We start from the raw sequence: 115343 nt of genomic DNA, 5'->3' as shown, positions 1-115343 counted from the left end.
AACCAGGTCGAGCGCCGGCTCCTTCAACCTCACCACCGGCGCTCCCGGTCAGGTCGACGACGAGGGCGACGTGGCCGTCACCGGCGACGAGAGCTGCGTCACCACGACGTTCACCGCCAGCGGCACGCTTGTGCTGGCCAAACCCGCCCAGGTCAGGACCGTGGCACGGCGCTGCGCCGCCACCCCGGACCTGGTCAAGGACCTGATCTCGGAAGAGCGCGTCACCTACGACAACGGCGCCTTCAAGGCGGCGCCGACCCACGGCTCCCCGACGCTCGTGGAGAAGGCGAAGGAGGCCACGGCGACCACCGTGACGCCGCTCGCCGTGACACGCACCAAGTACGACGGGTACGGCCGGCCGCAGGCCGTCACCGACGCCGGGGGCAGGACCACGACCACGAAATACACCGAGACCCACGGCCTGACCACGAAGGTCGAGGTGATCAGCCCGCCCGCGACGGCCGGCGACACCTCGACGGCGCACACCAGCGTCAAGGTGCTCGACCCGGCGTGGGGCAGTCCGGTCACCGACACCGATGCCGGAGGCAAGACCACCACCATTCACTACAACGCGGCCGGCCACCTGATCAAGCTGTGGCTGGGCGGTCGGCCCAGCTCGGCCGTACCTGACAAGGAGTTCGACTACCTCATCCGGCCCGACGCGGTCGTGGCCGTCTCGACCAAGTCCCTCACCGCGGAAGGAACGCAGGAACAGTCCTACATGCTTTACGACGGGTGGCTTCGCGAGCGGCAGCTCCAGGCAGCGGGCCGGGACGCGGCCACCAAGGGGCGGCTGATCTCCGACACCTTCTACAACGCCGCCGGCCAGGTGGACCGCACCTACGAGAGCTACTACGCCGACGGCGAGCCGAGGGCAGAGGTCTTCGGCGTGGCCAATCCGGGCAAGATCGAGACCCAGCACGTCTACGAGTACGACGGCCAGGGCCGAAAGACCGCCGACCGCCTGCTGGTGGGTAGCAGCGACGCGCAGGAGAAATGGCGCACGCGCTACGAGTACGGCGGAAACTGGACCAAGGTGATCCCGCCGGCGGGCGGCACGCCGATCACCACCTTCACCGACGCGCACGACCGCAAGACCGAAGTGCGTGAGCACCGGAACGGCGGCCACGTCGCCACACTCTTCCGCTACGATCACCGCGGGCGCGAGTCCTCGGTCACCGGCCCCGGCAACCATGTCTGGACCACGACCTACGACCTGCGCGGGCGCAAGATCCAGACGTCGGACCCGGACAAGGGTGTCACCAAGTTCGCCTTCAACGACCTGGACCAACTGGTCCTCACCGAGGACGCCCGGGGCAAGAAGCTCTCGGTCTCCTACGACGGCATCGGCCGCAGGACCGCCTTGTACGACGCCACCGCGGCCAGTCCTGGCGTCAAGGTCGCGGAGTGGGTCTACGACACGGTGCGGAAGGGGCAGCTCACCAGCTCCACGCGCATCGCGGGCACGGCAAGGTACACCTCCCAGGTCGACATCTACGACAATCTGAACCGGCCGACGCGCAGGCGCATCCTGTTGCCGGCCACCGAGGGAGTGCTGGCTCCCGAGGGCGGCTACGTCTTCGACACCACCTACAACCTGGACGGCAGCGTCAAGGCATCCAGCAGCCCGGCCGCCGGCGACCTGCCGGCGGAGAACACCGCCTTCACCTACGACGACCTCGGCCGCCTGGTCGCGACCGGCTCCAACCTGTCGACCTACCTCGTCGGCGTGGACTACACCAAGACCGGCAAGCAGATCGGCCAGCGGTTGTCGATCGGCGGCGCCGGCAAGCAGGTGGACCAGACCTTCACCTACGAGTACGGCACGCAGCGGCTGCAGAAGGCCACCACCGTGCACGCCGGTATGGCCGGCACCGACCGGAGTGTGGAGTACCGCTACACCGATTCCGGCAATCTGCTGCAGGCTGTCGACACCTCCAGGGACGGAGTGGACAACCAGTGCTTCCGCTATGACGACCTGCAGCGGCTCGTCGACGCCTGGACCCAGGTGGACGCCACGTGCGCGGCCGACCCGGGTCAGGCCTCCATCGGCGGGCCGGCGCCGTACCGGGTGAACTACACCTACGACGACAGCGGCAACCGGACGGGGGAGACGCACTACGGCGCGGGCCCCTCAGGCGGCACGCAGACCGCGACGCGCGGATACCGCTACGCCGGCAACCCCGGCGTCGACCCGAGGTTCAAGGGACACCAGCTGTCCGACGTGAGCGGCAACGCCGAATCCTACGCCTACGACTCGGTCGGCAACGCCACCGAGCGAAGGACCGCCTCCGGCAACCAGACGCTGCACTGGGACGCTGAAGGCGAGCTGGTAAAGGTCGTCGACGACAAGAAGGGGGAGACCACCTTCCTGTACACCGCCGACGGCGACCGGCTGCTGCGCCGCGACCCGGCGGGCACCACCCTCTACCTGCCCGACTTGGAAGTACGGCTGGCGAAGGGCCAGAGCACGGCCAAGGCCATCAGGTACAACCGCAACGCCATGCGCACCGGCGCCGGTGTCACCTTCCTCGTCAACGACCACCACGGCACCGCCGAACTGGCCGTCAACGCCAGCGACGGTTCGGTGAGCCGCCGCCGCTACACCCCGTTCGGCCAACTCCGTGCCGGCAACGGCCAGTGGCCGACCGGCAATGAGAAGGGTTTCGTCGGTGGCATCGTCGATGCCAGCACCGACCTGACGACGCTCGGCGCGCGCGGCTACGACCCGAACACCGGCCGCTTCGTCTCGGTGGACCCCGAAATCGAAATGGGCCGTTCGCAGCAGATGAACGGCTACAACTACGCCGACAACAACCCCACCACTCTGTCCGACCCCGACGGACGCTTCCCCTACTACACGTACTACGAGATGAACCGCCGCGAATTCTGGGTGCGGATGGGCAACTACAACGTTCTCCTGCGGAACGTTCTCAACCTGGTTCACGAGTGGGTGAACATCTTCACCCAGCGCTGGCATCTGAGGTGGACCGGGTGGTTCATCGCCGCCCGCGAGTGGGCCTACCGCCCCGGGCCGGTGGTGCCGGGACAGAAGCCGCTGCTCCGACGGCCCGGCCTCCCCGAGGCGACCATCCAGCCACCCGCTCCGGTGGCCAAGCCCCCCGCGCCGAAGAAGCCGAAGAAGATGACCACGGGAACGTGCGTGGGCTTCGGACTCAAGCTGGGCGGATCGATCGGCCTGGAGGGGTGCCTGGTCTTCGACGGCAAGGACATCGGCCTGGCCGGCACCTACAAGGTCGGTATGTCCACCTCGATCGGCGCGGAGGTCAATAGCGGCAGGTTCCTGAAGTTCACCGACATCAAGGGCATGAACACGAAACCAGGCACGTGGGACTACTACTACTCGATCGGCTACGAGAACCAGAAGTACGGCTGGGGCGGCAGCGGCTATCTGGTCACCGACAGCACAGGCAAGTTCAAGGGCGGCGGCATCGAAGGCTCCTACGGTGTGTCGAAGAGCCTCCACCACGCCACCGAAGGTCAGCTTCCGGTCGGAGTCGCCGCCGAACGGGGCGTCACCAGGTCCGTACGGCTGCGTGACCCGGTGAACTGGTTCCAGAAGAAGTTCCAGGAGAAGGTGAGCGCTTTCGTCTGGAACTCCTACCACCCGGGCGGTTGACCGGGAGTCCGCGCGCCCGGGTGAGCATCGCTCGGGCGCGCGGACGACCTCCGCTCGTCATCGTTCTCTCGCGCGCCCGCGGACCGAGCGGCCGCATACGCCCGACGATGTCACGGAGCCCTGGCAGGGCAATGTCCAGGACTCCACCACGAGAGCCGGCCTCACGTTCGGCCAGGGCCTCCGTTCAGGTTCTTCCAGGGCGCGAGGATCCTCGAACCACCCGGTGTTACGCGCGCTCGGCCGGGTGTGTGATGCGTGGGCAGTTCGAAACGATCACGCGCCAGGCGCGCATACGTTACCTCGGCAAGCGAAAATCCCCGGAAGATGATCTCTTCCGGGGATTTCTGAGCTGGTGGGCGATACTGGGATCGAACCAGTGACCTCTTCGGTGTGAACGAAGCGCTCTCCCGCTGAGCTAATCGCCCGCCCCATCAGGCTCCTCGCGGTGCCCGACGGGGAAAACCATACCGCACTTCCGGAGCGGGATGCGAAGCGACGAGCCGCCCCAAGAGGATTCGGGAGGAAACGCGGTGGTTGCCCATCGTCGTGGTGGCTGGTTGGCATAGCATCGGGGATGTTCGGAAGGCGATGGGAAGGGGATCTTTCGCCCGATAGGTGCCGAGGGCTCGCCGGGGTGGGCTCTACAGCTCGCAAAACCCTTGCAAACACGGCCCGATTGATGCCGTTTAGCCTGGTAGATGCCCAAATGTCCTGCTGTGATGTGCGTTACAGAAGGCCTCAGGAGCGGAATCTTTCCTACAGGTTTCTTCGTTCCGCGTCATAGCTCAGGACGAAGTCCGTCAGAGCAGTAAGCCCCGAAGAGGGGACCCTACGACGAAAAGGTTTGGCTGACGATGAACAGCACCACCGTCTCTGCCGAGCTTGGCCTTCGGCTTGTGGTCCCCGACCGTACGACCGTCCCCCTGCTCGCCGGACTGAGCTACACAGCCGACGACCCGTATGCCATCCGCATGGCCTTCCACGTAGGGAACGACGAACCGGTCGAGTGGATCTTCGCCCGCGAACTACTGACAGTAGGCATCGTGCGGCGTGTCGGCGACGGCGATGTGCAGGTCTGGCCTGCCCGCGCCGACGGCGAGCGCACCCTGCACATCAGCCTGACGTCACCGTTCGGGCAGGCGCTCTTCGAAGTCCCGCTGGCACCTCTCACCGAGTTCCTGCACCGCACCTACGAGAAGGTGCCCGCGGGCAGGGAGACCGACTTCATGGACCTTGACGCCGAGCTCACCAACATGCTCTGGCCGTCCTGACCCCGCTCGGCCGCGCCTGCCCGGCCGCACCGAACCCCCGTGGCAGGATGAGAGGCGCCGTGGACCTCTTCGATCTCAGCGAACCCGCCACGCGTGAGCACGTGGTGCGCTGCCGCGCGTGCCGGCACGTGCTGCGCGCGCCCGAGTCGCGCTGGGCCAGGATCGGCCCGGAATGCGCCGAACGCCTCGGCCTGGCCAGGCGCAAACCGGTGCGGATCCGGGCCACCGCGGACCACTGGATGTGCGAGGGCCAGCTCGACCTCCTGGCCCAGCCCTAGCGCAGCCGTACCACCGAGGGGTCGAGGGAGCCGCCGAGGAGCTGGATCGTGCGGATCAGCTCGGCGCGGACCAGGTCCAGCACGCGGTCCACGCCCGGCTCGCCCGCGGCCATCAGCCCGTAGAGATAGGCGCGGCCGATGAAGCACGCGCGTGCCCCCAGGGCGAGCGCGGCGGCGACGTCGGCCCCGCTCCTGATTCCGCCGTCCAGGTAGACCTCTGCCCGGTCGCCCACGGCCTCGGCCACCTGGGGCAGCAGTTCCAGGGGCGTGGCGGCGCGGTCGAGCTGGCGGCCGCCGTGGTTGGAGACCGCGATGCCGTCGATCCCGGCCTCGGCCAGGGCGACGGCGTCGTCCACGCGTTGCACGCCCTTGACCACCAGCGGCCCGCCCCAGGCCGCGCGGATCCACTCCAGGTCCGCGAAGGTCACGCGGGGGTCGAACATGAGGTTGGTGATCCCGGCCAGGTCGCTGCCGCCCATGGTGGCGAAGGTCAGGGGTTCGCTGGTCAGGTAGTCGAACCACCAGGCCGGATGCCGGATCGCCTGCAGCGCGCTGCGCAGCCTCGGCGGCATGGTGAGGCCGTGCCGTACGTCGCGCAGGCGGGCGCCCGCCACCGGCACGTCGGCGGTCACGACCAGCACGTCCATGCCCGCGTCGCGGGCGAGGTCGAGCGCGGCGCGGCTGCGGCCGCGGTCGCGCGCCACGTAGAGCTGGAACCAGTTCCATCCGCCGGGCGCGGCGCGCGTCACCTCGGGCGCGGGCGTGGTCCCCATGGTCGACAGCGTGTACGGCACGCCCGCCCTGGCCGCGGCCCGAGCCACCGCCCGCTCCCCGTCACGGTGCATCATGCGCGTGAACCCGGTCGGCCCGAGCACCAGCGGCATCGCGATCTCCCGCCCCAGCACCCGCGTGGCCGGCGACACCTCGCCGACGTCGCACAGGATCCGCGGCCGGAACTCCACGCGGTCGAACGCCTCGCGCGCCCGCGCCATCGACACCTCGCCCTCCGCCGCGCCGTCCACGTAGTCGAAGACGAGCCGGGGCGCCCGCCGCCTGGCCATCAGCCGGAGGTCGGCGACGTCGGCCGCGCCGAGCAGCCGGTCCCGCCTGCCGAGGGGCGGCAGCACCGCCCGCAGGTCGCGCCATCGTGGAACCCGCCGCCGCTCATCACCCATCCGACCATTACACGAAATTTGCCGTCACTCGCGATAGCGTGGAGCCATGATCGGGGAGCTCGTCGCCGACACGCCCGCCGCCCAGGCGCTCCACGCCGAGCTGGTGGCCCGCTGGTCGGAGCCGCATCGCCGCTACCACACGCTCGATCACCTGGGCGCGGTGCTCGCCGCGATCGACGACCTCGCCGACCTGGCCGACGACCCCGTCGCGGTACGGCTGGCCGCCTGGTTCCACGACGCGGTCTACGACGGCCGGCCGGGATGGGACGAGGAACGCAGCGCCCAGCTCGCCCAGCGCCGCCTGCCCGCCTGCGGCCTCGCGCCGGGGCGGGTGGCCGAGGTGGCCAGGCTGGTCCGCCTGACCGCCGCCCACGACACCCTCACCGACGGGGACGCCAACGGCGCGGTCCTGTGCGACGCCGACCTCGCGGTGCTGGGCCGGCCGGGATACGGCGAGTACGCCGCCGCCATCCGCGCGGAGTACGCGCACGTGCCCGACGACCTGTTCGCCGCCGGACGGGGGGCGGTGCTGGCGAGGCTGCTGGCCGTACCGGATCTCTATCGGACCGCACGCGCGCGGGCGCTGTGGCAGGAGCACGCCCGCCACAACATGCGCGCCGAGCTGGAGGAACTCGGCGGCTAGGCGCGGCGCTTACGGCGACGATCGTTTACGGCGGCGCAACCCGCCCTCGGTCAGCCGGCGCAGCAGCTCGCGGCTGCCGACCGCCTCGGCGCCGAGCGAGACCGCACGGGCGTGCACGGTCTCCGGCACGTCGTAGTGGTCGCGGTCGAAGGCGCGCACCGGCACCCCGAGGCGCGCCGCGAACGCGTGCAGCTCCTCGAGGGAGGTGTCGCTGACCAGGTGGGACCACATGAGGCCACGCGGCCCCGGCCAGTTGGGTGGATCAATGAGGACGGCCATCCCTCACATTGTCTACGAAACCGGGACGCGCCCGCGTACCTCCAGCTCGCTCAGGTCGCCCACCACGAGGTCGGCGCCCAGCTCGCGCATCTCCGGCGCGCGGCCGTTGCGCTCCACGGCCACCAGCAGCCCGAAACCGCCCTTCCTGCCCGCCTCCAGGCCGGGCAGCGCGGCCTCCACGACGGCGGCGCGCACCGCCGGCAGGTCCAGGCGGCGGCACGCCTCCAGGAACAGGGCGGGGTCGGGCTTGCCGGGCAGGTTCATGAGGGCCGCGTCGTTGCCGTCCACAACCAGGTCGAACAGGTGGGCGACGCCCGCTCCCGTGATCAGCCTGCGGCCGTGGGTGCTGGCCGTCACCGCGGCGGTGCGGCAGCCCCGGTGGCGCAGCTCGTGCAGGAGCGCGACGGCCGAGGGGAAGGCGGCCACACCGTACTTCTCGACCTGGGCCTGGAACTCCAGGTCCTTGGCCCGTCCGAGGCCGTGCACGGTCGGCGTGCCCGGCTCGTCGTCGGGGGAGCCCTCGGGCACGGTGATGTCGCGCGAGGCCAGGAAGGTGCGCAGCCCGTCCAGGCGGGGCCGTCCGTCGACGTGGCGCACGTAGTCGGCGCGGATGTCGAACGGCGCGGAGCGGCCGCGCAGGAAACCGTCGAAGACGTGCTTCCACGCGGCCGCGTGCACGCGCGCGGTGTCGGTCACGACGCCGTCGCTGTCGAACACGACGGCGCCGATGGCGCTCAGGTCGATCGCGTGTCCGTTCACATACGTGACGTTACGCCGCCGACCAGCCGTCTACCAGGCGACAGGGAGCTTCTCCAGGCCGTACACGATCGCGAGCTTCCTGAACGGCACCTCGCCGTCCACCCGGAGGTTCGGGAAGCGGCGCAGCAGCGCCGGGTAGGCGATGCGCATCTCCATCTGCGCCAGCGGTGCGCCGATGCAGCGGTGGATGCCGTGCCCGAAGGCCAGGTGGGACCCGGCGCTCTCGCGGGCGGGCACGGCCTTGTCCATGTTCTCGCCGAGCGCGGGGTCGCGGTTGGCGGCGGTCAGCGAGCACAGCACGAGCTGGCCCTTGTTGATCGGCGTGCCGAACAGGTCGAGGTCGCGGCGGGCGAAGCGCGGGAAGGCCACCTGCACGACCGTCATGTAGCGCAGCAGCTCCTCGACGACCTGGTTGACGTAGCCGTCGTCCTCGCGGACCTTGGCGGCCTCGTCCGGGTTGTTCATCAGCCAGAGGGAGCCGAGGGCCAGCATGCTGGTGCTGGTGTCGTGGCCGCCGGTCAGCAGGCCGTCGGCCATGCTGGCCAGCGTGCGGTCGTCGAGCTCGTCGCCGTGCTCGCGCAGCAACTGGCCGAGCAGGCCGTCGCCCGGGTTCAGGCGCTCGCGGGCGACCAGGTCGGTCAGGTAGGTCATCGCGTCGTTGATCGCCTGCAGCGACGCCTCCGGTCCCGCCGTGAAGTCGAAGCGGTCGGTGCTGAGCTTGAGGAAGTCGGACCGGTCCGCGTACGGCACGCCGAGCAGCTCGCACACGACCAGCGACGGGATCGGGAGGGCGAACGCCTCGACCAGGTCGGCGGTGTTCCCGCCCGCCTCCATGCGGTCCAGGTGCTCCTCGACCATGGCCTCGATCCGGGGCTCCAGCCTGCGCAGGCGGCGCATGGTGAACTCCGGCGTGAGGTACTTGCGCAGCCGCGTGTGCTCGGGCGGGTCGCGGAAGCCGAGGCCGCCCGGGTCGTCCTGGTTCGAGCCCAGGCCGATGACACCGGCGAAGTCGTTGCTGAACCGCTCGTGGTCGCTGAGCACGGCGCGGACGTCGTCGTAGCGCGTCACGAGGTACACGGTCTGGTCGCCGGGGATCTCCATCGGGAACACCGGCTGTTCTGTGCGGATCCGGGCCAGCTCGGCCACGGGGTCGAAGCCTTCGCGCATGAACTGCACGAGGGGAAACTCAGACTCAGACATCAAACCCATCCTGCCGGAGGCGTCATCGCATTTTGTCGGGATTAATCCCGTTTCTAGATGGTCCCACCTGCTGACGGGCCTTCGTCACCCCCATCCACAACCCGCGGAGTCCGGTACGGCAGGGCGCATCCGCACGACACGTTACGCACGCCCTGGCGGTATTCGCCTCCGGGGTGCCCGCAAGCCCGGGGCATCTAGGGGGAACCGCGGGGCGAACCGAGGGTCGCGCCGGGGTTTACCCCGACCCCCGCTCGCGTGACCAACCTCTCATGCCCGCGACGGGGGAGGAGATCCCATGGTACCGGGCACCCCCTGTGACGGGAGAAAATGATGGGGCGAGACCGGTTTGGCGTACAAGAGGGCGACATTCTGCGATGATCTCGCTGTATACAGTCGGACATCCAACCTGACGGACAGTGACTGATGCCCCCATTTGAGGAAATCGCCGCTTTTGTCGCGGAAAAGCCGGTCGTGACGGTGATCATCTCCGTGCTGGGACTGATCGCGCTCGCGCTGGCCTTCATGCTCATCAAGATCGGCTGGCGGGCGGGAGCGTGGTTGTTCAACCGCTACGTCGCGCCACGGCCGATCGAGGACGTCCTCACGGTCGTGGCCGCGTGCATCGCCACGGGCGTGTCGGCACAGGGCATGTGGCGCTTCTCCGGTGACGTCCTGGGGCTCGACGGGCCGCTGCGGCTGCTGCTGTTCGCCTTCATCGAGGTCGCGATCATCACCTCGGCCGTGCGGGCCAGGCGCAACATGCGCGAGAACTACTCCGCCGGCATCGACGGCATCGCCGTATGGGCGCTGACCTGCCTGACCGCGGTCCTGTCCAGCATGGACGCGCGCAGCCTGCCCGAGGCGATCTTCCGCCTGGCCGCCCCGCTCGTGGCCGCCTGGCTCTGGGAGCGCGGCATGGCCATCGAGCGCCACCGCATCCGCGGCACCGGCCGCATCAACTGGCGCCTGACCCCCGAACGCCTGCTCGTGCGCATGGGCCTGGCCGAGGTCAGCGACCGCACGGCCAGCGAGGTCGACGCCCACCGCCGCCTCACCCGCGTCGCGCTGGCGGCCAAGCGGGCCAAGGCGCTGCGCGAGGGCGGAGGCTCCGAGCGCAAGGTACGCGCCGCGCTGGCCAAGCTCGACAAGGCCATGGACCAGGCCGTCGAGCACACCGGCCTGGCCGTCGACCAGCAGCGTCAGGAGGCGCTGCTGGCCCAGATCGCCGCGCTGTACAACACCTCCAAGCTCGTCGACGCCGACCCCCGGGTGCCGTGGGAGCCGGAGCAGGACCACCAGCCGGTGCCCGCCCGCCCCGCCCTGCCGCCCGCGCTGGCCGAACTCGTCGACGAGGAGGACGACGACGTGTTCGACGCGACGCCGCAGGTGCTCGACACGGCCGAGCGCGCCCGGCTGATGCGGGCCGCCCGCCGCTACTGGGACCGGCAGATCGAGAAGCGCATCGTGCCCCGGACCGTGGACATCGCACAGGAGGTCGGCATCGCGGTCGGCACCGCCAGGGAGTGGCGTGCGCTGTGGAAGCTGGAGCCGCAGGCGCACGCCATCATCGAGGCGCTCTACCAGGAGCACGGCATCGTGGACACCGGTTCCTTCCCCGCCGTCAAGGACGACGACCGCATCCTCACCAACACCCCCTGAGGGCCTCAGGCGAGCGCGGCGGAGACGACCGCTCTCGCCTCCTCCTGCACCTCGCCGAGGTGGTCGGCGCCCTTGAAGGACTCGGCGTAGATCTTGTAGACGTCCTCGGTGCCCGAGGGCCGGGCGGCGAACCAGGCGTGCTCCGTCGCGACCTTCACCCCGCCCAGCGCCGCCCCGTTGCCCGGAGCCTCGGTCCGCACCGCCGTGATGGGGTCCCCGGCCAGCGCGCGGGCCGTGATCTGGGCGGCAGACAGCTTGCCCAGCACCGCCTTCTCCTCGCGCGTGGCGGGCGCGTCCACCCGGGCGTAGGCGGGCGCGCCGAAGCGCTCGGTCAGCCGCTTGTAGTGCTCGCTCGGCGAGGAACCGGTGACGGCCAGGATCTCGGCGGCCAGCAGCGCCAGGATGAGCCCGTCCTTGTCGGTCGTCCACACCGACCCGTCGCGGCGCAGGAACGACGCCCCGGCGCTCTCCTCACCGCCGAACCCGATGGAGCCCTCCAGAAGGCCGGGCACGAACCACTTGAACCCGACCGGCACCTCCATCAGCCGCCGCCCCAGCGACTCCGTCACCCGGTCGATCATGCTGCTGCTGACCATCGTCTTGCCGACCCCGGCGGCGTCCGGCCAGCCGGTGCGGTGCTCGTACAGGTAGGAGATGGCCACGGCGAGGTAGTGGTTCGGGTTGAGCAGGCCGCCGTCGGGGGTCACCACACCGTGCCGGTCGGCGTCGGCGTCGTTGCCGGTCGAGACGTCGTAGCGGGTGCGGTTGTCGATCAGGGAGGCCATCGCGTAGGGGGAGGAGCAGTCCATGCGGATCTTGCCGTCCCAGTCGAGCGTCATGAACCGCCAGGTGGGGTCGACCAGCGGGTTGACCACCGTGAGGTCGAGCCGGTGCCGGTCGGCGATCTCGCCCCAGTAGGCGACGCTCGCCCCGCCGAGCGGGTCGGCGCCGATGCGCACGCCCGCGCCGCGGATGGCGTCGAGGTCGATGACCGAGGGCAGGTCGTCCACGTACGCGCCGAGGAAGTCGTGCCTGCGCGTCGTCTCCGCCTTCAACGCCTGGGTGTACGGCACCCGCAGTACCCCCTTGAGGCCCTCCTCGAGCAGCGTGTTGGCCCGCTCCTGGATCCAGCCGGTGGCGTCGGTGCCGGCGGGGCCGCCGTTGGGCGGGTTGTACTTGAACCCCCCGTCGGGGGGCGGGTTGTGCGACGGCGTGACCACGACCCCGTCGGAGCCCGGGTGGGTGAGGATGGCATGGGAGACGGCCGGCGTCGGCGTGTAGCCGTCGCGGCTGTCGATGCGCACCTCCACCTCGTTGGCGGCGAAGACCTCCAGCGCGGAGACCCGGGCGGGCTCCGACAGCGCGTGCGTGTCGATGCCGAGGAACAGCGGGCCCGACACGCCCTGCGCGGCGCGGTACTCGCAGATCGCCTGGCTGGTTGCCACGATGTGATCTTCGTTGAACGCGCGGTTCAGCGCCGACCCGCGATGTCCGGAGGTGCCGAACGCCACGCGCTGCGCGGGATCGCCGGGATCCGGATGCAGGGCGTAGTAGGCGGTCACCAGCCGGGCGACGTCGACCAGGTCGGCCGGCTGAGCGGGTTGTCCTGCGCGATCGTGGGTCATGGGACCAAGCCTATGATGGCCGGAAAAACTAGAATGGAGTTCGGTAGCGATGCGGATCGGACTGTTTTTCAGCGAGCCCAGGGGCGATGACCCCATCGCCGAGCTGCGCGAACGCCTGGCCGGCGCCGCGGCCGACGGCTTCGCCTCCGCGTGGATCTCCCACATCTTCGGCCTCGACGCGCTGACCGCCCTGGTCGCCGCCGGGAGCGCCGCGCCGGGCATCGAGCTCGGCACCTCGGTCGTGCCCACCTACCCGCGCCACCCGGCCGCCCTCGCCCAGCAGGCGCTGACCGCCAACGCCGCGCTCGGCGGCCGGCTGACGCTCGGCATCGGCCTGTCGCACAAGGTCGTCATCGAGAACATGTACGGCTACAGCTACGACCGGCCCGCCCGCCACATGCGCGAGTACCTGTCGGTGCTGCTGCCGCTGGTGCGCGAGGGCGAGGTCGGCTACCAGGGCGAGACGCTCAAGGCCGAGATCCGGCTGAGCACTCCGGGACGCGGCCTGCCCGTCCTCATCGCCGCCCTGGCCCCGCGCATGCTCCACCTGGCCGGCGCCGTCGCCGACGGCACCGTCCTGTGGATGACCGGGCCCAAGACCGTCGTCGAGCACGTCGCGCCCGCCGTGACCGCCGCCGCGCAGGAGGCCGGGCGTCCCGCCCCGCGCATCGTCTGCGCCCTGCCCGTCTGCGTCACCGACGACCCCGCCGCCGCCCGCACGCGCGCCGACGAGATCTTCTCGGTGTACGGCCAGCTCCCCTCCTACCGGGCGATGCTCGACAAGGAGGGCGCCGCGGGCCCCGGCGACGTGGCCGTGGTCGGCGACGAGGACGAGGTCCGCGCCCAGATCGAACGGCTCGCCGAGGCCGGCGTCACCGACTTCGTCGCCTCTGAGTACTCGGAGCGGGAACGCACGCGACAGTTCCTCAAGGGCCTAGTTCAATAGGGCGTACGGCGCGGCGCGGGGCGGGCCGGAGGATGGCTCAATAAGATCCGGCAAGGTGAGCGGGCAGAGCGGGGCAGGCTTCGCCGCCGACGAAAGGGGCGCGGTGAAGCGCTTGCTGCATGGGATCGACGTGTCCAACTGGCAGGGGACGGTGGACTGGGGCGCGCACGCCAAGTCCGGAGTCGCCTTCGCCTTCGCCAAGGCCAGCGAGGGCGGCGACTGGACCGACCGCTTCTTCCGCCGCAACTGGAACGGCATGCGCGAAAGCTGGATCGTCGGCGGCGCCTACCACTTCGCCCGCCCCAAAGGCGACCCCGCCGAGCACGCCCGCCACTTCCTGCGCACCGTCCAGGCCGCCGGCGGCCTGCGCAGGGGCGACCTGGTCGCCCTCGACCTGGAGACCAACGACGGGCTGCCGCCCGAGCGGGTGGCGCGGTACGCGCGCCGCTGGTGCCGATTCGTCGAGCGCGAGGCGGGCGTGCGGCCCTTCATCTACACCTTCCTGTGGTTCGCCAAGTCCGGCAACTGCGCAGGTCTCGGCGAGTACCCCCTGTGGATCGCCTCGCCCCAGCAGCCGCGCGGCCGCCCGATCGTGCCCGCGCCCTGGCGCGACTGGACGATCCACCAGCACTCCAACAGCCCGCTCGACCGCAACGTCTTCCACGGCAGCCGGGAGGAGCTGACCAGGCTGGGCTTCGACCCGCGATAGCATTCGGTGACCCGTTTCACCACCATCCAAGGGAGTCACCGTGTCAGCCGAGCTACGCATCACCCTCGCCGGAGCCGAGCGTGTGGTCGCGGCCGGCACGACGTACGGCGAGGCCCTGGAGGCCGACGGCCGCACGGTCGTCGCGGCCAGGGTCAACGGCGAGCTGCGCGACCTGGCCGCCCACGTGGCGGCCGGCGACCTGGTCGAGCCGGTCGAGATCGGCAGCCCCGACGGCCGCGCCATCGTCCGCCACTCCACCGCGCACGTCATGGCCCAGGCGGTCCAGGAGCTGTTCCCCGAGGCCAGGCTGGGCATCGGCCCGCCGGTCGAGAACGGCTTCTACTACGACTTCGACGTCCCGCAGGCCTTCCAGCCCGACGACCTCAAGCGCGTGGAGAAGCGCATGCGGGAGATCGTCAAGCAGGGGCAGCTCTTCTCCCGCCGCGTGGTCTCCGACGAGGACGCGCGGGCGGAGCTGGCGGCGGAGCCGTACAAGCTGGAGCTGATCGGGCTCAAAGGCGGGGCGGCGGACGAGGAGAGTGTCGAGGTCGGCGGCGCGGAGCTGACCATCTACGACAACCTCGACCCCAAGACGGGCGAGCTGTGCTGGAAGGACCTGTGCCGCGGGCCCCACGTGCCCTCCACCCGGTCCATCCCGGCCTTCAAGCTCATGCGCACCGGCGGCGCCTACTGGCGGGGCAGCGAGAAGAACCCGCAGCTCCAGCGCATCTACGGCACCGCCTGGGAGTCCCGCGACAAGCAGGAGGAGTACCTCAAGCTGCTGGAGGAGGCCGAGAAGCGCGACCACCGCCGCCTCGGCGCCGAGCTCGACCTGTTCAGCTTCCCGCCGGAGCTCGGCTCCGGGCTGCCGGTCTTCCATCCCAAGGGCGGGATCATCCGCAAGGAGATGGAGGACTACATGCGCCGGCGGCAGTCGGAGGCGGGCTACGAGTTCGTCAACACGCCGCATCTGACCAAGTCGTCGCTGTTCGAGACCTCCGGGCACCTTCCCTGGTACGGCGAGGACATGTTCCCGCCCTTCGAGCTCGACGGCACCGAGTACCGCGTCAAGCCGATGAACTGCCCGATGCACAACCTGATCTTCCGTGCGCGCGGGCGGTCCTACCGGGAGCTGCCGCTGCGGCTGTGCGAGTTCGGCTCGGTCTACCGTTATGAGAAGTCCGGGGTGGTGCACGGGCTGACCCGCGTACGCGGGATGACGCAGGACGACTCGCACATCTACACCACCAAGGAGCAGATGGGCGACGAGATCAAGTCGCTGCTGGCCTTCGTGCTGAGCGTGCTGCGCGACTTCGGCCTGGAGGAGTTCTACCTGGAGCTGTCCACCCGCGACGACTCCGACAAGTTCATCGGCGAGCAGGCCGACTGGGACGAGGCCACCGAGGCGCTGCGCCAGGCGGCCGAGGAGTCCGGGCTCGACCTGGTGGCCGACCCGGGCGGCGCCGCCTTCTACGGTCCCAAGATCTCGGTGCAGGCCAAGGATGCCATCGGGCGCACCTGGCAGCTCTCGACCATCCAGCTCGACTTCAACCAGCCCAAGCGCTTCGGCCTCGAGTACCAGGCCGCCGACGGCTCCCGGCAGACGCCGGTCATGATCCACCGGGCGCTGTTCGGCTCGGTCGAGCGGTTCATGGGCGTGCTCGTCGAGCACTACGCGGGCGCCTTCCCGGCGTGGCTGTCGCCGGTCCAGGCGGTCGGCATCCCGATCGCCGAGGCGCACGTCGCCTACCTGCAGGACGTGGCCAAGAAGCTGCGCGAGCGCGGCATCAGGGTCGAGGTCGACGCCGCCGACGACCGCATGCAGAAGAAGATCAGGAACGCGCAGAAGGCCAAGGTGCCGTTCATGCTGCTGGCCGGCGACGAGGACATCGCCGCCGGCGCGGTCTCCTTCCGCTACCGCAGCGGCGAGCAGAAGAACGGCGTCCCGGTCGAGGTGGCCGTCGCCGAGATCGTCGACGCCGTGGAGCGCCGCATCCAGGTGTGACCAGCCCGGGCCCGGCCGGTCACCGCGGGTGGCAGTGGCCGGTCGAGCGCGGCACGTCCAGCGTCGGGTTGCGGTCGAAGAAGCCGGTCGGCTTGAGCGTGAACCCGATGTGGTCCACCGGCATGACCGGCCAGTCCTCGGTGCGCGGGAAGTGGGTCACGCCGAAGGTGTGCCACAGGACGATGTCCTCGCCGTCCAGGCTCCGGTCCGCGGCGGTCCAGGCGGGCAGCCCGCCGCCGCCCGGATGCTGGTTGATCAGGTCGCCGGCCGGGAAGCGCTCGTCGTCGGCGTGCCGGGTGACCCACAGGTGCCGGGTGGCGAAGGCGGCGCGGGCGGCGATGGAGGAGGCCGGGTCGGCCAGCAGCGTCGGGCGGGGCTCCGGGATCAGGGTGTAGCCGACCGGCGCGCCCAGGCGGTTGGTGATCTCCGGGTTGACCACCTGCCAGACGCGGCCACGCGACGGGTCGGCCAGGCGCTGGGCCTGGCTCTCCGTGGCCAGGCGGGTGACCTGGCGGGCGAAGGCGTTGCCGTACGGGTTGCCCTCGCCCATCGGCACGCTCACGGCGTCGATCTCGTCCACGGCGTTGGCGTGGCCGTCGACCGCCATGTCCAGGCGGGCCGAGAACAGGTGCTGGTGGAAGGGCGCGGCCAGGCCGGGGGCGACCTGGGCGGCGTACGCGCGGCCCTCGGGCGGGTAGGCGGAGGTGAACAGCACACCGGTCGCCTTGCACTCGCAGCCGATCGTGCCGTCCAGGTAGAGGTACCAGTAGAAGCCGTAGTCGTAGTTGCCCACGGTGGTGAAGAACGAGATCACCAGGCGGCGCTGGCGGCGGGTCTCGTTCGAGCCGGCGAACATGTCGGAGTGCTTCCACAGCACGCCGTAGTCCTCCTCGTGCATGCAGATCGCGTTGCGGATCGTGGCCGGCTCGCCGTGCTCGTCGGCGACGACCACGTCCGTGTAGTGGATCTCGCCCACGCAGTCGCAGCCCAGTTCGAGGGAGTTGGTGAAGCGGCCGAACAGGTACTCGCCCTGGTCGAAGTAGTTCTGCCAGAACCGCACCGGTGACGGGTCGGCGTACGGGACGACCATCTCGGCGATCGAGGCGCGGTGCACCACCGGCCGGTCGCGGCCCTGGTCGCGGAAGCTGATCTGGTGCAGCGTCAGGCCCTCGCGCACGTTGAAGCCGATGCGCAGGCTCCAGTTCTCCCAGTGCACGAGGCCGTCCTCGACGGTGAAGCTCGGGCCCTCGGGCTGGGTGATCTCGATGGGGCGCAGGCTCGTGCGGGCGGGGCCGGTGAAGCCCTCGTCCTGGAAGTTGCCCGGCTCGCGCGGGACCTCGGTCAGCTCCTCGTCGATCACCTTCATGACGGTGCCGGCCACCAGATCCACGTAGGCGACCAGGCCGTCGATCGGGTGGGCCCACGGGTGGTCGTGCTCGTGGTCCTGGTGGAAGCCGAAGCTGCGGATGACGCGGCGGCCCGACTCCTCCGGGTAGGCGTAGTGGCCCGCCGACAGCGGGCACGCCCGCACGGTCTCCGGGGTGAGCCCGCGCCGGGCCAGCGCCTCGCGCCAGGCCGCGTCGTCGTCGAGGATCCGCTGCACCGCCTCGAACTCCTCCACCAGGATGGGCGGCTGCCCGGACGCGGCGGGGTCGAGCTTCTCGACGTGGTCCACGACGCCGCGGGTGACCGAGACGACCAGGGCGGTGGCGGCGCCGGTGGCCCGGTCGAGCAGCAGCACGCGCACCCGGCGGTCCACCAGGTCGCCGGGGTTGTGGGCCAGCAGGTCGGCCTTGGCGGGCTCCTCCGGGCCGAGGTAGGCGAAACGCACGTCCGGTCCCAGGTGCCCCGCCGTACCCAGGATGTGGCGCGCGGCGCGTACCTCGTCGGCGGTGAGCATCGCAAGCGGGTGCGCGGTCATGGGGCACTCCTCACGTCATTGGGACTTCCATCGTGCGCGAAAGGATGTTCGCGGTGAAGCGCCAATTGCCGCGGGTTTTGAAGAACGCCCGCTCTGGGGCCGCGATCGGCCGCGACCACGACCACCGGGAGCGCTGCGAAGGGCCCGCGGTGGTGACGCGGCACCCCGGACCGGGCGAGGCCGTGCGGACCCGCGGCGCGGCCCAGCCCGGGGAGGTCGGTCGGTTGAGAGTGGCCGGTGGCGTGGGCTGGGCGGTGGACTTAGCGGGGGTAGAGGCGGAAGGTTACGGCGGGGCGGCCGCCGAAGAGGGGGGCGGCTTGCTTGGGGTAGGTTTCGACGGTCTTGCGGGCGTAGGACTCCACGTCCTCGTCGGTCAGGGCCTCGATGTAGGCGCGGTGCTCCATGAGGGAGGCGACGCCGCGCTCCAGGCTCGTGGTGACGTCCACGGCGTGGGTGGGGTCGAGGGTGCCGTTGACGGCCACCCAGCGGACGCCGTTCCAGCGCTCCCCGGCGTCGGGGAAGATCCAGCGGTTCCCTGCGTCGCCCGCCGCGTCCAGGACGGCGCGGCCCACGGCGCGGTGGTCGGGGGTGTTCCAGACCGTGCCGCCCCAGGTGTCGTCGGGGTTGAGCGTGATCACCAGCTCCGGACGGTGCCGCCGGATCGCCGCGGCGATGTCCCGGCGTAGCTGGAGGCTGTACTCGATCACCCCGTCCTGGTAGCCCAGGAACTCCACGCTGGACACGCCGACCACGGCCGCACTGGCTCGTTCCTCCTGCTCACGCAGTGGCCCGGACTTGGCCGGCTCGATCGAGTCGATCCCGGCCTCGCCGCTCGACACGATCACGTACGCGACCTCCCGGCCGCCGTTGGTCCAGTTGGCGACTGCCGACGCGCATCCGTACTCAAGGTCGTCGGGATGCGCCACGATCGCGAGCGCACGGGTCCAGTCTTCGGGCATGGGCTCAAGCTGATCAGCCATGCCAACACACTAACCGCCCCAAATCCCACCCACCCAACCACCCCACCACCCCGCCGACCGCCTGTCCGCACGCTGTCCTGGCGTTCCGGACCGAGATGGTGCGCGGGCCCCGGCGGGCGTGACGACCTGGGTGACGACCGGCCACGGCCGTGGGTCCCGTGCCGCGTTACGGCGCCGCGGCGTCATCACCGGAGGAGCGTGGTTCGGCAGGGCCCGGCCACGGTCGGCGGGAGGCGCCAAGGTGGCTTGCCGTAACGGATGGGTGGGTGGACGGGGTGGCGTGCAGGACGGGGTGGTGTGCGGGACGAGGTGGCGGCGTGCGGGGAGGGGGCGTGCGGGGCGGGGTGGCGTGCGGGGCTACGGCAGTGCGCGGCTTACGGCGGGATTGGGGCGGCCGGGCAGGAGAAGCCGCGGACAGCGGGAAGTAGCAGCAGGAACCAACAGCTAGGAGAGGTCGTCAGAGGGTTCGGGGGTGGGGCGGGGCTCGCCGGTGAGGCGGACGTCGTCGACGGTGACGTTGACCTCGGTGACGCGCATCCCCAGCATGCGGCCGACCGTGCGCGCCACGTTGGTCTTGACCTCGGCGGCCACCTCCATGACCACGTGCCCGTACTCCACGACGATCACCAGGTCGACCGCCACCTGCCGGTCCTGGATCTCGGCGCTGACGCCCTGGTTGCCGCGGCGGGAGCCGATGCCGATCCTGTCGCGTACGGACTCGAACGCCCTGGCCAGGTCGCCGCCCATGTCGGCCACGCCGGGCACCTCCAGGGCGGCCAGCGCGGCGACCTTCTCGACCACCTCGTCGGCCACCTTGATGCGGCCCTTGACGGCGGGCGCGGGCGTGGCGGGGGTGGCGGCGCCGGGCATGGCGGCGGGAGTGGGCTCTGTCTGTTCCGCTACTGCTTCGCTCATGGGTGGATTGTGGCGGATATGTGCCCCAGTTGTCCGGTAACCCGGGGGCCTATGCTGCTACCTATGCACGATCAGGCAGGGGCCGGGGAGCCCGACAACTTCCAGCGGCTGTGGACCCCTCATCGCATGGCCTACATCAAGGGCGAGAACAAGCCGTCCGGCTCCGGCCCCGGAGACGGCTGCCCGTTCTGCGAGATCCCCAAGATGAGCGACGAGGACGGCCTGATCGTGGCGCGCGGCACCGTCGTGTACGCGGTGCTGAACCTCTACCCCTACAACTCCGGCCACCTGATGGTGGTGCCCTTCCGGCACGTGTCCGACTACGACGAGCTCGCCCCGGCGGAGGTGGCCGAGCTCGGCGACTTCACCCAGCGCTCGCTGCGCGCCCTGCGCAAGGCCAGCGGCGCCCAGGGCTTCAACGTCGGCATGAACCTCGGCCACGTCGCGGGCGCCGGCATCGCCGCCCACCTCCACCAGCACGTGGTGCCCCGGTGGGGCGGCGACACGAACTTCATGCCGGTCGTCGCCCAGACCAAGGTCCTGCCGCAGATGCTGCGCGACACCCGCGAGCTGCTCGCCGACGCCTGGAACGCCTGAAGCCTCAGGTACGGCTGGCCGCCAGATGCCCGTCGGGATCCTCGACGGGCTCGCGCACCTCGGGCAGCACGGCGATGCCCACCGACAGCAGCAGCGGGATCGCCATGGCCAGCGCCATCGACAGGATCGCCGCCCCCGAGTCGTTGACCAGCATGCCCACCACGCCGCTCACCAGCGTCCCGATCAGCCCGGCCTTCAGCGCGGGCGAGTAGGTGAAGGCCGCAGGGACCACGCCCGCCGACGCCTTCTCCGGACGCAGGATCGCGTAGATCAGAAAGCCGAGCGCCGCCAGCACGATCGGGACCAGGTTCGGGTTGATGAGCGTGCTGATCATCGCCTCGAACTTGCGCCAGACCACCTCGACGGCCTCGCCGTTCAGCACCTGGCCGACGAAGCGGCCGAGGTGTGACTGCTCGCTGGCCGGCCTCAGGTAGTTGGCCACCGCGAACGCCGTCACCGCCAGCCCGCCGGCCACGCAGAACAGCGCCAGCTTCAGCACCGAGACGCGCTTGCCCAGGATGAGCAGCGCGGTCACCGCGATGCCCGGCACGAACGCGATGACGCCGCCGAAGTCGCTGCCGAGCCCGGAGCCGCCGAGCACCATGGCGAACGCGCCGAACACCGCCACCACCGCGGCCCCGATCCTGCCGGGGAAGCGGTGGGCGACCACGGTCGTGGTCAGCAGGGTGCCCGTGGCCAGCAGCGCGAACGGGATGTTGCCGAGCCCGTAGTAGCGGGCGCCCTGTTCGGCGCTGAAGCCCATGAAGCTGTTGAGCTGCAGGGTCGTGCCGGTCAGCAGGTCGCCGGCGAGCGTCAGCGTGGTGACGCCGGCGACGACCGCCAGCGGGCCGAGCGGGTGGCGGCGCCACGGGCCGGCCAGCGCCAGCACGGTGAGCGCGGCCCAGAGGGCGGCCATCCCGCCGAACAGCTCCACATGCGACGACCACGGCAGCAGGTTCACCAGGAACGAGGTGACCGGGAGGGCGGCCAGCGCGACGGCGGCCAGCCGTACCCAGGAGAGGCCCTTGCGGCGGCGCAGCAGGAGGAAGGCGAGCACGTAGAACAGGACCTGCAGCACGGCCAGGAACGTGAAGTAGGGGCCCTTGACCGAGCGCATGGTCTGAGCGCTCTCGTCGGCGTCGGCCATGTGCTGCGGCGTCGCGCCCGTGCCGCCCGTCTCCCACATCTGCCCGATGATCGCCGCCGGTACGGCCACGCCCAGCTTGGTCAGCACGGTGGTGGTCAGGTCGGGCAGGATCGAGATGTCGTCGCGCCGGGTGGAGGCGGCGCCGAGCGAGCGGCCCTTCGCGCCCGGCTCGCTCAGCATGGCGGCCCGCAGGTGCGGCACGCTGCCGTGGTCGGAGACGCCCGCGAGCATCACCGTGGTGTCGGCGGGCAGGATCGACAGGAGCGCCTCGGCCTTGGCGTCGGCCAGGTGGAGGGCGTTGCGGCGGTCCTCCGCGCCGAGCAGGTCGGGCACCCGCGCGATGCGGCCGCCGGGCAGGTAGGGGCGGATCAGGTCGTCGACGTCCATGGCGACGAGCCGGGCGCTCTGCAGGTCGGCCGCCTTCACCTGCAGCGGCGAGGAGTGGTAGACGGGCACCGCGCCGCTCGTGTCGGCGAGGGCCACCGCGGCGCCGGGACCGATCGCGATCGTCGGCGTGCCCGCCTTCTTCAGCGTCTCGCCCAGGGCGCCGGCGTTCTTCTGCTCGCCGACCTCGATGAGGGAGCGGAAGCCGGGCACGACCGCGCCCGCGCCGCGCTGCTCGGGCGCCGGCGGGGCGCCGCAACTGCCGCCGGAGGCGGAGCGGATGCCCGCCGAGACGGTCAGCCAGCCGTCGTAGGGGCAGGTGACGCTGCCGACGGTCCTGACCGACATCGAGCCGATCGCGCTGTTCTGGGAGAGCCTGAACAGGTTGGGGGTGTCCTGCGGGGTGATGTCGTTCCAGTGCAGGCCGGGGATCCCGATCAGCGCCACCCGCGCGGCGGGGGGCGGGGCCGCCAGTCCCGCGGGGGCGAGCGCCCCCGCCAGCAGCAGCTGACCCAACAGCATGGTCGCGATGACCAGCGCCCGCCTCACCGTATGTCCTCCCGCGGTCGAGCCCGTGTGTGGCACGACATAGTCTCACGCATCGCCGGGGGACGCGGGCTCACCGCGAGACTCGTGCGAGGTCAGACCGGGGACACCGTGACCTTCACCGGCTTCGACTCGTTGTGGAGGCGGTCGAGCGAGGTGATCAGGTACGTGCCGGGCCGCGCCGCCGCGAAGGACGGGGCGGTGACGACGGCGGCCAGGCTCCGGGCGTCGGCGCCCTGGCAGACCTCGCCCTTGTCGGGCACCCGGTAGACCGCGTACGCGCGGGCGCCGGGCGAGGCGGTCCAGGTCAGGGTGCCACCGGCGGCCTTGGCCCCGGAGGGCTTGGCCGGCGCCTCGCCGCCGCGCTCCTTGATGAGCGGCAGCAGGGCGGGCCGCGCGTAGTGGTCGGCGGCGACCTTGTCGATGGCCTTCAGCGGGTTGGTCAGGAACTGCTTGGCGCTGAAGTAGACGTCGCCGTCGATCTGCGGGTGCCTGCGGTTGAGCGTGAGGTGGGCCGACAGCTCGCCGGGCCTGGTCCACGCCTTGTCGTCCTTGGCGCCGACGCGGTAGAGGGCCTGGCCGATGTAGAGGTCGACGCCGGTGCCCTTGACCTCCTTGGCCCACCAGGGGGCCAGTGCCTTGTAGTCGGCGACCTTGAGCCCGCGCGGCCAGTAGAGCTGCGGCATCACGTAGTCGACCGTGCCGTTCTTGATCCAGTGGCGCGCATCCGCGTAGATCGAGTCGTAGGCCGACATGCCGGAGGTGGCGGAGCCGGTCGGGTCCTGCGCCTTGTTGCGCCAGATGCCGAACGGGCTGATGCCGAACTTCACCGACGGCCGGATCTCGTGCACGGCCTTGTCGACCTGGGCGATGAGCTTGTTGACGTTGTCACGGCGCCAGTCGGCGAGGCTCTTGCCGGACCGGTACTTCGCGAAGGCGGCCTTGTCGTTGAAGGTGCCGCCGCCGCCCGGGTAGGGGTAGAAGTAGTCGTCGAAGTGGACGCCGTCCACGTCGTAACGCTTGACCACGTCGCTGATGACCTTGGTCACGTGCTCGCGCACCTGGGGCAGGCCCGGGTTGTAGTAGAGGCGGTCGCCGTACTTGACGATCCAGTCGGGGTGCACCCGCGCCGGGTGGTTGGCCGGCAGCTTGGCGGCGTTGGCGTCGTAGGAGGCGCGGTAGGGGTTGAACCAGGCGTGGAACTCCATGCCCCGCTTGCGTGCCTCGTCGATGAGGAACGGCAGCGGGTCCCAGCCGGGGTCCTTGCCCGCGGTGCCGGTCAGGTACTGCGACCAGGGCTCCAGCGACGACTTGTAGAGCGCGTCGGAAGCCGGGCGTACCTGGACGAAGACCGCGTTGAGCCGCCGCTTGGCCGCGGCGTCCAGGATCTTCACGTAGTCGGCCTTCTGGCGGTCCGGGCTCAGACCGGCGCGCGAGGGCCAGTCGATGTTGCGCACGGTGGCGATCCAGACGCCGCGCAACTGCCGCTTCGGATAGCGCGCGTCAGGCGTGCAGGCGGCGGGTACGGCGGCCGTGGTGGCCTTCTTCGCCGCGCCGCTGGCGGTCTTCTCCGCGGTCCCCGGCCCGAGGGCGTAGGCGGCGCCGGCGGTGACGACGGCGATCGTGACGGCGGCAAACAGAGGTCGTCCGGTTCGCATGGTTCCTCAGTCTGACATCGCCACTGACGTGCTTTGGCCCAAAAAACGAAATGGATTCGTGATGCTTGTGTGACTGTTGGTACGGCCGTGACGCAGGTGACGACGGCCGGCCGTACCAACAGACACACCGAGCCTCATTCGGCGGCGGCCATCTTGCCCGCCAGGTGGGACGGCAGCGGTTCGTAGCGCAGGAAGGTGCGCGTGAACGTGCCGGTGCCGTGCGACATCGACCGCAGGTCGATGGCGTAGCGGACGAGCTCCAGTTCGGGGACCTCGGCCTTGACCAGGGTGCGGCCGGTGCCGACGGGCTCGGTGCCGAGGACCCTGCCGCGCCGCGAGGACAGGTCGGACATCACGGAGCCGACGTAGTCGTCGGCCACGAGGACGGCGAGTTCGTCCACGGGTTCGAGCAGGAGGGTCGGGACCTTCGTCGCGGCCTCCTTCAGCGCCAGTTGCCCGGCGATCTGGAAGGCCATGTCGGAGGAGTCGACCGAGTGCGCCTTGCCGTCGTAGAGGGTGACGCGGACGTCGACCATCGGGTAGCCGGCGACGACGCCCCGCTCCATCTGGGCCCGCACGCCCTTCTCGACGGAGGGGATGAACTGCCGGGGCACCACGCCGCCGACGATCTTGTCCACGAACTCGAAACCCCCGCCGCTGGGCAGGGGCTCGACCTGGAGGTGGCAGATGGCGTACTGGCCGTGACCGCCGGTCTGCTTGACGTTGCGGCCCATGGCCTTGCACTGGCCGCCGAACGTCTCGCGCAGCGGCACGCGCAGCTCTATGCGTTCCACCTCGACGCCGTGCCGCTTGGCCAGGCGGTCGAGCAGCACGTCGGTGTGGGCCTCGCCCATGCACCACAGGACGAGCTGGCGGGTCTCGGCGTTGTTCTCCAGGCGCAGCGTCGGGTCCTCGGCGACCAGGCGGCCCAGCGCCTGCGAGAGCTTGTCCTCGTCGGCCTTCGACCTGGCCTGGATGGCGACGGGCAGGAGCGGGTCGGGCATCGTCCAGGACGTCATGAGCAGCGGGTTGTCCACCTCGGAGAGCGTGTCGCCGGTCTCGGCGCGCGACAGCTTGGCGACCGCGACGATGTCGCCCGCCACGCCCTTGTTCACGCCGCGCTGCTGCTTGCCCAGCGGCGAGGTGAGGGTGCCGATGCGCTCGTCGACGTCGTGGTCCTCGTGCCCGCGGTCGGCCAGGCCGTGGCCGGAGACGTGCACGGTCATGTCGGGACGCAGGGTGCCGGAGAAGACGCGGACGAGGCTGATGCGGCCCACGTAGGGGTCGGAGGTGGTCTTGACCACCTCGGCCACCAGCGGGCCGTCGGAGTCGCAGGTGATGCCCTTGACCGGCTTGCCGTCCAGGGTGGTGATCTCGGGCATCGGGTGCTCGGCGGGGGCGGGGAAGCCCTGGGTGATGATCTCCAGGAGCTCGATCGCGCCGACGCCGGTCCCCGAGCACAGGACCGGGTAGAAGCTGCCGCGGGCGACCGCCTTCTCCAGGTCCTCGATGAGGACCTTGGTGTCGATCGGCTCGCCCTCCAGGTAGCGCTCCATGAGCGACTCGTCTTCGCTCTCCTGGATGATGCCCTCGATGAGCGAGTCCCGGTGCTCGGCGATCTGCGCCTCGTACTCCGGGCCCGGGTCCTTCTCCGAGCGGCTGCCCGTGGCGTAGTTGAAGAACTTCTGCGACAGCAGCCCGATGAGCCCGTTGACGTGCCCGTTGGTGATGACGGGCAGGTAGAGGGGGGCCACGCCGTCGCCGAAGACGTCCTGGCAGGTGGCCAGGACCTCGTCGAAATCGGCCCGCTGGTGGTCGATCTTGGTGATGACGACCGCTCTGGGCATCCCGACCTGGGCGCACTCCTCCCAGAGCATCTGCGTCAGGCCGTCGACGCCCTCGGCGGCCGAGACCACGAACAGTGCCGCGTCGGCGGCGCGCAGCCCGGCGCGCAGGTCCCCGACGAAGTCGGCGTATCCGGGGGTGTCCAGAAGGTTGATCTTGATGTCGTTGTAGACCAGGGGCGCCAGTGCGAGGTTCACCGAGCGTTGCTGGCGTACCTCAACCTCGTCGAAGTCCGTGACCGTGTTGCCGTCCTCGACCCGGCCGGTGCGCTGGATGGTGCCCGTCGCCGCCAGCAAGTGCTCGACCAGGGTCGTCTTGCCCGCACCTGAATGGCCGACCAGCACGACATTGCGTATCGCGTCCGCACTGTCGGCCGTGGGTGCCCTGCCCGCGGCTCCCGCATGGCCGCCGGGGTTCTTTTCTGCCACATCGCCTCCCGCGTCGTTGGGTGGGGGTTCCAACGCCGCGCCCGCGCGGAAGGGTTCAGAAACCGCATGGACGCGGTGTGTTCACCAAATACCCCTGTGGCGAATATCACAAGGGGGGTGAGGCAAAGAAAGTCCAGTGGGCTCTTATGGCCTACGATCGGAGCGCGATGCTCAAACTCCTGCGCCCGGCCATGACCCGGATCCTCACCCCGCTGGGCAGGGCTCTCGTCCGCCGCGGGATCGGCCCTGACGCCGTCACCGCGATCGGCACGCTCGGCACCGTGGTGTCGGCCCTGTTCTTCTTCCCGATGGGCATGCTCACCGCGGGCGCCCTCGTGATCACTGTTTTCGTACTGTTCGACCTGCTCGACGGTGTGGTCGCGCGCCTGGGCGGCGCGGGCGGCACCAAGTGGGGCGCCTTCCTGGACTCCACGCTCGACAGGGTCGCCGACGCGGCCATTTTCGGGGGGCTTACGCTCTATTTCGCCATAAATGGTGATATCACCATGGTCGCGGTCACGTTGTTCAACGTGATCGCGGGCGTGCTGGTGTCCTATGCCAAGGCGCGGGCCGAGGGGCTCGGCATCGAGTGCGACGTCGGCCTGGCGGAGCGGCCCGAGCGGCTGGTCGTCGGGCTGGTGGCGGCGTGCTTCTGGTTCGTCCCCTTCGTACTGGCGATCGGCATGTGGGTGCTGGCCGTGGCCAGCGCGATCACCGTGGTCCAGCGGGTCGTGCACGTCTACCGACAGACGGGGGTGTCATGAGCGAGAAGACGTCCGTCGCCGACAAGGCGGTCGCCGCCGGGTTCGCCGCGGGGTGGACGCTGGTGCCGTACCTGCCGCAGAAGCCGACGGCGGCGGCCTTCCGCTTCATGGCCGACCGGGTCTGGCACAGGCGCGGGCGCTCGGTGCGCCGCCTGGAGTCGAACCTCAGCCGCGTCACCGGCCTGCCGGTCGGCAGCGCGGAGCTGGGCGAGATCACCCGGGCGGGCATGCGCTCCTACTTCCGCTACTTCCACGAGATCTTCCGGCTGCCGTCGATGGACCGTGCCGAGGTGGTCAGGCGTACCCACGTGACCGGCGCCGAGCACGTCCACGACAACGTGGCCGCGGGGCGCGGCGTGGTGCTCGCGCTGCCGCACATGGGCAACTGGGACCAGGCGGGCGCGTGGCTGGTCGGGGTCGGTCACCCGTTCACGACCGTGGCGGAACGCCTCAAGCCCGAGTCGCTGTTCCGCCGCTACGTGGCCTTCCGCGAGGGGCTGGGCATGGAGGTGCTGCCGCTCACGGGCGGTGACGGCCACAACTTCGGCACCCTGGCGACGCGGGTACGGCGGGGCGGGGTCGTCTGCCTGCCCGCCGAGCGCGACCTGACCAAGAGCGGCGTCGAGGTGCGCTTCTTCGGCGCCGTCACGAAGGTGCCCGCCGGGCCGCCGCTGCTGGCCGTGCAGACCGGCTGCGCGCTGCTGCCCGCCATCGTCTACTTCGACGGCGACGACTGGGGAATCGACATCCACCCCGAGGTGCCGGTGCCCGCGCAGGGCACCCGCCAGGAGAAGGTGGCGGCGCTCGCGCAGGGGCTGGCGGACGTGTTCGAGAAGGGCATCGCGCAGCACCCGGAGGACTGGCACATGCTGCAGCGGTTGTGGCTGGAGGACCTGACGCGATGAGAGCCGCGACCGGACACGAGAAGGGGTGACGGGAGCCATGAAAGTCGGCATCGTCTGTCCTTACTCGTGGGACATGCCCGGCGGGGTCAAGCAGCACATCGACGACCTGGCCCAGGCGCTGATCGCGCAGGGTCACGACGTGTCGGTGATCGCGCCGGCCGCCGACGACGACGAGCTGCCGCCGTACGTGACCGGGGCGGGCCGGGCGATCCCGGTGCCCTACAACGGGTCGGTGGCGCGGATGTCGTTCGGGTTCATCTCGGCGGCGCGGGTGCGCAGGTGGGTGCGGGACGGCGGGTTCGACGTGCTGCACATCCACGAGCCGCTGATCCCGAGCCTCGGCGTGCTGGCGTGCTGGGCGGCCAAGGGGCCGATCGTGGCGACGTTCCACGCCTCCTTCAGCCGCTCGCGGGCGATCGCGGTGGCCGAGCCGTTGCTGCGCAGCGCGCTGGAGAAGCTCCACGGGCGCATCGCGGTCTCCGACGCGGCGCGCAAGAGCCTGGTGGAGCAGTTCGGCGGCGACACGGTCCTGATCCCCAACGGCGTGACGGTCGCGCGCTACGCCGAGGCCGAGCCGCTGGACGGCTGGGGCCCCGACGGTTCCACGATCGGCTTCCTCGGCCGGGTGGACGAGGAGCGCAAGGGCCTGCCGATCCTGATGGAGGCGCTGAAGTCGATCCCGGAGGCCAAGCTGCTCATCGCCGGCCCCGGCGAGGTGAAGGTGCCCAAGGAGCTGCGTGAGCGGGTGACGGTGCTGGGCATGGTGAGCGAGGCGGACAAGATCCGCGCCTACCACTCGGTGGACGTCTTCTGCGCGCCGAACACGCGCGGCGAGAGCTTCGGCATCGTGCTGGCCGAGGCCATGGCCTCGGGGGCGACGGTGCTGGCCAGCGACATCCCGGCCTTCCGCCGGGTGCTGGGCGAGGGGCAGGCGGGCGCGCTGTTCAGGAACGGCGACCCCGCCTCGCTGGCCGAAGAGGCGCGGGCGCTGCTGGCGGCGCCGGAACGGCGGGCCAAGCTGGCCGCGGAGGCGCTGGTGGCGGTGCGCAAGTACGACTGGTCGACGGTGGCGCGGGACGTGGTGCGGGTGTACGAGACCGTGACGGCGGGCGGCGCCGGCCGGGTGGAGGAGGACGCGTCGTGACCTCCACGGTGATCATCCTGGTCGTGGGCATCGTCGTGGTGCTCACGGCCGTCTACATCTCCTGGCGGGCCGGCCGCCTGGACCGCCTGCACATCCGGCTGGAGCTGGCCGGGGAGGCGCTGGACGCGGCGCTGCAGCAGCGCCGCTCGGCGGTGCTGCTCATGGCCGGCTCACGCATCCTGGACCCGGCCACCTCGCTCATGCTGGCCACCTCGGCGCAGGAGGCCAGGATCGCCGGTCCCGAGGAGCGGGAGCGGGCCGAGAGTGACCTGTCGCGCACGATCCGCGCGGTGGTGGACCAGGACCGCTTCCGGGAGAAGCTGGCCGAGGCCCCGGGCGGGGCGGACCTGCTGGAGGACCTCGACGCGGCGGTGGCCAAGGTGGTCTACTCGCGCCGCTTCCACAACAACGCGGTCGGTGTCACACGTACGGCACAGCAGCGCTGGCTGGCCAAGACCCTGCGCCTCGCCGGTCACACCGATTTTCCCCGATTTTTCGAGATTGATGATGATCCGCCGAAGAGTATGGCAACTGAATGACCGAATTTGTTCATCGCCGGTAAGCTTCGTCCGTTCTAGGAGCTGAAGGCGGAGGAGTGGACAGGTGCGGCTACCGCGGATGATCACCGTGACGCTGGCGGGAACGGCGGTCCTGCTGCCGGTCGCGGCGTGCTCGTCGGAAAAGCCCGCCCCGCCCGCGGCGCCGCAGGCCGCCACGGCCACGCCCAGCCAGACCCCGGACGCCGGGCCGGGCCACCCGTTCACCGGGCTGCCCGACGAGGCGCGCAAGCCCGTACTCGCGGTGAAGATCGAGAACACCGCGGCCGGAAAGCCGCAGATGGGCCTGAAGAGCGCGGACATCGTCTACGTGGAGCAGGTCGAGGCGGGGCTGACCCGGCTCATGGCCATCTTCTCCTCGAAGATCCCGGCCAAGGTGGGCCCGGTGCGCAGCGCCCGCGTCTCCGACCTGCACATCGCGCCGCAGTTCGGCAAGCCCGCCTTCGCCTACTCCGGCGCGCAGACCAAGATGCTGCCGCTCATCGCCGAGGCCTCGCTCTACGACGTCGGCGACAGCAGGAACGCCGGCGCCTACTTCCGCCAGCCCGGCCGCTTCGCCCCCTACAACCTGTTCGCCAACACCAAGAAGCTGCTGTCGGCCGCGCCCAAGGCGTCCAAGGCCAAGGACATCGGCTTCACCTTCGGCGACGCCCCGGCCGAGGGCGGCGTGGACAAGAAGTCGTGGACGGTGCGCTGGCCCGCGGCGCGCTTCACCTTCAACTGGTCCGAGGCCAAGAAGCAGTGGATGATCTGGCAGGACGGCAAGAAGGACATGGCGGCCGAGGGCGGGCAGCTCAGCGCGCCGACCATCGTGATCCAGTACACCAAGACGGTCCGGTCGCAGTTCCACGACAAGAACCAGAGCTATACGCCGCTCGTGCACACCACCGGCAAGGGCTCGGCGATCGTGCTGCGGGACGGCAAGGCGTACAAGGCGAAGTGGGAGCGGGAATCGGAGGAGTCGGGCACGACGTTCACCACTCCGGAGGGCGAGCCGATGAACTTCGCGCCGGGACAGGTGTGGGTCGCGCTCGCCAGCCGCAAGCCCGTCATCCCCTGACGCCTGCCGACGATTGGGCGGGCCGTACAAAAGAGCAGATAAATCCTGACATGCTGGCATGTCGGGGGAGGGGTGCTCCAGGACCTACGATGGGCTTGATAGCTTACCGTTCGCCCAGGCGGGTGCGCCCGGGCGCAACCAGCCGACAGAGCCCGTGAGGAAGACCGTGTCCAGCAGCACGCCAGAAACCACTGCCGTCACCGGAACCGCCCGCGTCAAGCGTGGGATGGCCGAGATGCTCAAGGGCGGCGTCATCATGGACGTCGTCACCCCCGAGCAGGCGAAGATCGCTGAGGACGCCGGCGCCGTCGCCGTCATGGCCCTTGAGCGCGTGCCCGCCGACATCCGCGCCCAGGGCGGCGTCTCCCGGATGAGCGACCCCGACATGATCGAGGGGATCATCAGCGCGGTCTCGATCCCCGTGATGGCCAAGGCCCGCATCGGCCACTTCGTCGAGGCGCAGCTCCTGCAGGCGCTCGGGGTGGACTACGTCGACGAGTCCGAGGTCCTGACCCCGGCCGACTACGCCAACCACATCGACAAGTTCCGCTTCACGGTGCCCTTCGTCTGCGGCGCCACCAACCTCGGCGAGGCCATGCGGCGCATCACCGAGGGCGCGGCCATGATCCGCTCCAAGGGCGAGGCCGGCACCGGCGACGTCTCCAACGCCGTCACCCACATGCGCACCATCCGGGGCGAGATCAAGCGCCTGACCACGCTGCCCGAGGACGAGCTGTACGTGGCGGCCAAGGAGTTGCAGGCCCCCTACGAGCTGGTGGCCGAGGTCGCCAAGACCGGCAAGCTGCCCGTCGTGCTCTTCACCGCCGGCGGCATCGCGACCCCCGCCGACGCCGCCATGATGATGCAACTCGGCGCCGAGGGCGTCTTCGTGGGCTCGGGCATCTTCAAGTCCGGCGACCCGGCCAAGCGCGCCGCCGCCATCGTCAAGGCCACCACCTTCTTCGACGACCCCGACGTCGTGGCCAAGGTCTCGCGCGGGCTGGGCGAGGCCATGGTGGGCATCAACGTGGACGAGATCCCGCAGCCGCACCGCCTGGCCGAGCGCGGCTGGTAGAGCGTCGCCGCGGCCCCGCCCCCGGATGGGGCGGGGCCGCGCCGTGCCTACGAGACCTGGCGCGCGAACTGGGTCAAGGCCCCGCGCCAGTGCACGCCCAGGCTGTAGAGCACGCGTGAGCCGGGGGCGAGGAGCGGCCCGGCGTGGTTCATGACTCCTGTCGGCCCGATCTCCCTGCACAGGGCGGGCAGGCCCTCTCCGGCGCACCCCGCGTAGGTGAGGTCGCCGTTGGGCGAGCGGCGCAGGTGCGTGGCCGCGCCCCAGGCGAACGACGGGCCCTGGGCGCTGCCGTAGACGCCGGCGCCGTCGGGGGAGACCACCACGTCCACGTACGTCCCGCGCGGGCCGTCACCCCGGCACCCGGTGGCGTACCCGATGCAGCCGTGGTAGGCGAGGTCCCCGTTGACGGTGTTGCGGCGCAGGTGGGTGACGCCGCCCGCGCCCGCCACGTAGAGGCTGTCGCCGGCCGGGGTGATCGCGCCGCGGGTGACGCGGTAGAGGCCGTGGGTGGCGGGCACGTTGCAGCCGCCGGTGCCCGTCTCGGAGATGCACCCCACCTCGGCCAGTGAGCCGGTGGCGAGGTCGCGGCGGAAGTGCGTGACCGAGCCGGGGTTCCTGGCCACGACGTAGAGGCTGCGCCCGTCGGCGCTGAGCACGGCGTCGCCCGAGGACGTCAGGACGCCCGTGCGGCCGATCGGCGTGCAGCCGGGCATCGCCTCACCGATGCAGCCGTGGAAGGCCAGGCGGCCGGTGCCGCCGTCGCGGCGCAGGTGGTAGACCGCGCCCCGGCCGGAGCCCGAGGCGTAGAGGTACAGGTCGCGGCCGTCGGCGCTCGTGGTCAGCGCGTGGTCGGAGGTGGACCAGGAGGCCAGTCCGGGCAGGGCCGCGACGCCGCCGCAGCCGGGGTCCCAGACGCAGAAGTCGGTGTCGAGTCCGCCGCTCGCCGTCGTGCGGAACGCGGCCACCTCCGACGGCGTGGCGACGTAGACGTGGGAGCCGGCGGCCACCACGGCGCTGGCGGCGTACAGGTCCGCCACGCTCGTGGGGCGGCAGCCCGTGAGCTCGCCCATGCAGCCGCTCAGGGTCAGCGTGTCGTCGGCGGCCCGGCGGAAGGACGAGATCGCCGGTACGGCGGTGCCCGACCCTCCGTCTCCGCCGGCCACGACGTAGACCGTGTCGCCGTTGGGCCGCGTCGTCGCCGCCGACGCCCAGTCGAGCGGGTTGACCGGGCCGATGTGCACGGCTCCCGGCACGTTGTAGGAGATCGTCCGGACGAAGCCGAGATCGCCCGGCGCCGCCAGCGCGCCGGTGGGAAACGCCAGAACCAGTGCCAGTGCCGCGGCGATCCCCGCGGCCCACCGTGATGTACGGCCAGTTGCCAGCACGTCGTGCTCCTTTCGTCAGCACGACGATCGGCGACAGGGCGGGCGGTTAGGAACGCGCTGCGAATTATCCGGACAAGGCCGTACAGCCAGTATCGTCGGGGGTGGTGCGGCCACCGAGATCTTGAGGATGCTTGATGCAGGTACGTCCGCTTCGCCCATCCGACCCCCGGGAAGTGCACGGCTACACGCTGCGCGGCAGGCTGGGCGAGGGCGGCCAGGGAACGGTCTACCTCGGCGATGCACCGGACGGCTCGCCCGCCGCGGTCAAGGTGCTGCACGCCCGTTTCGCCGAGGACGGCGAGGCCAGGCGCTACCTCCATCGCGAGCTGAGCGCCCTGCGCCGGGTGGCCTCGTTCTGCACGGCCCGCGTCCTGGCCGCCGATCCCGACGCGGACCCGCCGTACGTGATCAGCGAGTTCGTCGACGGCCCGTCCCTGCAGGAGGTGATCAGGCAGCGGGGGGTCCTGGCGGGGCCCGAGCTCGACCGGCTGGCCGTCGCGACCGCCACCGCGCTCGGCGCCATCCACGCCGCGGGCGTCGTGCACCGCGACTTCAAGCCGGGCAACGTACTGCTGGCCGCCGACGGCCCGAGGGTCATCGACTTCGGCATCGCCCGGCCCATGGACGCCACCTCCGCCACCGTCAGCTCCGCCGTCGGCACCCCTGCCTACATGGCGCCCGAGCAGTTGTCCGGGCACCCGGCCGGACCGCCGATGGACCTGTTCGCGTGGGCGTGCACGATCGCGTACGCGGCCAACGGCCGCCCGCCGTTCGGCGACGAGACGCTGCCCGTCGTCATCAACCGGATCCTCAACGCCCCGCCGGACCTGGGCCGGCTGGACGGTCGGCTGCGCGGGTACGTGGCCGCGTGCCTGGACAAGGACCCGGCGCGGCGGCCGTCGGCCAGGCAGGTGCTGCTCGGGCTGATGGAGCAGGTTCCCGGCGGGACGCTGCCACCGCCACCGGCCTTCGCCCAGCCGATCGCGGGCGGCCCGCCGCCGCCCAGGCCGGTGCACGGGCCGCACTCGCTGCCGCCGCGGCCCTCCACGCAGACCCGGCCGGGCAACAGGGCGGCCCGCGTGACGGTGGGCGCGGCGGTGGCGGCCGCGCTCGTGCTGGGCTCGGCGACGGCGGTCTACGTCGCGACCAGGCCGGACGGCACCGGCACCCGGGTGACCACGAGCGGCACACCGGTCACGAGTTCCAGCCCGAGTCCCAGCGCCGGCCAGGACACCGCCGCCCCGGTCGGCGACGTGACCCGCTCGCCCCGGCTCGGCATGGAGATCTGGCAGGACGGCAAGCCGGCGGCCCTGTCGCTCGACGACCTCGACTCCCCGGTGACCTCGGCCCGGCTCAAGGTGGCGCCATTCGAGCTGCGCTTCCCCAAGCTGCCCGAGGGGCGGGCGCTGCAGATCTGCGCGTGGACCGGCAAGTCGGTCTTCTCCATCAAGGACGGGGCCAAGGTCGACAGCCATCCGTGCTTCCGTCCCGGCACCGGCGTCGCCGACTACGAGTACGGCTCGGGCACCCTGTACCTGAACGACAACGACGGGCACAACCACCTGGTCGGCAACCGGGTCGCCGCGCAGTCGGCCACCCAGGACAAGGTGTTCGTCGCCAAGGTCTTCCGCGACGGCGCCGACACGCCGCTGGCCGACTTCACCGGGACGCTCTACCTGGCCGCCTTCATCGACCTGAACGGCGACAAGGCGTTCAAACGGGCGGGCGAGGGCGAGTACGACTACCTCGCGCTCACGTTCGCCCCCTGAGCCGCCCGGCAAGGTTGGGCAAAGATCGCAATTCAACCGGAGTATCCGGGCGCTCGCCAAGGAATGACCCCCTGAGGTGGACGGGGGTGGGCGATGGCGCAGGAGACGGCCCAGAAGTTGTCGCTGCCGACGCTGACCGCGATGGTGGTCGGGTCGATGGTCGGCGCCGGCGTCTTCTCGCTGCCGCGCAACTTCGCGCAGGCCACCGGGGTGCTGGGGGCGTTGATCGCGTGGGCGGTGGCCGGGGTCGGCATGCTCATGCTGGCCTTCGTCTTCCAGGCGCTGGCCGTACGCAAGCCGGAGCTGAACGCGGGCGTCTACGCCTACGCCAAGGCCGGGTTCGGTGAGTTCCCCGGGTTCCTGTCGGCGTTCGGCTACTGGGCCAGCGCCTGCGTGGGCAACGTCTCCTACTGGGTGCTGATCAAGTCCACGCTGGGCGCGGTCCTGCCGGGCTTCGGCGAGGGCGACACGATCCTGGCCGTGATCATCAGCGCGCTGGGCGTGTGGGCGTTCCACTTCATGATCGTGCGCGGGGTGCGCGAGGCGGCCGCGATCAACAGGATCGTCACCGTCGCCAAGCTCGTGCCGATCGTGCTGTTCATCGTGATCGTCGCGATCGCCCTGAAGTCGGGCACGTTCTCGGCGAACTTCCGCGGGGACATGGGTAGCCTGTTCGACCAGGTCAGGGCCACGATGCTGGTGACCGTCTTCGTCTTCCTCGGCGTGGAGGGCGCCAGCGTCTACTCGCGGTACGCGCGCCGCCGCGAGGACGTCGGACGCGCCACCGTGCTCGGCTTCCTCAGCGTGCTCGCGCTGTTCGCCGCGGTGTCGATCTTCTCGTACGGCGTGCTGCCCCAGGGCGAGCTGGCCGAGGTCCGCCAGCCGTCGATGGCCGGGGTGATGGAGTCGGTCGTGGGCCCGTGGGGCTCGGTGTTCATCAGCGTCGGCCTGATCGTTTCGGTGCTCGGCGCGTACCTGGCCTGGACGCTGATGGCGGCCGAGGTGCTGTTCGTGGCGGCCGGGGACGACGACATGCCGCGCTTCCTGCGGCGCGAGAACCGGCAGGGCGCCCCGGTGAACGCCCTGGTCATGACCGGCATCCTGGTCACGGCGGTGCTGGCGGTCACCCTGTGGTCGGACGACGCGTTCACGTTCACGCTGAAGCTGTGCAGCTCGCTGTCGCTGGTGCCGTACCTGCTGGCCGCGGGCTACGCGCTCAAGCTGCGCGGCACCGCGGGGCAGGTGACGGTCGCGGCCCTCGCCGTCGTCTACACCGCCTTCCTGATCTTCGCGGCGGGGCTGGAGTTCCTGCTGCTGTCCTGCATCATCTACGCCCCCGGCACGATCCTGTTCGTCATGACCAGGCGCGAGCGGGGCAGGCGCGCGTTCACGCTGCCGGAGCTGGCGTTGTTCGTCCTGGTCGCCGTGGGCGCGGTGGTCGGCGTCGTCGGCCTGGCGACGGGCGGGATCACCATCTGACGGGCATTGAAGAACAAGATTCCAGAATGTCATTCTGATTTCATGACCGTCGACAAGCCCGCCCTCCGCGCCCGATACCGCCAGGAACGCGACAAGCGCCTGCGCCCCGACGGCAACGACCAGTACCTGCGCCTGACCGGTCGCTTCGCCTCCTACGCCGACGACCCGTACACGCCCAGGGCCCCGAGGGAGCCGAAGGACGACCACGTCACCGTGGCCTTCGTCGGCGGCGGGTTCGCCGGGCTGGTCACCGGGGCGCGGCTGAGGGAGGCGGGCGTGGCCGACGTCAGGATCGTGGAGAAGGGCGGCGACTTCGGCGGCACGTGGTACTGGAACCGCTACCCGGGAGCCCAGTGCGACACCGCCTCCTTCGTCTACATGCCGCTGCTCGAAGAGCTGGGCCACATGCCGACGGAGAAGTACGCCCACGCGCCGGAGATCCTGGAGCACTGCCGCCGCATCGGCAAGCACTACGGCCTCTACGACCACGCGCTCTTCCACACCGAGGTCACCGGCCTGGAATGGGACGACGAGCGCGCGCTCTGGACCGTCGCCACCGACCGCGGCGACCGCTTCACCGCCCGCTTCGTGGCCATGGGCATCGGGCCGCTGCACGTGCCCAAGCTGCCCGGCATCCCCGGCATCGACGCCTTCGGCGGCCACTCCTTCCACACCAGTCGCTGGGACTACGACTACACCGGCGGCGACCCGGCGGGCGCGCCCATGGACGGGCTGGCCGGCAGGCGGGTGGCGATCATCGGCACCGGCGCGACCGCGGTGCAGTGCGTGCCGCACCTCGCGCGGGCCTGCGCCGAACTGTACGTCTTCCAGCGCACGCCCTCCTCGGTCGACGTACGCGACAACCGGCCGACCGACCCCGAGTGGTTCGCCGGGATCGCCACGCCCGGCTGGCAGCGGCGCTGGCTGGAGAACTTCACCGCCAACCAGGCCGGCGGCGGCGCCGAGGAGGACCTGGTCATGGACGGCTGGACCGACATCGCCCGCCGCGTGCGCGAAAGGATCGCCGCCCTGCCCGAGGGCGAGCGGACGGCCGAGCGGATGCTGGAGGCGTTCGAGGACTCCGACTTCGAGAAGATGGAGGAGATCCGCGCCCGCGTCGACGCCGTGGTGCGCGACGCCGCGACCGCCGGGCGGCTCAAGGCGTGGTACCGGCAACTGTGCAAGCGGCCGTGCTTCCACGACGCCTACCTCCAGGCGTTCAACCTGCCCGGCGTCCACCTGGTCGACACCGACGGCAGGGGAGTCGAGCGGATCACCGAGACGGGCGTCGTGGCCGCGGGACGGGAGTACGAGGTCGACTGCGTCATCTACGCCTCCGGCTTCGAGGTGGGCACCGGCTACACGCGGCGGGCCGGCTACGACGTGGCCGGGCGGGACGGGGTCAGGCTGTCGGCGTACTGGGAGGAGGGGATGCGCACGCTGCACGGCACCCACGTCCACGGCTTCCCCAACGCCTTCGTCGTCCAGCCGACCCAGGGCGCCAACCTCATCTCGAACATCCCGCACAACCTGACCGAGTCCGGCCTGACCATCGCGATGATCGTCAAGCACGCCCTCGACGGCGGCTTCACCCGGGTGGAGGCGAGCAGGGCGGCCGAGGACGCGTGGATGGACCTGCTGATGTCCGGCGCCGGCTCGCTGCTGGGCGGCGCCGACTGCACCCCCGGCTACTACAACAACGAGGGACAGGACCCGGGCAAGAACGGCTGGCTCAGCGTCGGCTACCCGCTCGGCCCCTCCGCCTATTTCGCCTATCTCAACCAATGGCGTACGGCAGGCGACTTCGCCGGACTCGACTTCACATAGCCGGATCTTTACCCGAACGCCGGTACCTTTACCTGCCGCCGGGCAGCTCACCCCGTGTGAGCCGGGAGAGCGACGACGTCACGGCCAGGATCAGGGAACGGCTGAACGCGCTGCGCGCCCGCATGCGCCGCGAGGCCATCCTCGACGAGGCCGTCAGCCGCATGGCCGTGCGCGAGAACATCCGCCCCGAGGAGGCGGTGCGCCACCTCAGCCGGCTCGCCGGGCTCTCCGGCATGGAGCTGCTCGACCTGGCCGCCACGATCGAGCCCGCGCCGCCGCCGCCGACGCGGCCGCCGGTGCCCGGGTGGGTGTTCGCGGTCCTTCAGGCCCTGCACGTCTCGGCCGCCTACCTGGTGCCGGTCACCGACGACGACGACCGGCCGGTCGACTTCGTGATCGCCGCGGTCAACGAGCAGGTCCGCGACGTCACCGGCCGCGGCGCCATCGAACTCACCGGCGAGCGCCTGCTCCAGGCCTGCCCGGGGGTGGTGAAGTCCGGGCTGCTGGAGGCGTACTTCCGGGTGCTGCTCGAAGGCCGCCCGGTCAAGCTCGACCCGGTCGAGTACGTGGAGGTCCGCGACCGCCAGCTCTGGCCGGCCTCGCTGACCGTGCGGGCCGTACCTCTGCACGAGGGCGTCCTGGCGAGCTGGCGCGCGCTCGACGAGGACGAGCGGCTGATCAGCCGGTGGGACCGCGCCCAGCGCGAGGCCGAGCTCGGCTGGGCCGAGTGGACGCTGGCCACCGGCCGCACCTACTGGACCGCCCAGCTCTACGGGATCTTCGGCCGCGACCCCGCCGACGGCCCGATGCCGCTGGAGGAACTGCCGGGCGCCGTCGCCGACGCCGACATGGCGCTGGTGGACGAGCTGATGTCCACCCTGCTCGTCCATGGCGAGGCGGCCGACGCCGAGTTCAGGATCAGGCAGCGCTACGGCGTACGGCAGGTGCGCACGGTCAGCGAGCCCGTCCTCGACGACACCGGCACCCCGGTGCTGGTCAGGATGCTCGTCCAGGACATCACCCGCGGACGGCGGCGCGAGCGCGCCCTGTCGGCGGCCCACGCGCAGGCGATCACGCAGCGCCGCCGGGCCGAGGAGGAGCAGCGCGTCGCCCACCGGCTCCAGGACGCCATCCAGCCCGGCCGGCGCGGCGCCCTCGACCTGCCCGGCGTCCGCGTCGCCATGCGCTACCTGCCCGCCGAGGACGTGGTCAGGCTCGGCGGCGACTGGTTCAAGGCCAGGCGCCTGCCCGACGACCGGGTCCTGGTGGCCATCGGCGACGCCATGGGCCACGGCCTGGCCGCCGTCGGGCTGATGGCGCAGATGCGCTTCGGCCTGGCCGGGCTCGCCTACACCAAGGCCGACGCCGCCCAGCTCGCCACCTGGCTGAACGACCTCATCTACCACAACAGCGAGACCGTGACCGCGACGGGCACCGCCGTCATCGGCCACTTCGACCCCGGCAGCAGGCTCCTGACCTGGACCAGCGCAGGACACCTGCCGCCGCTGCTGGTGCGCGACGGCATGGCCGCGCTGCTTGAGCCGCCGCCCGGCCTGATGCTCGGCGCGCTGGAGTCGGTCGCCTACGAGCTGACCACCACCCAGCTCCACGCGGGCGACATGCTGTTCCTCTACACCGACGGCGTCGTCGAGCGGCGCGACAAGGACCTCGACGCCGGGCTGAAGGCGCTGCTGGAGGCGGCCGACGACTGCCCGCGCGACGACCCGGAGGAGGCCATCGCCTGCGTCCTGGACCGCATCGGGCTCGACACCCACGACGACGTCTGCCTGCTGGCGCTGCGGATCCGGTGAACGGACCTACCGGTGGCCGATGACCAGGTGCTTGTCCCTGGTGCCCTGCCGTACCTCTGGGTCGTGGAAGCCGGCGGCCGTCAGCAGGGCCGCGAACTTCGACGGGGTCCGGTGCCTGCCGTCGGTCTCCATGAACATGACCAGGTTCATGACGGCCGTGGCGACGGGACCGGTCCGCCCGCGGTGAAGTCCAGGCGGCTCTCCAGGCCGTGGCGGCGGCGGGACTCCTCCAGGGGTGGCCGCACCTGTTCGAGGTCGAAGACGGTCGCGGTGAGGGCGGGCGCGCGCCGCAGCGCGGCCACGGAGAAGGGCCCGTTGGCGCCGCCCACGTCCACCAGGCGCCGGTGGCCCGACAGGTCGAGCAGCTCGGCCAGCTCGTGGGAGACGCCGAAGCTGAGGCCCCACATCGCGCTCACGAAGTCGCGGGTGGCCCGCTCGTCGCGGTAGAACCCGGCGTAGGCGCCGGCCGCCTTCCTGCCCTCGCGCAGGTGGTCGTCCAGGGCGGGCAGCCGGGCGAGCGTCTCGGTCATGAGGTGCTCGACGAAGCCGCCAACGTAGTCCGGCCCGCCCTTGGTCAGGTACGGCCGCGCGTCCGGTACGACCAGGAACCGGCCGGCGGCGTCGCGGGTGAGCAGGCCGAAGGCGGCCAGCACCAGCAGGACGCGCTCGACGGCGTCGGCGTCGAGGCGGCGGGCGGCGGCCACCTGCGCGGCGGTGGACGGGCCGTGGTCGAGCAGGTGGCCCGACAGGTCGTGGCGGATGGCCAGGTGGAGCGCGGGAGTGGCCACCAGGCCGTAAACGGCGGTCTCCATGGACATGAGAACCACGGTAGCGAGGGAGATCTCGCCGTAGATGATCCCTTTTAGCGCAAATCCGTGCTCACCCATGCAAGATATGCCGAAAGAGATGACTTCCCGCTGGATGTCGTCTTTTTCGTGTTAGGTGGCGTTCACCCGTCAGTCATGCACCTCAGTCAGGCTACGGGCGTCCCTCACCCTTGATCGACAGGGAGCCACCCCCGTGCGCAACCTCAACCGCCGCCACTTCCTCGTCACCGGCCTGGCCGCGGGAGCCGCCGCCGGGCTGCCCACCGCCGCCGAGGCCGCCACCCGCGGCAGGGAACCGGCCGCCAACCCCTTCACGCTCGGCGTCGCCAGCGGCGACCCCGACCATCAGGGCTTCGTCATCTGGACCAGGCTCGCCGTCACCCCCATGGCCGAGGACGGCATGGGCGGCATGCCCGCGCGCCCGGTCACCGTCCAGTGGCAGATCTACGCCGACGAGCGCGCCAGGCGCACCGTGCGCGCGGGCGTCACCCGCGCCGTCCCCGAGTGGGGCCACAGCGTGCACGTCGAGGTCGCCGGCCTCGCCCCCGGCCGCGAGTACTGGTACCGCTTCAAGGTCGGCCGCCACGTCTCCCCGCTCGGCCGCGCCCGCACCGCCCCCCACCCCTTCCAGTACGGCGGCGCCCTGTCGATGGCCTTCGTCTCCTGCGCCCAGTACGAGCACGGCTACTTCACCAGCTACCGCCGCCTGGCCGAGGAGAACCCCGACCTGGTCCTGCACCTGGGCGACTACCAGTACGAGTACACCAAGAACACCTACGTGATCCCCGGCGGCAACATCCGCCACCACGACGGCCCCGAGACCGAGACGCTGGCCAACTACCGCCAGCGCCACGCGCAGTACAAGGCCGACGCCGACCTGCAGGCCGCCCATGCCGCCGCCCCCTGGCTGGTGGTGTGGGACGACCACGAGCTGGACAACAACTGGGCCGACGAGGTCCCGGAGAAGCCCGAGATCCCGCAGCCGAACTTCCTGCGGCGCCGCGAGGCCGCCTTCCGCGCTTACTACGAGAACATGCCGCTGCGCCGCAGCTCGGTGCCGCGCGGCATCGACATGCAGCTCTACCGGCGGGTGCGCTGGGGCCGCCTGGCCACCTTCCACATGCTCGACACCCGGCAGTACCGCGACGACCAGGGCTGCGGCGACGGCTACCGCGACTGCCCGGCCGCCGTCGACCCGGCCCGCTCGATCACCGGCGCCCCGCAGGAGGCCTGGCTGCTGGACGGCTTCCGCCACTCCCGCGCCCAGTGGGACATCCTCGGCCAGCAGGTCTTCTTCGCCCAGCGCGACAACAACGCCGGACCCCAGAAGATCACCTCGCAGGACGCCTGGGACGGCTACGTGGCCTCGCGCCAGCGCATCACCCAGGGCTGGCTCGACGCCAAGGTGCGCAACCCCGTCGTGCTCACCGGCGACGTGCACGCGCACTGGGCCAGCGACCTGAAGCTGAACTACGACGACCCGACGGGCCCGTCGGTCGGCTCCGAGCTGGTGGCCACCTCCATCAGCACCGGCGGCGACGGCAGTGACTCCGACCCGCAGACGCACCCGTTCCTGAAGATCAACCCGCACCTGAAGTTCTACAACAACCAGCGCGGCTACGTGCTGACCAAGATCGAGCGCGACCTCATGACCGCGGACTTCCGCGTGGTGCCGCGGGTGCAGACGCCGGGCTCGGGCGTCCACACCAAGGCCACCTTCGTCATCGAGGACCGCGTCCCCGGCGTGAAGCAGACCTACCTGCGCCCGGTCGACCCCGCGCTCAAGGCGCTGGGCGAGATGACCGTCGAGGAGACCGTCCGCCTCGAGACCGAGCGCCCCTAGCCGTCGGACGCCCCGGCCCCCCAAGCCGCAAGGGGGCCGGGGCGTCCGGCTTCCTCCGGTTGGATACTTAGCTCAACTAAGTTAGTCTGGCTAAGTATGAGGGACGATTCCGAGACGCTGGCCGAGCAACTGTCGGTGGTCCTGCGGCACGTGGTGCTGCTGCTGCGCCGTACCGTCGCCGGCCAGCCCGTCACCAGCCAGCAGTACGCCGTGCTCGGCTCGCTCAAGCACGGGCCGCGCCGCATGACCGAGCTGGCCGAGGAGCACGCCGTCCAGCTCCCGACCATGACGGTCCAGATCAACCGGCTCGAAGAGGCCGGGCTGGTGGCCAGGGGCGGCGACCCCGCCGACGCCAGGGTCAGGACGGTCGAGCTGACCGGCGAGGGCCGCACGCGGCTGCTGGCCGTACAGCGCGCCAGGATCGCGCACCTCGCCCACGAACTGGCCGCGCTCACGCCGGACGAGCGCGCCGCCCTCGCGGCGGCGCTCCCGGTGCTGGCCAAGCTCGGCTGAGACGCACGAAGGAGAGTCATGTCATCCGGTGGCGGCATCCTGCGCCAGCCGATGTCCGTCTGGGCCACCGCGTTCGCCGCGGTCGTCGCCTTCATGGGCATCGGGCTCGTCGATCCGATCCTGCCCTCCATCGCCCAGGGGCTGAACGCCGGCCCCAGCCAGGTTTCCCTGCTGTTCACCAGCTACTTCCTGGTTACCGCCGTGGCGATGCTCGTCACCGGCTGGGTCTCCAGCCGGATCGGCGGCAAACGAACGCTGATGGCCGGCCTCGCACTGGTCGTCGTCTTCGCCGCGCTGGCCGGGACCTCCGGCAGCGTGGGCGAGCTGATCGGCTTCCGCGCGGGATGGGGCCTCGGCAACGCGCTGTTCGTCGCCACCGCGCTGGCCGTCATCGTCGGCGCGGCCAGCGGCGGCGCCGAGGCCGCGATCATCCTGTACGAGGCGGCGCTCGGCCTCGGCATCTCCCTCGGCCCGCTGGCCGGAGCGCTGCTCGGCGACTGGAACTGGCGGGCGCCCTTCTTCGGCACCGCCACGCTCATGGCCGTCGGCTTCGTCCTCATCGCCACCCTGCTGAGGAACACGCCCAAGCCCGAGATCCCGACCCGGCTCAGCGCCCCCATCAGGGCCCTGGCGCACGGCGGCCTGTCCACGACCGCCTTCACCGCGCTGTTCTACAACTTCGCCTTCTTCACCGTGCTGGCGTTCACCCCGTTCATCCTGCACATGTCGCCCTACGGCATCGGCGCCGTCTTCTTCGGCTGGGGCGTGCTCGTGGCGCTGGCCTCGGTGTTCGGCGCGCCGCCGCTGCAGCGCCGGCTCGGCTCCGTCAACGTCCTGCACCTGGCGCTGGCCCTGCTCGCCCTGTGCCAGCTCGGCATCGCGCTGTCCGGGCACGCGGGCGTCATCGTGTTCACCGTCCTTTCCGGCATCCCGATCGGGCTGAGCAACACCGTCTTCACCGAGTCGGCCATGGAGGTCTCCGACGCGCCCCGCCCGGTCGCCTCGGCCGGCTACAACTTCGTGCGCTGGATGGGCGGCGCGCTGGCCCCCTTCCTGGCCACCAAGATGGGCGAGGAACTCGGGATCGCGGTGCCGTACGTCGTCGGCGCCGCCTGCTGCCTGGTGGGCATGGCCATCCTGTACGGCAGGCGTCACCACCTGACCGCCCTGCGGCGCGTCGACACCGACCACGCCCTGGAGGACGCCGTGGTTGCATAGCGGGCATGCTCGGACACGCCATCCTGGCGGCGGGACTGGCGCTCAGCCCCGCCGTCGCCGCCCGCCCGGAGATCTCGGTCATGACGTGGAACGTCTGCGCGGGCACGAACCCCTCCTGCTCCCTGTACCGCCGCACCGCCCCGGAGATCGCCCGCGCCGTCGGCGCCCAAGCGGGCCGCGGCACCGACGTGCTGTTCCTCCAGGAGTTCTGCACCGGCGCGGACGCGGCGCTCGAAGGCTGGCTGGAGAACGCCACCGGCCGCGCCTGGACCGTGCGCTCGTGGGGGCTGGTCTCCCAGCGCGGCACGCCGTACGCCTGCCACCCCGACCTGCTCGGCCGCCCGCGCGGCGCCCAGAGCGTCACCGTCGCCGTCGCCGGCCGAGCCGCCTTCCACGCACACGCGCTGAGCTCGCCGCCCTGGTCGGTACGGCGGGCCGCGCTCTGCGCCGACCTGCCGAGGGTGCGCGCCTGCACCAGCCACCTGTCCGTAGGGCTGCCCTACGACGACCGGGAGCCCGGCGCGCCGTACCGGACGAAACAGGTGCGCGAGCTGTTCGCGCTCGCGACACCCGGCCGCACGCCCGTCTTCGGCGGCGACCTCAACCTGCGGCCGCACAGCCGCGCGCTCGCCCCCGTCTACGCGCGCCACCAGGAGTGCGACCCGCGGCGGCGGCCGACCATGCGGGCCAAGAAACTCGACTACCTGTTCACGACACGGGTGCTCGGCTGCCGCGTCGACACCCGCACCAAGGTCTCCGACCACCAGCCGCTGCATCTGCGCGCCGCCCTGTAGGAAGACGGCGGGCCGTCGTGGTGTTGAATGATGCGAACCCCGGACCATGACGGAAGGACCAGCGTGCCCACGATCGGTGTACTCGCCCTCCAGGGAGACGTGCGCGAACACGTCGCGATGCTGGAGGCGGCCGGCGCCCGCGCCATCCCCGTGCGCCGTCCCGCGGAACTCGAGGCGGTCGACGGGCTCGTGATCCCCGGCGGCGAGTCCACGACGATGTGGAAGCTGGCCGAGATCTTCGAGATGCTCGAACCCCTGCGCCTGCGGATCAAGGAGGGTCTGCCCGCCTACGGCTCCTGCGCGGGCATGATCATGCTGGCCGACCGGATCGAGGACGGCGTCGAGGGCCAGCAGACCATCGGCGGCCTCGACATGGTCGTGCGGCGCAACGCCTTCGGCCGCCAGGTCGACTCCTTCGAGGCCGACCTGACCTTCGCCGGCAGTCCCGTCCACGCCGTGTTCATCCGCGCGCCGTGGGTGGAATCGGTGGGTTCGAAGGTCGAAGTGCTGGCTACCGCGCCGCCGGGGGATAGGATCGTCGCGGTCCGCCAAGGGCCTCTGCTCGCGACATCGTTCCACCCCGAGCTGACTGGAGATGTTCGCGTGCATCAATACTTCGTGAACCTGGTAAACACAGTGAGGGATCATTAGCTGATGTCCGGCCACTCCAAATGGGCTACGACGAAACACAAGAAGGCCGCGCTCGACGCCAAGCGGGGCAAGCTTTTCGCGAAGCTCATCAAGAACATCGAGGTGGCGGCCCGGACCGGCGGACCTGACCCGGACGCCAACCCCACCCTCTTCGACGCCATCTTCAAGGCGAAGAAGAACTCGGTGCCCAACGACAACATCGAGCGGGCCCGCAAGCGCGGCGGCGGCCTGGAGGCCGGCGGCGCCGACTGGCAGACCATCATGTACGAGGGCTACGCGCCCGGTGGCGTCGCGGTGCTCATCGAGTGCCTCACCGACAACCGCAACCGCGCCGCCTCCGAGGTGCGCGTCGCGCTGACCCGCAACGGCGGCTCGCTGGCCGACCCCGGCTCGGTGTCGTACATGTTCAACCGCAAGGGCGTCGTGATCGTCCCCAAGAACGGGCTCGACGAGGACGACGTGCTGACCGCGGTCCTCGACGCGGGCGCCGAGGAGGTCAACGACCTGGGCGAGTCCTTCGAGGTCGTCTCCGAGGCCGGCGACCTGGTCCCGGTGCGCAAGGCGCTGCAGGAGGCGGGCATCGACTACGACTCGGCCGAGTCCGGGTTCCTGCCGACCATGAGCGTGCAGCTCGACGAGGACGGCGCGCGCAAGGTCTTCCGCCTCATCGACGCGCTGGAGGACAGCGACGACGTGCAGAACGTCTTCGCCAACTTCGACGTCTCCGACGAGATCATGGAGAAGCTCGACGCCTGACCCCTAGGGTGGTGGGCCATGATCCCGGCCCCTCCCGTCACGCGTCCGCCCGCCGCGCTCGGCTGGTTACTCCTGGCGCCCGCCGTGCTCGCGGCGGTGGCCTGCCTGGTCGTGCCGAGCGTCCACACCGTCTGGATGAGCCTGCGGACGAGCCGCCTGATCTCACGGCGCACCGACGAGTTCGTCGGCCTGGCCAATTACCTCACCGTGCTCGGCGGCGAGGGGTTCTGGCGGGCGGTGGTCTTCTCGCTGCTCGTGACCGTGATCCCGATCCTGGTCGCCGTGCTGGTGGCGCCCCTGCTGGCGCTCGCCCTGGACCTCGGCGGCACCGTGGTGCGGCGTACCGGGGCGGTCGTGCTCTCGCTCGCGGTCATCACCTTCTCCCCGATCGCGGTCGTGGCCTCCTGGACGCATGGGCTGCGCCCCGACGCCACGGGCCTTGACACGCTGGTCCGCGGGATGGCGGAGGGGGCGCCGCTGACGTTCCCGCTCCTCGTCGGCGCGATGACGTTCGGCGTGGTGTGCGCGCTTTCGACCCTGGCCTTCCTGCCCGCGTTGCGCGGCGGCACGGTGACGGTCTCGATGCTCGCCGTGGCCGCCCTGGTCGTGCTCTGCCTGCTCGCCGCCGGGCTGCAGGCGTTCACGTTCAGCTCGGCCCTGTCGCGGGGCGGGCCCGAGGGGACGCGGACGCTGGGCGCGTACATGGTCTTCGAGGGGCTGGCGGCGGGGCGGCTGGGCCCGGCCACGGCGGCGGCGACGCTGACCGGGCTGCTGCTCGGCGGGCTCGGCCTCGCCGCGGTGCTGCTCGTGGTGCTGGGCGGGATGCGCCTGCACCTGTCGCCCGGCGTCCGCGGGCGGACGATGCCGCTGGCGGGCGTGCTCGCCCTGACCGCCGTGACCGCCGCCGGGGTGGTGCTGGCCTGGCCGTGGCTGGCCGCGCTGGGCGGGGCGGAGGAGGCGCTGCCCGTGACCCTGGGGACCCACGTGCGGACCTGGCTGCCCGCCCTCGCCGGAGCGCTGGTGTCCGTGGGCGTCGCGTACGCGGCCGCGCTGGGCATCGGCGGCCTGCGCCCGCTGGGACGCCACAGCGAGTGGCTGCTGGTGCCGTTCGCGCCGTGGGCGCTGGCAGGGGTCGGCCCGACCGCGCTGGCGACCTGGACCTACGTCCGCGACCTCGGCCTCATGGGCACGTTCCCGGCCCTCCTGCCGCCCATGCTCGTCAGCGTGCCCGCCCTCGTCGTGCTCACGCTGCTCTGCCGCGGCCTGGCCGAACGCGCGCGGGCCGGATTCCTGCGCGGCGTCGTGCTGCCCTCGCTGCTCATGGCCGGAGTCCTCACCGGAGCCGTCACGCTCGTCAACGCCCAGGACGGCCTGTGGCCCCTTATGGTCTCGCCGCGGGCCGCCGACGCGCCCGCCACCGTCCTGCTGAGCCAGAGCCTCGCCTCCTACCGCGGCGCCGGCGTGGACGTCGCCGTCACCACGCCGCTGCCCGTCATGCTGCTCGCCCTGGTCGCCGTCGTCGCCGCGCAATTCCTCTACCTCGACCGGCTGGCGATCACCATGGGCCAGGAACGCATAGGTTTGTCCGGTGGACACACGTGAGCTGACCCTGGACGACCTCGACGCCGTCCTCGACATCCGCAAGCGCTCCTTCGGCCTGCTGTCGCCGGGCGAGCGCGAGCAGTGGCTCAAGGCCATGCCGCCGGTCATGGCCGAGGGCCGCTACCTGGGCGTCTTCGACGGCGAACGGCTGTCGGCCGCCGGCCGCATCCGCCCCTTCACCCAGTGGTGGCACGGACGGCCGCAGCCGATGGCCGGGGTCGCCGGCGTCACCGTCAACCCCGAGGACCGGGGCCGCGGCGTGGGCACGCTCCTCATGACCGCCCTGATCGACCGGGCCGCCGCGCTGGGCGACGCCGTCTCCGCCCTCTATCCCGCCACCACCCCCATCTACCGCTCGCTCGGCTACGAGCACGCCGGCGCCCAGAACCTCGTCACCCTGCCCACCGAGGCCCTGCGCCGCATCCGCCACTCCGGGCAGGTCAAGCTGCGCCGCATGGGCCCCGACGACGCCCCCGAACTCCTGTCCGTCCTCGGCCGCGCCCACGCCGCCTCGCGCGCCAGCGGCCCCATCACGTGGGACGAGCGCACCTGGCGCGTCTGGCTGGCCGAGGAGGACGACTTCCTCTACCTGGCCGACGACGGCTACGCCGTCTACCGCTGGTCGGAGGGCGGCATCGAGGTCGACGCCGTGGTCGCCGCCTCCGCCGAGACCGGCCGCGCGCTGTGGTCGCTCATCGGCAGTTCCTCCTCCATCGCCGCCCACGTCACCGCCGCCGTCGCCCCCGACGACCCCGTGCTGTGGCTCGTGGGCGAGCGCGCCAAGGAGACGGTCAAGCAGGTCCGCTGGATGCAGCGCCTCATCGACCTGCCCGCCGCCGTGGCCCGCCGCGGCTACCCGGCCGCGCTGTCCGCCTCCGCCGTCGTGCACGTCACCGACCCCCAGCGCCCCGGCAACTCGGGCGCGTGGCGCCTGGAGGTCTCCTCGGGATCCGGTACGGCTACCGCCGCCCCCACCGCCCCCGGCCCCCACCTGACGGCCGGCGGCATGGCCGCCCTGTACACCGGCGTCCCCACGGCCACGCTGCGCCGGGCCGGGCTCATGACCGGGCCTGACGACGCGGACGACACCCTGGACTCGGTGTTCGCGGGCCGGCCGTACATGCTGGACTACTTCTAGACGTATCGCCCAGCACCCCCGCCGCCCGCGCGTGTTCCCGGTGCGCGGGCGGGGGAACAGGGGTAGAGTTCCGTGCCGAACAGGTGTTCGGCGGTTGAGGGGGCTGCGGGTGCGGGTGATGGGCGTCGATCCCGGGTTGACCAGGTGCGGCCTCGGGGCCGTCGAGGGACGGCCGGGCGCCGCGCTCTCCCTGGTGGCGGTGGGAGTGGTGCGCACCTCGCCCGACGACGACCTCGGCACCCGCCTGGTCGGCATCGAGGAGGGCATCGAGCGGTGGCTCGACGACGTCCGCCCCGACGCGGTGGCGGTCGAGCGCGTCTTCAGCCAGCACAACGTGCGGACCGTGATGGGCACGGCGCAGGCGGCGGGCATCGCCGTCCTGTGCGCCGCGCGGCGCGGCCTGCCCGTGGCGCTGCACACCCCGTCCGAGGTCAAGGCCGCCATCACCGGCAGCGGCACGGCCGACAAGAAGCAGATCGGCGCCATGGTGACGCGGCTGCTGCGCCTGTCCGAGATGCCCAGGCCCGCCGACGCCGCGGACGCGCTCGCCCTGGCCATCTGCCACGTGTGGCGCGGCGGCAACCAGCAACGCCTCGCGCAGGCGGTGGCCAAGGCCCAATCCCACCGCCGCCGCCCCCAGCCCGGCATCCCCACCCAGCCCCGCCGCACCCCCACCCCGCCTTCGCCCACCCCGGGCACACCCACCAGCGCCCCGCCTCCGGCCCCCTCGGGCACACACGCGACCGCCCCGCCTCCGGCCCCCTCGGGCACACCCGCCAGCGCCCTGCCACCGGCTCCCACGGGCACGCCCACCAGTGCTCCGCCTCCGGCCCCCACAGGCACGCCCATCAGTGCTCCGCCACCCGAGGCCGCCGCCTCGTCCGCCTCGTCCGTCTCGCGTGCGCCGCGTGCCGATGCGGCCCAGCCCGCCTCGGCCGCCTCCGCCACTGCCTCGGCCGCCCTGTCTGACGGTGCCGGTGACGTGTCTGTCCCGTCGGCCGGTTCCGGGGACGGGCCACGGGGGGCGCGTGGCTCCGCCGGGTCGTCGCGAGGCGGTGTGACGGGTTCTGGCACGGCTGGGGGCGTGGGGTCTGATCAGGGCCTAGGCTCGGGGCCGGGTTCGGAGGGCACCGGCCAGAGCTCTGCGAGCCGTACCACCGGAAACCGGACCACTGGGAACCGGGCCACCGGAGGCCGTACCACTGGAAAGGGTGTGGGGTTGTGATCGCGTCCGTGGCGGGAAAGGTGGCGGCGCTCGCCCCGGACGGCGCCGTCGTCGAGGTCGGCGGGGTGGGGATTCTGGTGCACTGCACGCCCGGCACCCTCGCGAGCCTGCGGGTGGGGGAGGAGGCCAGGCTGGCCACCTCCCTGGTGGTGCGGGAGGAGTCGCTGACCCTGTTCGGGTTCGGCAGCGACGACGAGCGGACCGTGTTCGAGATGCTCCAGACGGCCAGCGGCGTCGGCCCGAAGCTGGCGCTGGCCATGCTGGCCGTCCACACGCCGAACGCGCTGCGCCTGGCCGTGGCCGGCGCGGACCTCAAGGCGCTGACCCAGGTGCCGGGCATCGGGCAGAAGGGCGCCCAGCGCATCGTCCTGGAGCTCAAAGACCGCCTCGGCACCCCGGAGGAGACCGTCAACGCCGCGATCGCCGGCCCGAACGCGGGCAAGCCGGCCTGGCGCGAGCAGGTCCACTCCGGTCTGGTCGGACTCGGCTACTCCAGCAAGGACGCCGACGAGGCGGTCGCCGTCGTGGCGCCCGAGGCCGACGTCGCGCTGGCCGAGGGACGCCAGCCGCAGGTGGCCGTGCTGCTCAAGGCGGCGCTGAGGGCGTTGAGCGTGCGATGAGCGACTGGGACGACCTGGGCGAGTTCGAACGCGAGCTGGTCGCGCAGGAGGCGGGCGGCGACGAGCACCAGATCGAGGCGGCGCTGCGGCCCAAGCGGCTGGCGGAGTTCATCGGCCAGGGGCGCGTGCGCGAGCAGCTCTCGCTGGTGCTCGAAAGCGCGCTCAGGCGGCAGCGCCCGCCCGACCACGTGCTGATGAGCGGTTCGCCCGGCCTCGGGAAGACCACGCTCGCGATGATCATCGCGGCGGAGCTGGGCGCGCCGCTGCGCATCACCTCCGGCCCGGCGCTCGAACGCGCGGGCGACCTCGCGGCGATCCTGTCGACGCTGGCCGAGGGCGAGGTGCTGTTCATCGACGAGATCCACCGGATGGCCCGCCCCGCCGAGGAGATGCTCTACCTCGCGATGGAGGACTTCCGGGTCGACATCGTCGTCGGCAAGGGCCCGGGTGCGACCGCGATCCCGCTGGAGATCGCCTCGTTCACGCTGGTCGGCGCGACCACCAGGGCCGGTCTGCTGCCCGCGCCGCTGCGCGACCGCTTCGGCTTCACCGCCCACATGGACTTCTACGAGGTGCCCGAGCTCGAGCAGGTGCTGGCCCGCTCCTCCCGCCTGCTCGGCGTCCACCTGCCCGACGACGGGGCGCACGAGATCGCCCGCCGTTCGCGCGGCACGCCCCGCATCGCCAACCGGCTGCTGCGCCGGGTGCGCGACTTCGCCGAGGTGCGCGCCGACGGCGTCATCACCCGCGACCTGGCCGCCGCCGCGCTCAACCTCTACGAGGTCGACGCCTGGGGCCTCGACCGGCTCGACCGGGCGGTGCTCGGGGTGCTGCTGCGCAAGTTCGGCGGCGGCCCGGTCGGCCTGTCCACGCTGGCCGTGGCGGTGGGGGAGGAGCCGGAGACGGTCGAGGTGGTGGCGGAGCCGTTCCTGGTGCGTCAGGGCCTGCTGGCCCGCACCCCGCGCGGCCGCGTCGCGACCGCCGCGGCCTGGACCCACCTGGGTCTCACTCCGCCTCCTGACGCGTTCGGCGCGCCCCTGTTCGGACCCGCGGACCTGTGACACGGTACGGCGTCCGCCCGGCCCGCCCCAGGGGGTCACAGAACGGTTGCAACCATTGCGAATTGGGAACTTCCCCGCGCGCCGAATCGCTGCCTCGTTGCCGCGTTTCGCAACAACCGCCTACACTCCGTGGCTTGGCTGGCTGTGTAGGCTGACGGGCTGAGCGGCGCGGCCCCGAACGCAACGCACGGAATTTCCGGCGCGAGGCCGGTGTCAACTTCTTGTACGACAATGGAAGGTCGCCCCTTATGGACATGGGATCCCTCGGAAGCATCCTGCCGCTGGTACTTCTGGTGGTGGTGTTCTATTTCCTGCTCATCCGCCCGCAGCGCAAGCGGCAGCAGGAAGCCGTCAAGATGCAGAACTCGCTCACCCCGGGTACGCGGGTGATGACCACGACAGGTCTGTTCGGCACCGTGGTGGCGGTCGACAATGAGGACGTGATCCTTGAGGTGGCGCCCGGCATCGAGACCCGCTGGGTCAAGGCGGCCATCGGCCGTGTCCTGACCCCGGGCGACGCCCCTGTCGACGACGAGCCCGTCGTGAGCGACGAGCCCGTCACCGACACGGCGGACGAGGTCAAGACCGAGGACGTCAAGGACGGAACGAAGAACGGCGACTCGAGCACGAAGCAGTCCTGACTAGGCTGCGACCGACACCTCTAATCCGAAAGAACTGACGACCCGTGGCCCGACCGACCAGCCGCCACAGCAATCCGGGGCGCACGCTCCTGATTCTCCTGGCGCTCATCCTCGCCCTGGGCGGGACGATGCTCCTGCAGAAGGCGTTCACGCCCAAGCTGGGCCTCGACCTCGCCGGCGGAACGACGGTGACCCTGTCACCCGTAACGCTCAGCGGCGCGGCTCCCTCCCAAGAGTCGCTCGACCGTGCTGTCAGCATCATCCGTGACCGGGTGAACGGCACCGGAATCTCCGACGCGGAGGTCGCCAAGTCCGGCGACAACATCATCATCTCCGTTCCCGGCAAGGGCCAGGAGGAGGTCATCAAGCTGGTCGGCACCACGGCGGAGCTGCGCTTCCGCCAGGTGCTCGCCGTGGAGGCCGCCGCCCCCGAGCAGCTCACCACCGAGGCGCCCAAGCCGAGCAGCAGCCCGTCGGGCACCACGGCGCCGTCCAAGGAGCCCAGCGCGAAGCCGACGGCCGGCGCTCCGAAGGAGACCCCCAAGGCCACCCCGACCGGCAAGGCCCTGTCCTCCGCGCTGACCTCGCCCACGACGCCGACGCCGTCGGCCAAGGACGACAAGAAGAAGGACTCCAAGGCCACCCCGACGCCGTCGGGCTCGCCCTCCGCGCAGCCTTCTCAGCCACAGCAGGAGCAGCAGCCGCAGATCGACACGAGCGGCGTCGACCCGGCGGTGCTGAAGCAGTACCAGGGGCTCAACTGCACCGACCCCAAGACCCGCGGCCAGGGCGTCCAGGACGACCCGAAGAAGCAGTTCGCGGCCTGTTCCGACGACGGCTCCGCCAAGTACATCCTGGACGTGGCCAAGGTCGTCGGCACCGACATCGACACCGCGACCGCGGGCGTGCGCCCGGGCAGCACCGACTGGGTCGTCCAGCTCGACTTCAAGAGCGCCGGCGCCTCGGAGTGGAGCAAGCTCACCTCGGTCGCGTTCAACTCGCAGCCCCCGCGCAGCCAGGTGGCGGTCGTCCTCGACGGCCTGGTCATCACCGCGCCGGTCATCCAGGGCCCGATCCCCGGCGGCCGCGCCGAGATCACCGGCGGCTTCAACCAGAAGAGCGCGACCGACCTGGCCGACCAGCTCAAGTACGGCGCGCTGCCGCTGAAGTTCAACCGCAGCTCGGTGGAGACGATCTCCTCGACGCTCGGCTCCGACCAGCTCATGGGCGGCCTCATCGCCGGCGCCATCGGTCTGGGCCTCGTGGTCCTGTACTGCCTGCTGTACTACCGGGGCCTCGGCCTCGTCGCGGTGCTCAGCCTCGTCGTGGCCACCGTCCTCACCTACCAGTCCGTGGTGGTCCTCGGCGCGAACGGCGGCTTCGCCCTCTCGCTGCCGCACATCATCGGCCTGGTGGTCTCGATCGGCATCACCGCCGACTCCTTCATCGTGTACTTCGAACGCATCCGTGATGAGATGAAGGAAGGTCGGCGGACGCTTCGCGCGGCCGTCGAGGTGGCCTGGGTCCGTGCCCGGCGCACGATCCTGATCGCCGACGCCGTGATGTTCATCGCCGCGGTCGTGCTGTACTTCCTGGCCGTGGGCGGCGTGGCCGGGTTCGCCTTCGCGATGGGCCTGACCACGCTGATCGACATCGTCGTGGTGTTCCTGTTCACGAAGCCGTTCATCGCCCTCCTGGCGAGGTTGAAGTTCTTCGCCAAGGGGCACCCGCTGTCCGGTCTCGACGCCGAGCGCATGGCCGCCGAGCCCGCCCGCTCCAACACCCCGCAGGAGGCCTGACATGGGACTCGGGCGTCGCCTCTACCGCGGCGAGATCGATGTCGACTTCGTCGGCAAGCAGAAGCTCTGGTACTCGCTGTCGGGCCTGCTGCTGCTGTTCTCGATCGCCGGTCTGGTCTTCAGCGCGGTGAACACGGGCAGCCCCCTCAACCTGGGCGTTGAGTTCAGGGGCGGTTCGGTCTTCTCCTTCAAGGCCCCCGCGGCCAACATCGAGCAGGTCCGTTCGACCTTCCTCGACGAGGGCGTGCACCAGGCCATCGTGCAGACGGCCGGCGACCGGTGGCGGGTCACCACCGAGACGCTGTCGGAGTCCGCGGTGACCAAGGTGCAGAACGCCGTCGTCGCCGACTACAAGGTCCCGGTCTCGCAGGTGGACATCCAGTCCATCGGCGCCTCATGGGGCGGTGAGGTCTCCCAGAAGGCCATGATCGGCCTGGGCGTCTTCATGCTGGCGATCATCCTTTATCTCAGCATGGCGTTCGAGCCGAAGATGGCGCTGGCCGCCATCGTGGCGCTGGTGCACGACCTGGTCATCACCGCGGGCATCTACGCCTGGTCGGGCTTCGAGGTCACCCCGGCGACCGTACTGGGCTTCCTGACGATCCTCGGTTATTCGCTGTACGACGCGGTCGTCGTCTTCGACATGATCAAGGAAGTCACGGCCAAGCTGGGCACCACGTCGAAGAAGACCTACACTCAGGCGGCCAACGACGCGCTGAACCACACGCTGATCCGATCGCTGAACACCTCGCTGGTGGCCATCCTCCCAGTTGCGGCGATCCTGTTCATCGGCACCACGCTGCTCGGCGCCGGAACGCTGAAGGACCTGGCGCTGGCCCTGTTCGTCGGCATGCTCGTCGGCACGTACTCCTCGCTGTGCGTCGCCACGCCGCTGCTGGTGACGCTGAAGGAGCGCGAGCCGAAGTACCAGGCGATCGCCAGGAGGCTGGCCTCCACCGGCGGCAAGGGCCCCAAGAAGGCCGCCGCGGCCAAGGGCTGACGTTTGTCCGGCATCGCCCCCGCCCCGCTTCGACGGGGCGGGGGCTTCGCTTGTCCCACAGGAGGAGATTTCATGATGGAGCGGACCCTTGGCCTGATCAGGGACGTGCCCGACTATCCCCAGCCGGGTGTGCTGTTCAAGGACATCACGCCGCTGCTGGCCGACCCCGCCGGGTTCGCGGCCGTGGTGGACGAGATCTCCGGGCTGTTCGACTCCGACAAGATCGTCGGGATCGAGGCGCGGGGTTTCATCCTGGCGGCGCCGGTGGCGTACAAGGCTCAGGCGGGGTTCGTGCCCGTCAGAAAGAAGGGCAAACTGCCCGCCGAAACCCTGGAAGAGTCCTACGATCTGGAGTACGGCTCGGCCACCATCGAGGTGCACCGGGACGCCTTCGCACCGGGTGACCGGGTGCTGATCGTGGACGACGTGCTGGCCACGGGCGGCACCGCCGCCGCCACGGTGGAGCTGGTACGACGTGCCGGAGCCGAGGTCGTGGGCGTGGCCGTGCTGATGGAGCTTGCCTTTCTCAAGGGGCGTGAGCGCCTGCCGGGAGTAGAGGTACGCGCCCTGCTGACCGTCTGAGTTCGCCACCTGGATACACTGGGGGGCCTGGACTCACACGTAAAGGAGTCTGTGTGCCCCGTGATGTGGTCGTGCCCGACGTAACCGAGTCTTCGACGCGTCGGCGGCGGTTTGGGGGTGGGGCCATGAACCCGGTGCTGGAACCCTTGTTCCGGACGGTCAGGGCGACCCATCCCAAGGCCGACCTGCGCCTGATCGAGCGTGCCTACGACGTGGCCGCGTACCATCACCGCGACCAGAAGCGCAAGAGCGGCGACCCGTACATCACGCACCCGCTCGCGGTGGCCACGATCCTGGCCGAGCTCGGCACCGACGACGAGACCCTGTGCGCCGCGCTGCTCCACGACACCGTCGAGGACACCGCCTACGGCCTGGAGGAGCTGCGCGGCGACTTCGGCGACACGATCGGCTCGCTGGTCGACGGCGTCACCAAGCTGGACAAGGTCAAGTTCGGGGACGCCGCCCAGGCCGAGACCGTGCGCAAGATGGTCGTCGCCATGTCGCGCGACATCCGGGTGCTGATCATCAAGCTGGCCGACCGGCTCCACAACATGCGTACCATGCGCTATCTGCCCGAGCACAAGCGGCAGCAGAAGTCCCGCGAGACGCTGGAGATCTTCGCGCCGCTCGCCCACCGCCTGGGCATGAACACGATCAAGTGGGAGCTTGAGGACCTCGCCTTCGCGATGCTCTACCCCAAGCGCTACGACGAGATCGCGCGCATGGTGTCGGAGCGGGCGCCGCGGCGCGACCTGTTCCTGCAGGAGGTCATCGAGAAGGTCTCCGGCGACCTGCGCGAGGCCAAGATCCGCGCGGTGGTCAAGGGCCGGCCCAAGCACTATTACTCCGTCTACCAGAAGATGATCGCCAGGGACGTCGCCTTCGACGACATCTACGACCTGGTGGGCATCCGGGTGCTGGTCGACAGCGTGCGCGACTGCTATGCGGCGCTCGGAACGATCCACGCGCGATGGAACCCGGTGCCCGGCCGGTTCAAGGACTACATCGCGATGCCCAAGTTCAACATGTACCAGTCGCTGCACACCACGGTGATCGGTCCCGAGGGCAAGCCCGTCGAGCTGCAGATCCGCACCCACGCCATGCACCATCGCGCCGAGTACGGCGTGGCCGCCCACTGGAAGTACAAGGAGGAGGTCGGCGCCGCCGCCCCGCCCGGCAAGGTCAAGCCGGGCAGCGACATGGCCTGGCTGCGCCAGCTCCTCGACTGGCAGAAGGAGACCTCCGACCCGGGCGAGTTCCTGGAGTCGCTCCGCTTCGACCTTTCGGTCTCCGAGGTCTACGTCTTCACCCCGCGCGGCCAGGTCGTCGCCCTGCCCGAGGGCGCGACCCCGGTCGACTTCGCCTACGCCGTCCACACCGAGGTCGGCCACCGCTGCATCGGCGCCCGCGTCAACAGCCGCCTCGTGCCGCTGGAGTCGCGGCTGGGCAACGGCGACACCGTCGAGATCTTCACCTCCAAGTCGCCCGACGCCGGGCCCTCGCGCGACTGGCTGAAGTTCGTCAAGTCGGGCCGTGCCCGCAACAAGATCCGGCAGTGGTTCTCCAAGGAACGCCGCGAGACCGCGATCGAGGCCGGCAAGGAGGCCATCGGGCGCGCGATGCGCAAGCAGGGGCTGCCGCTGCAGCGCCTGATGTCCGGCGAGGCGCTGCTGGCGCTCTCCCGCGACCTGCGCTACCCCGACGTCTCCGCCCTCTACGCCGCCGTCGGCGAGGGCCACATCGCCGCGCAGTCGGTGGTGCAGAAGCTCGTGGCCTCCATCGGCGGCGTCGAGAGCGCCGAGGAGGACATCGCCGAGACCTCGCTGCCCACCCGCCTCAAGGGCCGCCCGCGCGGCGGCGGTGGCGCGGGCGTGGTCGTGGCGGGCGACGCCGACGTGTGGGTACGCCTGTCCAAGTGCTGCACGCCGGTGCCCGGGGACGACATCGTCGGCTTCGTCACCCGCGGCCACGGCGTGTCGGTGCACCGGGCCGACTGCACCAACGTCCAGCAACTCAAGGAGCAGCCCGACCGGCTGGTCGAGGTGAGCTGGTCGCCCAGCGAGGACTCGGTCTTCCTGGTCGCCATCCAGGTGGAGGCCCTCGACCGTCCCCGCCTGCTGTCCGACGTCACCCGCACGCTGTCCGACCAGCACGTCAACATCCTGTCGGCGTCGGTGACCACGTCGCGGGACCGGGTGGCGATCAGCAAGTTCACCTTCGAGATGGGCGACCCCAAGCACCTGGGGCACGTGCTGAAGGCGGTCCGCAGCATCCAGGGCGTCTTCGACGTCTACCGCGTCAGCGGCGCCGGAAGCTGACCCCAGAGGTACGGCCCGGCCCGGGGTCACCCGCGGCCTACGGCCCGTCCTGGGGTCACCCGCGGCCTACGGCCCGTCCTGGGGTCACCCGCGGCCTATGGCCCGGCTCGGGGTCACTCGCGGCCCCAACCACCGAACCACCTCCGGAGCGCGCCCACACGCCGCTGTGGAGGCCGCTCGCGCTGCGGTCAACCCACACTGCGTCAGAGGCGTCGAGCCTTCGAAGGCATCTCGGAAGCAGCGCCCGCCGCCTCGGCCATGGGCGACCGGGAAGGGGTTGACGGCGTCCCGGCTCTGCGGGGTGAAGGGTTGTCGTCGCGATCGAGGGGCGGGGCCGTACCTGCTAGTCGGGGAGGAGAGGGACGGCGGGGCCGTCGTCGCGGCCGAGCAGGACCGCGCGCGTCACCGCCGCCGAGCCGAAACGCAGGCGGAGCGAGTCGACCGTGGTGTCCAGAGCGCGGGGCTCGTCGAGGGGCAGGGCGAGCTGCAGCGCGGCGGAGTCGCCGAGGTTGGTGAGCGCGAAGCCGAGCAGCGTGATGCCGCGCTCGTCGATCATGGGCGCGGCGACGGACAGGAGGCGGCGGGCCGTCGCGAGCAGGGGAGAGGTCTCGTCGGTGGCCTGCGCCAGGGTGTGGGAGCGGGTCACGCGGGTGAAGTCCTCGAAGCGCAGGCGCAGGACCACCGTGCGGGCGCACCTGTCGGCCGCGCGCAGGCGGCGGGTGACGCGGTCGATCAGGCCGACGGTGACGGCGTCGAGCTCCTGACGGGTGCGCCGGGTGCGGCCCAGAGCGCGCTGGGCGCCGATGGAGCGCCGGCGGCGGCCGGTCTGGACGGGGCGCGGGTCGCGGTTGAGCGCGAGGGCGAGCAGGTGGCGTCCGGCGGCGGGCCCGAGGCGGGCCGTCAGCGTGGACTCCTGCAGCGCCGCCACCTCGCCCACGGTGGTGATGCCGAGGGCGTGGAGCTTGCGGGCGGTGACGGGGCCGACGCCCCACAGGCGTTCGACCGGGAGCGGATGGAGGAAGTCCAGCTCGCCGTCGGGCGGCACGACGAGCAGGCCGTCGGGCTTGGCGACGCCGCTGGCCACCTTGGCCAGGAACTTGGTGCGGGCCACGCCGACGGTGATGGGCAGGCCGACCTGCTCGCGTACGTCGCGGCGGAGCTTGGCGGCGATGCGCTCGGGCGAGCCCGAGATCGCGCGCAGGCCGCCCACGTCGAGGAACGCCTCGTCGATGGACAGGCCCTCGACCAGCGGAGTGGTGCGCTCGAAGACGTCGAAGACGGCCTTGCTGGCCGCGGAGTAGGCGGACATGCGGGGCTCGACGACGATCGCGCGCGGGCACAGGCGGCGGGCCTGGCCGCCGCTCATCGCGGTGCGCACCCCGCACGCCTTGGCCTCGTAGCTGGCGGCCAGGACCACGCCGCCGCCGACGATGACGGGACGGCCCCGCAGGCGCGGGTCGTCACGCTGCTCGACGGAGGCGTAGAAGGCGTCGAGATCGGCGTGGAGGATCGTCGCTTCGCTCACGAACACATGTTCGCATGGAAGGCAAGATCGGGGCTACCGCAGGCCGGGCAGGTTGACGACGACCGCCTCCTGGGTGCTGCGGGCGATGACCACCACGGCCTCGCGCGACGGGTCGGGGTTCTCCTCGCGGTGCGGGACGAACGGCGGCACGTAGACGTAGTCGCCCGGCTTGGCCTCGATGCGCACCTCCTCCCCGCCGTCGGGGTCGAGAAAGACGAAGCACGGGGCGCCGCTGACCACGTAGATGGCGGTCTCGGAGTCGCCGTGGTGGTGGTCGGCCGAGACCGTGGAGGGTGCGACGTGCGTCTGCCCCATCCACAGGCGGCTGGAGCCCACGGAGGCGCCGCTGACGGCGGCCAGGCGGCGCATGCCCCCGGTCTGCGCGGTGTCCGCCGTCAGCATGCCGGGGGCGATGTGGTGGAGCTTGCGGTGGAAGGCGTCCATGCCGGCCACCATCTCACGCAGCCGGAAACGCAGCCGGAAACGCAGCCGGAAACGCCGTCGCAAACGCGGTCGGACCGCGCGCTCGGACCGCGCGCTCGGGCCGTGCGGTCGGAACTGTGCGGTCGGAACGCGCGCTTGAAACGCGGGCTCAGACCTCGACGCCGTTGACGAAGACCTTCCGCAGGCGCAGGCCGTCGGTGAAGGCGATCTTGTCGGGGCCGGTGATCCCGGTGAACACGCATCTCTCCAGCCGCACGTCCCGCAGATGGTCGGTCTCGAGTCCCACGAGGTTGAGCACCGCGTCGGCGCCGTCGATGCGGGTGTCGCGCATGGTGATGTTCCGCACCGACACCGGCAGCGTGCCCGGCTCGGTGCTCGCGTAGTTCATGTTGACGAAGATGATCTCCCGGTCCACGCCGGAGCCGGTGAAGCCGCGGACGTGGACGCCGTCGACGAACGAGCCGCGCTTCTTGCTGGCCTTGATGTAGACGGGGTACTTGACCGGGTAGTTGCCGGGGAAGGCGGGGGAGTTGATCACGCAGCGCTCGGCGAAGACGTCGCGCACGCCGCCGGACATCTCGCTGCCGACGGTGATGCCGCCCCAGCGTCCCGAGAACAGGCAGTCCCGCACGACGATCTTCTCGCTGGGTACGCCGACCCGCCGGCCGTCGGCGTCACGGCCGGACTTGACCGCCACGCAGTCGTCGTTGGTGTTGAAGCGGCAGTCGTGGATGTGCACGTAGGAGCAGGACTCGGGGTCGCAGCCGTCGGTGTTGTAGAGCGTGCTGACGACCGTGATCCGGCGGATGGTGATATTTCGGGACAAGACGGGGTTCACCGTCCACATCGCCGGCTCCAGGATCGTCACATCCGAGACCAGGATGTTCTGGCACTGGACGAACTGGATCATCGCCGGGCGTAGGTAGTGGCCGGCGCCGAAGACGCGCTGCTCCACCGGCACGCCGTCGTCGCCCATCTTGCGCAGCGCCCGCTGGTCCGCGCCCTGGGGGCCGCCGCCGGCGTACCAGCTCTCCCAGGGGCCCTGGCGGGCCTGGCCGTCCAGCGTGCCCTTGCCCGTGACGGCGATGTCGCGCTGGCCGCGGGCGTAGATGAAGTGGGAGTAGTTGTAGCACTCGGTCCCCTCCCAGCGGGTGAAGACCACCGGCAGGTAGGCGTTCGGATCGGTGCTGAAGGCGATCGTCGCGCCCTCCGAGACGTGCAGCTCGACGCCGCTGCGCAGGTGGATGGCCCCGCTCAGGAAGCGCCCCGGCGGTACGACGACGCGTCCGCCGCCCGCGCGGTTGCACGCGGCGACGGCCAGGCGGAAGGCGGCGGTGCAGTCGGTGACGCCGTCGCCGACGGCGCCGAAGGCGGTGATGTCCCACGTCCTGCGGGGGAAGCGGGGCGGCCGGATCCTGCGAAGAATGTGAGGTACGCGCTGCCAGGGGTCCGATGAATCGGCGTGAGCCGTACCGGGAATCATGCTGGCTGCGGCGAGAAGTAGGACGGAACGGCGCGAAGGCATCAGTCCTCCACCGGAATGGGTCGGATGTCTGGAGCCTAAATCACATTCGCTTCGTGAGGAAGTTAATTCGGCGGAGCACACGGAAAACGCCGGCCGGAAGGATCCGGCCGGCGTTCTTCGCGCGAAAGGGTCAGCTGAACTCGGCGAGCGTGCGCTCGGCCTCCTCCAGCCAGGAACGGCGGGCCGTCAGCGCCTCCTCGGCCTCCTTGACGTCCTTGGCCCGGCCCGCGGCCTCGGCCCTGGCCAGGCGCTTCTCCAACTGCGCGATGGAGGTGCGGAGCTGGTCGACGGTGCTCTGGGCACGGGCTCGGGCCTCGGGGTTGGAGCGCTTCCACTCCGCGTCCTCCGCCTTGCGCACGGCCTCGTCGATCTTGCGCAGCCCGCCTTCGAGCCGGTCGCGCTGCTCGCGCGGCACCGGGCCGACGGCCTCCCAGCGCTCCAGCAGGGCGCGCAGCGAGCCGCGGGCGGCCCGCGCGTCGGTCACCGGGAGGATCTTCTCGGCCTCGACGAGCAGGACCTCCTTGGCCTCGGCGTTGGCCGCGAGCGAGGCGTCGCGCTCGGCGAAGACGGCGGAGCGCGCCTGGAAGAAGACGTCCTGCGCGGCCTTGAACCGGCCCCACAGCTCGTCCTCGGCGTCGCGCGAGGCGCGGCCGGCCGCCTTCCAGCGCTGCATCAGCTCGCGGTAGACCGAGGCGGTGGGGCCCCAGTCGGTGGAGCCGGCCAGCGCCTCGGCCTCGGCGACGATGCGCTCCTTCTCGGCGCGCACGCCTTCGCGCTGCTCGTCGAGTCCGGCGAAGTAGGACTTGCGGCGCTTGGCGAACGCGGTGCGGGCGGCCGACAGCCGCTTCCACAGGCCCGCCTCGGTGGCGCGGTCGATGCGGTCGGCCGCCTTCCACTCCTCGACGAGCTGGCGCAGCCGCTCGCCGCCGGACTTCCAGTGGGTGGTCTCCTCGGCGATGCGCTCGGCCTCGGCGACGATGCGCTCCTTGACCGCCTTGGCCTCGACCCGCGCGTGCTCGCGGGCGGCCTTGACCTCCTCGCGGCGGTGCGCGACCAGCTCCGACAGCCCGTCCAGACGGGCCGTCAGCGCGGCCAGGTCGCCGATGGCGTGGGCGTCCGCGACGGCCTCGCGCAGCTTGACGATGCTGGCCTCGGCCTGGGCCGGCGCCAGGTCGGTGCCCTTGAGGCGCTGCTCCAGGAGCTGCACCTGCCCGGCCAGCTCGTCGTACTTGCGATGGAAGTAGGCCAGCGCTTCCTCGGGTTCACCGGCCTGCCAGGAGCCGACGGCCCGCTCTCCCTCAGCCGTACGCACGTAGACGGTGCCGTCGTCGTCTACCCGGCCCCACGGGTCGGTGCTCACCGTGTCCTCCCGCACTTTCCATCAGACCCTTCGGGACTACCCGTCCCTAGTTGTATTACGTCAGCTCTTGCCAGAGATTGTCACGTCTTTGAGTTGGAGGGTTTCCTTGGGCGCTCCCGTTCCGTCCGGACCCGGCGTGATAACGCCCGCCTTGTTCACCTTGTCGAGAATGTCGAGCCCCTTGGTGATCGTACCGACTGGCGTGTAATCCGGGGTGAGTCCGATGTCGCCGTATACCAGGAAAAACTGGCTTCCGGTGGAACCCGGCGCGCTCGTCTTGGCCATGGCCATGACGCCGCGCTTGTAGGTGGCGCCCTGGAGGTTCTCCTCGGCCATCACGTAGCCGGGCCCGCCCATGCCGTCGGTCTGGCTCTTGCCGTCGGCCTTGGCCGTCGGGTCGCCGCACTGCAGCATCGGGAACTTCTCGTTGCCGAGCCGGTGGCACTTGCTGCCGTCGTAGTAGTTCTTCTTCGCCAGGTACTCCAGCGAGTTGACGGTGCACGGCGCCTTGGCGTTGTTCAGCTCCACCTGGATGTCGCCCAGGCTCGTGGCGAACGTCAGCGTCTTGGTCTCCGGCTTCACGCTCGCCTTGGCCGGCGGCATGCCGACGTCCTTCACCGTCCCGTTCTTGTCGGCCACGTAGCCGCACTTGCCGGTCTTCGGATCGAACGGCGCCGCCGCCGCGACCTGGCTCGGCGAGGTGCTCGGCTGGGCCGAGTCGGAGGCCGCGGGCGTGGGCGACGCCGCCGCCTCGGTGCCTGGCTCCCCGTTGAACAGGGCCACGGCGGCGACGATGCCGCCGACCACCACGACGACGCCTATGCTGGAGCCGATGATCGCAGTGCGCTTGTTCCGCTGCTCGCGCTCGATGCGGCGCTGCATCTGCCGCTCGTAGTGCTCACGAGCCAGCTGCTTCTGCCGGTCCTTCCCCGTGGCCACCGCTTTGCCTCCCATAGTCAATCAACTGAGGTGGGCGAATCGTATCGGCCAATGGGTAATGGTTCGCAGCCCGGCGACCCGCACCGGTACCCTTCGGTTACATTCCCATTGGCTTTTTCAACGAGATCAGCTGAGGCAGATGCTCATCGCAGGGTTCCCCGCAGGGGCCTTCCAGACCAACTGTTACGTCGTCGCGCCCGCCGCCGGCGAGGAATGTGTGATCGTCGACCCTGGTCAGGACGCCGTGGACGGCGTCGACGAGCTGCTGCGCGAGCACGGGCTCAAGCCGGTCGCGGTCCTGCTGACCCATGGGCACCTCGACCACGTCTGGTCGGTGGCCCCGGTGTGCGGCGCGCGTGACATCCCCGCGTGGATCCACCCCGAGGACCGCGATCTGCTCAGCGATCCGGCCAAGGGCTGGTCCGACACCTCCGCGCAACTGTTCGGCGGCATCACGCTGAGCGAGCCCGACGACGTCAGGGAACTGGCCGACGGCGCCGTGCTGAAGCTCGCGGGCCTCGAGCTCGTCGTGGACCACACCCCCGGCCATACCAGGGGGTCGGTGAGCTTCCGGCTGCCGGAGGACGAGATCATGTTCTCCGGTGACCTGCTGTTCGCCGGCTCCATCGGCCGCTCAGACCTGCCGGGCGGCGACTATCCGACGATCCTGCGCAGCCTGGCCGCCAAGTGCCTGCCGCTGCCTGATGAGACGATCGTCCTGCCGGGCCACGGACCACAGACCACGATCGGCCGCGAGCGCGCCACCAATCCTTATTTGAGGGAAGCAGCGCCGCACGCCGGTCCCACACGAGGGATCTAATGAGCTTCCAAGCACCAAAGGGCGTCAAGGAGTACATTCCTCCGCAGGCCGCGACGTTCTACGCCATCCGCCAGGCGTTCGCCGAGACCGCCAGGCGCGCCGGCTACTCCTATATGGAGACCGCGGTCTTCGAGGACACCCAGTTGTTCGCCCGCGGCGTCGGCGAGTCCACCGACGTCGTCTCCAAGGAGATGTACACCTTCACCGACCGCGGCGGCCGCTCGCTCACGCTGCGCCCCGAGTTCACCGCCGGCGTCCTGCGCGCGATCCTGGAGTACGGCCTGCACCGCGGCCAGCTCCCGGTCAAGGTCTGGACCGGCGGCCCGGTCTTCCGCGCCGAGCAGCCCCAGGAGGGCCGCTACCGGCAGTTCTACCAGCTCGACCTGGAGGCCGTCGGCAGCGAGGACCCGGCCGTCGACGCCGAGACCATCGCGCTGGCCTGGCAGTGGTACCAAGCGATCGGCCTGACCCAGGTGCGCCTGCTGCTCAACTCGCTGGGCTGCGCCGAGTGCCGGCCCCTCTACCGCGCCCGCCTGCAGGACTTCCTGCGCGGCCTCGACCTCGACGAGGCCACCAGGGCCCGCATCGAGATCAACCCGCTGCGCGTGCTCGACGACAAGCGGCCCGAGGTGCGCAAGCAGCTTGAGGACGCGCCGCTGATCGGCGACCACCTGTGCGCGGCCTGCAAGGCCTACCACGACCGCGTCAAGCAGCACCTGGCCGACCTGGACATCCCGTGGGAGGACGAGCCCAGGATGGTGCGCGGCCTCGACTACTACACCCGCACCACCTTCGAGTTCGACCACCCGCTGCTGGGCGCGCAGTCCGGCATCGGCGGCGGCGGACGCTACGACGGGCTGTCCGAGGCCATCGGCGGCCCGCCGCTGCCCGGCATCGGCTTCGGCCTCGGCCTGGACCGCGCCGTCATCGCGCTGGCCCGCGAGGGCGTCGAGCCCGCCACCCCGCCGCGCTGCGAGGTGTACGGTGTGGCGCTGGGCGAGGAGGCCGCCAGGACCATGTTCAGGCTTGTCGGCGACCTGCGCGCGGCCGGCGTCGCCGCCGACATGTCCTTCGGCGGCAAGGGACTCAAGGGCGCGATGAAGGGCGCGGACCGCTCCGGCGCCCGTTTCGCGCTGATCCTGGGCGAGCGTGACCTGGCGGCGCAAGCCGTACAACTGAAAGACCTGACCACCGCTGAGCAGACCGAGGTGCCTCTGGCCCAGGTCGTGGACGTTCTGAAGGGGAAAGTGCAGTGATCCGCACGCATAAGGCCGGGGAGCTCCGCAAGGAGCACGCCGGGCAGCAGGTGACGCTCGCAGGATGGGTGGCCCGCCGCCGCGACCACGGCGGCGTCGTCTTCATCGACCTGCGTGACGCCTCCGGCTCGGCGCAGGTGGTCTTCCGCGAGGAGGACCACGCCCACGACCTGCGCGCGGAGTACTGCGTGAAGGTGGTCGGCGAGGTACGCGTGCGGCCCGAGGGCAACGCCAACCCCGAGCTGCCCACGGGCGAGATCGAGGTTGTCGCCACCGAGGTCGAGGTGCTCAGCGAGTCGGCGCCGCTGCCCTTCCCCATCGAGGGCAACGCCGGGGTGTCGGAGGAGGCGCGGTTGAAGTACCGCTACCTCGACATCCGCCGCCAGCAGGTCGGCAACGCGATGCGGGTGCGCTCCAAGGCCACCTTCCTGGCCAACCAGGTCATGGACGAGCTCGGCTTCGTCTACGTCGAGACGCCCACGCTGACCCGCTCCACCCCCGAGGGCGCCCGCGACTTCCTGGTGCCGGTGCGCCTGCAGCCGGGCAACTGGTACGCGCTGCCGCAGTCGCCCCAGCTCTTCAAGCAGTTGCTGCAGGTGGCCGGTCTCGAACGCTACTACCAGCTCGCCAAGTGCTACCGCGACGAGGACCTGCGCGCCGACCGGCAGCCGGAGTTCACCCAGATCGACATCGAGATGTCCTTCGTCGACCAGGAGGACGTCATCGCCGTCGGCGAGGCGCTGATCGGCCGGGTGTGGAAGGAGATCCTCGGCTACGAGATCCCCGTCCCACTGCCGCGGATGACCTACGCCGACGCGATGGCCCGCTACGGCTCCGACAAGCCCGACCTGCGCTTCGGCCAGGAGCTCGTCGAGGTCACCGAGTACTTCGAGGACACCACGTTCCGCGTCTTCCAGGCCGAGTACGTGGGCGCGGTCGTCATGCCGGGCGGCGCCTCCCAGACCCGCAAGGAGCTCGACGGCTGGCAGGACTGGGCCAGGTCGCGTGGCGCCAAGGGCCTGGCGTACGTGCTGGTCCAGGAGGACGGCACGCTGGGCGGCCCGGTGGCCAAGAACCTGTCGGAGCGTGAGCTCGGCGGGCTCGCCGACCTGGTCAAGGCCGCGCCCGGCGACGCGATCTTCTTCGCCGCCGGGGCCGGAAACTCCTCCCGCGACCTGCTCGGCGCCGCCCGCCTGGAGATCGGCCGCCGCTGCGGGCTCATCGACGAGTCGCAGTGGGCGTTCCTCTGGGTCGTGGACGCGCCCATGTTCGAGGAGGACGGCGAGGGCGGCTGGACCGCGGTCCACCACCCCTTCACCGGACCCAAGCCGGAGTACGCCGCCGACTTCCAGGACAAGCCGGGCGAGGCCCTGGCCTACGCCTACGACATGGTCTGCAACGGCATGGAGATCGGCGGCGGCTCGATCCGTATCCACCGGGCCGAGATGCAGCAGCGCGTCTTCGACGTGCTCGGCATCTCCAAGGAGGAGGCGGAGAGCAAGTTCGGCTTCCTGCTCGACGCCTTCCAGTACGGCCCGCCCCCGCACGGCGGCATCGCCTACGGCTGGGACCGCATCTGCATGCTGCTGTCCGGCGGCGAGTCGATCCGTGACGTGATCGCCTTCCCGAAGACCGCCTCCGGCTTCGACCCGCTGACCGGCGCTCCCACGGCCATCACGGCCGAGCAGCGCAAGGAAGCCGGCGTCGACGCCAAGCCCAAGGAGTAGGGGCACCCGGGGGAAGGCCCGCATGCGCTATGCCGATCTCGCCGTCCCCAAGCCGCTGCGCCGCCACCAGTCACACGCCCTGAGCGAGCTGGAGGCGGCGCTGGCGGCCGGACGGCGCCGGGCCTGGGTCGTGCTGCCACCGGGCACCGGCAAGACGCTCACGGGCCTGGAGGCGGCGCGCAGGCTGGACGCCCCGATCGTGGCTTTCGGCCCCAACACCGCCATCCAGGGCCAGTGGCTGGCCGAGTGGCGCGCCTTCGGCGAGAAGGCGCGCGCGGGCACCTCCCGCGAGCTCGACCAGGACGTCACCGTCCTGACCTATCAGGCGCTGGCCAGCTTCGACCCCGACGCCGAGATCGACGAGGACGGCGGCAGGCGGCCCTCCCACCTCGACCGGCTGCGCCCGCAGGGCCGCGAGCTGGTGGACCGGCTGGCCGCGCTCGGCCCGGTGACGCTGCTGCTGGACGAGTGCCACCACCTGCTCGACACCTGGGGCGAACTGCTGGCCGAGGTGCTGCGGCGACTGCCCGAGGCCACCGTCATCGGGCTGACCGCCACCCCGCCGGACCGGCTCACGCCGTCGCAGGCGGAGCTGGTCGGGGAACTGTTCGGGCCGGTGGTGCGCGGGCCCTCGATCCCGGCGGTGGTCCGCGAGGGCCACCTGGCCCCGTACGCGGAGCTGGCCTGGCTGACCTGCCCGACCGCGCACGAGCAGGCGTGGCTGGCCGCCGAGGCCGAGCGCTTCGCCGAGCTCACCACCGGCCTGCTCGACCCCGGCTTCGCCACCGTCGGCTTCCTGCAGTGGCTCGACACCCGCCTGGTGCACCGGGGCGAGGACGTGATGACGTGGCAGCGGCTGGAGCGCCGCGATCCCGCGCTGGCCGCCGCGGCGCTGCGGCTGCACCACGCCGGGCTGCTGCCGCTGCCCGAGGGCGCCAGGGTCCGCGAGGAGCACCGCCACCTGCCCACGGCCGAGGACTGGGTCTGCCTGCTCGACGACTACGTGCGCCGCTGCCTGCGGCGCAGCGGCGAGCCTGCGGACGAGGCCGCCGTGGAGGCGATCCGGCTGGCGCTGCCGTCGATCGGCTACCAGCTCACCGCGCGTGGCGTGCGGGCCGGCCGTACCCCGGTCGACCGGGTGGTGGCGCGCAGCGAGGCCAAGACGGTCGCGGTGGCGGAGATCCTCGCGGCCGAGCACGCCGCGCTGGGGGAGCGGATGCGCGCGCTGGTGCTGTGCGACCACGAGCGGGCCACCGCGACGCTGCCCGCGCGCCTTTCAGGCGTGCTGGACGAGCAGGCCGGGTCCGCCAGGCTGGTGCTGGAGACGCTCGCCGCCGACCCGCGCACCGCGCGGCTGCACCCGATGCTCGTCACCGGCCGCACCGTCGCCGCTCCGGCCGCGACGGCCGCGGCCTTCGCCGCGTTCTGCTCCGGTACGGCCCGCCTCGACCCCGTCCCGCCCGGCGCGGACGGCGTCGTCGAGCTGACCGGCTCCTGGAACAGCCGCGCCTGGGTCGCCCTCGCCACCCGCTTCCTGGAGTCGGGCGGCTGCTCGGTCCTGGTCGGCACCCGGGCGATGCTCGGCGAGGGCTGGGACGCCAAGGGCGTCAACACGGTGATCGACCTCACCGAGGCGACCACGGCCGGCGCGGTCGTGCAGATGCGCGGGCGCGGGCTGCGCGCCGACCCGTCGTGGCCGGAGAAGGTGGCCAACACCTGGTCCGTGGTCTGCGTCAGCGCGGAGCACCCCAAGGGGTCGGCCGACTGGGACCGGTTCGTCCGCAAGCACGACGGCTACTTCGGGCTGACCGACTCGGGGACGATCGCGGCGGGGGTCGCGCACGTGCACCCCGAGCTGTCGCCGTACGCCCCGCCGCCGGTCGCCGACTTCGACCGCTTCAACGTGTCGATGCTGGAGCGGGCGGCCGACCGGGCCAGGGTGCGGGAGCTGTGGCGGGTCGGCTCGCCGTACGAGGACCTGCCGGTGCACAGCCTGCGCGTCGAGCCCGCCCGCGCCGCGGCCCGCCCGGCGGCCGGCCGTCCCGAGCCGCCGCGCGCGGTGCCCGCCGAGCGCGGCATCAGCCCGCGGCCCCGGCTGTCGCGCCGCCCGCACCTGCTGGCGGGCGCCGCCGGATGGGCCGCGGGCACCGCGGGCTGGCTCGCCGCCGCGCTGCCCGCGCTCGCCGACGCCCTCCCGCCGGCGCTGCCGGGCGGGCTGCCGCTCGGCGCCGCCGCCTTCCTCCTGGTACGGCGGGCCCGCCGTACCGGCGTGGGACAGGCGGCGCTGCGGGAGGTGGCGGAGCAGTTCGACCTGCCCGCGATCGCCTGCGCCGTGGCCGAGGCCCTGCACGAGACCGGGCAGGTGCCCGAGGGCGCGCGGGCGGTCCACGTGGAGCCGGACGGCGCGGGCGCGTACTGGATCGAGCTGCGCGGCGTGCCCGAGCCCGCCTCGCGCCGCTTCAGCCTCGCGCTGGACGAGGTGCTGACCGCGCCGGTCGCGCCGCGCTACCTGGTGCCCCGCTACCTCGTCGAGCCGGGGCCGCGGCAGGGGCGGGCGCTCATGGCCGGGCGTCCGGAGCCGAACGCGGTCGTCCACCACGCGGTGCCCGAGGCGCTGGGCGAGCGCAAGAAGGACGCGCGGGCGTTCGCGCGGGCGTGGAACCGCTGGGTCAGCCTCGGCGAGCCCGTCTACACGCGCTCGCCCGAAGGGGCGGGGATCCTGGCCGCGCAGGCGGGCGGCTCGCCGCTGGACGTCGCCACCGCGCTGCGCGTCACCTGGCGCTGACCACCGCCCGCCGGTGCCGGTGGGCGGTGGCCGTACCGGCGCTCAGAAGCGGACGGGAAGGCGCGACAGGCCCCGCACCACCGAGCCCGCGGGCCGCCACGCCAGCTCCTCCTCGGCGCAGTCCAGCGCGAGGCCGGGCAGGCGGGCCAGCAGCGTGCCGATGGCGATCCGCCCCTCCAGGCGGGCCAGCGGCGCGCCCAGGCAGAAGTGGACGCCGTGCCCGAAGGCGAGGTGACGGTTGTCCTGGCGGGTGATGTCGAGCTCGCCCGGCGAGGCGACGGCGGCGGGGTCGTGTCCCGCGGCGCCGAGCGAGATGTGCACCATCGCGCCGCGCGGCACGGCCACCCCGGCGATCTCCATGTCCTCGGCGGCGAAGCGGGGAGTGGAGCGCTCGACCGGCCCGTCGAAGCGCAGGAACTCCTCGATCGCCTCCGGCAGCAGCTCGGGCTCGCCGCGCAGCAGCGCGAGCTGGTCGGGGTTGCGCAGGAGCGCCAGCATGCCGTTGCCGATGAGGTTGACCGTCGTCTCGTGCCCGGCGATCAGCAGGAGCGTCAGCGTGGACAGCAGCTCGCGCTCGTCCAGCTCGCCGCCGTTGGCCAGGGCGCTGACCAGGTCGTCGCGCGGCTCTGCGCGCCGCTCGGCGACCAGGCGGGAGAAGTACGCGTGCGTGTCGCGCGCCGCCTGCTGCCGCACCCGGGTGCCCTCGGGGTCGAAGCTGGGGTTGACCAGCCGGCTCGACCACTCGCGGAACCGCTCGCGGTCCTCGGCGGGCACGCCCAGCAGCTCGCAGATGACGATGATCGGCAGCGGGAAGGCGAACTCGTCGATCAGCTCGGCGCTGCCGTTCATCTCCATGGCGTCGATGAGCTCGTCGGTGATCTCCTGCACGCGCGGGCGCAGCGCCTCCACGCGGCGCGGCGTGAAGTCCTTGGCCACCACGCGGCGCAGCCGGGTGTGCTCGGGCGGGTCGACCTGGAGCATGTTCGACTGGAAGAGCAGGTCGTCGGTGTCGGCGAGCTTGCGGAAGTAGTCGCCGAAGACCGCGATGTCCTTCGACAGCCTCGGGTCGTTGAGCGCGGCGCGCCCGACTTCGTGGTCGATGATCAGGAACGCGGCCATCCCGGGCGGGAAGTCGATGGGATGCACAGGGCCCGCGGCGCGCAGCGCGTCGTAGGCGGTGTACGGGTCCCGGCTGAAGCCGGGGCTGAAAAGGAACTCGAACGGTATTTTCTCCGGCACGGAGATCACCCTAGAACGCCTCGGGCAGGGCCGGAAGCGAGCTGCGGGGCCGGATCCGCTCCGGCCCCACAGGAGTGTCACTTCGTGGACATCTTCACGTCCTTGATGATGAACGGGTTCTTCGGCGCCGTGGAGCCGCCGTCGCCCGTGACGTCGTCGGGGTTGACGATGAAGCCCTCCTTGGCCGCCTTCTCGATGATCTCCAGGCCGCTGGTGACCATGCCGAGGATCGAGTACGCCGGGTCGAGCTGCGTGTTCTCGTTCGACATCGAGATGGCGAACTGGCTGGAGTTCTGCCCCTGGGCGTCGGTGGGCTGGGTCAGGAAGACCACGCCCCTGCTGTACGGCATGGCCCCCGCGGCCTCGTCACCGTAGACGTATCCCGCGGTGCCCTGCCCGTCGGTGGGGTTCTTGCCGTCGGCCTTGGCCAGCGCGTCACCGCACTGCAGCAGGAACAGGCCGGAGTTCTCCGGCACGACCAGGCGGTGGCACTTGGTGTTGTCGTAGAAGTTCTTCTTGGCCAGGAACGCCATCGAGTTGACCGTGCACGGCGTGAACTTCGGGTCCACCTGGATCACGATGTCGCCGCGGTTGGTGACCACGGTCATCGTCTTGATCTTCATGGCGTCGCCCGGCTTCTTGGGCGGGAAGCCGACGAACTTCTTGGGCACGTCCTGCGTGTCCTTGGTGTACGTGCAGCTGATCGGGCCGGTCTTCGGCGTCATCGACGGCTCGGGCTCCGAGGAGACGCTGGAGCTGGCGGACGGGCTCGGCGAAGAGGCCGCCGAGACGTTCTTGGAGTCGCCGCCGCCGAGGAGGGTGGTGGCGGCCACGATGCCGCCGGCGACCAGGACCACGGCCACTCCGGCGCCGATGAAGGTGTTGCGCCTGCCCTTGGCGTTGTCCTCAGCAGCGCGCCGCGCCTGCCGCTCCTTGTGCTCTCGCGCCAGCTCGCTCTGGCGGTCGTCGCCGCTCACGGATATGTCCTCCATCTTTGCCGACACATGACCAAACAACTTCGCGCATGCTACCGGCCCGCCTTATGTGGTGTACGTAAGTGACGGAAGGGACGGGAACCAGGTCCTTGCCTCATACGTAGTTGAAATGAGAACGGAGTGCTGCCATGTTCAACGAGATCCTCGGGCTCCCCGCCCACCCCCTGATCATCCACTTCGCCGTCGTGCTGACCCCGCTGCTCGTGGCCGTATCGGTGGCCTACGCCGCGGTGACACGCTGGCGGCCGCAGCTCGCGTGGGCGGTGGTCGCCCTGTCGGTTGCGGCGCCCGCGGCGGTCTTCGCGGCGCGGCAGAGCGGCATGGCGCTGAAGGAGGCCCGTTTCGCCACCGCGGAGGGCGACCTGGGCCGGCGCATCGCCACCCATGAGAGCTTCGCCACCCCTTTGCTGCTGTCCACGCTGGCCCTCGGCGTGCTGTCGTTGCTGCTGGTCTTCGCCGCCCGCAACAAGACGGCCGGGCTGGTCCTCTCCGTGCTGACGGTCGTGGCCGCGCTCGTGGCCGCGTACTACGTCTTCAGGGCGGGTGACTCGGGAGCGAGGGCCGTGTGGACCCTGTAGTCTCGGTTTGTGGATAGCCTGTTCGATTCGGCGGCTGAAGAGGCCACTCCTCAGCCGCTCGCGGTCCGGATGCGGCCCCGCACGCTCGACGAGGTGATCGGCCAGCGCCACCTGCTCGGCCCCGGCACGCCGCTGCGTCGGCTGGTCGAGAGCGAGGCGCCGATGTCGCTGTTCCTCTGGGGCCCGCCGGGCACGGGCAAGACCACGCTCGCGTACGTGGTCTCCAACGTCACCAAGCGCCGCTTCGTCGAGATCTCCGCCGTCTCGGCGGGCGTCAAGGACGTGCGCGCCGCCATCGACAACGCCCGCCGCGAGCTCGGCATGACCGGCCGCCAGACCGTGCTGTTCGTCGACGAGGTCCACCGCTTCAACAAGGCCCAGCAGGACGCCCTGCTGCCCGCCGTGGAGAACCGCTGGGTCACCTTCATCGGCGCCACCACGGAGAACCCCTACTTCTCCGTCATCTCCCCGCTGCTCTCACGCTCGCTGCTGCTGACCCTGGAGTCGCTGTCCGACGACGACGTCCGCGCCGTCCTGGAACGCGCCGTCGCCGAGGAGCGCGGCCTGGCCGGCCGCGCGAGCCTGGCCCCCCAGGCCCTCGACCATCTCGTACGGCTGGCGGGCGGCGACGCCCGGCGCTCCCTGACCTACCTGGAGGCCGCGGCGCTCCTGGCCGACGACATCACCGTCGAGGTGGTCGAGAAGGCCGTGGACAAGGCGGCCGTCCGCTACGACCGCCAGGGCGACCAGCACTACGACGTCATCAGCGCCTTCATCAAGTCGATGCGCGGCTCCGACGCCGACGCCGCGCTCCACTACCTCGCCCGCATGGTCGAGGCCGGAGAGGACCCGCGCTTCATCGCCAGGCGCATCGTCATCTTCGCCTCCGAGGACGTCGGCATGGCCGACCCCACCTGCCTGCAGACGGCGGTGGCCGCGGCCCAGGCCGTCCAGCTCATCGGCCTGCCCGAGGGACAGATCAACCTCGCCCACGCGGTCATCCACTGCGCCATGGCCCCCAAGTCCAACGCCGTGGTGAAGGCCATCGGCGCCGCCGCCGCCGACGTGCGCAAGGGCCTCATCGGCCAGGTCCCCGGCCACCTGCGCGACGCCCACTACCCGGGCGCGGCCAAGCTCGGCCACGGCGACGGCTACAAGTACCCGCACGACTTCGACCACGGCGTCGTCCGCCAGGACTACGCGCCCGAGCAGGTGCGCGAGCGGCGCTACTACGAGCCGACCAAGCACGGCGCCGAGGCGCCCGTCGCCGAGCGGTGGGCCAAGATCCGCGCCTTCCTGCGCGGCGAATGAGCACTGTGCACGGCGCCCTGCACCACGTCGAGCTGTGGGTGGACGACCTCGCCGAGATTCTGCCCGGCTTCGCCTGGCTGTTCGGGCGGCTCGGCTACTCGGAGTTCCAGAGCTGGGAGGGCGGGCGGTCCTGGCTGCTCGGCGCCACGTACGTGGTGCTGGAGGAGTCGCCCGCCCGCGTCCCCGGCCGCCATGACCGCCTGCGCGCCGGGCTGAACCACCTCGCCTTCCACGTCGACGACCCCGACGCCCTGGCCGAGGAGGCCCGCGAGCACGGCTGGACGCTGCTGTTCGCCGACCGCCACCCCTATGCGGGCGGGCCCGGCCACCACGCGGCCTACCTGGAGAACGCCGCGGGCTTCGAGATCGAACTGGTGCGCTCAGCCGGCTGACGGCCATCCCGGTCTTCTCCCGGATCGAGGTCTGCCGTAAGGTTTGAGCGTTCGATTAAAGCATTCGGTCAAAGGAGCTGCGATGGGCACACGCATGGCCTTGGTGGGAGTGGTGAGCGCGCTGTTCGCGGCGATGCTGGCCTACAAGCTGCTGCACGCCGGAGGGCTGGAGCAGACGGCGCTGTTCTACGTGGGCGTCCCGGCGATCATCGCGATCACCGTCGTGCTGGTCGCCAAGCCGCGCTCGGCCCTCGGGCTGGTGATGGCGGTCATCACCGTCGGGCTCGCGCTCTCCGGCCCGCTGCTGGGCGAGGGGATCGTCTGCCTGGTGTTCGCCGCTCCGCTGTTCTACCTGGTGGGAGCCATCTTCGGGGCGTTCACCGACTACCTGCGCGCCGAGGGGCCCAAGGGCCCGCAGATGCTCGCCGCGCCGCTGCTCCTGCTGGCCGTGATCGAAGGGAGCGGCGAGGTCACCTCGCTGCCGCGCGAGGAGGTCGTCAGCGCCTCCGCGGCCGCCACCGGGGACGTGGCCGCCGCCCTGGCCGCCCCGCCCCGCTTCGCCCCTTACGCCTCCACCCTGCTCAGGCTCGGCTTCCCCCGGCCGCTGTCGGCGAGCGGCACCGGGCTCGCGGTCGGCGCCACGCGGGAGATCGTCTTCACCCCGCGCCGGTCCCTGGGCATCGGCGCCCGGCCAGAGCCGCGCTCGATGACGCTGCGGGTGAAGGAGAGCGGCCACGGCCGGGTGGTGTTCGAGGTGGTCCGCGACACCACGCTGGCCCGCTGGCTGGATCTGCGCGAAGCCGCGTTCACCTGGACCGGCGGCCGGCTCACCGTCGCGCTCGGCTACCGCAGGACCTTCGACCCGTCCTGGTACTTCGGCCCCATCCAGCGCTACGCCGCCACCGAGGCCGCCGGATACCTGGCCGCCACCTTCGCCGGTGCCCGGTGACCGCTGTCCTGGTCAGGGGTATCGGCCTGATGCTGCCTTTGGCCGCCGTCCTCGTGGCCGCCCTGGCGGCGTCGCGGGCCGGCCGGCTAGGGCCGCCGCGCATCGCCGCGGCCGTCCTCGCCACCGCGTGGAACGCCATGGTGCTCATGGCCGTCAACCAGGGCGGCTGGTGGACCTTCCACGCCGAGGGCGGCATGCTGGCCGGGGTCCCCCTCGACCTGCTGCTCGGCTGGGCGCTGCTGTGGGGCGCGCTGCCCGCGCTGGCCTTCCCCGAGGCGCCCGTGGCGCTCGTCGCGGCCGGGCTGGCCTGGCTCGACCTGGCGGTGATGCCGCTGGCCGAGCCGGTGGTGCTGCTGGGCGAGCACTGGATGGCCGGCGAGGCGGTGGCGGTGGGACTCGCGCTCGTGCCGGGGCTGCTGCTGATCCGCTGGACCGTCCGGGGAAGGCTGCCGATGGTCCGCGCCGGGTTCCAGGTCGTGCTGGCGGCCGGGCTCGGGGTCGTGGCGCCGGTGCTCCTGATGGAGGTCTGGCGGCAGCCCGCCTGGGTGCTGGCGCTCATGGCGCAGGCGCTGGCGGCGCCGTTCGTGATGGGGGCCGCGGCGGTGCGGGAGTTCGCGAGGACGGGCGGGGGCACGCCCTTTCCCTACGATCCGCCGCTGCGGCTGGTGACCGGCGGGCCGTACGCGTATGTGCGCAATCCCATGCAGGTGGCCATGACCGCCGGGTACGTGCTGCTGGCCGTACTCGACGTGCGCTTCCTCGCCGCGGCGGCGATCAGCTTCGCCTACGGCGCGGGGCTGGCCGCCTGGCACGAGGGCGAGCAGCTCACCCGGCGCTTCGGCGCCGACTGGGCCGCCTACCGGGCCGGCGTGCGGGCCTGGTTGCCGCGCCTGCGGCCCGCCGTCCACCCCCTGACCGTCCACGCGACCCTCTACGTGGCGGCCACCTGCGGCCAGTGCTCCCAGGTCGGCGCCTGGATCACCAGGCGCCGGCCGATCGGGCTGCGGATCGCCGCCGCCGAGAACCACCCGGCGGGCCTGCGCCGCATCACCTACGAGCGCGCCGACGGCCTGCGCGCCCAGGGCGTCACCGCCCTCGCGCACGCGCTCACCCACATCCACCTGGGCTGGGCGCTGGCGGGCTGGCTGCTCCATCTGCCCTGCCTGAACGGCTTCGCCCAGCTCTGCGTCGACGCGCTGGGCGGCGGCCCGCGCCGGCCGCTCTGACACGGTCCCCGGACCCACCGCCGCTCGTCATGCCCTCTTCTGCCGGGCGGACGCGATAGGGTCTTGGCGTTCCGGCCCAGCGTAAGAGGGAGATGAGCGGAGTGCTTACCGCTGGAGAGGTCGCCGGGCTGATCGCCGCCACGGGCTGGATAGTCCTGGTCTGCGTGCTGGCCATGGTGCTCGTCAAGCTCGCCCGGCTGCTCACCGAGACCACCAAGATGGTCTCCGACCTGAGCGAGCGGGTGGTTCCGTTGCTCGAGGACGTCACCGTCACCGTCAACGAGGCCAACCGCCAGCTCGTCGCGGTCGAGGCGATCACCCAGGACGTCAAGCAGGTCAGCTCGCACGCGGCCAAGCTCAGCGGGGTCACGCAGACCATCTTCACCGGCCCGCTGATCAAGGTCTCGGCGCTCAGCTACGGCGTGCGCAGGGCGATCCAGGCCCGGCGCCCGCGCCGCGCGGTCAGGCGGCACCGATGATCAGACGCCTGTTCTACCTGTCGCTCGGGGCGTTCACCGCCGTCTGGGTGATGCGCAGGTTGCAGGCCCTGCGACCCGACCACGTCGCTCGCCGTACCGCCGACAACGCGGTCGGGCTCCTTGAGCAGGTGAGAGACTTTACCTCGGACGCGCTCGGCGAGGCCGCCGAGCGCGAAACCATGTTGCGCGCCCGCTATGGGCTCGACAACAGTGACAACCACCACTGATTGCAAAGGATGGCTGATATGGAGTCGGCAGAAATCGCTCGCCGCTTCCTGCGCTTCTTCGAGGAGCGTGGGCACAAAGTAGTGCCCTCGGCCAGCCTGATCGCCGAAGACCCCACGTTGCTGCTGGTTCCCGCGGGCATGGTCCCGTTCAAGCCGTACTTCCTGGGGCAGCGCAAGCCTCCGGCGGCCCGGCTGGCCAGTGTGCAGAAGTGCGTGCGCACGCCCGACATCGAAGAGGTCGGCAAGACCACGCGCCACGCGACGTTCTTCCAGATGCTCGGCAACTTCTCCTTCGGCGACTACTTCAAGGATCAGGCGATCCCGTTCGCCTGGGAGCTGCTGACCAACGCCGAGTCCGACGGCGGCTTCGGCTTCCCCGAGGAGAAGCTCTGGGTGACGGTCTTCCTCGACGACGACGAGGCGATCGACATCTGGCACAACAAGGTCGGCGTGCCCATCGACCGCATCCAGCGCCGCGGCCTGGAGGACAACTACTGGCACATGGGCGTGCCGGGCCCCGGCGGACCCTGCTCGGAGATCTACTACGACCGCGGCAAGGAGTACGGCAGAGACGGCGGCCCGGTCGCCGACGAGGACCGCTACCTCGAGGTCTGGAACAACGTCTTCATGCAGTACCAGCTCAGCGCGGTGCGCTCGAAGACCGACTTCGACGTCGCCGGCGAGCTGCCCGCCAAGAACATCGACACCGGCATGGGCCTGGAGCGCATGGCGACGATCCTGCAGGGCGTCGACAACCTCTACGAGATCGACACCACCTACAAGATCCTCGACAGGGCCGCCGAGCTCACCAAGACCCGCTACGGCCGCGACCCGCGCGCCGACATCAGCCTGCGGGTGATCGCCGACCACGTCCGCACCGGCACCATGCTGGTCGCCGACGGCGTCGCGCCCAGCAACGAGGGCCGCGGCTACGTGCTGCGCCGCATCCTGCGCCGCTCCATCCGCAACCTGCGCCTGCTGGGCTCGGGTGAGGAGCGCTACATGCACGAGCTCACCGACGTCACCATCGACGCGATGGGCGAGACCTACCCCGAGCTCAAGGCCGACGCGCCGCAGATCCACGCGGTCGTCGACGCCGAGGAGGCCAGCTTCCTGGGCACGCTGCGCACCGGCACCGCGATCTTCGACGTCGCGGTCGAGGAGACCAAGCGCAAGTCCGGCAGCACGCTCTCCGGCGACCAGGCCTTCCAGCTCCACGACACCTACGGCTTCCCCATCGACCTCACCCTGGAGATGGCCGCCGAGCAGGGGCTCAAGGTCGACGAGGACGGCTTCCGCCGCCTCATGAAGGAGCAGCGCGAACGCGCGAAGGCCGACGCGAAGGCCAAGAAGACCGGCAACGCCGACATCTCCGTCTTCGGCACGCTGCTGGAGAAGGCGGGCAAGGTCGAGTTCCTCGGCTACGACGCAACCGAGGCCGACTCCGCCATCATCGGCATCCTGGTCGACGGCGCCACCGTGCCCGTCGCGGGCAAGGGCACGACGGTCGAGATCGTGCTGGGCCGTACCCCCTTCTACGCCGAGGGCGGCGGCCAGCTCGCCGACCAGGGCGTCATCCGCACCAGCGGCGGCGAGGCCGAGATCCTCGACGTGCAGTCGCCCATCGGCGGCCTGGTCGTCCACCGCGGGCGTGTGCGCGAGGGCGAGATCAGGGTCGGCGACGAGGCGCACGCCGAGATCGACATCGAGCGGCGCCGCGCGATCTCCCGCAGCCACAGCGCCACCCACCTCGTCCACCGCGGCTTCAAGAACGCGCTCGGCGAGACGGCGGCGCAGGCCGGCTCGGAGAACTCGCCCGGCCGCTTCCGCTTCGACTTCACCGCCGCCGGCGCCGTGCCGCAGAGTGTGCTGCGCGACGTCGAGGACGAGGTCAACGCCGTCCTCATCAACGACCTCCAGGTCAACGCCTTCTACACCACGCAGGCCGAGGCGCGCGCGATGGGCGCCCTGGCCATGTTCGGCGAGAAGTACGGCGACGAGGTCCGCGTCGTCGAGATCGGCGACTACTCGCGCGAGCTGTGCGGCGGCACCCACGTCCACAGCTCGGGCCAGCTCGGCCTGGTCAAGGTGCTCGGCGAGCAGTCCGTCGGCGCCGGCGTGCGCCGCGTGGAGGCGCTGGTCGGCATCGACGCCTTCCGCTTCCTGGCCCGCGAGAGCCTGCTCGTCGCCCAGCTCAGCGAGCAGCTCAAGGCCCGTCGCGAGGAGCTGCCCGAGCGCGTCGAGGGCATCGTCTCCCGGCTGCGTACCGCCGAGAAGGACCTGGAGAGGCTGCGCTCGGCGCAGGTGCTCCAGATCGCCGGCGAACTCGCCTCGCAGGCTCGTGACCTGCACGGAGTCTCCTTCGTCGCGCACCGCGCGCCTGATGGAACCGGTGCCGACGATCTGCGTAAGCTCGCGCTTGATGTGCGCGGCAGGTTCCCGGCCGACCGCCCCGCGGTCGTCGTGATCGCCGGGGCCCCCACCGAGCGGCCCGTGGTGGTTGCCGCGGTCAACGAGGCGGGACGCGAGCGTGGACTCAAGGCCGGGCGACTGGTCGGCGTCGCCGCCAAGGCACTTGGGGGTGGCGGTGGCGGCAAGGACGATGTCGCGCAGGGCGGTGGCACCGACGCGGGCGCCGTCGCCGAGGCGCTGCAGGCTGTCGAGCGGTCCGTCGGTGAGCAGCTCACCTGACATGAGGTTCGGCACCAGGCTCGGCGTCGACGTCGGGTCCGTACGCATCGGCGTGGCCCGCAGCGACCCCTCGGGGCTGCTGGCCACCCCGGTGGAGACCGTCAGGCGCGGCAAGGGCGACCTGGTCAGGATCGCGGCGATCGCCGCCGAGCACGAGGCGATCGAGGTGATCGTGGGCCTGCCCACCTCACTGTCCGGCCGCGAGGGGCAGGCCGCCGAGCTGGCCCGCGCCTTCGCCCGCTCTCTCGCGGTACGGCTGGCGCCCACGCCCGTCCGGCTCTACGACGAGCGGCTGACCACGGTCGCCGCTCAGCAGGGGCTGCGGGCCAGCGGGGTCAAGGCCAAGAAGCAGCGCGGGGTCGTCGACCAGGCGGCGGCCGTGGTGCTGCTGCAGGACGCGCTGGACCGGGAACGCGCCACCGGCGAGCCACCGGGCAGACCCGTCGATCCGCCCGCCGGGGCGGACGACGGGACCGCCCGGTGACCGGATCAGAACCCCCGGCCGACCCGACCCCGGACCCCCGGCCATCCGACCCGCCTCCCAACACCCCACCCACCGACCGGCCCGCAGCCGCCGCGTCGCCAGACTCACCGTCCTCGGGCACGCCGTCCTCGGGCACGCCGTCCTCGGGCACGCCGTCCTCGGGCACGCCGTCCTCGGGCACGGCGTCCGAGGGCTTGCCGCGCGCGGGCACCATGCCCGCGGATGCGCGGCCTTCCGACGGCGCCTCCGAAAGCGCGCCATCCCAGGGTGCGGCGACCGAACACTCGCCGTCCCGGGGGGCGGCTTCCGTGGGTTCGCAGTCCTCGGGCCCTGCGCCCGCTGATCCGTCGGCCTCAGGCGTCGCGCCTCAAGGCTCGCCGTCTCTGGGCGCCAAGCCCGCTGACTCGTCGTCCTCTGGCACTGCGTCCGTGGGGCGGTCGGGTCCGGGTGCGGAGGGTCAGGGGGAGCGGGGCGGGGCGTTCGTGCCTGAGCAGGTGGCGCCGGGTGGCAGGGCGGAGCGGGGCTGGGAGGGGAGTTCGCTGGCCGCCGCCGTACCGCCGCAGGGCGGGGCCAAGGACGACTCCCTGGCCGCCGAGTTGCTGGGCGGCGGGGAGATCGACGTGGCCGAGGAGGTGGGGGCGGAGACCGTTCCTCTGCCTGCTCAGCGTGGGCTCACGCGGCGGACCAAGGGACTTCTCGTGGCCGGGTTCGCGGCTTCGGTGGTCGCCGTTGGGGCCGGGGGGTACGTGGTGGCGAAGCCGTACCTGATGCCCGACGACTTCGACGGGCAGGGGAGCGGCGCGGTCACGGTGCGCATCCAGCCCGGCTCCAGCGCGGGCGAGGTCGGCGCGGCGCTGACGGCGGCGGGGGTGGTGGCGAGCGCGCGTTCGTTCATCAACGCCACCGAGCAGAAGGCGGTCGCCGCCCGGCTGCGGCCCGGGCACTACAAGCTGCGCAAGGGCATGGCGGCGGGCGCGGCGGTGGACATGCTGCTCCACCCGGGCTCGCGGGTCGTGCGGAGGGTGTCGGTGCCGGAGGGCATGCGGGCCGAGGAGGTGTTCAGGCGGCTGGCGGCCCAGGGCGGTCCGGCGCTGAGCGAGCTGCGCTCGATCGACACCGATCTGCTCGGGCTGCCGGAGTACGCGCGGGGCGTGGAGGGATTCCTGTTCCCGGCGACGTACGAGATCGAGCCGGACTCCTCGGCCACGGACGTGGTCGCGGCGATGGTGGAGCGCTTCGCGGCGGCAGCGGAAGAGGTGAAGCTGGCCGAGCGGGCCCCAGAGGTGAACCTGACGCCGCTGGAGGTCGTGACGGTGGCCAGCATCGTCCAGGCCGAGGGCGGCCGAGACGCCGACTATCCCAAGATCGCCCGGGTGATCTACAACCGGATGGCTCAGGGCATGCCGCTGCAGCTCGACACCACTGTCCTGTACGCCCAGAGCCGCCGGACGCTCAAGGTCTCGGAGAAGGACACGAGGGTGCGTTCGCCGTACAACACCTACCTGCGCGAGGGGCTTCCGCCGGGGCCGATCTCCAACCCCGGAGAGAAGGCGCTGATGGCGGCTTTGAACCCTGCCGAGGGTGATTGGTACTGGTTTGTCACCACCGATCCGGAGCATAGAATCACGAAATTCACCGACAAAGAGAGCGAGTTCGTGAGATACCGGGAAGAGCTGAACGAATACCTCGGGACCAACTGATGCTCGTCGGGACACCCCCCGTCCCGCAGGGACTGACCCTGCGCCGCCCCGCCGAAGGGACGCACGCACTCTCCGCGTCCCCTAGCATGGCTACCCAGAGTGATCACCGCTGGTCACCCGCACGTGACCGTCGGTGCCCCCCGTTCCGCTCGGTAACCCTCGCCGGTCTTGACGCCAGGCCGGTCCTACCGGGAGATTGGCCATCGCAGCTATGAACGATCTCGACATGGACCTCCTCCTCGGCTCGGAGGACGACAACGGACGCTCTCGCCGCCAGAAGGGCAACGGCAGGCGCGGGCGACGCCGTCGTCGCCGCCGCAACCGCGGCGGCTTCCTGGCGCCCATGCTCGCCCTCATCGTCCTGCTCGGCATCGTCGGTGGCGGCGGCTACTACGGCTACCTGTGGCTGAGCGACCGCCTCGTGCCCGGCGACTTCCCCGGGCCCGGCAGCGGCTCGGTCGCGCTGGAGATCCGGCAGGGCCAGAGCGCCACCGACGTGGCGGAGGAACTGGAGCGCCTCGGCGTCATCAAGGACTCCAGGGCGTTCATCAACGCCGTCACCAACTCCGGCAAGAGCGCCTCGCTCGTCCCCGGCCACTACACGCTGCGCAAGCAGATGCGCGCCGCCGACGCCGTCACCGAACTCGACTCCAACAACCGGCAGTACACCGAGGTGACGCTCAAGGAGGGCCTGCGGCTCACCGACACCTTCACGAAGCTCGCCGAGTCGACGAAGGTCCCGGCCAAGGAGTTCACCGCGGCCGCCAAGAAGGGCGACGAACTCGGCCTGCCCGACTACGCCAAGGGCCGCCTGGAGGGCTACGCGTTCCCCGCGACCTACCAGTTCCCGCCCAAGGCGAGTGCGAGCGCGATCCTCACCAAGATGGTCGAGCGCTTCAAGCAAACCGCCGAGCGGACCGGCCTGGAGGCGGGCGCCAAGGACCTCGGCCGCACGCCGCACGAGATCATGATCATCGCGAGCATCATCCAGGCCGAGGCCGGGCGCCAGGAGGACATGGGCAAGATCTCCCGCGTCGTCTACAACCGGCTCTCCCACAAGCCCGAGATGCACCTGCGGATGGACAGCACGGTCATGTACGCGCTCGGCAAGTACAAGACGGCCGCCACCTTCGCCGAGACGAAGACGCCGTCAAAGTACAACACGTACCTGCACCTCGGGCTGCCGCCCGGCCCGATCGCCAACCCGGGCGACCACGCGATCGAGGCGGCGCTCAACCCGACGCCGGGCTCGTGGCTGTTCTTCGTCGCCACCGACCCGAAGAGCCCGGTCACGAAGTTCGCCACCACGGAGGCGGAGTTCCAGGTGCTGCTGGACGAGTACAAGCGAAACGGCGGCTGACGGGCGCGGCGCCGGTCAGGTTCCGGACGTTCCGCGGTGGCCCAGGGTGCCACCGCGGGGGCCGAGGCGGGCCGTTGCGGCGGGGCGTGTGTCCGACGTGAGAAGCGATCCCCCCGATCTGCGCCCGCCCACGGCGGCGGGTGGCGGTGGGGTGGCTTGCCGTAAGGGAAAAGGGACGGAAACCCGCGCGACGGCGCCGGCCGTGACGCGAACATGGAGTCGGAGGGAGAGGCATGCGGGCAGCGGTACTCGGGTCGCCGATCGCGCATTCGTTGTCGCCGTACCTGCATCGGGCGGCATATCAGGCGATGGGGCTGGATGACTGGACCTACGACGCCTTCGAGTGTGACGAGGCCGGGCTGCCCGGACGGCTGGCGGGCGTGCGCGATGACGTGCGGGACTGGGCGGGGCTGTCGCTGACGATGCCGCTCAAGCGGGCCGTGCTCCCGTTGCTGGACACCGTGTCTGAGCTGGCCGTCGAGGTGGGCGGGGCCAACACGGTCGTCTTCCGGGACGGCGCGGCCCACGGCGAGAACACCGACGTCTACGGGATCGAGCGGGCGCTGGCCGAGGCGGGCGTGCCTCGGCCGGGTTCGGCGCTGGTGCTGGGCGGCGGGGCGACGGCCGGGTCCGCGCTGGCGGCCCTGCGGAACCTGGGGCTGGACCGGGTGACGCTGGCCGTGCGGGATGCCGGACGGGCGGCGGAGACGGCCGCGGTGGCCGGGCGGCTGGGCGTGGCGCTGCGGGTGGCGGCCCTGGACGACCTAGACGACCTGCTCGGGGTGGACCTGGTCGTGTCCACGCTGCCGGGCGGCGCGGCCGACGGCTACGCAGGGGCGCTGGCGGGCGTGCCTGCGTTGTTCGACGTGGTGTACGCGCCGTGGCCCACGAAGGCGGCGGCGAGCGTGCGGGAGTCGGGCGGGCGCGTGGTGGGCGGATTCGCGATGCTGCTGCACCAGGCGGTGCGGCAGGTGGAGCTGATGACCGGCCGCGCAGACGTGCCCGTGGAGGCCATGCGCACGGCCGGCGAAGCGGAGATCCTCAGACGGGCCGGTCGAGCGGCCTAGCGCTGTCGAGGCGCTGTGATCTCAGGTGAAGTGCTGCTTGGCTTCCTGGAGCTGCCATGAGGGCATGGGGCGCACCTCCTCTGGATTGCGAGTCGGCCCGGTAACAGACAGTGATAGCAAGGGCGTGGGCCCGGCGCGGGATGATTCGAGGAACTCGGTGTGTTGTGGTAACGTAACTCCCTGATCGGTCCGGCATGCCTTGCTGGACGCGCAAGCGGAGGTCTCCCTCCCACCCGAGTCGCCGCCGGTGGCCGGGTTTAGGATCACGCCGGACTACTCCGGGGAGCTTACGGCCACGAAGCCGACGAGCTCAGTGGCCCCGCATGCGCGACGTGCGGGGCTTTTCGCGTGTACAGACCCGTACGTGCGAAGCTCTCGGCACGACGAGCACGTAGGGACGCAAACCTAGGAGGCCCCATCAGCACTGAGCCCCGCATCAACGAGCGTATCCGAGTTCCCGAGGTTCGCCTCGTGGGCCCGAACGGCGAGCAGGTCGGCATCGTCTCCATTCACGACGCCCTCAAGCTCGCCCAGGAGGCCGACCTCGACCTCGTCGAGGTCGCGGCCACGGCTCGACCGCCCGTGTGCAAGCTCATGGACTACGGAAAATTCAAGTACGAGTCCGCGATGAAGGCGCGCGAAGCGCGCAAGAATCAGGCGCACACGATCATCAAGGAGATCAAGCTCCGGCCGAAGATCGACCCGCACGACTATGAGACCAAGAAGGGTCACGTGGTGCGGTTCCTCAAGGCGGGGGACAAGGTCAAAGTCACGATCATGTTCCGCGGACGTGAGCAGTCGCGTCCCGAGCTGGGCTTCCGGCTCCTGCAGAAGCTGGCGGAGGACGTCACGGAGCTCGGCTTCGTCGAGTCCCAGCCCAAGCAGGACGGCCGAAACATGATCATGGTGATCGGTCCGCACAAGAAGAAGGCCGAGGCCAAGGCCGAAAAGGCGGCGGCCAAGGCACAGCGTGGCGGCGAGGAGCCTTCCGCGAGCGAGGAAGTTTCCGCACAGGAAGCGTGACCCGCGGTTCGGGTTAGCCTTACACGGCAACCCCCGAACGACGCCACTGCCGTAAACGAAGACGCCGCGACCGGGTCGGTCCGCACCGACCCGGCCACCGGCACGGACGAATTGAGGGAGAGACGGCGAGATGCCGAAGATGAAGACGCACAGCGGTGCGAAGAAGCGGTTCCGGCTGACCGGCACCGGCAAGGTCAAGCGCCGTCGTGCCGCCCGCGCGCACTACAACGAGTGGAAGTCGTCCACGCTGACGCGCCGTCTCAAGAACGAAGTCGTGGTTTCCGACAACGACGTCAAGAAGATCAAGAAGCTGCTCGCTAAGTAGCGCGAACCCCCGGGGAGATACAACATGGCACGCGTGAAGCGGGCGCTCAACGCCAAGAAGAAGCGCAAGGTCGTCCTCGAGCGGGCGGCGGGCTACCGCGGCCAGCGGTCGCGGCTCTACCGCAAGGCCAAGGAGCAGATGCTCCACTCGATGACGTACGCCTACCGGGACCGCAAGGACCGTAAGGGTGCGTTCCGTCGTCTGTGGATCCAGCGGATCAACGCCGCGGCCCGCCAGAACGGCATGACCTACAACCGCCTGATCCAGGGTCTGCGTCTGGCCAACATCGAGGTCGACCGCAAGATCCTCGCCGACCTCGCGGTGAACGACAGCCAGACCTTCGCCACGCTCGTCGAGGCCGCCAAGAAGGCGCTGCCGGCGAACGTGAACGCGCCGGCCGCGAGCTGAGGTCTTACGGACAAGGGGCCCACCACCGGTGGGCCCTTTTTGCATGGCAGTGAGGGACTACGTGGAGCTGACCAACATCAGGGCGCCGCGGGTGAAGGCGGCCAGGCGCCTGGCCAAGCGGTCCTTCCGCGACCAGGACCGCAGGTTCGTGGCCGAGGGCCCGCAGGCGGTGCGCGAGGCGCTCAGGCTCGACGGCGTCGCGCTGGAGCTGTTCGCCACCGCGGAGGCCGAGCTGCGCCACCCCGACCTGATCGGCGAGGCGCTCGAACGCGGGCTGCCCGTCCACCGCGCCAGCGGCGAGGTGATGGCCGAGCTGTCGCAGACGGTCACCCCGCAGGGCCTGCTGGCCGTCTGCGGCTTCGTGCACGTCCCGCTGGAGAAGGCGCTCGACGGCGACCCCCGGCTGGTGGCGGTGCTCGCGCACGTGCGCGATCCGGGCAACGCCGGCACCGTGATGCGGGCGGCCGACGCCGCGGGGGCCGATTCAGTGGTTTTCACCGACGCTTCTGTGGACCCCTACAACGGCAAGTGCGTACGCGCCAGCGCCGGCAGCCTGTTCCACCTGCCGGTGGTGATCGGCAGCCCGGTGGCGGCAGCCGTACGGGAACTCAAGGACAGGGGACTGAGGGTGCTGGCCGCGGACGGCGCGGGCGAGCGCACCCTCGACGACGTGGACCTGTCCGGCCCGACGGCGTGGATCTTCGGCAACGAGGCGTGGGGGCTGCCGGAGGAGGTACGCGCGCTGGCCGACGACGTCGTCAGGGTGCCCATCTACGGGCAGGCCGAGAGCCTCAACCTGGCCACCGCCGCGGCGGTGTGCCTCTACGCCTCCGCGCGGGCTCAGCGGGTGCCCTAGGGGCGCGGAAACCCGCTATTGTCGGCCATGTAGTCGAGGAGGCGGGGTCGTGCACGGCGAAGACAGCGAAGGTCGGGTGGTGGCCTCCGTGTGCACGATCGGCATCGACGACCTTCCTGACGGGGTCATCGTGACCGACCGGTTCGGCATGGTGCGGGCGCTCAACCGGGCGGCCGCGCGGCTGACCGGGGTGCCCGTCGAGCGAGCGGTCGGCCGGCACATGAACGACGTCTTCCCGCTGCGCGACCACGACGGCCGCGAGTGGTGGAAGGCGCTCGATCCCGAGGGCGGGCTGCGCACCCGCACCCGCGTCCCCGAACGCCCGCTGCACCTGCCCGGCGGCCAGGAGCTCTACGTCACCGCCCGGCTGGTACGCGAGCCGGAGCGCGGCGGCGACGTCGAGCGGGTCACGATCGTCCTGCGCGACGGCGGCGCCCGCGCCCGGCTAGAGCGCAGCCGCGCCGACCTGGTCTCCACCGTCGCCCACGAGCTGCGCTCGCCGCTGACCAGCGTCAAGGGCTTCACCGCGACGCTGCTGGCCAAGTGGAGCCGCTTCACCGACGAGCAGAAGCGCGTCATGCTCGACACCATCAACACCGACGCCGACCGCGTCACCCGGCTGATCACCGAGCTGCTCGACGTCTCGCGCATCGAGTCGGGCCGCATGGAGGTGCACCGCCAGGTCGTCGACGTGCCGGCGCGGGTGCGCAGGATCGTCGCCGGGCGCGTGGCGGCGGGCGAGCCGGAGGACCGCTTCCGGCTCACGGTCACCGGCGACCTGCCCGAGACCTGGCTCGACCAGGACAAGATCGACCAGATTCTCGGTAACCTGGTGGAAAACGCTTTGCGGCACGGTCGCGGAACCGTGAGCATTGACGTCCAAGCCGTCGACTATGGAGTGGCCGTGTCCGTTCGTGACCAGGGTGAGGGCATCCGCCCGGAGCTGGCCACGCGCGTCTTCCGGCAGTTCTGGCGCGGCAACAGCCGCCGGCGCGGCGGCACCGGGCTGGGCCTGTTCATCGTCAAGGGCCTGGTCGAGGCGCACGGCGGGACGATCGCCGTGCAGCGTGCTCCCGAGGGCGGGGCCGAGTTCCGATTTATGTTGCCCACCGGCACGCCTGACTTCGCGTAGGTCATCGGCTCCGGTGGGCCAGCACTAGACTCAGTCACGCTCAAGCCCTGGATACGGAGCTCTCTCTTGTCTGACTACGACCCCGTCGAGGTCACGCCCCTGCATGCCGACGAGCTGTCGCGCATGGAGGCAGACGCCGTAGCGGCGATCAAGGCGGCCGGCAGCCTCGACGCACTCAAGCAGGTACGCCTGGCCCACGCCGGCGACCGTTCGCCCATCGCGCTGGCCAACCGCGAGATCGGCGCGCTGCCCCCGGCGGCGCGCGCGGAGGCGGGCAAGCGCATCGGCGCCGCCCGCAGGGCCGTGGGCGAGGCGCTGGCCGCCCGCCAGGCCGAGCTGGAGGCCGAGCGCGACGCCCGCGTCCTCGTCGAGGAGACCGTCGACGTCACCCTCCCGTGGGACCGGCGGCCACGCGGCGCCCGCCACCCGCTGACCACGATGCAGGAGCGCATCGCCGACACCTTCGTCGCCATGGGCTACGAGGTCGCCGAAGGCCCCGAGCTCGAAGGCGAGTGGTTCAACTTCGACGCGCTCAACATCTCCAAGGACCACCCGGCCCGCTCCGACCACGACACGTTCTTCGTGGAGTCGGCCGACTCGGGCATGGTGCTGCGCACGCAGACCTCCCCGGTGCAGATCCGCGCGCTGCTGCAGCGCGGCGTCCCGTGCTACGTGGTCTCGCCGGGCAAGACCTTCCGCACCGACGAGCTCGACGCCACCCACACCCCGGTCTTCCACCAGGTCGAGGGCCTGGCGGTCGACGAGGGCCTGACGATGGCGCACCTGAAGGGCACGCTCGACCGCTTCGCCGAGGTCATGTTCGGCGAAGGCATCACGACGCGCTTTCGCCCGCACTACTTCCCCTTCACCGAGCCGTCGGCCGAGATGGACCTCAAGTGCTTCGTCTGCCGCGGCGCCAGTGCCGTGCCGGGCAACCCGCCGTGCCGTACCTGCAAGAGCGAGGGCTGGATCGAGTGGGGCGGCTGCGGCATGGTCAACCCGCGGGTGCTCGTCGCGGGCGGCGTCGACCCGGCCCGCTACAGCGGCTTCGCCTTCGGCATGGGCATCGAGCGCACGCTGATGTTCCGCCACAACGCCGAGGACATGCGCGACATGGTCGAGGGTGACGTCCGCTTCTCGCTCCCGTTCGGAATGGAGATCTGATGAAGGCCCCGCTTTCCTGGCTGCGGGAGTACGTCGATCTGCCGCCGGTCACCGCCCACGAGGTCGCCGAGCGGCTGACCGCGGCAGGGCTGAAGCTGGAGCGGATCATCTCCCACGGCCACGACGTCAAGAACGTCGTCGTCGGCGAGGTCCTCGAGTTCGAGGAGCTCGCCGAGTTCAAGAAGCCGATCCGCTACTGCAAGGTCGAGGTCGGCGAGGCCACGCCGCGCATGATCATCTGTGGCGCGTTCAACTTCGAGGCCGGCGACCGCGTCCCGGTCGTGCTGCCCGGGGGCGTGCTGCCCGGCGGCTTCGAGGTCGGCTCGCGCAAGACCTACGGCCGCCTGTCCGAGGGCATGATCTGCTCCGAGCGCGAGCTCGGCCTCGGCGACGACCACCACGGGATCATGGTCCTGCCGCCGGAGACGCCCATCGGCACCGACGTGGTCGAGCTGCTCGGCCTGCGCGACGACGTCATCGAGCTGGAGATCACCCCCGACATCAGCTACGCGATGTCGATGCGCGGCGTGGCGCGCGAGGCGGCCATCGCCTTCGACGTGCCCTTCCACGACCCCGCCGACCTCCAGCCGCCCGCCGCCACCGAGGAGGCGTGGCCGGCGTGGATCGCCGACGCCACCGCCTGCGACCGGTTCGTGCTGCGCGAGGTGCGCGGCTTCGACCCCGACGCGCCGAGCCCCCTCTGGATGCGGGTACGGCTGACGCGCGCCGGCATGCGCCCGGTCTCGCTGGCCGTCGACATCACCAACTACGTGATGCTGGAGATGGGCCAGCCGCTGCACGCCTTCGACCGGGCCAAGCTCACCGGCGAGATCGTCGTACGCCGCGCCGAGCCCGGCGAGCGCCTGGAAACCCTCGACCACGTGGTACGCGACCTCCACCCCGAGGACATCCTCATCACCGACCAGTCGGGTCCGATCTCGATGGCCGGCACCATGGGCGGCCTGTCCACCGAGATCTCCGAGACGACCACCGACGTGGTCATCGAGGCGGCGCACTTCTCCGCGCCCGGCATCTCGCGCGAGTCGCGCGCCCACAACCTGGTCTCGGAGTCGTCCAAGCGCTTCGAACGCGGCGTCGACCGCGAGCTGCCGCTGGTGGCCACCTGGCGGGCGGTCACCATGCTGGCCGAGCTGGGCGGCGCCGCCATCCAGCCGGGGCTCACCCACGCCGAGGTCGACGTGGAGCCGGCCCGCATCGCCATCCCCGCCGCCTACCCGGGTCAGGTGGGCGGCGTGCCGTACCCGAAGGAGACCGTGGTACGGCGGCTGGAGCAGGTCGGCTGCACGGTCACCGACGGCGACGACCCGGCGATCCGCCGGGGCGGCGTCGCGCCGACCGCGGTGGTCACCGGCGGCGAGATCGCGGCCAGGCTGGCCGTCACCGGCCCCGACATGATCACCGTGACGCCGCCGTCGTGGCGCACCGACCTGACCGATCCGGCCGACCTAGCCGAGGAGGTCATCCGGCTGGAGGGGTACGAGGGGCTGCCGTCGGTGCTGCCCAAGGCGCCCGCGGGGGCCGGGCTCACCGAGAGGCAGCGGCTGCGCAGGCGCGTCGGCCGGACGCTGGCCGACCACGGCTACGTCGAAGTGCTGTCCTACCCCTTCATCGGGCCGGCCGACCTCGACAACCTGCAGCTCCCCGAGGGCGACGACCGCAGGCGGGCCACCCGGCTGACGAACCCGATCTCCGACGACGAGCCGTACATGCGCACCACGCTGCTGCCCGGCCTGCTCAAGACGCTGGTACGCAACGTGGGCCGGGGCTTCCCCGACGTGGCGCTGTTCGAGTCCGGCCTGGTCTACCGGGCCAAGCCGGACGCGCCCGCCGCCGCGCCGGTCTTCGGCGTGGAGCGCGCTCCCGTCCAGGAGGAGCTGGCCGCGCTGGAGTCCGCGCTGCCCGCCCAGCCGGAACGGCTGGCCGTCGTGCTGGCCGGCGAGTTCGAACGCTCCGGCTGGTGGGGCAAGGGCCGCCAGGCCACCTGGGCCGACGCCGTCGAGGCGGCCAGGCTCGCGGCCGCGCAGGCGGGGGTGGAACTGCGGATCGCCGCCGACCAGCACGAGCCGTGGCACCCGGGCCGCTGCGCCGCCCTGTACGGTGGCGACACGCTGGTGGGTCACGCGGGCGAGCTGCATCCGCGCGTCATCGAGGCGTACGGTCTGCCGCCGCGCACCTGCGCGATGGAACTGGAACTGACCCGCCTCGACCTGAGCGGCCCGGTCGACGCGCCCGCGGTGTCCGCCTACCCGGTGGCCACCCAGGACGTCGCCCTGATCGTCCCCGCCGGCACGCCGGAGTCCTCCGTGGCCGCCGCGCTGCGCGAGGGGGCGGGCGAGCTGCTGGAGTCGATCCGGCTGTTCGACGTCTACACCGGGACGCAGGTGGGCGAGGGGAACAAGTCGCTGGCCTACACGCTGCGCTTCCGCGCGCCGGACCGGACGCTGACGGTGGAGGAGACGACTGCCGCCCGCGACGCGGCGGTAGCCCTGGCCGCCGACCGCGTGGGCGCGGCCCTGCGCGGCGCCTGACGGATTTACGCGAGGGGCGGGCACGGCCGTGCCCGCCCCTTTTCAGATCTGGTCGATCTCGGTGAGGTCGATGTCCATGGGGAACGGGACGGTCAGTCTGAGCCGCTCGTGGAAGATGCCGGTGACGACGTAGGTCTTGGTCGCGGGTTCGAGTTCGTAGACGCAGACCATGAGCTGGCCGTCCTGATCCTCGACTCGCCAGAAGTGCGGAATGCCGGCTGTGGCGTAGAGGACGGGCTTCCGCTCCCTGTCACGCACCCTGGAGTCCGGAGAGACGACCTCGACGGCCAGGACGACGTCGTCGGCGTCGTAGAACGTCGCGTCGGGCTGGATGCGAGCTCCCGGGCCGAGAACGATCAGGTCGGGCTCCGGGCGCTGGTCCGAGGACAGCCGCACGCTCATCTCGCGTCGCACCCTGTGGTCGCTCGGCGCCGCACCGCGAAGCGCCTTCTCCAGAAGGTAGAGCGCGGCGGTGTGGAAGTCTCGCTGGGGGCTCACGAAGACCAAGCTTCCGTCAATCAACTCCGTGTGCGCAGGCAGTTCCGGAATGTGATCGAGATCCTCCGCGACGAAGCCTTCCGGGGGAGGAAAGACCCAGTCGGGAAGCGATGGTGGTTTTTCAGGCATGTCCCTGCTCACCGCTTCGGCCGTCATGGTTCTACGGTAGCAATCGACGAAGGAGGGAGCAGTGCGAAACCTGCTGGTGTTCGCCGAGCGTGACGACGCCGAAGAGGTGGCGGAGACGCTGGGGGAGTGGCTGGGGGAGGTGCCGAGGGTGGTGCGGGAGACGCTGGCGGGCGAGGACGACGCCGAGGACGCGCAGTGGGTGGTCGTGGTCGAGGACCTGCCCGCCGAGCTGGCCGGGAAGGTCGATGCGCTGGCCGAGGAGCACGACGGGTGGCGGGAGAGCCAGTGAACGGCAGAGCTTGTCAGCTCGTGGTGGCTGGCTGGCGGCGGGCCTTTTCCGCCAAAGCGTGTTCGTCGGTACGGGCGTCGTAGCGGCGGAACTTGGGCAGTGCCGCGGCAAGGGCGGCCACCGCGCCCACGCACAGCAGGCCGCCCACGCCCAGCGCGAAGCGGGCGCCGCCGAAGGAGGCCATCGCGCCGGCCCTGGCGTTGCCGAGCATGGGGCCGCTGGCGTACGACAGGAGTTCGATTCCGGCCAGGCGGCCGCGCAGCTCGTTCGGGATGGTCTGGTTCCACATGGTCGAGCGGAAGATGCCGCTGATCATGTCGGCGGCGCCGGCCAGCGCGAGGCAGAAGAAGACGGCGAACAGGTTCGGCAGCACGGCGGCCAGGGCCACGGCCACGCCCCAGAGCGCGGCGGCCACGATCACGCCCAGGCCGTGCCGGTGTACGCGGGCGGTCCAGCCGCCGGTCAGTGAGGCCACCAGGGCGCCGGTGGCGCTGGCGGAGTAGAGCAGGCCGACGGCCTCGGGCGCGCCGTACTGCTTGGCGAGGAACGGGAACAGCGCGGTGGACATGGCGAAGACCATCGCGGCGATGTCCACCAGGTAGGTGCCCATGAGGTCGCTGCGCCGCCAGGCGTAGCGCACGCCCTCCGCGAGCGTCTTCAGCGAGGCCGGGCGGGCCTCCTCGTGCGGCGGCACCGCGCGCATCCGCCACAGCAGCAGCAGCGACAGCGCGAAGGAGGCGGTGTCCAGGCCGTAGGCGAGGGCGGAGCCGTAGGTGGCCACGAGCAGGCCGCCCAGGGCGGGCGCGGCGATCGCGCCGATGTTCCAGCGCAGGCTGGCCAGCACCGCCGCCGACGCGAGCTGGTCGTGCCTGACGACCTGCGGGATGAGCGCCTCCAGGCTGGGCCGCTGCAGGCAGGTGATGCCCATCGCCATCGCGCCGACCACGTACAGCACCCACACCTGCGGCTGCGGCAGCAGCGCGTTGATGGTCAGCAGTCCCGAGGTGACCAGCAGGCCGATCTCGCTGAACAGCACGATCTTGCGCCGGTCGAGCGAGTCGGCGATCGCCCCGCCCCACAGCCCGCACACCACCATCGGCACGAACTCGGCCAGGCTCATCAGTCCCACGGCGACGTAGCTGCCGGTGAGCTCCATCATCTGGAACGGCAGCGCCACCATGGTGACGAACGTGCCGAACATCGTGATCACCCCGGAGACCATCAGCAGCCGGTAGTCGCGCGAGTCGCGCAGCGGGCCGAGGTCGGGTGCGATGCGTCTGATGAGGGAGAACACGAGGTGACATTGTCGGCCCAAGGCGCCCATCAGCTCAAACGGTTTTAGGCTCACGGCTTCACCCGGGAAGCGGCCGCACACGGAAAGGCCCTCCCGGCGACCGGGAGGGCCTGGCCAAGGGGTTCAGGCGGGGACCCTGTCGAAGAAGCCCAGGACCCGGCGGATCCTGCCGTCCTCGTCCAGCTCCGCCACGTCGAACCCGTCGGCGATCGGCTCGGCCCCTGGAGCGCCGAGGTGCCAGGTGAAGCGGGCCACGTTGTGGTGGGTCTCGAACATCTCACCCGGGGTGAAGACCATGCCGGGAAACATCTCCCGCGCCCCGGCGATCACCGCGGCGATCGCCTCGTGCCCGGTGACGGCGGCCAGCGGGTCGGTGTAGGCGCCGTCCTCGGCCCACAGCTCGGCGACGGCCTCGGCGCGGGCGCCGGCGTCGGCCTCGTTCCAGGCGGCCAGGTAGCGCTTGACCAGGTTCTCCATGGTGTCTCGTCCTCTCTCAGACCTGGCGGCGGGCCTTGCGCAGGCCCATGATCTGCAGCTCGGCCAGCGCGCCGACCGTCAACGCCTGGACGATGCCCCACACGGCGCCCATCGTGGTGAACGCCAGCATCCCGAACGCCACCGCGGCCACGCTGGCCAGCGTCCAGACGATGTTGACGCCGATCACGGCCTTGGTGCCCGCGGGGCTGATCTCGCGCCTGGTGCCGAGGACGGCCACGGCGGCGCCGTACGCGAGCAAGAAGGCGCCGAGCGCCCGCAGCAGTCCGGTCTCAGGGCCCAGGAGCTCGCTCAGCAGCGGCGCGGCGACCAGGTAGGCCAGGCCGTTGGCGCCGGTGACGGCGGCGTCCAGGACGAGCACGGTGCGCAGGAACTTGGTCCGGTCGGCGGTGACGGGTACGGCGGTCATCTCGGTTCTCCTCGCTGGTGGTTCCGACACGAGAACCGTGCCATCGACGGCATAACCTGCGCGATTACGCGCGAGGTAATGGAGGCGACATCCCTGGAGTAATCGGGAACGTGGCCCGCCGCGCCGTCCTCCTCGTTACTGTCTCTTTGCCATCAACCCGACACGAGGAGTGAACGATGGAGCTGCTGGCCCGCGCGCGGGAGCTCAAGTCCGAGCTGGTGCACTACGCGACGTCCGGCAGGTTCCAGCGGGAGCTGACCGCCGTGCTCGACCGCTTCTACGCCGGCGAGCCGCCCAGGGACGAGGCCAACGCCTTCCTGCCCATCGACTACTTCGTGCACCAGCACCGGCTCGCCGGCGGCGGCACGGTGCTCGACCGGTTCGTGGACGAGCACCCCGGCCTCGACCAGACCGACCGCGAGCTGCTGCTGGGCTGGAAGGACGTCGTGGAGGGCGTCCTGGAGGTGACGGGGTTCGACGGTCCCGCGCTCATCCTGTTCAACCACGTGGACGAGCTGACCTACCGCACGCTGTCCAACCTGGGCGAGGAGGCGTTCGCCCCGCTGGCCGAGGGCATGTTCGTGGTCGGCAGGCTCATCCCGCTCGGGCCCGGCTGGCTGATCAGCGCCACCCCGTCGGTCCACACCGCGCAGGCGCGCGGGACGCTGCTCGCGGCGGCCGCGCACGTGGCGCTGGAGAACCCGGCCGCCGCCTACCGCAACCCCGGCCTGCTGGCCGCCGCCCGGCGCACGCAGGCCGAGCAGCGCCGCTGCTTCATCTCCTACTTCGGCTCCGACCAGGTGGTGATGGCCGGGGCGGAGGTGGCGGGCAAGATCCGCGGCTACCTCGGCTACCAGGCCGAACGGCTGGGCGGGCGGGCCGACGCCGAGATCCCCGAGCACGTGTCGCGCGCGGAGAGCGTGGCCCTGATCTTCGACGAGAACGACGGCCTGGGCTACTACGCCGAGTTCGCCCGGCTGGCGGAGATCTTCGAGCGGCCCGGCCTGGTGGTCAGGCGCGAGGGCCGGGAGCTGGTGACGTCCTACCTCAAGGGGGACGCGGTCTCGCCGGTGCCGATCGTCCGCCTGGCCGAGCGCGACCCCGCCAAGGCCGGGGCGGTGTTCGCGGGGCTGCTGGGCCGGCCCGGGTTCCTGTGGGAGCGCAGCGGGCAGGCGCTGCTGCGCACGCACAAGCCCGGCTACTTCGACGGCCCGCGCCTGCCCACGGTCGTCCCGCCCACCCGGGCGGTCGCCGAGCACGCCGGAGGCTGAGCGCCGTTAGGCTGCGGGGCGTGCGGCTGACGATGAACAGGCTGAACCGGGCGACGCTGGCCAGGCAACTGCTCCTGCGCCGCGAGCCGATGACCGCGGCCGAGGGCGTGCGCAGGGTCGTCGCGTTGCAGGCCCAGGAGGCGGCCTCGCCGTACCTGGCGCTGTGGAACAGGCTGGCGGGCTTCGACCCGGCCGGGCTCGACGCGGCCTTCGCCGGGCAGGAGGTGGTCAAGTCCACGCTGATGCGCATCACGCTGCACGCCGTCCACGCCGGGGACTACCCGGCCTTCCACAACGCGATGGCGCCGAGCCTGCGCGGCGCGCGCCTGGGCGACCGGCGCTACACCGGCGAGGGGCTGAGCGTCGCCGACGCCGACGCGCTCCTGCCCCACCTGCTGGAGTACGCCGCGGCGCCGCGCACCAAGCCGGAGATCGAGGAGCTGATCCGCGAGCGCCTGGGCGAGCACCGGCCGCGCATGTGGTGGGCGCTGCGCACGTTCGCGCCGCTGCACCACGTGCCGACCGGCGGCCCCTGGTCGTTCGGCGCGCGGGGCGCCTTCACCGCGACCCGCCTGCCGCGCCTGGCCGCCGAGGAGCGGCAGCAGTCGGTACGCCACCTGGTCCACCGCTACCTGGAGGCGTTCGGACCGGCGTCGGTGGCCGACATCGCCCAGTTCACCCTGCTGACCAGGCCGGTGATCCGCGCCGCGACGACCGGCTTCGAGCGGTTCGAGGGCCCGGACGCTACCGTCCTGTACGACGTGCCCGGCGGCGACCTCCCCGAGGAGGACACCCCGGCCCCGCCGAGACTGCTGCCCATGTGGGACAGCGTCCTGCTGGCCTACTCCGACCGCAGCCGGGTCATCCCGCCGGACCTGCGCCGCCTGGTCACCCGCCAGAACGGCGACGTGCTGCCGACCCTGCTGGTCGACGGCCGGGTCGCCGGGGTCTGGCGGCCGGCCGAGGGCGGCATCGAGGCGACCGCGTTCGTGCCGCTGCGGGAACGGGACTGGTCGGGGCTGGCGGCCGAGGCCGAGGACCTGGTGAGGTTCCTGGCCGGGCGCGACCCCGGCGTCTACCGCCGGTACGCCCACTGGTGGGCCAAGCTCCCCCAGGGCGAGACGCGCCTGCTAGCCGCCTAGGACCTCGCGCCGCAGGTGCGTCTTGAGGATCTTGCCCCCCGGGTTGCGGGGCAGTTCGTCGTCCCTGAACCAGAAGTGGGCCGGGATCTTGAACTTGGCGATCCGCTCGGCCAGGAACGACCGGATCTCCTCCGGCGTGGTGGCGGTGCCCGGCTTGAGCCGTACCACGGCGCCGACCTCCTCGCCCAGCTCGTCGTGGGGCACGCCGATGACCGCGGCGTCGTCCACCGCAGGGTGCTCGAAGAGCGCGGCCTCGACCTCGGCGCAGTAGACGTTCTCACCGCCCCTGATGACCATGTCCTTGGCCCGGTCGACGATGTAGACGAAGCCGTCCTCGTCGATCCTGGCCAGGTCGCCGGTGTGGAGCCAGCCGCCGACGAAGGTCTCGGCGGTGGCCTGCGGCTTGTTCCAGTAGCCCATGATGACGTTGGGTCCGCGTACGCACAGCTCGCCGACCTCGCCCGCGGCCAGCGTCGCGCCCATGGGGTCGACGACCCTGACGTCCACGACCGCGGAGGGCAGGCCGATGCTGTCGGGCCTGGCCTGGTAGTCGGGGCCGCCGTTGCCGATGGCCAGCGCGGTGGTCTCGGTCATGCCGTAGCCGTTGGAGGCCGAGCGTTCGGGCATGTTCTGGTTGATGCGCTCCAGCAGCTTGGGCGGGGCGGGGGCGCCGCCGTAGCCGAGCGTGGTGAGCGAGGACAGGTCGCGCTTGCCGAAGTCGGGGTGGGACATGAGCTGCCAGGCGTTGGTCGGCACGCCGATCATCGCGGTGACCTTCTCGCGCTCGATGAGCTGCAGGGCCTGGCCGGCGTCCCACTTGTACATGAGCACCAGCCCGCCGCCGCTGAACATGGTCGTGGTCAGCGCCGAGAAGCAGCCGGTCACGTGGAACAGCGGCACCGTCAGCAGCGTCACCCTACGCACCCCGGCCGCGGCGCCGACGTCCTTGCCGGCCAGGGCGACCGCGCGCAGCAGCCCGTAGGCGACGGTCATGGGGGACTGGCCGAGGTTGCGGTGGCTGCCGAGCGCGCCCTTGGGCTGCCCGGTCGTGCCGGAGGTGTAGAAGATCGTGGCCGGGTCCTCGGGGCCCAGCTCGACGGCGGGCAGCGTGACGCCGGCGTCGACCTCGCCCATCACCTCCTCGAAGGAGCGCGTTCCTTCGGGCGCCTCGCCGCGTGCGACGATCAGCGGGACGCCGGTGCCGGTCAGCCGCGCCGCGCGCTCGCCGTCGGCGATGAGGACCTTCGCGCCGGAGTCCCGCACGCCGTAGGCGAGCTCCTGCTCGGTCCACCACGCGTTCAGCGGTACGGCAATCGCCCCGGCGGCCAGGGCCGCCGAGAAGGAGACCACCCATTCCGGGTAGTTGCGCATGGCGATGGCCACCCGGTCGCCCTTGGCCACGCCGTAGTCGGAGACGAGCCGGCCGGCGAGCGTGGCGGCGCGGCGGAAGTGCTCCTCGAACGTGATGTGCTCGTCCTCGTAGACGAGGAAGACCTTGTCCCCGTGGAAGCGGCTCATCTCCAGCAGCGCCCTGAAGTGAGCGGGCGCGTGCTTCCACGTGCGGACGCCCGTGTCGCCGATCTCCTCGGTCTCGAAGAGCTGGCCGGGGCCGGTGAGCTGGGCCTGGACCTGGGCGTGGCTGATGGACATGCGCAGAACTCCCGCGTGGCTCGGCGATCCGGACATTCACAGTACCGACCAGTAGGTACGTAAGGCTAGAGCCTTGTTCTGTGAGTGGTTATGCAGGATATGGGTGATTTGTCCGATCTCACCATGTGGACCGGAAGGCCGATCTCACTTGCATGTTCATCCTCTGTTGTGCATCATCTTTCTAAGCAAGAACATGAGTTACAGTGCATGAACATGCAGGAGGACGGATGAGGGCGGCCATCGCCGGTGCCAGCGGCTACGCCGGCGGAGAACTCCTCCGCCTGCTGCTCGGCCACCCCAAACTGCGGATCGGCGCGCTCACCGCGGCCGCCAGCGCGGGCACCCCGCTCGGCGCCCACCAGCCGCACCTGCCCCAGCTTGCCCACCGGATCGTCGAGGAAACCACCCCGCGGACCCTCGCCGACCACGACGTCGTCTTCCTGGCCCTGCCGCACGGCCGTTCGGCCGCCGTCGCCGCCGAACTCGGGCCCGACACCATCGTCGTCGACTGCGGCGCCGACCACCGGCTCACCGACCCCGCCGCGTGGCGCGAGTTCTACGGCGGCGAGCACGCCGGTAGCTGGCCGTACGGGCTGCCGGAGCTGCCCGGCCAGCGCGAGGCGCTCAAGGGCGCCCGGCGCATCGCCGTACCCGGCTGCTACCCGACCGCCGTGACTCTCGCCCTCTACCCCGCCTTCGCCGCCGGCCTGGCCGAGCCCGACGTCGTCGTGGTCGCCGCCTCCGGCACCAGCGGCGCCGGCAAGTCGCTCAAGCAGAACCTGCTCGGCAGCGAGGTCATGGGCTCGGTCAGCGCCTACGGCGTCGGCGGCGTCCACCGGCACACCCCCGAGATGGAACAGAGCCTCGGCGCGGTCGCGGGCACCGGGGTGCGGGTCTCCTTCACCCCGACGCTGGCCCCGATGAGCCGCGGCATCCTGGCCACCTGTACGGCTCCCGCCGTACCCGGACTGACCAGGCAGGCGCTGCGCGCCGCCTACCACGAGACGCTCGCCACGGAACCGTTCGTGAACCTGCTGCCCGAGGGCGTCTGGCCCGCCACCGCGATGACCTACGGCGCCAACACCGCCGCCCTGCAGGTGACGCTCGACGAGCGCGCCGGGCGCGTGATCGCCGTCATCGCCATCGACAACCTCACCAAGGGCACCGCCGGAGGCGCGATCCAGAGCGTCAACCTCGCCTGCGGCCTGCCGGAAGAGCTCGGCCTCCCCCTGACAGGAGTTGCTCCATGAGTGTGACCGCCCCGCTCGGCTTCAAGGCCGCGGGAATCGCCGCGGGCATCAAGGCAAGCGGCAACCGCGACCTGGCCCTCGTCGTCAACGAAGGACCCGCGCGCGCCGCCGCGGGCGTCTTCACCGCCAACCGCGTGAAGGCCGCCCCCGTGCTGTGGTCGGAGCAGGTCCTGCGCGGCGGCAGGGTCCGTGCGGTCGTGCTCAACTCCGGCGGCGCCAACGCCTGCACCGGGCCCGAGGGGTTCCAGGACACCCACGCCACAGCGGAGAAGGTGGCCGCGGCGCTCCAGGACTCGGCCGGCGAGATCGCGGTCTGCTCGACGGGCCTGATCGGCGAGCGGCTGCCCATGGACGCGCTGCTCGGCGGCGTCGAGACGGCCGCCGAGCAGCTCTCCCGCGACGGCGGCCTGGCCGCCGCCGACGCGATCAGGACCACCGACACCGTCTCCAAGATCTCCTTCAAGCGCGGCGACGGCTACATGGTCGGCGGCATGGCCAAGGGCGCCGGCATGCTGGCCCCCGCGCTGGCCACGATGCTCGTCGTGCTGACCACCGACGCCGACCTGACCAGCGCGGAGCTCGACACGGTCCTGCGCGGGGCCACCGCCAAGACCTTCGACCGGCTCGACGCCGACGGCTGCATGTCGACCAACGACACCGTCCTGCTGCTGGCCTCCGGCGCCGCGCAGGTCAAGCCGCCGCTGAAGGAGTTCGAGGAGAAGGTCACCGAGGTCTGCGCGGACCTGGCCAGGCAGCTCCTCGTGGACGCCGAGGGCGCCTCCAAGGCCATCGCCATCGAGGTCGTCGGCGCCGCCTCCGAGGACGACGCGGTCAAGGTCGGCCGCACCGTCGCCCGCTCGAACCTGCTCAAGTGCGCCATCCACGGCGAGGACCCCAACTGGGGCCGCGTCCTGGCCGCCGTCGGCACCACCGACGCCGTCTTCGAGCCCGAGCGCCTCAACGTCGCCATCAACGGCGTGTGGATCTGCCGGGGCGGCGCCGTCGGCGACGACCGCGACAAGGTGGACATGCGCCCCCGCGACGTCACCATCACCATCGACCTGTCGGCGGGCGCGAGCACGGCCACGATCCACACCACCGACCTGACCGCGGACTACGTCCACGAGAACTCGGCGTACTCCACATGAGGTCGGCCTCCGCGCACACCAAGGCCGCCGCCCTGATCGAGGCGCTGCCCTGGCTGGCCCGCTTCCAGGGCGCCACCGTCGTGATCAAGTACGGCGGCAACGCCATGACCGAGGACTCGCTCAAGGCGGCCTTCGCCGAGGACGTCGTCTTCCTGCGCTACGCCGGCCTCAAGCCAGTCGTCGTCCACGGCGGCGGCCCCCAGATCAGCAAGGCGCTCGACCTGCACGGCATCGAGTCGACCTTCACCGCCGGGCTGCGCGTGACCTCCCCCGAGGCCATGGAGGTCGTCAGGATGGTCCTCGTCGGCCAGGTCAACCGCGAGGTGGTCGGCCTGGTCAACCGGCACGGCCCGTTCGCGGTCGGCCTGTCGGGCGAGGACGCCAACCTGTTCACCGCCGAGCGCAAGCACGCCGTCGTCGACGGCGAGAAGGTCGACATCGGCCAGGTCGGCGAGATCGTCCACGTCGACGCCGGCGCCCTGAGCGCGCTCCTGGACGACGGCCGCATCCCGGTCGTCTCCAGCGTCGCGCGCGGCGAGGACGGCGAGATCTTCAACGTCAACGCCGACACCGCCGCCGCCGCGCTGGCCGTGGCGCTCAAGGCCGAGAAGCTCGTCGTCCTGACCGACGTCGAGGGCCTGTACGCCAACTGGCCCGACGACAGCGACGTCATCGGCAAGCTCAAGGCCGCCGAGCTCGAAGAGCTGATGCCCACCCTGTCCAGCGGCATGGTGCCCAAGATGGGCGCCTGCCTGACCGCGGTCCAGGGCGGCGTGAACCACGCCCACGTCCTCGACGGCCGCGTCCCGCACTCCCTGCTGCTCGAGATCTTCACCGACGAAGGAATCGGAACCATGGTGATGCCCTGATGTCTCTCTTCGAGAGGTTCGAGAAGTCGTTCATGCCGAACTACGGCGTCCCGCCCGTCGCGCTGGCGCGCGGCGAGGGCAGCGCGGTGTGGGACGTCGACGGCAGGCGATACCTCGACTTCATCGGCGGCATCGCGGTCAGCTCCCTCGGCCACGCCCACCCGGCCCTCGTCGAGGCGGTCTCCAAGCAGGTCGCCACCCTGGCGCACACCTCCAACCTCTTCCTGCACGAGCCCGAGATCCTGCTGGCGGAGAAACTGCTCGGCCTGCTCAAGGAACCCGCCAAGGTCTTCCTGGCCAACTCCGGCGCCGAGGCCAACGAGGCCGCGTACAAGCTCGCGCTCAAGCACGGCCGGCGCGAGGGGCGCCGCTACTTCGTCGCCGCCGAGAACGGCTTCCACGGCCGCACCATCGGCGCCCTGTCGCTGACCGGCAAGAAGGCTATCCGCGAGCCGTTCGGCCCGTTCCCCGTCGAGGTCAGGTTCGTCCCCTACGGCGACGCCGCCGCCCTGCGCGAGGCGGTCACCGGCGAGTGCATCGCGGTCTTCATGGAGCCCACCCAGGGCGAGGCCGGCGTCGTCCCGCCGCCCGACGGCTACTTCCAGGCCGTCAGGGAGGTCTGCGACTCCACCGGCGCGCTCATGGTCGCCGACGAGATCCAGTCGGCCATCGGACGCACCGGCCACTGGTTCGCCCACCAGGCCGACGGCGTCGTCCCCGACATCCTCACACTGGCCAAGGGCCTGGGCGGCGGGCTGCCCATCGGCGCCTGCGTCGGCTTCGGCGAGAGCGGCGACCTGTTCGCCAAGGGCGACCACGGCTCCACCTTCGGCGGCAACCCCGTCGCGTGCGCGGCGGCGCTGGCCGTACTGGAGAACGTGGACCTCGAACACGTGCAGAAGGTCGCCACCCAGCTCCGCACCGGCCTGGAGGCGATCGAGCACCCGCTGCTGAAGGGCGTGCGCGGCCGCGGCCTGTGGCTGGCCGCCGTCCTGACCTCCGACGTCTCCGCCGCCGTGCAGCGGGCCGCCGCCGACGCCGGCTTCCTGGTCAACGCCCTGCAGCCCGACGCGGTACGGCTCGCGCCCCCGCTCGTGGTCACCGACTCCGAGGTGCAGTCCTTCGTGGCCGCCTTCCCCAAGATCCTCACCGAGGCCACCCCATGACCAGGCACTTCCTTAAGGACGACGACCTCAGCCCGGCCGAGCAGGCCGAGGTGCTGGACCTGGCCGCCGCCATGAAGAAGGACCGCCACGGCTACCGCCCCTTCGAAGGGCCGAAGACCGTCGCCGTCCTGTTCGACAAGCCCTCCACCAGGACCCGCGTCTCCTTTGCCGTCGGTATCGGCGAGCTGGGCGGCCTGCCCCTGATCATCGACGGCGGCTCCTCCCAGATGGGCCGCGGCGAGCCGATCGAGGACAGCGCCCGCGTCCTGGAACGCCAGTGCGCCGCCATCGTCTGGCGCACCTCCGGCCAGGAGCGCATCGAGGCGATGGCCGCGGGCACCGCGGTCCCGGTCGTCAACGCGCTGACCGACGCCTACCACCCCTGCCAGATCCTCGCCGACCTGCAGACCGTCCGCGAGCGCTTCGGCACCGCCAAGGGCCAGACCCTCGCCTACGTCGGCGACGGCGCCAACAACATGGCCCACTCCTACCTGCTGGGCGGCGCCACCGCCGGCATGCACGTACGCGTCGGCGCGCCCAACGGCTACCAGCCCGACGCCGTCGTCCTCGACCGGGCCGCCGCCATCGCCGCCAGGACCGGCGGCTCCGTGCTCTCGCTGAGCGACCCGGCCGCCGCCGTCCAGGGCGCGCACGTCATCGCCACCGACACCTGGGTCTCCATGGGCCAGGACGGCAAGGACGCGCGCGTCGCCGCCCTCATGCCCTTCCAGGTCAACGACGAGCTCCTCGCCTACGCCGCGGGCGACGCGATCGTCCTGCACTGCCTGCCCGCCTACCGCGGCTACGAGATCACCGCCGACGTCCTCGACGGCCCGCGCAGCGCCGTCTGGGACCAGGCGGAGAACCGCCTGCACGCCCAGAAGGCGCTGCTGCACTGGCTGGTGGGCAACTGACATGACCATCCCGATGACCAAGGTCGCCCGCCAGGCGAAGATCACCGAGCTACTGCAGCGGCAGGCCGTCCGCTCGCAGCCCGAGCTGGCCAAGCTGCTGGCCGAGAGCGGCGTCGAGGTCACCCAGGCGACGCTCTCGCGCGACCTCGACGAGCTCGGCGCGCTCAAACTGCGCGCCGAGGACGGCTCGCTGGTGTACGCGCTGCCCGGCGAGGGCGGCGGCCGCATCCCGCTGGCCAGGCTCGGCACCGGCGAGACCCCGGCCGCCAGGCTCCACCGCATCGCCGAGGAGCTTCTGGTCTCGGCCGAGGCCAGCGCGAACCTGGTCATCGTGAAGACCCCGCCGGGCGCGGCTCAGTTCCTCGCCTCGGCCATCGACCACGCCGACTGGGAGTCGATCCTCGGCTGCGTGGCCGGCGACGACACCGTCCTGGTCATCGCCCGCGACCCGCAGGGCGGCGCCGGCGTCGCGCAGTCGCTGCTCAAGGTGGCCGACCGACGAAGCTAGCCCGCGTCACCGCGGGCTGTTCACGCCATCGTCAGCGACCAACCAGGAGACATCACCATGACCGAGAAAGTGGTCCTCGCCTACTCCGGCGGCCTCGACACCTCCGTCGCCATCCCGTACCTCGCCGAGAAGATGAACGCCGAGGTGATCGCCGTCGCGGTCGACCTCGGCCAGGGCGGCGAGGACATGGACGTCATCCAGAAGCGCGCCCTCGACTGCGGCGCGGCCGAGTCCGTCGTCGTCGACGCGAAGGAGGAGTTCGCCGCCGACTTCTGCCTGCCCGCGCTGCGCGCCAACGCGCTCTACATGGACCGCTACCCGCTGGTCTCCTCGCTCTCGCGCCCGCTCATCGTCAAGCACCTGGTGAGCGCCGCCAAGCGCTACGGCGGCACGATCGTCTCCCACGGCTGCACCGGCAAGGGCAACGACCAGGTCCGCTTCGAGGCCGGCCTCGCCGCCCTCGCCCCCGACCTGCGCGTCGTCGCGCCCGCCCGCGACTTCGCCTGGACCCGCGACAAGGCCATCGAGTACGCCGAGTCGAGGAACCTGCCGATCGAGACCAGCAAGAAGAACCCGTTCTCCATCGACCAGAACCTGTGGGGCCGCGCCGTCGAGACCGGCTTCCTGGAGGACATCTGGAACGGCCCCACCGAGGACGTCTACGCCTACACCGCCGACCCGGCCCAGCCGCGCGCCGCCGACGAGGTCGTCATCACGTTCGAGGCGGGCGTGCCGGTCAAGCTCGACGGGCGGGCGCTGACGCCGTACCAGATCGTCGCGGAGATGAACGCCCGCGCCGGCGCGCAGGGCGTGGGCCGCATCGACATGGTCGAGGACCGCCTGGTCGGCATCAAGTCGCGTGAGGTCTACGAGGCGCCGGGCGCCCTCGCCCTCATCGCCGCCCACATGGAGCTGGAGAACGTCACCGTTGAGCGGGACCTGGCGCGCTTCAAGCGGGGCGTGGACCAGCGCTGGAGCGAGCTCGTCTACGACGGACTGTGGTTCTCGCCGCTGAAGGACGCCCTGGACGCGCTCATCGACGAGGCCCAGAAGCACGTCAGCGGCGACATCCGGATGACGCTGCACGCCGGCAAGGCCGTGGTCACCGGCCGGCGCTCACAGGAGTCGCTGTACGACTTCTCGCTGGCCACCTACGACACCGGCGACACCTTCGACCAGTCGCTGGCCAAGGGATTCGTGCAGCTCTTCTCGCTGCCCGCGAAGATCGCGGCCGCCCGGGACGCCAACCGGGCCTGAGGTGCACTATGGTCGCGGAGGACTTCGCTGTGGAGATTGAGGAGCTGACGGTGAGTGATGGAAAGCCGATGAGGCTGTGGGGCGGACGCTTCGAAGGTGGTCCGGCCGACGCGCTGACCCGGCTGTCGGTGAGCGTGCACTTCGACTGGCGGCTCGTGCCGTACGACCTGGCCGCGTCCAGGGCGCACGCGCGGGTCCTGCACCGGGCGGGGCTGCTCACGCAGGACGAGCTCGAGCGCATGATCGGCGCGCTCGACGACCTGGAGGCCGCCTGCAAGTCGGGCGAGTTCCGGCCCACCGTCGCCGACGAGGACGTGCACACGGCCCTGGAACGCGGCCTGCTGGAGCGCCTCGGCGCGCTCGGCGGCAAGCTGCGCGCGGGACGCTCGCGCAACGACCAGATCGCCACCGACCTGCGGCTCTACCTGCGCGACCACGCCCGCACGATCGTCTTCAGGCTCGTCGAGCTGGAGACGGCGCTCATGGCGCAGGCCGAGCAGCACGCCGAGACCGCCGCCCCGGGCATGACGCACCTGCAGCACGCCCAGCCGGTCTCCTTCGGCCACCAGTTGCTCGCCCACGTGCACGCCTTCGCCCGCGACATCGACCGCCTCACCGACTGGGACAAGCGCGCCGCGGTCTCCCCGCTCGGCGCCGGCGCCCTGGCCGGCTCGTCGCTGCCGCTCGACCCCGAGGCCGTCGCCGACGAGCTCGGCTTCTCCTCGGCCGCGCCCAACTCCATGGACGCCGTCGCCGAGCGCGACTTCGCCGCCGAGTTCCTCTTCGACGCCGCGATGATCGGCATGCACCTGTCGCGGCTGGGCGAGGAGATCGTCCTGTGGGCCTCGCAGGAGTTCCGCTGGATCGAGATGGACGACGCCTACTCCACCGGCTCCTCGATCATGCCGCAGAAGAAGAACCCCGACGTGGCGGAGCTGGCCCGCGGCAAGTCCGGCCGCCTGATCGGCAACCTCATGTCGCTGCTGACCGTGCTGAAGGGCCTGCCGCTCACCTACAACCGCGACCTGCAGGAGGACAAGGAGCCGGTGTTCGACTCCGTCGACACCCTCCTGCTCGTGCTGCCCGCGATGGCCGGGCTCGTGGCCACCATGCGGGTCAACACCGCCCGGCTGCGGGCCACCGCCTCCGACGGCTTTGCCCTGGCCACCGACCTGGCCGAGCTGCTCGTCCGCAAGGGCGTCGCCTTCCGCGACGCCCACGAGGCCGTCGGCCACCTGGTCGTCTACTGCCAGGTCAACGACGTCGAGCTCGGCGACGTCAGCGACGAGGACCTGCTCAAGGTCTCCCCGCACCTGACCCCCGACGTGCGCGACGTCCTCAACGTGCCCGGCGCCCTGGCCGCCCGCAAGGCGCCCGGCGGCACCGCGCCCGACCGGGTCCGCGACCAGCTCGTCACGCTGCGCGAGGCCGTCGACGCGCAGGCCGCTTGGGCGGCCGGATCCTGAAGCCGCTGCCGCGCTCCTTCTTCGACCGGCCCTCGCACGAGGTCGCGCCCGACCTGCTCGGGCGCGTCCTCGTCCACGGCCCCGTCGCCCTGCGCCTGACCGAGGTCGAGGCGTACGGCGGGCCGGGCGAGGACCCGGCGGCCCACACCTACCGGGGCAAGACGCCGCGCAACGCCGTGATGTTCGGCCCGCCCGGCCACCTGTACGTGTACTTCACCTACGGCATGCACTACTGCGCCAACCTGGTCTGCTTGCCCGAGGACCACGGCTCCGCGGTGCTGCTGCGCGCGGGGGAGATCGTCGAGGGCGCGGACACCGCCCGCTCGCGGCGGACCGCCCCCGGCGCGGCGGCCAGGCGGCTGCCCGAGCGCGACCTCGCGCGCGGCCCCGCCCGGCTCGCGGTCGCGCTCGGCCTGCACCGCGAGCACAACGGGCTCGACGCCATCCACACCGGCTCAGGCGCCCTCGCCGTGTACGCGGGCGAGCCGCCCGAGCCCGGCCTGGTCAGGTCCGGGCCGCGCACCGGGATCTCCACCGCCAAGGACGTGCCGTGGCGCTTCTGGATCGACGGTGACCCGACCGTCTCGCCCTACAAGGCTCACGTACCCCGGCGGCGCAGCGCGGCGGCCACCTCGGTGGGGGACACGCCCAGCTCGTGAGGGCTGAAGATGTGCAGGTTGTCCCCGGTGTCGATCTCCAGCATCTCGCTGCGCAGGCCGAACCGGGTGCGCACGTCCACCTTGACGTCCTGGATCTGCTCCCACGGCACGTGCCTGTGGCCGGCGTACCCCTGGACGACCGTGATGCCGCTCTCGTCGGCGCTCAGCCGTACCGGGACCAGGAGGTCGCGCAGCGCCATGGCGCCGACCAGCAGCGTCGCGGGGACGGCCAGGATCATCCCGCGGGTGTCTCCCGCCAGCCACCAGTAGACGGCGAGAGCCGCACACACGACAGCCCCTAGGATCTTGAGAGCGGCCAGCTCGCGACGGACCTTCCACATGGAGACCGAGCGTATCCAAGTGGCGCGCATCCGTATGGATCGGGCAGGCTGGTACCCACAACCACTACCTGGAAAGCCGAGATCGTGACCGACATTCTCGATGACCTCGCCTGGCGCGGCCTGATCGCGCAGTCCACCGACCTCGACGCCCTGCGCGCGTCGCTGGCGACGGGTCCGATCACGGCCTATTGCGGGTTCGACCCCACCGCGCCCTCTCTGCACGTGGGCAACCTGGTGCCGCTGTTCACGCTGGCCAGGATCCAGCAGGCGGGCCACCGGGCCATCGGCCTGGTCGGCGGCGCCACCGGCCTCATCGGCGACCCGGGCGGGCGCAGCACCGAGCGGGCGCTCAACCCGGCCGAGGTCGTGGCCGAGTGGGTGGCGAAGATCCGGGTGCAGGTGGAGCGCTTCCTCGACCTTTCCGACGAGGCGCGCGGCGTCATGGTCAGCAACCTCGACTGGACCGCCGGGCTGTCGGCGATCGACTTCCTGCGCGACGTCGGCAAGCACTTCCCGGTCAACCGCATGCTCGCCCGCGAGGTCGTCGCGGCGCGCCTGGCCGGCGAGGGGCTCAGCTACACCGAGTTCAGCTACCAGTTGCTGCAGTCCAACGACTACCTGGAGCTCTACCGCCGCTTCGGCTGCACGCTGCAGCTCGGCGGCAGCGACCAGTGGGGCAACATCACCGCGGGCGTCGACTTCATCAGGCGGGTCGAGGGCGCGCACGTGCACGCCCTGACCGTCCCGCTGATCACCAAGGCCGACGGCACCAAGTTCGGCAAGACCGCCGGCGGCGCGGTGTGGCTCAACTCCGAGATGACCTCGCCCTACGCCTTCTACCAGTTCTGGCTCAACTCCGACGACCGCGACATCGTGAAGTTCCTCAAGATCTTCAGCTTCCGCTCGCGCGAGGAGATCGAGGCGCTGGAGAAGTCCGTCGCCGAGCGGCCCTTCGCCCGTGAGGCGCAGCGGGCGCTGGCCGAGGAGTTCACCACGCTGCTGCACGGCGCCGACGAACTGGTCAAGGTGCAGGCGGCGTCCAAGGCGCTGTTCGGGCAGGGCTCGCTGGAGGAGCTCGACGCCGCCACGCTCGGGGCGGCGCTGTCGGAGGTGCCCAAGGCGGCCGTGCCCGCGCTCGGCGCCCCGTTCGTCGATCTGCTGGCCGAGAGCGGGCTGGTGGAGTCGAAGTCGGCGGCCAGGCGCGCGGTCAAGGAGGGCGGCGCCTACCTCAACAACGTGAAGATCACCGACGAGGCGTACGTGCCCACGGCCGACGACCTGCTGCAGGGCCGCTTCCTGGTGCTGCGCCGCGGCAAGAAGTCGATCGGCGGCGTCGAGGTCGGCTGAGACGCGGACGGGCCCGCCCCCAGCACAGGGGGCGGGCCCGTCTCTTTGCCGTCAGTGCCGCCCCTCCTCGGGCTCGTCGGCGTTGAGCGGGGCCAGCCGATCGGCCGGGGTCTGCCCGTGCGGCCGGGTACGCTCGCCGCGCGCCAGCGCCGCGGTGTCCGGGTAGTCCGTGACGAAGGCGTCCACGCCCAGCGCCAGATGCGCCCGGTACTCCGCCAGCGCGTCACCGTGCTCGGTCGGCACCGCGCCGCGCCGCAGTTGCAGCGGCAGGTACTGGTTCTCGCTCCGGAACGTGTACACGCCGATCTTGAGGCCGGCCTTGTGCGCGTCGGCGACGAGCGAGGTGGGGGCGCCGGTGCTGCCGTCCGGGTTCAGGGGGATGGCCGAGGACTTGTCCGGTCCGATCCACTGCGCGTAGTCGGCGATCTTCGCCAGTCCCTCGGGCTTCATCATGTCGGCGTATGTCGTCGGGTCGCCCTCCGCCTTCAGGTCGTACGGCTGGCCCGTCGTCCCCAGTGCCTGCCACAGCGGCACCCGCAGCGCGCCGGCCACCCGCTTGAGGCTCGACGGCTCGAACGACTGCACCACCACGGGCCCGCGCGGCCGGTTCAGCCCGTTGCGCCGGACCGTCTCGATCAGCTTCTCCTCCAGCGGCAGCCCGATCGAGCGGAAATAGGTCGGATGCTTGGTCTCGGGGAAGACGCCGACCTCGCGGTCGTACTTCTTGGAGAGCTTCTTGGCCAGGTCGAGCACCTCCTGGAAGGTCATGACCTGGTAGTAGCCGTTGTAGACCGTGTTGCGCTGGCGAATGGCCGGCAGCCGCTCCACCGCGCGCAGCGTCTTGAGCTCGGCCAGCGTGAAGTCCTCGGTGAACCAGCCGGTGACGTTGCGCCCGTCGACGACCTTCGTGGTCCTGCGCCCGGCGAACTCCGATCGCGCCGAGACGTCGGTGGTGCCGGAGATCTCGTTCTCGTGCCGCACGACCAGCACGTGGTCCTTGGTCGGCACCAGGTCGGGCTCGATCCAGTCGGCGCCCATGGCCACCGCTAGCTCGTAGCTGCCCTGGGTGTGCTCGGGACGGTGCCCGGCCGAGCCGCGGTGGCCGATGACCACGACCTGCTCGGGACGGTGGTCGTCGGCGGAGGCCGCGCTCGCTCCCGCTCCGGTGAGAGGGGTCAGGACGGCGAGCGTGGTCGCTGCGATCTTTCGCACGTGGAACTCCCTGCGGCGCCAGCGCCGGAGACTCTCACCGGTCGATCACCGCGGCGATTATGGTATGGACCGAAACCTCGATTTGGGCCAATAACCGCGAAACTTCGGATGACAAGCTCGCTCAGGGTTCAGCGACGCGTGAACAGCGCCACCGTGATGCCGGGGATCTCCGCCGAATGCCAGGCGGAGGCCTGCTCGAAGCCCGCCTCCCGCACGGCCGCGATCCGCGGCAGCTTCGCCGTCCTCGCCCCGCGCCACAGCATCCAGACCCGCTCGCGCCCTTCCAGCGCGGCGGCCACGTCGTCACGCTCCGGCCAGGCGAAGCCGTGCGCCTCCGGCTCCGGGGACCCCAGGAGCACGTCGTCGGGCAGCGGCTTGTCGGCGTAGTAGAGCACGCCCTTGCGCTCGGAGCTCTGGCCGTAGACGAGCGCGTCGCCGGGCCGCGTCTTGATCCTGGCGAGCGCTCCGGGGAAGTCGGCATAACGCCCGTTGTAGTCGCGCACGTCCAGATGAGCCGGTACGGCCAGCGCGATCGTCACCCCCGCCAGCACCGCCCCCGCGACGACGGGAAGCCGGGGCACGCTCGCCGCGGCCAGCCCCGCCAGGAGGGCCAGCGCCGGAGTGGTGACAAAGAGGTAGCGGTCCACGTACACAGGTGTCACCAGATGGGAGACCGCCAGCAGCAGCACCGGCGGCAGCACCAGCCAGGCCAGCAGCGCGGGCGTCTCCTTCGCGCGCCACGTCAGCGCCGCCCCGGCCAGCGCCACCGCGAACAGCAGCAGACCGACCTCCATCGAGTCCGCCGCCATCTTGGGGAACTTGAGCAGGATGTCGGGGCCGCGCTGGGGGATCCAGCTGATGGCGTGGCGCTCGCCGTACCCGATCAGACCGAGGGCGACGGCGGGCAGGCCGCCTATGGCGAGTGCCGCCAGCATGCGCACCCAGGTCGCGCGGCGCGCGAGCAGCAGGTGCGCGGGCAACGTGAGCACGGCGAACAGATGGGTGCAGCACACGAGCGCGACCGCCCCGCCGTAAAGGACCCAGCGTCCGGTACGGCGCGGCTCCTCGATCGCCCGGTGCAGTGCCCAGAAGGCGAAGACCACCGCGGCTGCGGCGAACGCGTAGGACCGGGCGAAGGCCCCGTAATACGACACGGAGGGTAGCGCCGTGAAGATCACCGCGGCCGTCACGCCCGCGGTCGTCCCGCTCAGGCGGCGGCCCAGATCGGTCAGGAACCAGGCGGCGACGCCGATCGCCAGCGCCGAGGGCAGGCGCAGCCACAGCTCCGCGGTGCCGGCCTTCACCCACAGGTGCATGAAGAGGTAGTACGGCAGAAAATGGCCGTCGATGTGCTGCGACAGTTCCCACAGCCCGGCCAGTGAGCGCCGCGCCGCGCTCACCGTGGCGAGCTCGTCGCCGTTGAGCGAGGCGACGCCGGAGCCGGACAGCGCCACGGCGGCTGCCAGTGCGGCCATCGGCCAGGGGAGCCAGGCGTACGCGCGGGTCGCCGGCGGGGCTGGGCGGATGATCGTGGCAGTCACCGGGGAAGAATACTGTCGAAACATGAGCGACGTGATTCTGTTCGACCTTTATGGGGTTATCGCCCGCACACAGACTGAGCAGGCGCGGGAGCGGATCGTGAACCTGGCGGGGGTGCCGGGGGAGCGGTTCTGGAGCGCCTACTGGGACTGCCGTCCCGAGTACGACGCGGGGCTGGGCAGCGAGGCGTACTGGGCGAACGTCGCCACGCGCCTCGGGACCGCCTTCGCCGACGTGCCCGCGCTGATCGAGGCCGACCTGGAGAGCTGGTCGCAGTCCGACCCCGAGATGGTGGCGCTGGTGAACGAGCTGGCCGACGCCGGCCGGACCCTCGGCCTGCTGTCGAACATCATCGAGGACCTGGTCCCGGTGTGGGAGCGCAGCGCCTGGCTGGAGCGCTTCGCCGCGCGGACGTTCTCCTGCCGGATCGGGGTGGCCAAGCCGGACCCGCGGGCCTACGAGGTCGCGGCCGAGCAGCTCGGGGTGCCGGTGGAGCGGATCCTGTTCCTCGACGACAACGAGGTGAACGTGCGGGCGGCGCGGGAGGTGGGGATGGCGGCGGCGGTGTTCACGTCGGCCGCGCAGGTCAGGAAGCTGGTCGGCGCCGCGCCGACGTGGTGATTTGACGTCGCGCCGATCGCGACCTAGTCTTTGTTTTCGCCCCGGGAGCGATCCGGACGCCGTGTCAGGCGGACGGGCCCCAGGGCACAACCCCTTGAGACTCCGTCTCGGGTACGCGTAGAGCCACCGGAAAATCCGTTGATTCGACACGCCCATGATGGCACGGTAAGTTTTAAGGGCTTCTTGCTGCTCGGAATTTGTGAAACGTCGAATTCAAACGATTTGACAGGAAACAAGCCGGGTGAAAGAATAAAGGCACAACGGAACACCGTTTCTTGAGAACTCAACAGTGTGTTAAAAGCCAGTGCATGAAGTTTCATGCAACACCTCGTCTGTATTGATGAGATTTGCTTGGTTCA

The 115343-nt window shown here is 71.3% G+C and carries 100 protein-coding genes, 1 tRNA gene and 1 pseudogene (1 of these 102 running past the window's edge); 72 read left to right on the top strand and 30 right to left on the bottom strand.

The window, feature by feature from the left end:
- Window positions 1-3640, top strand: the 3' portion of a protein-coding gene (locus tag ACIBEJ_RS50540) for an RHS repeat-associated core domain-containing protein (protein ID WP_397190205.1). Its footprint begins 2684 nt before the window's first position; 3640 of the gene's 6324 nt are visible here — the last part of the coding sequence; its start codon lies off the left edge, out of view; the stop codon is at window positions 3638-3640.
- A 350-nt stretch (window positions 3641-3990) separates the two neighbouring features.
- Here the strand turns inward: ACIBEJ_RS50540 and ACIBEJ_RS50535 are convergent.
- Window positions 3991-4065: transfer RNA gene (locus ACIBEJ_RS50535), tRNA-Val, on the bottom strand.
- Between the two features lie 429 nt (window positions 4066-4494).
- Here ACIBEJ_RS50535 and ACIBEJ_RS50530 point away from each other — a divergent pair.
- Both ACIBEJ_RS50530 and ACIBEJ_RS50525 read left to right on the top strand, forming a co-directional pair.
- Window positions 4495-4911, top strand: coding sequence for an SsgA family sporulation/cell division regulator (locus tag ACIBEJ_RS50530; RefSeq protein WP_020547189.1), 417 nt, complete (start codon window positions 4495-4497; stop codon window positions 4909-4911).
- 59 nt (window positions 4912-4970) lie between these two features.
- A complete protein-coding gene (locus ACIBEJ_RS50525) occupies window positions 4971-5189 on the top strand; it encodes a DUF6011 domain-containing protein (protein WP_397190204.1) in 219 nt (72 codons plus the stop codon).
- Here ACIBEJ_RS50525 and ACIBEJ_RS50520 read toward each other — a convergent pair.
- The gene (locus ACIBEJ_RS50520; RefSeq protein WP_397190203.1) at window positions 5186-6364 is read right to left on the bottom strand and encodes an alpha-hydroxy-acid oxidizing protein; all 1179 of its coding nucleotides are present in this window, start codon (window positions 6362-6364) and stop codon (window positions 5186-5188) included. The two genes, ACIBEJ_RS50525 and ACIBEJ_RS50520, sit on opposite strands and share 4 nt — an antisense overlap.
- A gap of 46 nt (window positions 6365-6410) precedes the next feature.
- Here ACIBEJ_RS50520 and ACIBEJ_RS50515 point away from each other — a divergent pair, with 46 nt between their 5' ends.
- A complete protein-coding gene (locus ACIBEJ_RS50515) occupies window positions 6411-7007 on the top strand; it encodes a metal-dependent phosphohydrolase (RefSeq protein WP_397190202.1) in 597 nt (198 codons plus the stop codon).
- A 9-nt stretch (window positions 7008-7016) separates the two neighbouring features.
- Here ACIBEJ_RS50515 and ACIBEJ_RS50510 read toward each other — a convergent pair whose 3' ends face one another.
- Genes ACIBEJ_RS50510 through ACIBEJ_RS50500 form a run of 3 tightly spaced genes read right to left on the bottom strand, consistent with a single transcriptional unit; the run spans window position 7017 to window position 9245 of the window.
- Window positions 7017-7286 (bottom strand): DUF4031 domain-containing protein, encoded by a 270-nt coding sequence (locus ACIBEJ_RS50510; RefSeq protein WP_397190201.1) that lies wholly within the window; start codon window positions 7284-7286, stop codon window positions 7017-7019.
- 12 nt (window positions 7287-7298) lie between these two features.
- The gene (locus tag ACIBEJ_RS50505) at window positions 7299-8045 is read right to left on the bottom strand and encodes an HAD family hydrolase (protein ID WP_397190200.1); all 747 of its coding nucleotides are present in this window, start codon (window positions 8043-8045) and stop codon (window positions 7299-7301) included.
- A 30-nt stretch (window positions 8046-8075) separates the two neighbouring features.
- A complete protein-coding gene (locus ACIBEJ_RS50500) occupies window positions 8076-9245 on the bottom strand; it encodes a cytochrome P450 (RefSeq protein WP_397190199.1) in 1170 nt (389 codons plus the stop codon).
- Between the two features lie 471 nt (window positions 9246-9716).
- Between ACIBEJ_RS50500 and ACIBEJ_RS50495 the strand changes: the two genes are divergently transcribed.
- Entirely contained in the window at window positions 9717-10904 is a 1188-nt protein-coding gene (locus ACIBEJ_RS50495; protein ID WP_397190198.1) for a hypothetical protein, read from the top strand.
- Window positions 10905-10909: 5 nt separating this feature from the next.
- On the opposite strand, the gene pgm is transcribed toward ACIBEJ_RS50495, so the two are convergent.
- Window positions 10910-12529: a phosphoglucomutase (alpha-D-glucose-1,6-bisphosphate-dependent) gene (gene pgm, locus ACIBEJ_RS50490; RefSeq protein WP_397190197.1), complete on the bottom strand. Its 1620-nt coding sequence runs from the start codon at window positions 12527-12529 to the stop codon at window positions 10910-10912.
- A gap of 49 nt (window positions 12530-12578) precedes the next feature.
- Between pgm and ACIBEJ_RS50485 the strand changes: the two genes are divergently transcribed.
- The 3 genes from ACIBEJ_RS50485 to thrS are packed head-to-tail and all read left to right on the top strand — an operon-like array spanning window position 12579 to window position 16189.
- Complete coding sequence (locus ACIBEJ_RS50485; protein ID WP_397190196.1) at window positions 12579-13475, top strand: TIGR03564 family F420-dependent LLM class oxidoreductase; 897 nt, start codon at window positions 12579-12581, stop codon at window positions 13473-13475.
- 55 nt (window positions 13476-13530) lie between these two features.
- Window positions 13531-14184, top strand: a complete 654-nt coding sequence (locus ACIBEJ_RS50480; RefSeq protein WP_397190195.1) for a glycoside hydrolase family 25 protein — start codon at window positions 13531-13533, stop codon at window positions 14182-14184.
- Window positions 14185-14224: 40 nt separating this feature from the next.
- Entirely contained in the window at window positions 14225-16189 is a 1965-nt protein-coding gene (gene thrS, locus ACIBEJ_RS50475) for a threonine--tRNA ligase (protein WP_397190194.1), read from the top strand.
- Between the two features lie 19 nt (window positions 16190-16208).
- Here thrS and ACIBEJ_RS50470 read toward each other — a convergent pair whose 3' ends face one another.
- The 3 genes from ACIBEJ_RS50470 to ACIBEJ_RS50460 all read right to left on the bottom strand — a co-directional run bounded on the left by ACIBEJ_RS50470 (window position 16209) and on the right by ACIBEJ_RS50460 (window position 20005).
- Complete coding sequence (locus ACIBEJ_RS50470; RefSeq protein WP_397190193.1) at window positions 16209-18110, bottom strand: primary-amine oxidase; 1902 nt, start codon at window positions 18108-18110, stop codon at window positions 16209-16211.
- A 260-nt stretch (window positions 18111-18370) separates the two neighbouring features.
- Window positions 18371-19090 (bottom strand): PIG-L deacetylase family protein, encoded by a 720-nt coding sequence (locus ACIBEJ_RS50465; RefSeq protein WP_397190192.1) that lies wholly within the window; start codon window positions 19088-19090, stop codon window positions 18371-18373.
- 444 nt (window positions 19091-19534) lie between these two features.
- Window positions 19535-20005, bottom strand: a complete 471-nt coding sequence (locus tag ACIBEJ_RS50460) for an Asp23/Gls24 family envelope stress response protein (protein WP_397190191.1) — start codon at window positions 20003-20005, stop codon at window positions 19535-19537.
- A 63-nt stretch (window positions 20006-20068) separates the two neighbouring features.
- On the opposite strand from ACIBEJ_RS50460, the gene ACIBEJ_RS50455 reads away from it, so the two are divergent.
- Window positions 20069-20602: an HIT family protein gene (locus ACIBEJ_RS50455; RefSeq protein ID WP_397190190.1), complete on the top strand. Its 534-nt coding sequence runs from the start codon at window positions 20069-20071 to the stop codon at window positions 20600-20602.
- Window positions 20603-20606: 4 nt separating this feature from the next.
- Here ACIBEJ_RS50455 and ACIBEJ_RS50450 read toward each other — a convergent pair whose 3' ends face one another.
- The 3 genes from ACIBEJ_RS50450 to ACIBEJ_RS50440 form a co-directional block, all read right to left on the bottom strand.
- Complete coding sequence (locus tag ACIBEJ_RS50450) at window positions 20607-22655, bottom strand: hypothetical protein (protein WP_397190189.1); 2049 nt, start codon at window positions 22653-22655, stop codon at window positions 20607-20609.
- Window positions 22656-22774: 119 nt separating this feature from the next.
- Window positions 22775-24337 carry a glycoside hydrolase family 10 protein gene (locus tag ACIBEJ_RS50445; RefSeq protein WP_397190188.1) on the bottom strand — a complete coding sequence of 521 codons (1563 nt, stop codon included), beginning with the start codon at window positions 24335-24337 and terminating at the stop codon, window positions 22775-22777.
- 134 nt (window positions 24338-24471) lie between these two features.
- Entirely contained in the window at window positions 24472-26610 is a 2139-nt protein-coding gene (locus ACIBEJ_RS50440; RefSeq protein ID WP_397190187.1) for an elongation factor G-like protein EF-G2, read from the bottom strand.
- Between the two features lie 146 nt (window positions 26611-26756).
- On the opposite strand from ACIBEJ_RS50440, the gene pgsA reads away from it, so the two are divergent.
- The 6 genes from pgsA (at window position 26757) to pdxS (ending at window position 32115) form a co-directional block, all read left to right on the top strand.
- Window positions 26757-27374 carry a phosphatidylinositol phosphate synthase gene (pgsA, locus tag ACIBEJ_RS50435; RefSeq protein ID WP_397190186.1) on the top strand — a complete coding sequence of 206 codons (618 nt, stop codon included), beginning with the start codon at window positions 26757-26759 and terminating at the stop codon, window positions 27372-27374.
- On the top strand, window positions 27371-28279 hold the full coding sequence (locus ACIBEJ_RS50430) for a phosphatidylinositol mannoside acyltransferase (protein ID WP_397190185.1): 909 nt from the start codon (window positions 27371-27373) through the stop codon (window positions 28277-28279). The genes pgsA and ACIBEJ_RS50430 overlap by 4 nt, the downstream gene beginning before the upstream one ends.
- 37 nt (window positions 28280-28316) lie before the next feature.
- Complete coding sequence (locus tag ACIBEJ_RS50425) at window positions 28317-29423, top strand: glycosyltransferase family 4 protein (protein ID WP_397190184.1); 1107 nt, start codon at window positions 28317-28319, stop codon at window positions 29421-29423.
- On the top strand, window positions 29420-29962 hold the full coding sequence (locus ACIBEJ_RS50420; protein ID WP_397190183.1) for a hypothetical protein: 543 nt from the start codon (window positions 29420-29422) through the stop codon (window positions 29960-29962). The genes ACIBEJ_RS50425 and ACIBEJ_RS50420 overlap by 4 nt, the downstream gene beginning before the upstream one ends.
- A 64-nt stretch (window positions 29963-30026) precedes the next feature.
- Entirely contained in the window at window positions 30027-31040 is a 1014-nt protein-coding gene (locus tag ACIBEJ_RS50415; RefSeq protein WP_397190182.1) for a DUF3048 domain-containing protein, read from the top strand.
- A 166-nt stretch (window positions 31041-31206) separates the two neighbouring features.
- Window positions 31207-32115 carry a pyridoxal 5'-phosphate synthase lyase subunit PdxS gene (gene pdxS, locus ACIBEJ_RS50410; protein ID WP_397190181.1) on the top strand — a complete coding sequence of 303 codons (909 nt, stop codon included), beginning with the start codon at window positions 31207-31209 and terminating at the stop codon, window positions 32113-32115.
- 47 nt (window positions 32116-32162) lie between these two features.
- On the opposite strand, the gene ACIBEJ_RS50405 is transcribed toward pdxS, so the two are convergent.
- Entirely contained in the window at window positions 32163-33500 is a 1338-nt protein-coding gene (locus ACIBEJ_RS50405) for a hypothetical protein (protein WP_397190180.1), read from the bottom strand.
- Between the two features lie 134 nt (window positions 33501-33634).
- Between ACIBEJ_RS50405 and ACIBEJ_RS50400 the strand changes: the two genes are divergently transcribed.
- The 4 genes from ACIBEJ_RS50400 (at window position 33635) to ACIBEJ_RS50385 (ending at window position 40386) form a co-directional block, all read left to right on the top strand.
- Complete coding sequence (locus tag ACIBEJ_RS50400; RefSeq protein ID WP_397190179.1) at window positions 33635-35269, top strand: serine/threonine-protein kinase; 1635 nt, start codon at window positions 33635-33637, stop codon at window positions 35267-35269.
- Between the two features lie 93 nt (window positions 35270-35362).
- The gene (locus ACIBEJ_RS50395; protein WP_397190178.1) at window positions 35363-36748 is read left to right on the top strand and encodes a basic amino acid/polyamine antiporter; all 1386 of its coding nucleotides are present in this window, start codon (window positions 35363-35365) and stop codon (window positions 36746-36748) included.
- 42 nt (window positions 36749-36790) lie between these two features.
- The gene (locus ACIBEJ_RS50390; RefSeq protein ID WP_397190177.1) at window positions 36791-38575 is read left to right on the top strand and encodes a flavin-containing monooxygenase; all 1785 of its coding nucleotides are present in this window, start codon (window positions 36791-36793) and stop codon (window positions 38573-38575) included.
- A 56-nt stretch (window positions 38576-38631) separates the two neighbouring features.
- A complete protein-coding gene (locus ACIBEJ_RS50385) occupies window positions 38632-40386 on the top strand; it encodes a PP2C family protein-serine/threonine phosphatase (protein WP_397190176.1) in 1755 nt (584 codons plus the stop codon).
- Window positions 40387-40392: 6 nt separating this feature from the next.
- On the opposite strand, the gene ACIBEJ_RS50380 is transcribed toward ACIBEJ_RS50385, so the two are convergent.
- On the bottom strand, window positions 40393-40536 hold the full coding sequence (locus ACIBEJ_RS50380) for a hypothetical protein (RefSeq protein WP_397190175.1): 144 nt from the start codon (window positions 40534-40536) through the stop codon (window positions 40393-40395).
- A complete protein-coding gene (locus ACIBEJ_RS50375) occupies window positions 40533-41204 on the bottom strand; it encodes a methyltransferase (RefSeq protein WP_397190174.1) in 672 nt (223 codons plus the stop codon). Before ACIBEJ_RS50375 ends, ACIBEJ_RS50380 begins: the two co-directional genes overlap by 4 nt.
- A gap of 202 nt (window positions 41205-41406) precedes the next feature.
- On the opposite strand from ACIBEJ_RS50375, the gene ACIBEJ_RS50370 reads away from it, so the two are divergent.
- The 16 genes and pseudogenes from ACIBEJ_RS50370 to ACIBEJ_RS50295 all read left to right on the top strand — a co-directional run bounded on the left by ACIBEJ_RS50370 (window position 41407) and on the right by ACIBEJ_RS50295 (window position 58974).
- Window positions 41407-43056: an alkaline phosphatase D family protein gene (locus tag ACIBEJ_RS50370; RefSeq protein WP_397190173.1), complete on the top strand. Its 1650-nt coding sequence runs from the start codon at window positions 41407-41409 to the stop codon at window positions 43054-43056.
- Between the two features lie 96 nt (window positions 43057-43152).
- Complete coding sequence (locus ACIBEJ_RS50365; protein ID WP_397190172.1) at window positions 43153-43569, top strand: MarR family winged helix-turn-helix transcriptional regulator; 417 nt, start codon at window positions 43153-43155, stop codon at window positions 43567-43569.
- Between the two features lie 18 nt (window positions 43570-43587).
- Window positions 43588-44787, top strand: coding sequence for an MFS transporter (locus tag ACIBEJ_RS50360; RefSeq protein ID WP_397190171.1), 1200 nt, complete (start codon window positions 43588-43590; stop codon window positions 44785-44787).
- Window positions 44788-44792: 5 nt separating this feature from the next.
- Window positions 44793-45581 carry an endonuclease/exonuclease/phosphatase family protein gene (locus ACIBEJ_RS50355; RefSeq protein WP_397190170.1) on the top strand — a complete coding sequence of 263 codons (789 nt, stop codon included), beginning with the start codon at window positions 44793-44795 and terminating at the stop codon, window positions 45579-45581.
- Between the two features lie 30 nt (window positions 45582-45611).
- Window positions 45612-46232 (top strand): pyridoxal 5'-phosphate synthase glutaminase subunit PdxT, encoded by a 621-nt coding sequence (gene pdxT / locus ACIBEJ_RS50350; RefSeq protein ID WP_397190233.1) that lies wholly within the window; start codon window positions 45612-45614, stop codon window positions 46230-46232.
- 3 nt (window positions 46233-46235) lie between these two features.
- Window positions 46236-46988: a YebC/PmpR family DNA-binding transcriptional regulator gene (locus tag ACIBEJ_RS50345; RefSeq protein WP_397190169.1), complete on the top strand. Its 753-nt coding sequence runs from the start codon at window positions 46236-46238 to the stop codon at window positions 46986-46988.
- A gap of 18 nt (window positions 46989-47006) precedes the next feature.
- On the top strand, window positions 47007-48590 hold the full coding sequence (locus ACIBEJ_RS50340) for a hypothetical protein (RefSeq protein ID WP_397190168.1): 1584 nt from the start codon (window positions 47007-47009) through the stop codon (window positions 48588-48590).
- Window positions 48577-49728, top strand: a complete 1152-nt coding sequence (gene eis, locus ACIBEJ_RS50335; RefSeq protein ID WP_397190167.1) for an enhanced intracellular survival protein Eis — start codon at window positions 48577-48579, stop codon at window positions 49726-49728. Before ACIBEJ_RS50340 ends, eis begins: the two co-directional genes overlap by 14 nt.
- A 109-nt stretch (window positions 49729-49837) precedes the next feature.
- Window positions 49838-50341: pseudogene (gene ruvC, locus ACIBEJ_RS50330) on the top strand (crossover junction endodeoxyribonuclease RuvC); the annotation flags it as partial.
- Between the two features lie 608 nt (window positions 50342-50949).
- The gene (gene ruvA / locus ACIBEJ_RS50325) at window positions 50950-51573 is read left to right on the top strand and encodes a Holliday junction branch migration protein RuvA (RefSeq protein WP_397190166.1); all 624 of its coding nucleotides are present in this window, start codon (window positions 50950-50952) and stop codon (window positions 51571-51573) included.
- A gap of 14 nt (window positions 51574-51587) precedes the next feature.
- Entirely contained in the window at window positions 51588-52634 is a 1047-nt protein-coding gene (gene ruvB, locus ACIBEJ_RS50320) for a Holliday junction branch migration DNA helicase RuvB (RefSeq protein WP_397190232.1), read from the top strand.
- Window positions 52635-52888: 254 nt separating this feature from the next.
- Window positions 52889-53275, top strand: coding sequence for a preprotein translocase subunit YajC (gene yajC, locus ACIBEJ_RS50315; RefSeq protein ID WP_397190165.1), 387 nt, complete (start codon window positions 52889-52891; stop codon window positions 53273-53275).
- Between the two features lie 44 nt (window positions 53276-53319).
- On the top strand, window positions 53320-55074 hold the full coding sequence (secD, locus tag ACIBEJ_RS50310) for a protein translocase subunit SecD (protein WP_397190164.1): 1755 nt from the start codon (window positions 53320-53322) through the stop codon (window positions 55072-55074).
- A gap of 1 nt (window position 55075) precedes the next feature.
- Window positions 55076-56074, top strand: coding sequence for a protein translocase subunit SecF (gene secF, locus ACIBEJ_RS50305; RefSeq protein WP_397190163.1), 999 nt, complete (start codon window positions 55076-55078; stop codon window positions 56072-56074).
- Between the two features lie 72 nt (window positions 56075-56146).
- Window positions 56147-56656, top strand: coding sequence for an adenine phosphoribosyltransferase (locus ACIBEJ_RS50300; RefSeq protein ID WP_397190162.1), 510 nt, complete (start codon window positions 56147-56149; stop codon window positions 56654-56656).
- Window positions 56657-56781: 125 nt separating this feature from the next.
- Window positions 56782-58974: a RelA/SpoT family protein gene (locus tag ACIBEJ_RS50295; protein ID WP_397190161.1), complete on the top strand. Its 2193-nt coding sequence runs from the start codon at window positions 56782-56784 to the stop codon at window positions 58972-58974.
- Between the two features lie 343 nt (window positions 58975-59317).
- On the opposite strand, the gene dinB is transcribed toward ACIBEJ_RS50295, so the two are convergent.
- From dinB to ACIBEJ_RS50270, 5 genes are all read right to left on the bottom strand, one after another.
- Complete coding sequence (gene dinB, locus ACIBEJ_RS50290; RefSeq protein ID WP_397190160.1) at window positions 59318-60499, bottom strand: DNA polymerase IV; 1182 nt, start codon at window positions 60497-60499, stop codon at window positions 59318-59320.
- Window positions 60500-60532: 33 nt separating this feature from the next.
- Window positions 60533-61006 carry a cupin domain-containing protein gene (locus tag ACIBEJ_RS50285; protein ID WP_397190159.1) on the bottom strand — a complete coding sequence of 158 codons (474 nt, stop codon included), beginning with the start codon at window positions 61004-61006 and terminating at the stop codon, window positions 60533-60535.
- An 85-nt stretch (window positions 61007-61091) separates the two neighbouring features.
- Window positions 61092-62468 (bottom strand): glycoside hydrolase family 28 protein, encoded by a 1377-nt coding sequence (locus ACIBEJ_RS50280; RefSeq protein WP_397190158.1) that lies wholly within the window; start codon window positions 62466-62468, stop codon window positions 61092-61094.
- A 130-nt stretch (window positions 62469-62598) separates the two neighbouring features.
- The gene (locus ACIBEJ_RS50275) at window positions 62599-63828 is read right to left on the bottom strand and encodes a DUF349 domain-containing protein (RefSeq protein WP_397190157.1); all 1230 of its coding nucleotides are present in this window, start codon (window positions 63826-63828) and stop codon (window positions 62599-62601) included.
- 60 nt (window positions 63829-63888) lie between these two features.
- On the bottom strand, window positions 63889-64767 hold the full coding sequence (locus ACIBEJ_RS50270) for a peptidylprolyl isomerase (protein WP_397190156.1): 879 nt from the start codon (window positions 64765-64767) through the stop codon (window positions 63889-63891).
- A gap of 139 nt (window positions 64768-64906) precedes the next feature.
- Between ACIBEJ_RS50270 and ACIBEJ_RS50265 the strand changes: the two genes are divergently transcribed.
- The 4 genes from ACIBEJ_RS50265 to ACIBEJ_RS50250 are packed head-to-tail and all read left to right on the top strand — an operon-like array spanning window position 64907 to window position 71355.
- On the top strand, window positions 64907-65587 hold the full coding sequence (locus ACIBEJ_RS50265) for an MBL fold metallo-hydrolase (protein ID WP_397190155.1): 681 nt from the start codon (window positions 64907-64909) through the stop codon (window positions 65585-65587).
- Window positions 65587-66843, top strand: coding sequence for a histidine--tRNA ligase (gene hisS / locus ACIBEJ_RS50260; RefSeq protein WP_397190154.1), 1257 nt, complete (start codon window positions 65587-65589; stop codon window positions 66841-66843). Before ACIBEJ_RS50265 ends, hisS begins: the two co-directional genes overlap by 1 nt.
- Complete coding sequence (aspS, locus tag ACIBEJ_RS50255; RefSeq protein ID WP_397190153.1) at window positions 66840-68570, top strand: aspartate--tRNA ligase; 1731 nt, start codon at window positions 66840-66842, stop codon at window positions 68568-68570. The genes hisS and aspS overlap by 4 nt, the downstream gene beginning before the upstream one ends.
- 22 nt (window positions 68571-68592) lie before the next feature.
- Complete coding sequence (locus ACIBEJ_RS50250) at window positions 68593-71355, top strand: DEAD/DEAH box helicase family protein (RefSeq protein ID WP_397190152.1); 2763 nt, start codon at window positions 68593-68595, stop codon at window positions 71353-71355.
- A 42-nt stretch (window positions 71356-71397) separates the two neighbouring features.
- Here the strand turns inward: ACIBEJ_RS50250 and ACIBEJ_RS50245 are convergent, their stop codons facing one another.
- Both ACIBEJ_RS50245 and ACIBEJ_RS50240 read right to left on the bottom strand, forming a co-directional pair.
- The gene (locus ACIBEJ_RS50245) at window positions 71398-72594 is read right to left on the bottom strand and encodes a cytochrome P450 (RefSeq protein ID WP_397190151.1); all 1197 of its coding nucleotides are present in this window, start codon (window positions 72592-72594) and stop codon (window positions 71398-71400) included.
- A gap of 77 nt (window positions 72595-72671) precedes the next feature.
- Window positions 72672-73571 carry a peptidylprolyl isomerase gene (locus tag ACIBEJ_RS50240; RefSeq protein WP_397190150.1) on the bottom strand — a complete coding sequence of 300 codons (900 nt, stop codon included), beginning with the start codon at window positions 73569-73571 and terminating at the stop codon, window positions 72672-72674.
- Between the two features lie 146 nt (window positions 73572-73717).
- On the opposite strand from ACIBEJ_RS50240, the gene ACIBEJ_RS50235 reads away from it, so the two are divergent.
- From ACIBEJ_RS50235 to ACIBEJ_RS50145, 19 genes are all read left to right on the top strand, one after another.
- Window positions 73718-74167 carry a DUF2231 domain-containing protein gene (locus ACIBEJ_RS50235; protein ID WP_397190149.1) on the top strand — a complete coding sequence of 150 codons (450 nt, stop codon included), beginning with the start codon at window positions 73718-73720 and terminating at the stop codon, window positions 74165-74167.
- A gap of 69 nt (window positions 74168-74236) precedes the next feature.
- The gene (locus ACIBEJ_RS50230; protein WP_397190231.1) at window positions 74237-75478 is read left to right on the top strand and encodes a replication-associated recombination protein A; all 1242 of its coding nucleotides are present in this window, start codon (window positions 74237-74239) and stop codon (window positions 75476-75478) included.
- Window positions 75475-75870, top strand: coding sequence for a VOC family protein (locus tag ACIBEJ_RS50225; protein ID WP_397190148.1), 396 nt, complete (start codon window positions 75475-75477; stop codon window positions 75868-75870). Before ACIBEJ_RS50230 ends, ACIBEJ_RS50225 begins: the two co-directional genes overlap by 4 nt.
- A gap of 82 nt (window positions 75871-75952) precedes the next feature.
- Window positions 75953-76819, top strand: coding sequence for a hypothetical protein (locus ACIBEJ_RS50220; RefSeq protein ID WP_397190147.1), 867 nt, complete (start codon window positions 75953-75955; stop codon window positions 76817-76819).
- Window positions 76816-78045, top strand: coding sequence for a methyltransferase family protein (locus tag ACIBEJ_RS50215; protein ID WP_397190146.1), 1230 nt, complete (start codon window positions 76816-76818; stop codon window positions 78043-78045). Before ACIBEJ_RS50220 ends, ACIBEJ_RS50215 begins: the two co-directional genes overlap by 4 nt.
- Window positions 78046-78137: 92 nt before the next feature.
- The gene (locus ACIBEJ_RS50210) at window positions 78138-78524 is read left to right on the top strand and encodes a DUF948 domain-containing protein (RefSeq protein ID WP_397190145.1); all 387 of its coding nucleotides are present in this window, start codon (window positions 78138-78140) and stop codon (window positions 78522-78524) included.
- A complete protein-coding gene (locus ACIBEJ_RS50205; protein WP_397190144.1) occupies window positions 78521-78751 on the top strand; it encodes a hypothetical protein in 231 nt (76 codons plus the stop codon). Before ACIBEJ_RS50210 ends, ACIBEJ_RS50205 begins: the two co-directional genes overlap by 4 nt.
- An 18-nt stretch (window positions 78752-78769) precedes the next feature.
- Window positions 78770-81442, top strand: a complete 2673-nt coding sequence (gene alaS / locus ACIBEJ_RS50200) for an alanine--tRNA ligase (RefSeq protein WP_397190143.1) — start codon at window positions 78770-78772, stop codon at window positions 81440-81442.
- A gap of 1 nt (window position 81443) precedes the next feature.
- Window positions 81444-81926, top strand: a complete 483-nt coding sequence (gene ruvX / locus ACIBEJ_RS50195) for a Holliday junction resolvase RuvX (protein WP_397190142.1) — start codon at window positions 81444-81446, stop codon at window positions 81924-81926.
- A gap of 482 nt (window positions 81927-82408) precedes the next feature.
- On the top strand, window positions 82409-83626 hold the full coding sequence (gene mltG / locus ACIBEJ_RS50190; protein WP_397190141.1) for an endolytic transglycosylase MltG: 1218 nt from the start codon (window positions 82409-82411) through the stop codon (window positions 83624-83626).
- Window positions 83627-83837: 211 nt separating this feature from the next.
- Window positions 83838-84986, top strand: a complete 1149-nt coding sequence (gene mltG / locus ACIBEJ_RS50185) for an endolytic transglycosylase MltG (RefSeq protein WP_397190140.1) — start codon at window positions 83838-83840, stop codon at window positions 84984-84986.
- 233 nt (window positions 84987-85219) lie between these two features.
- A complete protein-coding gene (locus ACIBEJ_RS50180) occupies window positions 85220-86053 on the top strand; it encodes a shikimate dehydrogenase (protein ID WP_397190139.1) in 834 nt (277 codons plus the stop codon).
- Between the two features lie 417 nt (window positions 86054-86470).
- Entirely contained in the window at window positions 86471-87076 is a 606-nt protein-coding gene (infC, locus tag ACIBEJ_RS50175) for a translation initiation factor IF-3 (protein WP_397190230.1), read from the top strand.
- Between the two features lie 130 nt (window positions 87077-87206).
- Window positions 87207-87401 (top strand): 50S ribosomal protein L35, encoded by a 195-nt coding sequence (gene rpmI / locus ACIBEJ_RS50170; protein ID WP_157253330.1) that lies wholly within the window; start codon window positions 87207-87209, stop codon window positions 87399-87401.
- Window positions 87402-87425: 24 nt separating this feature from the next.
- Window positions 87426-87809 (top strand): 50S ribosomal protein L20, encoded by a 384-nt coding sequence (gene rplT / locus ACIBEJ_RS50165; protein WP_111184321.1) that lies wholly within the window; start codon window positions 87426-87428, stop codon window positions 87807-87809.
- A gap of 43 nt (window positions 87810-87852) precedes the next feature.
- The gene (locus ACIBEJ_RS50160) at window positions 87853-88665 is read left to right on the top strand and encodes a TrmH family RNA methyltransferase (protein WP_397190138.1); all 813 of its coding nucleotides are present in this window, start codon (window positions 87853-87855) and stop codon (window positions 88663-88665) included.
- Between the two features lie 49 nt (window positions 88666-88714).
- On the top strand, window positions 88715-89797 hold the full coding sequence (locus tag ACIBEJ_RS50155; protein WP_397190137.1) for an ATP-binding protein: 1083 nt from the start codon (window positions 88715-88717) through the stop codon (window positions 89795-89797).
- Window positions 89798-89920: 123 nt separating this feature from the next.
- Window positions 89921-90961 carry a phenylalanine--tRNA ligase subunit alpha gene (gene pheS, locus ACIBEJ_RS50150; RefSeq protein ID WP_397190229.1) on the top strand — a complete coding sequence of 347 codons (1041 nt, stop codon included), beginning with the start codon at window positions 89921-89923 and terminating at the stop codon, window positions 90959-90961.
- Window positions 90961-93510, top strand: coding sequence for a phenylalanine--tRNA ligase subunit beta (locus tag ACIBEJ_RS50145; RefSeq protein ID WP_397190136.1), 2550 nt, complete (start codon window positions 90961-90963; stop codon window positions 93508-93510). The genes pheS and ACIBEJ_RS50145 overlap by 1 nt, the downstream gene beginning before the upstream one ends.
- A 42-nt stretch (window positions 93511-93552) precedes the next feature.
- Here ACIBEJ_RS50145 and ACIBEJ_RS50140 read toward each other — a convergent pair whose 3' ends face one another.
- Window positions 93553-94164, bottom strand: a complete 612-nt coding sequence (locus tag ACIBEJ_RS50140) for a Uma2 family endonuclease (protein WP_397190135.1) — start codon at window positions 94162-94164, stop codon at window positions 93553-93555.
- Window positions 94165-94198: 34 nt separating this feature from the next.
- On the opposite strand from ACIBEJ_RS50140, the gene ACIBEJ_RS50135 reads away from it, so the two are divergent.
- Window positions 94199-94426 carry a hypothetical protein gene (locus ACIBEJ_RS50135; RefSeq protein ID WP_397190134.1) on the top strand — a complete coding sequence of 76 codons (228 nt, stop codon included), beginning with the start codon at window positions 94199-94201 and terminating at the stop codon, window positions 94424-94426.
- 13 nt (window positions 94427-94439) lie between these two features.
- Here ACIBEJ_RS50135 and ACIBEJ_RS50130 read toward each other — a convergent pair whose 3' ends face one another.
- From ACIBEJ_RS50130 to ACIBEJ_RS50120, 3 genes are all read right to left on the bottom strand, one after another.
- Window positions 94440-95720 carry an MFS transporter gene (locus ACIBEJ_RS50130; protein WP_397190133.1) on the bottom strand — a complete coding sequence of 427 codons (1281 nt, stop codon included), beginning with the start codon at window positions 95718-95720 and terminating at the stop codon, window positions 94440-94442.
- A 123-nt stretch (window positions 95721-95843) separates the two neighbouring features.
- On the bottom strand, window positions 95844-96197 hold the full coding sequence (locus tag ACIBEJ_RS50125; RefSeq protein ID WP_397190132.1) for a nuclear transport factor 2 family protein: 354 nt from the start codon (window positions 96195-96197) through the stop codon (window positions 95844-95846).
- Window positions 96198-96213: 16 nt separating this feature from the next.
- Window positions 96214-96624: a hypothetical protein gene (locus ACIBEJ_RS50120; RefSeq protein ID WP_397190131.1), complete on the bottom strand. Its 411-nt coding sequence runs from the start codon at window positions 96622-96624 to the stop codon at window positions 96214-96216.
- Window positions 96625-96800: 176 nt separating this feature from the next.
- Between ACIBEJ_RS50120 and ACIBEJ_RS50115 the strand changes: the two genes are divergently transcribed.
- Window positions 96801-97895, top strand: a complete 1095-nt coding sequence (locus ACIBEJ_RS50115; protein ID WP_397190130.1) for a hypothetical protein — start codon at window positions 96801-96803, stop codon at window positions 97893-97895.
- 20 nt (window positions 97896-97915) lie between these two features.
- A complete protein-coding gene (locus ACIBEJ_RS50110; RefSeq protein ID WP_397190129.1) occupies window positions 97916-99037 on the top strand; it encodes a winged helix DNA-binding domain-containing protein in 1122 nt (373 codons plus the stop codon).
- On the opposite strand, the gene ACIBEJ_RS50105 is transcribed toward ACIBEJ_RS50110, so the two are convergent.
- A complete protein-coding gene (locus ACIBEJ_RS50105) occupies window positions 99026-100687 on the bottom strand; it encodes a class I adenylate-forming enzyme family protein (protein WP_397190128.1) in 1662 nt (553 codons plus the stop codon). The two genes, ACIBEJ_RS50110 and ACIBEJ_RS50105, sit on opposite strands and share 12 nt — an antisense overlap.
- Before the next feature lie 227 nt (window positions 100688-100914).
- On the opposite strand from ACIBEJ_RS50105, the gene argC reads away from it, so the two are divergent.
- Genes argC through ACIBEJ_RS50060 form a run of 9 tightly spaced genes read left to right on the top strand, consistent with a single transcriptional unit; the run spans window position 100915 to window position 109924 of the window.
- Window positions 100915-101937, top strand: a complete 1023-nt coding sequence (gene argC / locus ACIBEJ_RS50100; protein WP_397190127.1) for an N-acetyl-gamma-glutamyl-phosphate reductase — start codon at window positions 100915-100917, stop codon at window positions 101935-101937.
- A complete protein-coding gene (gene argJ, locus ACIBEJ_RS50095) occupies window positions 101934-103085 on the top strand; it encodes a bifunctional glutamate N-acetyltransferase/amino-acid acetyltransferase ArgJ (protein WP_397190126.1) in 1152 nt (383 codons plus the stop codon). Before argC ends, argJ begins: the two co-directional genes overlap by 4 nt.
- A complete protein-coding gene (gene argB, locus ACIBEJ_RS50090) occupies window positions 103082-103954 on the top strand; it encodes an acetylglutamate kinase (protein WP_397190125.1) in 873 nt (290 codons plus the stop codon). The genes argJ and argB overlap by 4 nt, the downstream gene beginning before the upstream one ends.
- Window positions 103954-105120, top strand: a complete 1167-nt coding sequence (locus ACIBEJ_RS50085; protein ID WP_397190124.1) for an acetylornithine transaminase — start codon at window positions 103954-103956, stop codon at window positions 105118-105120. The genes argB and ACIBEJ_RS50085 overlap by 1 nt, the downstream gene beginning before the upstream one ends.
- Complete coding sequence (argF, locus tag ACIBEJ_RS50080; RefSeq protein WP_397190123.1) at window positions 105117-106034, top strand: ornithine carbamoyltransferase; 918 nt, start codon at window positions 105117-105119, stop codon at window positions 106032-106034. Before ACIBEJ_RS50085 ends, argF begins: the two co-directional genes overlap by 4 nt.
- A 1-nt stretch (window position 106035) precedes the next feature.
- The gene (locus tag ACIBEJ_RS50075; protein ID WP_379627459.1) at window positions 106036-106542 is read left to right on the top strand and encodes an arginine repressor; all 507 of its coding nucleotides are present in this window, start codon (window positions 106036-106038) and stop codon (window positions 106540-106542) included.
- Window positions 106543-106599: 57 nt separating this feature from the next.
- Window positions 106600-107799 carry an argininosuccinate synthase gene (locus ACIBEJ_RS50070; RefSeq protein WP_397190122.1) on the top strand — a complete coding sequence of 400 codons (1200 nt, stop codon included), beginning with the start codon at window positions 106600-106602 and terminating at the stop codon, window positions 107797-107799.
- An 8-nt stretch (window positions 107800-107807) separates the two neighbouring features.
- Window positions 107808-109265 carry an argininosuccinate lyase gene (argH, locus tag ACIBEJ_RS50065; RefSeq protein WP_397190121.1) on the top strand — a complete coding sequence of 486 codons (1458 nt, stop codon included), beginning with the start codon at window positions 107808-107810 and terminating at the stop codon, window positions 109263-109265.
- On the top strand, window positions 109247-109924 hold the full coding sequence (locus ACIBEJ_RS50060; protein WP_397190120.1) for a DNA-3-methyladenine glycosylase: 678 nt from the start codon (window positions 109247-109249) through the stop codon (window positions 109922-109924). The genes argH and ACIBEJ_RS50060 overlap by 19 nt, the downstream gene beginning before the upstream one ends.
- On the opposite strand, the gene ACIBEJ_RS50055 is transcribed toward ACIBEJ_RS50060, so the two are convergent.
- Complete coding sequence (locus tag ACIBEJ_RS50055; protein ID WP_397190119.1) at window positions 109864-110265, bottom strand: PH domain-containing protein; 402 nt, start codon at window positions 110263-110265, stop codon at window positions 109864-109866. The two genes, ACIBEJ_RS50060 and ACIBEJ_RS50055, sit on opposite strands and share 61 nt — an antisense overlap.
- Window positions 110266-110349: 84 nt before the next feature.
- Between ACIBEJ_RS50055 and tyrS the strand changes: the two genes are divergently transcribed.
- Window positions 110350-111612, top strand: coding sequence for a tyrosine--tRNA ligase (gene tyrS / locus ACIBEJ_RS50050; protein WP_397190118.1), 1263 nt, complete (start codon window positions 110350-110352; stop codon window positions 111610-111612).
- Window positions 111613-111663: 51 nt separating this feature from the next.
- Here tyrS and ACIBEJ_RS50045 read toward each other — a convergent pair whose 3' ends face one another.
- On the bottom strand, window positions 111664-112824 hold the full coding sequence (locus ACIBEJ_RS50045) for a glycerophosphodiester phosphodiesterase (RefSeq protein WP_397190117.1): 1161 nt from the start codon (window positions 112822-112824) through the stop codon (window positions 111664-111666).
- A 128-nt stretch (window positions 112825-112952) separates the two neighbouring features.
- Window positions 112953-114365, bottom strand: coding sequence for a glycosyltransferase family 39 protein (locus ACIBEJ_RS50040; RefSeq protein WP_397190116.1), 1413 nt, complete (start codon window positions 114363-114365; stop codon window positions 112953-112955).
- Between the two features lie 22 nt (window positions 114366-114387).
- On the opposite strand from ACIBEJ_RS50040, the gene ACIBEJ_RS50035 reads away from it, so the two are divergent.
- Window positions 114388-114984 (top strand): HAD family hydrolase, encoded by a 597-nt coding sequence (locus ACIBEJ_RS50035; protein ID WP_397190115.1) that lies wholly within the window; start codon window positions 114388-114390, stop codon window positions 114982-114984.
- Window positions 114985-115343: the final 359 nt, after the last annotated feature.

This window comes from Nonomuraea sp. NPDC050790, assembly GCF_044456745.1.
GTDB lineage: Bacteria > Actinomycetota > Actinomycetes > Streptosporangiales > Streptosporangiaceae > Nonomuraea.
The sequence above is the reverse complement of the archived record's forward strand: the minus strand, read 5'-3'. Positions and strand labels throughout refer to the sequence as shown.

Excerpts from the sequence above, each read along its gene's own strand:
- ACIBEJ_RS50530 (WP_020547189.1), top strand. The coding sequence starts at position 4,495 with ATGAACAGCACCACCGTCTCTGCCGAGCTTGGCCTTCGGCTTGTGGTC.
- ACIBEJ_RS50520 (WP_397190203.1), bottom strand. The coding sequence starts at position 6,364 with ATGGGTGATGAGCGGCGGCGGGTTCCACGATGGCGCGACCTGCGGGCG.
- ACIBEJ_RS50515 (WP_397190202.1), top strand. The coding sequence starts at position 6,411 with ATGATCGGGGAGCTCGTCGCCGACACGCCCGCCGCCCAGGCGCTCCAC.
- ACIBEJ_RS50510 (WP_397190201.1), bottom strand. The coding sequence starts at position 7,286 with ATGGCCGTCCTCATTGATCCACCCAACTGGCCGGGGCCGCGTGGCCTC.
- ACIBEJ_RS50500 (WP_397190199.1), bottom strand. The coding sequence starts at position 9,245 with ATGTCTGAGTCTGAGTTTCCCCTCGTGCAGTTCATGCGCGAAGGCTTC.
- pgm (WP_397190197.1), bottom strand. The coding sequence starts at position 12,529 with ATGACCCACGATCGCGCAGGACAACCCGCTCAGCCGGCCGACCTGGTC.
- ACIBEJ_RS50485 (WP_397190196.1), top strand. The coding sequence starts at position 12,579 with ATGCGGATCGGACTGTTTTTCAGCGAGCCCAGGGGCGATGACCCCATC.
- ACIBEJ_RS50470 (WP_397190193.1), bottom strand. The coding sequence starts at position 18,110 with ATGACCGCGCACCCGCTTGCGATGCTCACCGCCGACGAGGTACGCGCC.
- ACIBEJ_RS50465 (WP_397190192.1), bottom strand. The coding sequence starts at position 19,090 with ATGGCTGATCAGCTTGAGCCCATGCCCGAAGACTGGACCCGTGCGCTC.
- ACIBEJ_RS50460 (WP_397190191.1), bottom strand. The coding sequence starts at position 20,005 with ATGAGCGAAGCAGTAGCGGAACAGACAGAGCCCACTCCCGCCGCCATG.
- ACIBEJ_RS50455 (WP_397190190.1), top strand. The coding sequence starts at position 20,069 with ATGCACGATCAGGCAGGGGCCGGGGAGCCCGACAACTTCCAGCGGCTG.
- ACIBEJ_RS50450 (WP_397190189.1), bottom strand. The coding sequence starts at position 22,655 with ATGCTGTTGGGTCAGCTGCTGCTGGCGGGGGCGCTCGCCCCCGCGGGA.
- ACIBEJ_RS50445 (WP_397190188.1), bottom strand. The coding sequence starts at position 24,337 with ATGCGAACCGGACGACCTCTGTTTGCCGCCGTCACGATCGCCGTCGTC.
- pgsA (WP_397190186.1), top strand. The coding sequence starts at position 26,757 with ATGGCCTACGATCGGAGCGCGATGCTCAAACTCCTGCGCCCGGCCATG.
- ACIBEJ_RS50430 (WP_397190185.1), top strand. The coding sequence starts at position 27,371 with ATGAGCGAGAAGACGTCCGTCGCCGACAAGGCGGTCGCCGCCGGGTTC.
- ACIBEJ_RS50425 (WP_397190184.1), top strand. The coding sequence starts at position 28,317 with ATGAAAGTCGGCATCGTCTGTCCTTACTCGTGGGACATGCCCGGCGGG.
- ACIBEJ_RS50400 (WP_397190179.1), top strand. The coding sequence starts at position 33,635 with ATGCAGGTACGTCCGCTTCGCCCATCCGACCCCCGGGAAGTGCACGGC.
- ACIBEJ_RS50395 (WP_397190178.1), top strand. The coding sequence starts at position 35,363 with ATGGCGCAGGAGACGGCCCAGAAGTTGTCGCTGCCGACGCTGACCGCG.
- ACIBEJ_RS50390 (WP_397190177.1), top strand. The coding sequence starts at position 36,791 with ATGACCGTCGACAAGCCCGCCCTCCGCGCCCGATACCGCCAGGAACGC.
- ACIBEJ_RS50380 (WP_397190175.1), bottom strand. The coding sequence starts at position 40,536 with ATGAACCTGGTCATGTTCATGGAGACCGACGGCAGGCACCGGACCCCG.
- ACIBEJ_RS50375 (WP_397190174.1), bottom strand. The coding sequence starts at position 41,204 with ATGTCCATGGAGACCGCCGTTTACGGCCTGGTGGCCACTCCCGCGCTC.
- ACIBEJ_RS50365 (WP_397190172.1), top strand. The coding sequence starts at position 43,153 with ATGAGGGACGATTCCGAGACGCTGGCCGAGCAACTGTCGGTGGTCCTG.
- ACIBEJ_RS50360 (WP_397190171.1), top strand. The coding sequence starts at position 43,588 with ATGTCATCCGGTGGCGGCATCCTGCGCCAGCCGATGTCCGTCTGGGCC.
- ACIBEJ_RS50355 (WP_397190170.1), top strand. The coding sequence starts at position 44,793 with ATGCTCGGACACGCCATCCTGGCGGCGGGACTGGCGCTCAGCCCCGCC.
- pdxT (WP_397190233.1), top strand. The coding sequence starts at position 45,612 with ATGCGAACCCCGGACCATGACGGAAGGACCAGCGTGCCCACGATCGGT.
- ACIBEJ_RS50345 (WP_397190169.1), top strand. The coding sequence starts at position 46,236 with ATGTCCGGCCACTCCAAATGGGCTACGACGAAACACAAGAAGGCCGCG.
- ACIBEJ_RS50340 (WP_397190168.1), top strand. The coding sequence starts at position 47,007 with ATGATCCCGGCCCCTCCCGTCACGCGTCCGCCCGCCGCGCTCGGCTGG.
- yajC (WP_397190165.1), top strand. The coding sequence starts at position 52,889 with ATGGGATCCCTCGGAAGCATCCTGCCGCTGGTACTTCTGGTGGTGGTG.
- secF (WP_397190163.1), top strand. The coding sequence starts at position 55,076 with ATGGGACTCGGGCGTCGCCTCTACCGCGGCGAGATCGATGTCGACTTC.
- ACIBEJ_RS50300 (WP_397190162.1), top strand. The coding sequence starts at position 56,147 with ATGATGGAGCGGACCCTTGGCCTGATCAGGGACGTGCCCGACTATCCC.
- ACIBEJ_RS50295 (WP_397190161.1), top strand. The coding sequence starts at position 56,782 with ATGAACCCGGTGCTGGAACCCTTGTTCCGGACGGTCAGGGCGACCCAT.
- ACIBEJ_RS50280 (WP_397190158.1), bottom strand. The coding sequence starts at position 62,468 with ATGCCTTCGCGCCGTTCCGTCCTACTTCTCGCCGCAGCCAGCATGATT.
- ACIBEJ_RS50265 (WP_397190155.1), top strand. The coding sequence starts at position 64,907 with ATGCTCATCGCAGGGTTCCCCGCAGGGGCCTTCCAGACCAACTGTTAC.
- hisS (WP_397190154.1), top strand. The coding sequence starts at position 65,587 with ATGAGCTTCCAAGCACCAAAGGGCGTCAAGGAGTACATTCCTCCGCAG.
- ACIBEJ_RS50250 (WP_397190152.1), top strand. The coding sequence starts at position 68,593 with ATGCGCTATGCCGATCTCGCCGTCCCCAAGCCGCTGCGCCGCCACCAG.
- ACIBEJ_RS50235 (WP_397190149.1), top strand. The coding sequence starts at position 73,718 with ATGTTCAACGAGATCCTCGGGCTCCCCGCCCACCCCCTGATCATCCAC.
- ACIBEJ_RS50230 (WP_397190231.1), top strand. The coding sequence starts at position 74,237 with ATGCGGCCCCGCACGCTCGACGAGGTGATCGGCCAGCGCCACCTGCTC.
- ACIBEJ_RS50225 (WP_397190148.1), top strand. The coding sequence starts at position 75,475 with ATGAGCACTGTGCACGGCGCCCTGCACCACGTCGAGCTGTGGGTGGAC.
- ACIBEJ_RS50220 (WP_397190147.1), top strand. The coding sequence starts at position 75,953 with ATGGGCACACGCATGGCCTTGGTGGGAGTGGTGAGCGCGCTGTTCGCG.
- ACIBEJ_RS50210 (WP_397190145.1), top strand. The coding sequence starts at position 78,138 with ATGAGCGGAGTGCTTACCGCTGGAGAGGTCGCCGGGCTGATCGCCGCC.
- ACIBEJ_RS50205 (WP_397190144.1), top strand. The coding sequence starts at position 78,521 with ATGATCAGACGCCTGTTCTACCTGTCGCTCGGGGCGTTCACCGCCGTC.
- alaS (WP_397190143.1), top strand. The coding sequence starts at position 78,770 with ATGGAGTCGGCAGAAATCGCTCGCCGCTTCCTGCGCTTCTTCGAGGAG.
- ruvX (WP_397190142.1), top strand. The coding sequence starts at position 81,444 with ATGAGGTTCGGCACCAGGCTCGGCGTCGACGTCGGGTCCGTACGCATC.
- mltG (WP_397190140.1), top strand. The coding sequence starts at position 83,838 with ATGAACGATCTCGACATGGACCTCCTCCTCGGCTCGGAGGACGACAAC.
- ACIBEJ_RS50180 (WP_397190139.1), top strand. The coding sequence starts at position 85,220 with ATGCGGGCAGCGGTACTCGGGTCGCCGATCGCGCATTCGTTGTCGCCG.
- rpmI (WP_157253330.1), top strand. The coding sequence starts at position 87,207 with ATGCCGAAGATGAAGACGCACAGCGGTGCGAAGAAGCGGTTCCGGCTG.
- rplT (WP_111184321.1), top strand. The coding sequence starts at position 87,426 with ATGGCACGCGTGAAGCGGGCGCTCAACGCCAAGAAGAAGCGCAAGGTC.
- ACIBEJ_RS50160 (WP_397190138.1), top strand. The coding sequence starts at position 87,853 with ATGGCAGTGAGGGACTACGTGGAGCTGACCAACATCAGGGCGCCGCGG.
- pheS (WP_397190229.1), top strand. The coding sequence starts at position 89,921 with ATGGAGGCAGACGCCGTAGCGGCGATCAAGGCGGCCGGCAGCCTCGAC.
- ACIBEJ_RS50145 (WP_397190136.1), top strand. The coding sequence starts at position 90,961 with ATGAAGGCCCCGCTTTCCTGGCTGCGGGAGTACGTCGATCTGCCGCCG.
- ACIBEJ_RS50140 (WP_397190135.1), bottom strand. The coding sequence starts at position 94,164 with ATGACGGCCGAAGCGGTGAGCAGGGACATGCCTGAAAAACCACCATCG.
- ACIBEJ_RS50125 (WP_397190132.1), bottom strand. The coding sequence starts at position 96,197 with ATGGAGAACCTGGTCAAGCGCTACCTGGCCGCCTGGAACGAGGCCGAC.
- ACIBEJ_RS50120 (WP_397190131.1), bottom strand. The coding sequence starts at position 96,624 with ATGACCGCCGTACCCGTCACCGCCGACCGGACCAAGTTCCTGCGCACC.
- ACIBEJ_RS50115 (WP_397190130.1), top strand. The coding sequence starts at position 96,801 with ATGGAGCTGCTGGCCCGCGCGCGGGAGCTCAAGTCCGAGCTGGTGCAC.
- ACIBEJ_RS50105 (WP_397190128.1), bottom strand. The coding sequence starts at position 100,687 with ATGTCCATCAGCCACGCCCAGGTCCAGGCCCAGCTCACCGGCCCCGGC.
- argC (WP_397190127.1), top strand. The coding sequence starts at position 100,915 with ATGAGGGCGGCCATCGCCGGTGCCAGCGGCTACGCCGGCGGAGAACTC.
- argJ (WP_397190126.1), top strand. The coding sequence starts at position 101,934 with ATGAGTGTGACCGCCCCGCTCGGCTTCAAGGCCGCGGGAATCGCCGCG.
- argB (WP_397190125.1), top strand. The coding sequence starts at position 103,082 with ATGAGGTCGGCCTCCGCGCACACCAAGGCCGCCGCCCTGATCGAGGCG.
- ACIBEJ_RS50085 (WP_397190124.1), top strand. The coding sequence starts at position 103,954 with ATGTCTCTCTTCGAGAGGTTCGAGAAGTCGTTCATGCCGAACTACGGC.
- argF (WP_397190123.1), top strand. The coding sequence starts at position 105,117 with ATGACCAGGCACTTCCTTAAGGACGACGACCTCAGCCCGGCCGAGCAG.
- ACIBEJ_RS50075 (WP_379627459.1), top strand. The coding sequence starts at position 106,036 with ATGACCATCCCGATGACCAAGGTCGCCCGCCAGGCGAAGATCACCGAG.
- ACIBEJ_RS50070 (WP_397190122.1), top strand. The coding sequence starts at position 106,600 with ATGACCGAGAAAGTGGTCCTCGCCTACTCCGGCGGCCTCGACACCTCC.
- argH (WP_397190121.1), top strand. The coding sequence starts at position 107,808 with ATGGTCGCGGAGGACTTCGCTGTGGAGATTGAGGAGCTGACGGTGAGT.
- ACIBEJ_RS50055 (WP_397190119.1), bottom strand. The coding sequence starts at position 110,265 with ATGTGGAAGGTCCGTCGCGAGCTGGCCGCTCTCAAGATCCTAGGGGCT.
- ACIBEJ_RS50035 (WP_397190115.1), top strand. The coding sequence starts at position 114,388 with ATGAGCGACGTGATTCTGTTCGACCTTTATGGGGTTATCGCCCGCACA.